Below are 109,241 nucleotides of genomic sequence, written 5' to 3'. Positions count from 1 at the left end.
CGGGGGCAGGCACGGGGGCAGGCACGGGGGCAGGCACGAGGCCTGCCCCTACGGTGGTTTCGTCGGGGGCAATATTTTGGGTTATGACAATGATACCGTGGATGTGATTAGGCATGACGATGAATGCATCCAATTCCACATTGGGAAACCGTTCCGGTGTTCTTTCCCATAAAGCATGCTCGATCCTGGGTGCAGATGGTGATGAAATAAGCACCTGGCTGGCGATAATCATAGCCCTTGAGGCGGATTGACCGACGATGATGCTTTTCAGGATCAAAAGCCATAGCTGTTTTCCTTGGTGCCGTTGTTGCTGAACAGTTTATTTACGATTCCCAGAAGCTTGTGCTCTTTCTCCAACAGTCCCACTATGATCCCCATCGGTTGCGAGAGTACGTTGGCCTACCTGCGGTTCGAATTGCGGGCGGTTAGGTCGTAGCAGACATTGCCCTTTGCTCCTTTTGCCATTGTTTAGGTGTATAACAATACCCTTAGCAGTTTCGCCTTCAACCCTCTGCCAGGATATGGAATGCACACAGTCTGATGCTCTGGATAGAACAGATCTCTCGGTAGACCGTTCACCTGCCATTGAACTTGACATTCGGCGAACTCATCGTCGGTCAAATCGAGCAACCAACAACACGTGTCATCGCGATGATCAAACCTGGCGATTTCTCCCAATGGTGACACCGGTTTGTCGTCTAAAAGTAAGCAAAATAACTCCTCGGACATCGAGTTTTCAAAAAGCCAATTTACTAATTCGGTGACAAAGATCTCTTTACTTCTGAATGGTGTTGGCAGAAGTCCTTTCTTCTCAAGGGGGATGTTACAGTTCCAAGGAACGATGATCCCTGCATAAAAATGGGAGCACCACCGAGCGACGGTTGTTGCTGTGACGATCACAGATTTCTGGAAGGGGAATTCCCTTTGGTCTTGAAAGTAGTACAGCTCTGCCAAATAACGCATTTTATGCCTCCCGGCTTGGCAGGCTAACGACCTACCCACCATCTGCAGTAACAGCAGCGAAGCCGTTCTGGATGAACTATCGGTAGCCTAAGCTATTCGGGTCACCGAGTAGGAAAAGCTAATCCGGTGAGTCAATCCTCGGCTGAGATGAAGTCGTCAAGACTCATACGTGCAATTCACTTCGGCGGTCTGCAATAACCCCAGAACCGATGACCATATGGTCGTTGCCGGATCGACAGAGCGAGGAACAACCGCAACCGGCTGGGTTGTTGACTACACCCTCCATCTGATGGGTACCGACCGCAGCGAATGCCTCTATCTGATGCGTGCGCCGGGCACGGGGGATAAGCGTCACCCGGTTCGCAAGATCGTGCATACCCAAGTTGGCACGGTGTTGGGTAAGCAAGGCGACCACGCTCCCGCCCACCGTCCCGCGCGTCGCCCCACGCACACCGGTGTACCGTTCCCGCCGGAGCCACGGCACCCGACCACGCTCCCGCCCACCGTCCCGCGCGCCTGCGCACCGTCCGTGTTGCACCGGTGAACGGTGATCATTCCACCATGCGGCATGACCGTATGCTGCTGATAGATACCATCATTTTTCAGAAACGGGCGATCGTCGAACCCATTTGACCAACGCAAGAACATTTCGCAGATTGAGCATCGTGCCACCGACGTACCATCACTGTCCTGGTTGGTCTGCGGTGTGGCCTGATGGCGTATTGTCGTCAGCCCAAGCAACTCTCGTTCGGCTTGGTCTCATTGCCGGCCTTTGGTTGCCGAACCTAAATTCGTCTTCATTATGTCAATGCAGGTGACATTCGTAAGCGGTCGATCCGGAACGTCGTAATATCGTACTTGGTCGTACCTTGCATCGCAAGATCGGCAAGAATCTCACCGATCAACGGTGCAAACTTAAAACCATGACCAGAACACGGCACCGCCAACAAAATCTGGCGATACTCAGGATGATGGTCGATCAGAAAATCACCAGTCGGTGTGTGGGTCATCCGACAGGTTTCCGCGCGTAACAGACGTGCTGCAAAACCAGGCAACGTTGCTTCGAGCCGTCGAGCAATCCGTTCACTCTCAACCGGATCGGGAAGTGGCGGTAGCACATACGGATCACGAACAACAACGCCAGTACCGAATAGCTCTGCTTTCACACCCTCTCCCATATCGGGATAACACACCAACAACGATTCACCGTCACCGTGACCATGATCACGCACCACTGGTAGATACCCGATCTTACTCAGCACTCGATGGTGGGGCAAAAAGAATGCCGACTGTTCACGTGTGATCAACAACGGAAACGATAATCCTAATTGCCGCAGAAGAACCGGTGTATACGAGCCCGCAGTAATCACCACACGCTGTGCACGGTACGTTGCACCGGCAGCATCAACCCGTACCCCGGTGCCATCTGGCAACAACCGATCAACCCGAACCCCGGTTGCAACGACGGCACCATAACGACGGGCCTGCTCGATCAGCGTCGCAACACAGCGTGAAGCCGGCAAAATACCAGCATCAGGCTGATACAGCCCAATCGTCTGATCGGTCACTGCGAGCGCGGGAAAACGGGAGCGTAATTCATCCGCAGAGAGTTGCTCGAAAGGTACCCCGGCAGCCGCCAACTGAGCCGCACATGCCTTTAGGTAGGGCAGATCGGTCTGGGCTATGTCAAGTGCGCCGGTGTTGATCAACAAACGCTGACAAGCATCTGCTTCGAGCGCAGCCCAGGCTTGGCGAGCCGCTACTGCCAATTGAGTGTAGATGGCTTGCGGATAGGCATAACGAAACAAACGCGACAACCCATGCGAACTACCACGTGCATGCCCAAGAGCAAACTGTTCGAGGAGCAGCACCCGCCGACCGCGCCGGGCGAGTGCATACGCCGTAGCCGCACCCATCACCCCGCCGCCAACAATCAACACTTCGAGCATACGCATATTGCGCCTCGCTTTGCGGAGCTGCTGTGTTGTTTATTTGAATCATAGCGTGTAACGTTACAAGGCAATCACCAAATGTACCCTGTAGAGCCAGGGTACCTACAGATAGGCTGTCCGGCAACGGGTGAATGGGTTGATAAGATACATCGTATTCACCCACTCGAACGAGCCGGTGGAGATTGCTTACGTGAACAACCGGATTACGGCTATGGACATCGTCTACCCAATCGACCAACGTGCCTGAACCAACAACGAACGCCCACGTCGTATCAAGCACGCCTCAATCGCGTCGATCCTCTCGCCAGCGAAAGACAAACTGCTTATCGCCGATACGTTCACGACGGAAGCGCCAAAGACGAGTCGGTCGGCCACGTCCCTCGCGGATGTACGGTGTTTCTTCAAGGATACCGGCTTCTTTGATTTTACGGTAGAAGTTTCCTTTATCGAGCTTTTCCCCCAGAATCTGTTCGTAGATATGTTTCAATTCGAGGATCGAAAAGAGTTCGGGCAGAAGTTGAAATGCCAGCGTCGTGTATTCAAGCTTCGAGCGCAGACGTGAGAGGGCATAGGCGAGTATCTGATCGTGATCGAAAGCGAGTGGCGTTGGTAGGTTATCAACCGGGAACCACCGGACATCACTACTTTCATCGCTGACCCGGATCGTCTGCGCATCGGCGCGAACCAAGGCAATGTAAGCAACACTAATGACGCGATGGCGCGGATCGCGCTGGACATCGCCGAACGTATACAATTGTTCGAGGTATACGTCGCGCACACCGGTCTCTTCCTCGAGTTCGCGGCGCGCCGCTTCCTCCAACGATTCGTCGAGCCGAATGAAGCCTCCCGGAATCGCCCATCGTCCCTCGAAAGGCCAACGCTTTCGTTGCACAAGCAACACGTGCAAGGTACGATTGATCAAACTAAAGATCACCACATCAACCGTTACTGCTGGTAACGGATATTTGCTGATATCAGAGCGAGTTGGGCGTTCTTCCTGCATGAGCGCGCATTCTCCCTTGCAATGATTTAGTGTTAGTAATACACTAAAAATAGCAGCTCGTCAAGTCATCGCAGCAGCAGCGGCTCCAAACAACCCGGCTTTCGGCTCGAGAATGACATGAATAGGGACGTTAGCCAGGAGATCACTGAAGCGACCCTTGTCACGGAAGATCTGTAAAAAGCGTTCACGCTTGATCAGCGGCAATACCCGCGGGGGCAGACCACCACCGATATACATACCGCCGGTTGCCAACACTTTAAGGGCTAGATTACCGGCTTCAGCAGCCAGAATATCGACAAACAACTCAAGGGTTGTACGGCAAACGAGACACATATCTTCGGTTGCCATGCCGGCTTGCGCGATAATCGGCGTAGGATCGGTCGCAGCGGCAAGCTGCTCGGCTACAGCCGGCGTTTCACGTTGGAGTAGGCAGTCACGGACGAACGCATACAGATTGGGGATACCGATCCCAGAACAGACACGTTCATAACTCACGTGACTAAAGCGTTGATGTAAATAGTCGAGCAAATCTTTTTCGATCTGATTTCGTGGCGCAAACGTCGTATGTCCGCCCTCGGAAGGATGTGGTCGGTAGCGTGTACCATCCCACGTCAGAAACGCCTCACCGAGACCGGTTCCCGGTGCGATGACGCCAATTGCCCCATCGGCAACCGGTGTGCCGGCGGTGAGGGTCACGAGGTCAGCCGGTTTGAGGATTGGCACCGATTGCGCAATCGCCTCAAGATCATTCAGGAGGCGCACCGGTACGTCACCCAACACCACACTCAGCTCAGCGGCATCGATTGTCCAGGCTAAATTGGTGATGCTGGCCCGTCCGGCCACGACCGGACCGGCCACTCCGAATGCAGCCGCAGCGATCGGCGTAGGATGGACAGACAGAAACTCGGCAATGATCGCTGCAAGGCTCGGATAGCGAGCACTGGGAAATGTCTGAATGTTCAATGGCGTGTGTGGCCCAGTATTCTGATCGAAGAGGGCAAGAATCGTCTTGGTACCACCAATGTCGCCGGCGAGATACATACTATCACCTACCATTCAACCACTGTCGAGCAAGCGAATACCAGAGCTGTCGAGATTACTTCTCAGCGTGTCTGCACCGAATCGGCGAGCGCTGTCCGAAGTGCGGCAATCGCCGCCGGGATCGGCTGGTCACCGAAGACGGCCGAACCAACAACTGCTACCGTCGCACCGGCCGCAGCACAAGCCGCAATGGTCGCCGGATGCACACCGCCGTCAACCATAATCTCCACCGGACGATCACCGAGCATGGTTGCCAGCCGCCGTACTTTCGCCAACACCGAAGGGATCAGCGTTTGCCCCCCAAAACCGGGATTAACCGTCATAAGTAGGATCAATTCAACCTGATCAATAACCTCTTCGACCATACTGAGCGGTGTTGCCGGATTCAGGGCAACACCGGCCTTTTTACCCAAGTCGTGGATCATCTGGATAGCCCGATAGACGTGCGGGGTGGCTTCGACATGCACGGTTATGAGATCGGCGCCGGCGGCGGCAAAATCAGCGAGATAACGCTCCGGCTCAACAATCATCAGATGCGCATCGAGGAGTGCGCCGTATCGGTCGGCCAACGGGCGCAACGAGCGCACCACCGGCGGCCCAAAACTAATATTGGGAACAAATTGGCCGTCCATAACATCGAGGTGAATCCAACCGATTCCCGCCTCGCATGCCGTGGCGACCTGTTCACCTAGACGAGAGAAATCTGCCGTGAGGATGGAGGGTGCTAAGCGCATAATCTTCTCTACATGGTATGACACGCTTATGGCGCTACTCTACCGCAATCTGTGCGAACAATATGCCGCACGCCTGTTGCTCCGGCAACGAACAAATCAGTTGCCAAGCCGATAAACAGGCCATGCTCGACGATACCGGCTCGTGCAGCTAAGCGGTCGGCCAGTGCAGCCGGGTCGGCAATCGGGCCACATGCCCAATCGAGGATCAGATGACCTTGATCGGTGCGAAACGGTTGCCCATCAGAGCGAAGGCGCAAGCGCACGCCCCCACCTTGGGCAGTTAACCAGCGAGCCGTTGCTCGGTAGCCGAAATCAACCACTTCAATCGGCAATGCGAAGCGCGTCCCAAGGGCCGGTGAGAGCTTACTTTCGTCAACGATAATCACAACCCGCCGACTGGCCTGAGCAACCATCTTTTCACGGAGCAATGCGCCACCACCACCCTTGATCAGGGCCATATCTGGATCGACTTCATCGGCGCCATCAATGGTTATATCAACATTCTCTACATCATCAAGGGTAGTGAGGGGAATACCCAGCTCACGGGCTAGTGCTGCGGTCCCTTCAGCACACGGTACACCGACGATCTCGCGGAGTTCGCCATTTGCCAAGCGTTCACCGATCATCCGCGTTGCATACGCGGCCGTACTCCCAAACCCCAACCCGATCACCATTCCCGGCTCGATCAGTCCTACGGCCGCCGCCGCCGCCATTGCTTTCAGCGTTTCAACAGAACTCATCACATTACCCGATTATCTGCAACTATACCACAACGACATCCACAGCAGGTTACGGAGTCTGCCCTACGTCCACGCAACGTTGCTTACACCATTCGCTCTAACCATGCCGCCCGCATACGCAGTTGGGCGGCAGTTGGAATCGCCACCGGTACCAACGATAGCGCATCATACGGCGCAACCGCCAATGGCACAACGACATCGATCAACGCATCACCACGGAAGAGGGTCAACCGCACTGCATCACCGGGCCGGCGTTCCAGCAGGCGTTGGTTGAGACGTTCCTCATTCACCCGCCAGCCATCGAGCGCGACCAACTCATCACCGGCATAGACACCCGCTTCGTAAGCAGGCCCATCACTGCGCACCGAAGCTACAATAGTTCGTTCACCTTGTTGACGCCAATTGATCCCCAACCAGGCCGGTGGCTGCCCATTGGGCCGTGGCCGTCGGTATTGCCAGCGTGGTTCCAGCCCAACGACGGCCAGGGCGGCATGATAATCGAGTTCGGCAACTCCTGCTACATACTGTTCGTACATGTCGCGAAACCCATTCTGTTGACCACCAACCGCCTCGATTGCAGCCAGCACTGCACCCTCTTCGGGAATACCCGGCCCTTCGACCGGATAGCGTTGGTACAGATAACGCATCACATCATCAAAGCTCCGCTCGCCGTTCGTCTGTGACCGGATCGCCATATCAAACATCCAACATACCAACGCGCCCTTGAGATAGTACGAGATACTGGAATTGATGCTATTCTCATCAGGACGGTAGAACTTAATCCAAGCGTCGAAGCTGCTCTGTTCGAGACTTTGCAACCGACGACCGGGTTGCTGTTGAAGTTGTACGATCTTATCGGCCAATTTTTGCAAATAGCGCTCTTCGCTCATCAGACCGGCTCGTACCAGCAGTAGCTCATCGTAGTAGCTCGTTGCCCCTTCCATCAACCACAGCAGGCGCGTGTAATTTTCGTTCTGGTAATCGAACGGGCCAAGTACTGCCGGACGCAGTCGTTTCACATTCCATGCATGAAACAGTTCGTGTGAGGTAAGGCTCAGATAGCGCTCATACTGGTCGGTAAACGTCCAGCGGTCGACCATATTGGTAGCGCTATTGCGATGTTCAAGGCCACCGCCCCGACCATCGGTCAGATGCAGAATGAACGTATAGTCGCGGTACGGCAAGCTACCAAACAGCGCCCGTTGTACTTCAACAATACGTTTGGTATCGGCCAACAAACGCGCTTCATCTTCATTCCCGTGGCCCCAAATGGCAATCCGGTGCGGTACATCATCGACGGTAAAGGTTAAGAGACGATGCGTGCCACATTCCACCGGGCAATCGACCAACTCATCGTAATCGGCTGCCTGAAACGATGCCCGCTGTGGGTGCGCCGGATCGGTCGGCAACGGAATGAGACCGGTCGTCACCTGCCAGCCGGGCTGTGGATCGACGTGAAGGATCAACGGCTCGCGCGTATGGCCGTGAACGTACATAAACACATTCGCGCCGTTGAAATAGCCGTGCGTGCCATCGAGATGACTGGTGCGTACCGTCAAATCAAACGCATAGACTTTATACGAAACAATGACGTGGGTTGCTGCACCGGCCTGCACGATCCAACTATCTTTGCGCACCTTGTGCCACGGCAAACGGACACCTGCACCGTCAGTCGCTTGAAACTCTTGCACATGGCGGGCAAACTCACGGATCATATACGAACCGGGCGTCCAGGCCGGTAACGACAATTGAACATCACCAGTCTCTGTCCGTTGAATAGTAATGTGAACATGAAAGAGATGGGAATGAGGCACGGGCATTGCAATGGTATAGGTTATCATCATGTCTCCACAAAGTAAGAGTGCGCCCAGGTCGGCGCACTCTCATCGTAACAAGCGCAATTCCATATTACGACGTAAACGATTTAAAAAGCATTCGCAAAAGCTGCGGTTGATCGGGATGTTCGTGTTCAACCTTACGTGTTAGCACCATTAAGCGGGCCGCTTGATCACGCCGTTGCCAGATGGCAAGTGCAAAGCGATCATCTTGGATGATACCACGTTCGCGGAGGAAGGCGTAAAAATGCTTGAGTGCACTACACATCTCGCGCACATGTCGCTCCGAGACATCGTAATGATTCGGATAGTAGTAAAACAGAAACTCATCGAGGGTCGCATAGCTACCCTCACTGAGCGCTAACCGATAGAACGACGCTAAAAACCACGCATACGGTTGCAAGAGACGAGCCTGAGTCTGGGCAGTCGAGCGCTTTTTCCCACACTCTTGTAAATAGTCAACATACTGATTGATGAGACTGGTACTTTGCAGATGGCATGCATCTTCGTCGTCATCATCATCATCCCAATCGAGATCATCGTCATTGTACCAATCGTCGTCATCGGTCAAACCGACAATGTCATCGTTATCGAATGACAAAGCATGAGCTTGAACCTGATCGGTCAGGGTATCGGATGCATACCGGATCGTCTGCGGATCGAGCGCAGGAAAGAGATCAGGTGCCTTGACCAATAACCAATTCAACTGACCGGCGATAATTACCTCGGCCTGTTCTTGAGTAGCGTGGTTTAATTGCTCTTGCACCTCAGGTGGTAATACTTCTTGCATGCGCAAAAACGCATAGGCCATTTCATCACTTGTTATGATTGCAAACGGCCCTAGCTCCTCATTAATGGCTTTCAAGAAAGCTTCATCATCCTCCTCATCGGACAGATACGACTCGCGGGTCAAACGACCATCCCAAATGCCTGCCTGCCGATCCTGTTCCCGCGAACGCTGAATTGCTTGCTGTAACGCTGCAATTTCCGCTAAGAGGGTCGTCTGATCAGAGGAGCGAATCAGCGATTGGGCCTGAACCTGATCGAGGATCGCTGGCGAGAAGACCACACGCTCGTCTGTGGGTTGGACTATCATTACTGCATCAACATCGAACGGATCGGTGACCAACTGGAGATAGAAGTCATCGATCAATTGCAGCCGTCTATCGTTCAACACAAGGTACTGCCATGGCCGACCGGGATAGGCAGTCCGCCACGCAGCTCCGGCAAAGATCGGCAACACGACCTCATCAACCGCAACCTGCTGGTGCCCGACGCGCTTTACCAATTCCGCAATAAGTGCTTGTTCTTGTGCTACAACCTCATCGGTGCGAAACGCGGCTACCGGTTCGTAGGTGAGATACATTTCTGGATGTGATCGGTACCGTACTTCCACCAAGATGCTATCACCGACGGCGAAGTGGTGATGGCGAAACCATTCGTGCAGATCAAGGGCAAGCCATGTTGCACCGGAGGGCGATGACACTTCATGTACCCGCAGTACATTATTCTGTTCGTCGTACATCAGAGGCAACGCGCGCTGGCGCGCGCCAAAGAATGGATACAGATGCGCAATCGGTAATTGACCATTGGCGATGTCTTGCGGTCGTGGCCAGCAGCGAAATCGGAGACCATCGAGCACCGAACGCAACGGCATATACTGCTTACGGTTGAGCTTCACCCAGCCGTGGCGAATACCTTCCCAACGCAACGTATCACGTACCGACGCCTCGGTAAAGGTAACAGGCCAACGCGCCTTCATAAGGTGGCAAAGTTCACCGACACTGAACGGCTGATCTAGCTCATGAGCGAGCGTTTGTAATAACTCGGCAATGGTGAGCTCTGACTTTGCCATGCACGTGACCTCCCCTAACTACAACCTTGTCTTCTGCTCAACCGTCATCAATTATCGCAGGACGGCCGCTGCGTTTGGCAGACTCCATCCGGCGAATAGGTCAGGATGGATGAGCGCAGCCAACAATTCTAAACTATCAACGATCCGTGGACCGGGTCGACTAAAATAGGTGTTGCCATCAACAACAAAGACTCTACCATTGCGAACTGCCGGCAGCGCATACCAACCGGTACGTTGCGGTAAGAGAGCTTGCGCCTCAGCCACTGCCCGTTCGAGGGTAAAACCACACGGCATGACAACGATGACTTCCGGAGCACATGCAATCACATCTGGCCATGCTACGCGTTGTGCTCGTTCGCCAGCCACTCCTAACACCGGATGGCCACCGGCAATAGTGACCAGCTCCGGGTTCCAATGCCCCGGCCCAAACACCGGATCGAGCCATTCCAAACAGGCAACCCGTGGACGATACGATACGCGCGCTGTTTGCGCACGTACTCGTTTAACCCGCTCGTTCAGCGCCTGAACCAGAGCATCGGCCCGTTCGGGAACGCCCAGCGCCCGCCCAATCGCCTTGATCGAACCGAAAATCCCGGCCAAGCTGGTCGGTTCAAATGATAAAATGTGCGCCGTACCACCGGCCATCACCGACTCGACCTGCCGAAGGGGCACAGCACACACCTCGCAAAGGGCCTGGGTCAGGATTACGTCGGGCTGGAGCGCATGCAGCAACGCCATATCGAGTTGGTAGATCGAGAGGTCATTGCGTGCTCGCTCACGAACTGCTGTATCGATTTCGGCGGAAGACACCGTCTCTGGTAGGTCGAGAACGCTCCGTGTCACCACCGGCAAACCGCGCACCGTCGGCGGATAATCACATTCATGGGTCACGCCGACAAGTTGGTCTGCAAGACCCAATGCACAGACTATTTCGGTTGTGCTCGGTAGCAGCGAGACAATACGCATGGTCATCCTGCCCGACGTGGTATGCTATTAGCTACAGCGTAGCATTCACGTGCATTGGTGTCAAGAATATTATTCAATCGTAATGACCTTTAAAAAGTTGGTTGGCCCATAGCGATACACCGGATGCCCGCCACTCAGGACGATCAAATCACCGCGCCGGGCCATCCCCATATCACGCATCATCCGCACGATCTGCTGTTCCAGTTCGTCGAGTCGGTCACGCGCCTCAATCACAATAGGTGTCACACCCCAGTAGAGACTCGTGCGACGTGCCGTCTCTTCAGTTGGGCAGAAGGCGAGGATCGGCACTTCAGGCCGGTAGTGGGAGACGAGCCGAGCACTTGCGCCGCTCTGGGTGAGCACCACGATAAAGCGCACCGGCAAGGTACTCGCAATAGTACACGCCGCAGCAGCAATTGCACGTGGAGTTGATTGTGAAGACACAATCGACCAGCGCGGTGTTGTATGTGAATGATTACCGCTCAACGATGACTCGACAGCATCGGCAATCAGCGCCATCATCTGTACAGCTTCAATCGGGTACGCACCGGCTGCCGTCTCACCGCTGAGCATCACGGCGTCGGTACCGTCGAGAATCGCATTTGCCACATCGCTCGCTTCAGCGCGAGTTGGTCGTGGGTTGTGGATCATCGACTCGAGCATCTGGGTGGCGGTAATGACGGGCAGCATCGCTTGATTAGCCGCGGCGATAATCTGCTTCTGTACAATCGGTACCCGTTCGGGTGGCATTTCGACACCAAGATCACCACGGGCCACCATAATCCCGTCAGCTTCGGCTAAGATCTCCGGTAAAACTTCAAGCGCCTCCGGTCGTTCTATCTTAGCAATGACCGGCGTTTGTTTGCCGGCTCGACGAATGAACTCCTTCACCTCACGCACGTCACTTGCGCGGCGGACAAACGATAACGCCACGAAATCCACACCCTGTTCGAGACCAAAGGCGAGATCGGCAAGATCCTTCTCGGTCGCGGCCGGCGCACTGACCCGCACACCCGGCAAATTGATGCCCTGATGTTCGCGTAACTTTCCACCATGCACGACCTCGGTCTCAACTTCAGTGTCGGTATGGTTGATGACCACCAGCTCGATTAACCCATCCGACAACAAAATCCGGTCACGTGGCCGCACATCGAGTGGTAAGGCCCGGTAGGTGGTACTGACGCGCTGAGCATCACCGATAATTGGTTCGGTCGTGATCACAAAGCGCTGGCCGGCAACCAGCTCGACCGGCTGACCGTTAACCAGTGGCCCGGTGCGAATCTTCGGTCCTTGTAAATCTTGGAGAATAGCGACATGGCGACCAGCTTCGGCAGCCGCTCGTCGCACCATCGCAATCCGCGCTGCGTGTTCGGCATGAGTACCATGCGAGAAGTTGAGACGGGCCACATTCATTCCGGCACGAATCAATCCGGCGATCCGTTCGGGGGTACTCGTCGCCGGCCCAAGCGTAGCAACAATTTTTGTCCGACGCATAACTCTACTCGATTCTAACTGCGTATGTTGGTTATCGAAATACGGGTATGCGTATACCTTCTTCAGCGGAGCCGTACCCGTATGACTCCCACATGCTGGTGAACGGTGTTGAGATGGGTACCGCAGTCGTATCTATGAGAACCGACAACTATCACCGGGCTGCGGCACATACCGAGCACACATTACGACACGACAACCAGCACGTCTCCCGCCACTTGTACATCACCGCGAGTATATGCGAGTCGCTCGATTTGTGCAAGGTTGTCAATGCAATTGTTCCCTATGGCCCAATTGTGACAAGCGGTGCAATCTGATTGAATAGCTTTTCACCGATCCCACTTACTTCACGCAACTCATCAACACTGCGGTACGGCCCTTGGGTTTCGCGGCGAGCAATAATCCGTTCTGCGAGCGTCTTCCCAACACCCGGCAACTCCTCCAGATCGGAGGCAGTCGCCCGATTCAGATTAATCAGTCCGTTATCGGTACTGCGATCACTCTCCGCCGGCAGCGCCATCCGTTCCCCAGCGTATGGCACGCGAATATGCTGGCTATCTTGCACGAGCGCGGCTAGATTAATCCCATCGATGTCGGCCAATTCGGTAAGGCCTCCGGCAGCTTGCAACGCATCGATCACACGCGATCCCGGCGGTAAGCGATACACATCCGGTGCAACGACTGCCCCTGAGACATAGACGACCAGTGGTGAAGGGGTTGGCGTCGGTATCACATCATCCCACAATGGTTCAGGATTCGTCTGCGAGGCAGTGGCCGTTGCCAACCATGCAGCGCGGGTTTCAGGGCCAAACGCGATTAACAAACCACCGAGTAACGCACAAGCTATCGCTAAGAGCCGTTGTGGTCGCCGATACCATGGCGTCTCGCCATTCGTATTCATACGCTACCTCCATCACTTGCACCGTCTCACAAAAAAACTATCGTCATAAAGTAAACCGCAATCCATGCGCAAAAGACGCGCACAGGTTTTCCAATAGAACGTTAACGTTGTGCTATCGCGTCACAGATATCGATTTGCTACAGTAACAGCAGCAGAAACGTTAAGGAGGTGGACGTATGTCCTTCAATACCAATCGGTTTACGGAAAAATCGTATGAAGCGATTGCAGCAGCGCAGGCAGCGGCGGAGCGTCTCGGTAATGCCGAAGTCCAACCCGAACACTTGCTCTATGCCCTGCTTGATCAAAGTGACGGCGTTGTTCCGAAGGTGCTGGCCAAGCTGAACCTGCCGGTCGGTGCGATTAAGCAACAGATCAATAACGAAATTGCACGCTTTCCACGCATAACGAGTGGCAGTGCCCAAGTTCAGCTTGGTTCGCGCTTGCGCACGGTGCTGGTTAAAGCCCACGACGAGCTAGCTCAATTCGGTGACGAATATGTCAGCACCGAACATTTGCTGTTGGCCATTCTCGACCATGCCGGTGGTGCGGCTGAGCGTGTCCTCAAGCAGGCCGGTCTCACACGCGATAAGCTATTGATAGCCCTGCGCGAGGTACGTGGTGCGCAACGGGTAACCAGTCCTAACCCAGAAGGGACGTATGCGGCCCTCGAGCAGTATGGGCGCGACCTGACTGAACTGGCGGCACGTAACAAGCTCGACCCGGTGATCGGTCGTGATGAAGAGATCCGGCGCGTGATCCAGATTTTGTCGCGCCGTACCAAAAACAACCCGGTGCTAATCGGCGAGCCGGGTGTCGGTAAGACGGCGATTGTCGAGGGGCTAGCCCAACGCATTGTGCGCGGTGACGTTCCCGAGTCGCTCAAGAACAAGCGGGTCATCGCGCTTGACCTCGGTGCTTTGATCGCAGGTGCGAAATATCGCGGCGAGTTTGAAGAGCGGTTGAAAGCCGTGCTCAAAGAGATTCAAGAGCGCGACGATGTCATTCTGTTTGTCGATGAGCTGCATACCGTTGTCGGGGCCGGCGCTGCCGAAGGTGCCATGGATGCCGGTAATATGCTCAAACCGATGTTGGCGCGCGGTGAGCTGCACATGGTCGGTGCGACAACCCTCGACGAGTATCGCAAGCATATCGAGAAGGATGCGGCCCTTGAACGACGGTTCCAGCCGGTGATGGTTGATCCGCCGTCAGTCGAAGACACTATCTCGATCCTGCGCGGTCTCAAGGAGCGTTACGAGACACACCACGGTGTGCGCATTACTGATGGTGCGATCATTGCCGCAGCGATGCTCTCGGATCGCTACATCTCCGACCGCTTTTTGCCCGACAAGGCAATCGACCTGATCGACGAAGCGGCGGCCCGTCTGCGTATGGAGATTACCTCCGATCCGCAAGAGCTTGACGATCTGAAGCGGCGGATTATGCAGTTGGAGATCGAGCGGGAAGCGTTGCGCAAAGAGAAGGATCAGGCCAGCAAGGAGCGGCTTGAGAAGCTTGAGCAAGAACTGGCCAATCTGCGCGAGCAGCGATCGGCGCTGGAAGCTCAGATCCAGCGTGAGCGGAAAGAGCTGGAGCGCATCCAGCAATTGAAAGAAAAGATTGAACAGACCCGCGCCGCTATCGAACAGGCACAACGCCAGTACGATTACAACAAGGCGGCTGAATTACAATACGGCACGCTTGTCAGCCTCGAACGTGAGTTACAAGCGGCAGAGGCTGCGTTGGGTGGACAAAATCGTCTGCTGCGGCAAGAGGTCACCGAGACCGACATCGCCGAAATTATCTCGAAGTGGACTGGTATCCCGGTGACCAAGCTGCTCGAAGGCGAGCTTGAGAAGCTGGTACACATGGAAGAGCGCTTGCACCAGCGCGTTGTCGGCCAAGACGAGGCAGTTACCGCTGTCGCTAATGCAGTACGCCGTGCCCGTGCCGGTTTGCAAGACCCGAACCGACCGTTGGGCAGCTTCCTCTTTCTTGGTCCGACCGGTGTCGGTAAGACCGAGCTGGCCCGTGCGCTGGCCGAGTTCCTCTTTGATGACGAGCAGGCGATGGTGCGGATCGACATGTCGGAGTACATGGAGAAGCACTCGGTCGCTCGCTTGATCGGTGCGCCGCCCGGCTATGTCGGCTATGATGAGGGTGGCCAGTTGACCGAGGCGGTGCGGCGTAAACCGTACAGTGTTGTGCTATTCGATGAGATCGAGAAGGCGCATCCCGATGTCTTCAATGTCTTGCTGCAAGTGCTTGATGATGGCCGTTTGACCGATGGACAAGGTCGAGTGGTCAACTTTAAGAACACGGTCATCATTATGACAAGCAATATCGCCAGCGCAACTATTCAAGAGCTGGCGCGGGCCGGAGCACCGCAAGGTGAGATTCGGGCTGCGGTGATGGAAGAGCTGCGCAGTGTATTGCGGCCTGAGTTCTTAAACCGGATTGATGAAGTAATCGTCTTCTCGCCGCTCAGCCGCGAACACATCGATCAGATCGTCGAGATCCAGCTCAACAGGCTACGCAAGCTGTTGGCCGACCGCAAGCTCAACTTAACGTTGACCGATGCTGCCCGTGCCCAGTTGGCTACCGAAGGTTACGATCCGGTCTACGGTGCGCGTCCGCTCAAGCGGGTGATCCAGCAACGCATCCAGAACCCGCTGGCGTTGCAACTGTTGCAAGGCGCGTTCCCGGAAGGCAGCACGATCATCGTCGATGTCGAAAACGGCAACTTCGTCTTCCGACGCGGTTGATCACGGTAGCGTAGCAACGATGGGAGGGGCGAGGCACTGCCTCGCCCCTCTTTACTCGCCGGTGTGGTATCATACCGAAGCACCCAGCGGTATACCGTTTACAGACCGGTCGTTTGATGGTAGAACGCCGCCCATTCCTGTATGCACCACTATGAGCGTCATCGATGACATTAAAGCCAATATCGACATTGTTGACCTGATCAACTCAATGGGAGTCGGGTTACGCCGCAGTGGTCGCAGCTTTGTTGGTTTTTGCCCGTTTCACCCCAACACACGAACTCCAGCTTTTTACGTCTACCCGGACACCCAAAGTTTCTACTGCTTCGGATGCCACGCCGCCGGTACGGTATTCGACTTCGTAATGCGCAAACAGGGGATTGATTTCAAAGAGGCGCTGGAGCTATTGGCCGAGCGCGCCGGAATCCGGCTCGAACCCAAAAATGACGCACAACGCCAAGAAGACGCCCGCCGTGCTCGTCTTCTGGAGATCAACGGGATCGCTGCGCGCTACTTCAATAATGTGTTACTCAACCTCAGCCGCGGAGAACCCGGCCGCGCCTACGTTGCACGTCGCGGGATCAATCAGGACGCAATTGATGCGTTTCAGATCGGCTATAGTCTCGATGAATGGGGCCATCTCTTTTCTTACCTCCACGATAAAAAGGGGTACAGTGTCGAAGACATCATTGCCGCCGGTCTCGCCATTCCCGGCGAGCGCGGACCGTATGACCGGTTTCGCAATCGGATCATCTTCCCGATCCGTAACGTGCGTGGTGAGGTCATCGGGTTCGGCGGGAGAGCATTAGGAGATGCGCAGCCCAAGTATTTAAATACACCGGAAACATCCCTCTTTAAGAAGAGTGAAGTGCTCTACGGTCTCGATCTGGCTCGTGACGCGATCCGGGCTACCAACCGCGCGATTGTGGTGGAAGGGTATGTCGATGTGATTACTGCGCATCAGTACGGCTTTCGCAATGTGGTAGCACCGCTGGGCACAGCCCTGAGTAAAGCGCATATTAACCAACTCAAGCGGTTGACCGATAACGTCTATCTAGCGCTTGATGCCGACGCCGCCGGCCAGAAAGCTACCCTCCGCGGCCTTGAAACGATTCGCACGACCGGTGAGGAGGAAGGTGAGGGGCGGATGGTAACAACCGCCCAGGGAATCGTTCGACTGGAGAACGATGTCACCATTCGTGTCATCCGACTACCGGCGGGGCGCGATCCCGACGAAGTAATTGCCGCCGACCCCGACCTTTGGCAGCAGTTGGTCGAACAAGCAGCACCGGTGATGGATTTCTATCTCGAGGCGTACACTGCCGGACTCGACATGCACGACCCGATCCAGCAGCGGCAAGCGATAGAACGAATCATACCGCTTTTAAGCGAACTCGATGGTGCAGCGCAGCGGGTGTATGTTGCGCGGGTAGAACAGATTACCGGTGTACGGAGCGAACTGATTGTCGATCTGCTGCGCGCACGAGTACAACCGGCACGTCGCAGCGACCGTAGCCGGAACAAACGTCCACTGTCACGACCGGAGGAACCGCCGCTCCCACCTACTCCCCCTACACCGCTCGATGAACGTCGTCGCAAGACAGAGGCCTACCTACTGGCACTTGCCTTACGCTATCCGAGCGTCAATATTGCGATTGAGAAGCTCCTTGAGGAGTACCATGCCCGTTGTCGGGAGGCGGGCGAACTCTTTGGGGCCGGCGTCGAAGATCTGCTGGAAGAACCGCTCCATCAGGCAATTTGGCAGGCATATTTGGCAACACCCCTTGACCAGCGTCCAACCGATCAGGAGAGTTTGCAAGCATGGATTGAAACGCTCGGCGAACCCCTGACCGGCGGAGCCAAGCCGTTGCTCGAGTTACTCGAACGTCGCCCTGATGATGTTCGCTTCCGCCACGAAGCCGAACAGTGTGCGCGGATCTTGCGCAAGGCCCAAGTTGTGGAACGCATTCGGCGCTACAACGAACGGCTGCGCGAACTCGACAACGAAGAAGAGATGGAGCGCATTTTGCACCATCTCCGTGAACTGAGTACCTACGCCGAACAGATCACCCAGCCACGCCGGTCGAGTACATTTCCCGATTTACGTGATCTCCTTGGGAATGGGTAAATAGGTAGGGATATAGCGCCGCTATATCCCTACTGATCATCACGCCCTATGATACTGACTGAGTGGAAGATGCCGCTTCGTTCACGGGAATATTGAGGGGCACATTCAGCGGATTCTCGGCTTGCAGTTTGATCTCTTCGGGATCAAGGCCGGGCGCGGCCCCGCCAAAGGTCGTATCGGCTTGCATCTCTTTGCGCCGCTTCATCTCGGCGATCTGCTCAGGCGTGAGTACCCGTGACTCATCGAAACCAAGATCGATCTCGAGTTGGGTTCCACGCATATGAACCCGCCCAAGGTCGTAGAAGCGGCGGGTAATCGTCGTTTGCATGAAGGCACGGAGACAGCCGAGCATATAGCGCCGCTTGAATGGATCCTTGATGAAGGGGTATTCCAGGAACGCCTTCCGCATGTAGAAGCGCGCATAGTTGCGCAACACACCTTTGAGCACATCCTCGCGATCCATCGCTTCGGGCTTCATAATCGGGGTAACGAAATTGTACTTGGAGTAGTCACGTACCTCGACTTTATCGCCCAATTCCTCAAACAGCTCGGCAAATGGCCACGGCGTGTACATATTCCAGTTGGCCATATCCGGCTTCCAGTCGAGCACATAGCGATAGGTCTCTTCGATTGTCTCCGGCGTCTCGTTTTCCAGGCCCATAATGAACTGGGCCTCGGCTACCATCCCGTGCTTCTTGATCAGCTCAATTGCACGCTTATTTTGCTCAATCGTCGTCTGCTTGCGGAAGCGGTCGAGGTTCATCTGTGCTGCTGCCTCTGTGCCGAGCGAGATGTGAACCAGACCGGCAGCTCGCCAAAGTGGGAGAAGCGCTTCATCGCGGAGGATGTCGGTCACACGGGTATTGATACCCCAGTAAACAGGCAGTTTACGCCGGACCAACTCTTCGCACAGCGCTGTAAACTTCTTCCGATTGATCGTCGGCTCTTCATCAGCCAGAATGAAGAAGCCAACCTTGTGATCGCGCACCAACGTCTCAATCTCATCAACAAACTTTTGTGGGCTGCGCGAGCGATAGCGGCGCCAGAACTTCCACTGCGAGCAGAAGCGGCATGTAAACGGACAGCCACGGGCAAAGTTGGGCACGGCCACGCGCACGTTCAGGGGCACATAAATGTAGCGCTTCCAGTCGTAGAGGCTCCAATCGGGCGTAAGTTTATCGAGGTCGGCGATCGGATCACGCGCCGGTGTTGCAACTACTTTACCATCTTCGAGGTACGCGATGCCTTTGATCTTTGAACGATCACGTCGATCGCTACCAGCGGCGATTGCTTGCATTAACTCGACAATAATTTCTTCGCCTTCACCGCGCACAATGTAGTCAATCCACGGTGCCTCGGTTAAGACCTGCCCGTACATAAACGTTGGGTGGATTCCCCCAAGGATGAGGCGCGCATTGGGTAGTTCTTCACGCGCGATCTGGAGCGTCTCTTGCGCCTTGTAAATCATCGGGGTAATGGCCGTTGCCATCACCACATCCGGTCGGTTGTGGCGCAGAATAAGGCGTAGCTTATCGTTGGGCAAATCCTCTGTCATCGCATCAACGAAACGCAGGTTATCAAATCCCGCAGTCCGCAATGCGCCACCGATGTACGCCACCCAACTTGGTGGCCAGAACCCGGCAATCTCAGCTCCACCGGCATGGTAGTTCGGTTGGATCATCATGATCCGCATGCGTAGCCTCTCTTCCTTACTGACAACCAACTCTGAACTACAAGCAAGAGAAAAAAGGAAAGCAAAACTCCCTTTTGATCACCGATTGACGGTGATAGAAAACGTACAATGCGGCGCACCCATTGCTCGACACGCAACTTCTTGAACGCGGATCCGGTCATTCACAACCAAGCGCAGTAGTCCCTCGAAGGCAGCTCGATAGTAACTACAGACCGGATTGCTCGCGCGCACCCCACGCGACTCAATGCTATCGGCCAGCGTCAACTGCCACGAAGGCTTGAAGGAATAACTAAACCGCCCACTGCCCGCAAATGTCCAGGCATGTTGAGCAATCGCCGGGAGAAAGATGCGCAAGGCAAGACCGATAGGCACATGCGGCAAGATCAGCCGAATCGGTGTCGGTACGCGGTTGGTTGCAACGTAATGAGCCGTCAGTTCACCCGACCGGTCGAGCACCCGCATTGCTGCCGGCATACCAAGCCATGCGCGGAGATCGTGTATCAGGGCGCCAAAATCACTCTCAGGCAACATGTGATCGGGCATGCGTTCAAGCAAATCTACCCGCCCGGTGCGACGTAGCCAGGCCGCTGTCTGCTCGACTCCGTAGTGCTCCCGCAACGCAGCGACGGTCTGGATGATCGAGTTTGGTCCGATTTGGGTAATAGCAGAAGCGTGCGCTACTTCTCGCATGGAATACTCGCCATTGCTTGAGATGTCAACGTATGCTTTAAATGTAACATTTTTGCACTTCATTGCTAGTTATGAATTCTTCACACAAAGTAAAAGCTGAGTAAAGAGAGGTGTGCAAATGGTAGACAAGACGTGGCACACGCCACCGGGAAGGAGTATCACCCCTATCGAGAGGACGGTTCAGGCGAACACACACGCTCTATTGCCGATTCGCCGGCAAGTGGTGGCCGCTTGGGATGGAACAGCACGAGAAACTCCACGTTCCCCGCCGGACCGGTGATCGGTGAGCGCGTCAGACCGGCCGGGTTGAGCTGCTGAGTGACGGCAAACGCTACAACATCGCGTATTACCTGAGCATGCACTACCGGGTCACGCACAACACCACCCTTACCGACGAGTTGGGGGCCAGCTTCAAACTGCGGCTTTATCAGCGCCACAATCCACGCTTCCGGTGTGATCAACCGTTGTACGGTAGGTAAGACGAGGCGGAGAGAGATGAAACTAACATCGATCACGGCACAATCCGCGCGCATATTGTCGGGTAATGCCGTCAGGTAGCGAATATTGGTGCGTTCGAGGACGATCACCCGCGGATCATTGCGCAAGCGGTGGTCGAGAATACCATAGCCAACATCAACCGCCACCACCTGAGCAGCTCCACGCTGTAACAAGACATCGGTAAAGCCACCTGTGGATGCGCCAACGTCAAGTGCGATCAAACCGGTCGGATCAAGCTCGAATTGGTCAAGCGCATGGGCCAACTTGAAACCACCACGACTAACGTAGGGTAGACCACTGCGCACCTCAATCTGGGCATCGGCGGCAACTTGGGTACCGGCTTTCGTTTGCACCTGCCCGTTTACCAACACCTGACCAGCCATAATCAGCGCCTGTGCTTTGGCGCGCGTTTCGGCCAAACCACGCTCAACCAGCAAGGTATCAAGCCGTTGCCGGGTCATGCTAGCCTTCCCGATGCAACTCAACTTCGAGGCGTGCAATTTCCTCTTCCAGCTCGGCTACCATCGCGCGTAGCCAGTCAGGCGGCGGGTTATGCGGATCGTGCAAATGGTTACGTAACATACGTAACTGATTCCGTCGCAGCCGCAATTGTTCACGAATCGCCGCTTGTCGATCAACCGGCGGCGGCGAGGGTGGCAACGGCTGGCCAGCTAGATAATCGGCGACTAAGTCGGTCATAAGATCGTCAAGCTCTTGTCCACGCTCACGGAGCAGCCAGTAGAGCTGTTCACGCTGTGCTTCGGTCAGCCTGATTCGAGTTGGTATCGTGTAGTGCCCACTCATAGTTACGGATTATACCGAATAGGCAAGGGACGAGCGACGGAATAACCGCTGGACAGCCTACCCGACGGAGCGATCGCTGTACGAGTAACCCGATGGAACACCCCTGTACGGCCGGATTGATCTGAAATTACATCAGTGGGCGCTATTGGCGCAACTGGGTAAAGAAGCGTATCACCATTTCTGTGTGCAGGGGAAACGCCAATTCAACCGGTGAGGTAATGATGACCCGTTCCACCGCTTCACTATTCGGCAAAAACGCCGGTAAATCTTTGCTCGACAATTGTGGCCCGATACCAAACACCAACAGATAACCATCGGGGGTACTACGAGCCGCGAAATCACCGATCAGTGCCGGATCGACCTCTACGCCCGCTTCCTCATACAGTTCGCGAGCTGCGGCCTCTTGCCATCGCTCGCCCATCTCGATAAAACCTCCGGGTAATGCCAATTGTCCACGACGTGGGTAAGCGGCCCGCCGAATCAAGAGCAGACCATCATCAACCGGCTGTAATAACAACACAACCGGTAACGGATTACGGTAGGTTGTACTGCCGCAATTGGTGCAAATCCGCGGCCACGGCTGGTACTCGGCGAACGGATGACCGCAAAATGAACAGAACGAGTGTTGACGATACATGACTTCCTGTGCAACGACCGACGGTTCTCACAAGAGCTTTAGTATAACATAAAACTGCCTCAATTCACGATTGATCACTGTCGGCGTTGCGGTTGGCTGACGACACCTGGGGGCGTTGCCAGGTTTGTTGGAGAGCAACCGACTCGGTCACTCCTGCTGCGTGCTCGATCAAGCAACGGTCAAATGCCTGACACAATGTCGTTTCATCGAGCTGGCCCGGTAAACCAATAAAGACCATCTGTGTCTGCGGTGGCTGATTGCCCCATGGCTCACCAACCGTGACCTGCACACGCGATCCGACCAATTGTAACACCGCTCGACGCTGCGGTACTTCGGCAAGATAGACTAATCCCTTCGCACGAAAGATCGCCGGCGGTAAGTCAAGAATCACGCGCCGAAACGCCTGGAGTGTAAAAGGTTGATCGGCAACATAGCTCCACGTTGCAAATGCAGAGCCGTGATCATGGTCGTGGTCGTGATGATCATGGTTGTGATGGTCGGATTCCGCAGCGACAACGAGATGCGGGAGTGGCATACGATGTTGCAACCGGCCCACATCTAAGAGCAAACGCAGCGGTACATCGGCATACATCGCCGGCAGAATACGTGCCTGTGGGACAATCCGCCGCACCCATGCTTCAAGCTCGGTTAACCGATCGGACGGCACGAGATCAATTTTGTTCAGCACGACAATATCAGCAGCGCTGATCTGTTCGACAATCAACGACTCATACGAAGGTTGCCGGTGTACATACTCGGCATCAATAACCGTGATCACGCTATCGAGGCGAAAATAGGCGCGTAGTTCCGGTAGCAGGAAGGTATCGGCAATTGCCCACGGATCACTTACGCCACTTGCCTCAATAATCAGATACTCTGGCAGCTGTGGTCTTTCTAACAAGGTAAATGCTGTCTGGAGTAGATCATCGCGGATCGTACAGCAGATGCACCCGTTCGCCAAGGAGATCGTTTCGCTCTCGACATCAATTACGAGCTGCGCATCGATATTGATCGAACCAAAATCGTTGACGAGAACGGCAACCCGCAAGCCATGATCGGCTTTCAAGATGCGATTGAGCAACGTCGTCTTCCCGGCACCGAGAAAGCCGGTCAGAATGGTTACCGGAATTGGTTGCTGAGGCACTTCCATTCCATCATTCCTTTCATGGATTATGAACGCCGGCGCGGCCGGCAACACGAACAGTCAAGACCATGGACAACCCGCGCGATCTGTGCCGGAGTAGCGTATACCGGCTCTGCTTGGCGGCGTGTGTGAAAGGTGCTGACGACCCGTGTACACCATCCGTGACAAATAGGGCATTCAACCGGTATGTCGGCTTGCCATGCAGGACGCAGCTCTTCCAGCTCGATGTCGCATTCGGGGCATTCGTAGACGTAGATTGGCATAGAGATCTATCGATGTAAGTAAAGGTTGGAACCATTATTGATACATTATATCATTTTAGACAATAGTGTCAATGCCGGACATAGCAAGTGAGCAATCCATCTTGGTTATTTCTGCTCTTGCGCCAGGATATACCTGAGTGCATAATGATCAGGAACTATGTAGTTAGAGGGTCTTTGTATGTCGATCTATCAATTTACCGCCCAACGCATTGACGGCACTCTGCAACCGCTCTCCGAATATCGCGGGCAAGTGCTATTGATCGTCAACGTTGCCAGTATGTGCGGGCTTAGCCCACAATATGTCGGTTTAGAACAGCTCTATCGTCGCTACCGCGATCAAGGGTTTGCCGTCCTGGGCTTTCCAAGCAACCAGTTTATGCAAGAACCGGGCAGCAACGAAGCGATTGCCGAGTTCTGCGAACGAACCTATCAGGTAACGTTCCCGCTTTTCGCAAAAGTTGACGTGAACGGCCCAAATGAGCATCCCTTGTTTGCCTATCTCAAGCGTCAGCAGCCGGGCTTATTTGGCAGTACGGCAATCAAGTGGAATTTCACCAAGTTTCTCGTCGATCGAAATGGCAAACCATACCGGCGCTACGCTCCTACCAATTTACCTTCGGTGATCGAAAACGATATTGTTGCGCTTTTGCGTCAACAACCTGCAACGGTAGGATAAACGATGCCCAAAACCCGACGTAACATGTTTCGAGTGCGGTGTGGTATGGTGTATTGTAAGAGAGGTGTATTTGCCTCGCACACCACATCCTCATTCCACCTATGTCGTTAACCTCGCTTGACTTCAGCCCACCGTGGTGTGCGATAGGGTAACTGTATGCCAGACCTGCGGTGGGGTGAAGCCGTCCCCTGCCTATGCCAGCCCCCCTGTGGTGTGCGATAGGGTAACTGTGTGCCAGACCTGCGGTGTGACGTGCAACAGCAGCCTGTCCCATTCCATCCTTCCCTACAGTTTGTACCTACTTCGAGTAAGAGTAACAGATCGAACCGGCTCATAACACCACAGCTTTGAAACGGTGTCTATCTCTAACCAACTTGATCAACTATTAATCATACCTGATAGTGAAACGCGGTATGATACATCAAAACAATCGACTGTTATTACCTATCAAATAACCTAACAGGATAGAGGATCATGCTACCAATTCGAGGTGTAGGCGCCGTCGTATACCGAACAAAACCCGATGGCACCATTGAGATATTGCTCATCCGTAAACGTAAAGGGTGGTGGTCACTACCGAAAGGCAAGCTCAAACCCAACGAACCACCACTGACGGCAATTGTGCGCGAAGTATGGGAAGAGACCCACGTGAGTGCTGAAGTCATCGATGTGGTCGGAAGTGTCGATTATGTAATCAGCGGACCCAAGGGTGAACAGCGAAAAATTGTTGATTACTACTTGCTGCGTGCCTACAAAGGACGTGCCCGTCCGTGCGGCGGCGACGAGCAGATTGTTGATGTCGAGTGGGTACCGTTAGCCAAAGCACTTGAACGGTTGCACCGACCACGCTTGAAAGCGATCGTCCGGGCGGCTCAGTCACTCTTTAGCTGACCGGACAATACCGCTCCCTTTCATCAAGTGGTCTGCACAACCAATTTCCAAATAACTCAGCTCTTATGCACAGGTACCATTCCTGACCGGCGTGCTATAATGGGAGCAGATAGCACGTTGTGAAGTCTACTCATCTATCCGTCATCACTAAACGATTACACTACCATTTACGTCCCCAACTGCGTAACAACATATCAAGCAGGACCTCAGTGGGAAGGGATAATCTACCATGGATGAAGTCGCTGCAACTCAGCTTGCGCGTCGCGTGGAAGAGCATCGCCAGGTCATTGCCGAACGGGTCGCGACCCGTTTATTACGGGCCTTCCCAGAGCTTACCCATACCCTACGTCTCGAAGAGAATTACGGCCCGGTGGAACGAATGGCCGAGGTTGCGGTACGCCCGCTGAGCGACTTGATCCGTGCGATGCTGTTGTTTGACGCACTGGAGATTGCCGAAACGGAGTTACGCTGGGCACGAGGGGTCTTGCCGCGTTGGGGGGTATCTTACGAACATACCACTGCAATGATCCGTTGGTATTTTGAGGAATTGAACCGTCTTCCTCTATCGTCAGCCGAACGTACCGTGGCGATGGAGGTCGAGCGTCACCTGTTACATCTAATGATACGCCTGTACCGTTCCCCTAACCATCATAAAGTGCCAGCCTAAGAAGGATTTGCCGGATGATGGATGAGGGGGCATGCTAGTCGTGCCCCCTTTGTCATCCTTACTTCACAATCAACTTACCCTGCATCAACGGATAGTGACCGGGTACTGTGCAAATGAACAAATAGCTACCTGCTGCGGGAGCGGTAAAGGTAACTTCTACCGTCTCACCACCGTTAGCCAGCGGAGTCTCGGCCAGAATATTGCTCTTATCTGCCGGCAGATAATTGGCTGCCGGGCCAGCACTCAGGCCGGCATTTGCAATCGCAGCCGCCTCGGCATCACCACCCTTGATTAGGATCCAGTTGTGCTGCTGCACCGCCGAGTTGTTCTTAAAACGAAGGGTCACGGTCTGACCGGGAGCAACCGTTAGTTCCGTCTTGTCAAAAGCCAACTCTTCGCCTTTCGAGCCGATCTCGAGCGTTACCGGACCACTGCTGGCGCTACCGCCGGTTGAACCACCACTGCTACCACCACCACACGCAGCAAGGACCATTGCCATTACTGCCAATACAGCGATAGCCATCACTCGAAACAACGTCTTCATGAGAAACCTTTCTTTCTTGTTCGATCTGTCACAAAGCTACGCTAATCATGTATACCACTGTCTCGACTCTTGTCAAGTCTCATCGCATACATTCGCAATAGGTAGTTTCGATGGATATTATGCTTGCTGAAGATGGCTCGCTCCGCTTGACATGACAAATTAGGTTAGGAAGATGGCTCGCTCCGCTCGAAATAACAAGGAGAGTAGGTAGTGTCGATGGAGAGTTATTCTTGTTCGGTATCACGGCGAGTCTCCTGCACTGAACGGCGCATACTGGATGGCTTGTGATCAAAACGATTCGTGCGTTCCACCGATGTGTTGGTCGGATCATGGTGTGACGTTGGCGAGCGGTGTTCAGATTTTGACGCCCGCTCTTGGTGTGGTCGCCCTTCGTGGTCCCGATGTCGCAGATTTCGTTCGGTACTGCTCCGGCCACGCGGCACCCGACCTGTGCGTGCGTCCCGCTCGCCCCACGCCCCACGACCGGCCTCACCGCGGCTCCCCTCATCCTGCCGGCCACGCGGCACCCGACCTGTGCGTGCGTCCCGCTCGTCCCACGCCCCACGACCGGCCTCACCGCGGCTCCCCTCATCCTGCCGGCCACGCGGCGCCCGACCTGTGCGTGCGTCCCGCTCGTCCCACGCCCCACGACCGGCCTCACCGCGGCTGTCCTGCCGGCCACGCGGCGCCCGACCTGCACGGGTGTCCCGCTCGCCCCGCATTGAACCTTCTGCAAAACGTTCGTCACGTTGTGTCCGAGGCGAACGGTCAGCGATTCGACGCTCGCTTTGCTCAGATCGCTGCCGCGTTACCGGCGCTGAGGCTCCGGCATGGTGAGATTTTTCATCAAGAGCGCGAGACTTCACTACGTCGGTCGGCCTGGTTGGCGCATCCGCTAACGATCGGCGCACCGAAACATGTGCGCGAAGTGCAGCTACTTCTTCATCGGTCAAATGACGCCACGCACGTGGCGGCAAATCACCGAGCTGTAGCGGACCTTCGCGCACCCGAATCAGACGACGCACTTCATAGCCCAACAACTTGGCGACAACGCGGATTTGGCGTTTGCGCCCCTCTCGCAACACAATCCGCACCCACACACCTTCAGGAGTTGTCTCAAGCAATTCAACCCATGCCGGTGCGGTCATCTCACCTTCGAGCAGCACACCATTACGCCAACTCCGCAATGCATCGGGCGTTAATGCTCGATCAAGTAATACCCGGTACTCTTTCTCGACCTCAAAACTCGGATGCGTAAGGGCATAGGCCAACTCGCCATCATCGGTCAGCAAGATCAATCCTTCGCTATCCAGATCAAGCCGTCCTACCGGAAAAACACGTGCCGGGACATCGACCAGTTCGACAACTGTGGGACGACCATGGGTATCTTCCGCTGTTGAAACTACCCCTGCCGGCTTGTGCAGCATAATATAGGTACGCTTAGCCGGTATCCGCAGCGGTTGACCATCAACCAAAATTTCATCATGCTCAAGATCGACGCGCGTACCGGGTACAGTCACGACTCGGCCATTTACCGTCACTCGACCAGCAGCAATGAGTTCTTCACAATCGCGCCGCGACGCGATCCCAGCACTAGCCAATACTTTCTGTAAACGTTCAGGGCTCACAGACAACCTTTCATGTTGACCAATAGATAAAAAAGAGAGCGAACCGAATATCTGTACGACGCGCACGTGGCGAGGGATAGGCGCAACAATGCGTCTGTTAGTATACCACTCTTTTCAGCAGAGTCAGAGTACAATAGAAGGCAAACAAACGGTCACCAAGTCCATACCAATGAATCAGCAAGCCTCAAACCAACTTTTTCGACCCTACGTGCCTGCCGCTCTCCGTGATGCACTCGATGCCGGGTTACTCCGGGCCGGTCAAATAGGGACATATCAAGCGAGTATTCTCTACGCCGATCTGAGCGGTTTCACCCGCTTAACTGCCGCTTTTGCCACCTTAGCCGATGGTGCCGAGCGGCTCCATAGCATTCTGCGCGATTATTTCGAAACTATGATTGCGACAATCACTGCCAACGGCGGTGATGTAATCCATATTGCCGGTGATGCGCTGAGCGCGTGGTGGCCCAGTATAGCCGATCCGACACTCGCCATTCATTGTGGTTATGCATTGCACAATGCCATCGCTGCACTGAACCCTATCCCAACTCCATTCGGCCCGTACTCATTTGAGCTGCGCGTTGGGGTGAGTGCGGGTCAGGTGCATCTCCTGCTGGCCGGCATTCCAAACCAAGGCATTCATCCAGTGTTAATGGGTACACCAATCTATGCTGCTAGTTTCGCCGAACAACACGCCCAACCCGGGCAAGTGCAACTCCTGTTGACGAATTCGGTTTACAAACCGACACCTCCGTATCAATCGCCACTTGACGCACCGGTACTCACATGGGAACATTTTTTGCCACCGAGCTTCGCCCGCCGTCTACGCTTAAACACGCTCGTAGCCGAATACCGTCGCTGTGTACCAGTATTTGCCGCCTTCGATCTCCCTGCTAACCCAATGGATCTCCAACCGCTCGTGACCCAAGCCCAAGCGATTGCAATGCGATGGGGAGGATGGCTCAACGAAATCGAAATCGGAAACAAGGGTGCGGTACTGGTTTTCTTATTCGGGGCACCGGTAGCACACGGCGATGATACCAGCCGGGCTATCGGCTGTGCGCTCGAGCTGCGCGATCGCGGTGTTATTCGGAAGGCCGGCATCTCGGTCGGCTCACTCTTTGTTGGTGAAGTTGGGGGTCGCTTGCGCCGTGTCTATACTGCCCAAGGTGAAGATATGAATTTAGCGGCGCATCTCATGAAACAGGCTACCGATGGCGAAATCCTCATCTCAGGCCGTGTCCGCCAAGACGTACTTGGGCGATACCGTACAAGCGTACCACAACTCATGATGATCAAGGGGTATGAGCAGCTCATTCCTGTCGCGAGCGTACTCATCGAACGGATCCATACCGATGATCATGACTCGCACGCGCTGCGGGCCGCATTACCCGATCACGTGACGTTGATCGGACGCGAGCAAGAACGCCAACTCATTGATCAACTGGTAGAAGATGCCGGACAGCAAGGTAAGCTCCTGTTGATCGAGGGGGAGACGGGGATCGGCAAATCGAGCTTGCTTCACTACATCGGGATCGAGTGGCTCAAACGCGGCTATATGGGTCTGCGTGGCGAATGTCGGATCGGGACCAGAGAACGAACATTGTATCCGTGGCGGACAATACTCGGTGAACTGTGCGGGATCGACGATAGTGAGCCGACGCCAGTACGTCGCGCTCGGTTTCAACAAGTCTTGGCCAAACTGCCATTCGCAGCATCGCATCAGGTAGCAGCCCTTGCCCACCTCCTCGACATTGAAGGATGTTTAGCACCGCTCCAACCACTTGATCTGGCACCGTTAGTCATCGAACTCCTCTTACAACGGCTGAAATATGAACCGGTTTTGCTCATACTTGAAGATGTACATTGGGCCGATAGGGAAACGTTGCTCCTGCTCCAAGAAGTGGTCGAAGCCCTCCTCCCGCAATACCCCCTCTTGGTGGTTGTTTCATATCGACCGCTCCCAAACCATCTTGCACCATTGATGCAACAGTTACAGCACTATCCGTTTAGCATCCATCGGATACTTGAACGATTGGCCAGTGCTGACCGAACTCAGCTCGTCTGCGAGCTGATCGGTGTTACCACCGTGGATGCACGCTTGTTGCAATATCTCGAACGGTATGCCGGCGGACAACCGCTCTTCATCAAAGAATACGTTCGTTCGTTATTAGAAAAAAGGTTGATCAGGATTGAAGGTGACACTGCGCACTTGCTCGGTTCGCCCCCACACGTCCAGCTTTCAAGTTCGGCGGTGGGAATCGTGCAGGCGCGGATCGATCAGATGGAAGAGCGGACGAGCTTAACCCTCAAAGTTGCGGCAGTGATCGGCCGCAGCTTTCCGTTACGATTACTTCACCATATCCATCCGGCTCATCTGAGTGAGGCAGAATTACGCCAAGACATCGACATTTTGCTGAACTATCAATTAATTGAGACGGAAATGACCGATCCAGAGCCGGTCTACCGTTTCACCTTTGGTTTCGCTCACGAAGTGGCATATACCAGCCTCCTTTTCGGGCAACGCCGCGACCTGCACCAAGCCGTCTATCAGTGGTATCTCACCAACTACCAGGCTGAGCTAGAACGTTGGGAAGCGCCACTGGCGGTCTACGATGTGATCATCGCGCATGCGTTGCGCGCCGAACAAGCGTCAATAGCGATGGAATATTGCCGACGTGCGGCCTTGATCGCGACTAGCCAATCGTTGTTCAGTAGCGCCTTTCATTACATTGAGCACGGCCTCAGGCTAACAGGCCACGTTGATCAACGTGTCGAATTACTCGTTCTTCGGATCATCCTCAACTATCGGATTGGTAACCATCTTCATCAGGCAGAGGATATTGCGCAGATTCAAGACCTCTTCGGTGCGTATCATCAACCAACGTTTCAAGCCATCGTGGCGGTAATGCAACTTCACCATACCTTTATCAGTGGGCAGTTTGAACTCTTCGACACCCACACAGCCTCTGCCCAAGCACAGGTCGCACAGCTTGGGCAGCAGTCGCCTGTTGTAAGTCGCTTCTTACAAGCGTGTATCGAGTTGATCAAGGCCCAATACTTCACCTTCAACGGACAGCAGCATCAAGTACTTACCCATCTTCACGGCATCAACCGTCTGTTTACTAACATATTACGTCAAACTACCGCAAAAAATGAACTGAACAGACTCCTCTCACCACGTGCGCTACTGGCTCAGAGTTACGAACTGCAAGGTTGGATCCTGATCGAGCTTGGTAACTTGCGCCAGGCCCAACGTCGCTTGGCGCGAGCCGTTGCGATTGCCCGTGTGACCAACGATTGGCTTACCGAAAACCGAGCCATTATCGGATTATGTCGTATCCAATTCGCCGACAATCCAAACAGCGAAAGCGAGCATCAACTTCAGCAAGCGCTCCATATTGCGCGCTCGCTCGGTGACCGATACGGACAAGTGCTGGGTTTGCACACACAAGCGTTGCTATGCCTCCATCGGGGTGATCGGCAGATGGCCCGCCGGCTCCTGTGGCAAGCGATTGCCATTGCCAACAGTACCCAGATCGGAGTTCTTGAGATGATGTTACTCAACCAACTTGCAGAGCTAGGGGAGGAAACAGCCCGATAAGCACACTGCTTAGGGAAAAAACGCATGCCACCAACGTTGCCAGTTCGGCGGTGGAGTAGGCAACGGTGAAGGCACCGGTGTCGTGGGCGGAGGCTGCGGGATGGCCGACGGCACCCGCTCAGGGACAATAACAATGTCGCCATCACGAACCAACCCTAAATCGCGCGCCCAAGCCTCGGTAGCAGCATCGGAACGCTCATACTCAAGGCGAGCTGCTAAAGCTTGTGTTGTCGCCTGCAACGCACTCACTTCGCTGTGAGCTGCGGCTAACTCACGTTCAAGGTGGCGGGCGATGATCAATTGGTTGACTAAATTGACCGCAATCCCACCGGCGAAGAGTATCAGCAGCGCGATCACCGCTAATGAGATCACGGTACGCCCACCACCGGGGAACGTCGCTGCCAGCCAACGTCGTGATCGACCACGCAGCATCGCCCAGCTTCGCCGGAGGCGTGTCGTCATATTGGTTGGCAGCGAGGAATGGCGGTGCCGTGGCATAATGAATTAGAAGTAGCTTCCCAGTAGGAAGCCTGACCTAAGAGACAAGCTCATCGGTGATCGAACACAAGACCGTTCACGCTTCTGATGATGAACGGGGTGCTTCCAGTCGCGCACAAGCTGCGACGGCATGCTCGGCTCGTGCCGTTCACGCCTCTGATGATGAACGGGGTGCTTCCAGTAGGAGTGGTTCTTCGATATTGGTCGTCATCGAGCTTTGACCACGGAACAAACCACCTGGCTCAATATGTAGCGCCGCAGTCGTGATGTCGCCCCAAACCTTACCGGTAGGTGAGATCTCCAGTTGTTCAAGTGCCGTAATCTGCCCCTTAACGGCACCTGAGACATGCACATTCCGTGCCTTGATCGTCGCAATCACCCGACCCGTCTCGCCAATGATCAGATTACCGACGACCTCGATATCGCCTTCCACCGCACCATCGATGCGGACATTCCCTTCGGCATTCAAGGTACCCACAAAGCGCGTATTGGCCCCGATCACGGTTTCTGCTCGGCCATTGACCACTGGTTGCGGTTGGGCGGATTTGCGATTAGAACCAAACATGCGTGCGATCCTCCTCCACATAACCGGCCACCTTTAGTATGAGAAGAAACACAAAGGGCCGGGAGACTGCCCGATCACGATCGGGTAATCGTTGTCGCCATTATAAACGATACAAGCAGGAAGGGCAACGATCCAATTTTACCAAATTTTGATCGATACCTCTATCTACGACACGCTCAAGGGGCTAACCGCTCACGCTGCCAACCATTGGCTGTGCGCGTGTAACGTAATCGGTCGTGGAGACGAGATGGCCGCCCCTGCCAGAACTCGATCCGATCCGGTACCACTCGATACCCGCCCCAAAATGGTGGGCGTGGTGGTGGGTTATCGGCGAAGCGTTCGGCCATCTCAGCAACACGCCGTTCGAGTTCGGCCCGGTTCGCAATCGGCTGGCTTTGCGGTGAAGCCCACGCTCCAATCCGACTCTCAAGCGGTCGACTCGCGTAATAGGCATCCGATTCTTCCGCGCTGATCGGCTCGGCGAAGCCTTCGACCCGTACTTGCCGTTCGAGTTCCGGCCAATAGAAGACCAGCGCAACGGCCGGATGCACGGCCAAGGCCTGTCCTTTCCGACTCTGATAATTCGTAAAGAAGACGAACCCACGTTCATCAATTCCTTTCAGCAAGACCATCCGCGCCGAGGGTCGACCATCAGGATCAATCGTTGCCAATGTCATCGCATTTGGCTCGATCAAGCCGACAGCTACCGCTTCGTCTAACCAGCGTGTGAACTGCACAATCGGATCGAGATCGGCTTCAGATTCGAGTAAACCTCGTTGCGTATACTCCTTACGTAGTTCGGCGAAATTCATCACAAACTCCACTTGCACATAACTAGCGGCTGGCATACAATAGCGCCGATGATGAACAACAGCGCCGCCATTTACGTTGCTCATGCGAGCCACCAGAGCGTAGCAGCGACTCTGCTGGCAATTCTCCTTGAGCAGGGCTATACCGCCGTTGATCAACCGCCGCACGCTATCAGCGGCCTGATCATGATACCCGACAAGCCCTTGCGCCACTTCTTCATTGCGCCACCTGCCCAAGGATGGGTGACGATCTGGAAAGATCCGCGTTACTTCGCCGATCGCACGCTCGCCCGCACCCTGGCTGCTCTCCTCAACACCCGTAGTGTCTGGATCGAAGTTGGCGGTAACGGTGTCAGTTGGGCACGTGGTCTCTATGACGGCTCCACGGTTATTGAAGAGCGTTTTGAAGCGGTTGAAACGATGTTTTACGGTGAACGTGGCGTGGTTCATCTTACCTTCGACCCCGATCTGTTACCAGAGGATTGGATCACCCGCCTGGGATTACCATACCCTGAATTGCATTATGAAGCGATTCTAGCCGGCGCGCAACTGCCAGGTGAGCCACCATTGCACCTCGTTGTGCAACGCAGCACCGACCCCGCCATCTCTGCTGCATCGCGCGGTTAACGCACAGACTGCTATGCCGTACACCATTTTGATGATAGCCTCGACCAGCTTCTTTTCCGACTACGGTAATCATGTTCGTATTCTCGAAGAGATTCGCGCATTACAACGGCGTGGGCATCGGATTGTCCTGGTCACCTACCACAACGGTGATGATATTCCCGGCATTACTATCTATCGCTCGTGGGATGTACCGTGGATCAAACGTGCCGTGGTCGGTTCTTCGCGTCATAAACTGTACCTTGATGTCGGATTGGGCTGGCGTGTCCTCCGTACCGCCCTTGCACTCCGCCCCGACATTATCCATGCCCATACCCACGAAGCCGCAGCCATCGGGCTACCGTTGCAGAGGCTGCTCCGCCGACCGCTTATCCTCGACTATCAGGGCAGTATGACGAGCGAAATGCTCGACCACGGCTTTATTCGGCAGACGAACCCGCTCTTTATTCCACTGACGCGGCTCGAACGAATGCTGAATCGTTCGGCCGATGCAGTGATGACTTCTACGCACAACGCTGCGAATCTGTTGCGGCGCGATGGGTCGGTACCGGAAGACCGCCTTTTTACAATAACCGATGGGGTGGACACCGAACGATTCCGGCCCTACGACGGTTCACCGGCGTGGGCTGCCCAGCGCGCTGAATTACGCGCACAACTCGGCATTCCGCCTGACCGGCGGATCGTTGTCTACATCGGCTTGCTCGCGCCCTATCAGGGTACCAACTTATTGCTCGAAGTTGCCCGGAGTTTGTGTCAAAAATACGATGATCTTCATTTTCTGATCATGGGCCATCCTGACCCACAAAGCTACCGTAACCTCGCGGCGAGCCTGGGCATTGCCGATCGGGTCACGTTGCCGGGGCGAATCATCTACCGCGATCTGCACAGTTATTTAGCGTTGGGCGAAGTAGCCGTCGCCCCAAAGATGAGTCTGACCGAAGGGAACGGCAAAATCGGCAACTACATGGCGATGGGGCTACCGACAGTAGCATTTGACACGCCGGTCAATCGTGAGATTCTAGGGCCGTATGGGTTCTACGCCAAACGCGGTAGTACCGAAGATTTTGCGGCGCAGTTGGAGCTGGCCCTTACCAACCGCGAGCTAGCCGCCGAGCGTGCCGCCGGAGCGCGCGCACGAGCGGTGGCTGAACTATCGTGGGAACGAGCAGCACTTGCGATTGAGGCAATCTACGCGGCGGCAATTGCTCGCCGCCGCGAAAATACGGCCGATGAAGAGGACGGAGAGGCTTAACGCCACCACACCTTTACAAAATCTGGCTGAGGAAGAGCTTCGTGCGCTCATTACGTGGATTAGTAAAGAACTGGTCAGGGGTACCCTCTTCGACGATTTGGCCCTGATCCATGAAGATGATCCGGTCGGCCACTTCGCGGGCAAACCCCATCTCGTGCGTAACGCAGAGCATTGTCATACCGCTACGGGCCAGTGTCTTCATAACATCAAGCACCTCTTTGACCATTTCCGGGTCAAGCGCCGAGGTTGGTTCATCAAACAGCATAATGCGTGGCTCCATCGCTAATGCGCGCGCAATGGCCACCCGCTGCTGCTGACCACCCGAAAGCTGGCCGGGGTACTTGTGGGCTTGTTCTTTGATCCCCACCCGTTCGAGCAGTTCCAACGCCTTTGCCTCGGCCTCTTTGCGGGTTTTCTTGCGCACCCAAATCGGGGCGAGGGTAATATTCTGCATCACGGTGAGGTGCGGGAAGAGATTAAACTGCTGGAAGACCATTCCTACTTCCCGACGAATAGCATCGATATTGCGAATATCATTAGTCATCTCGATGCCATCAACGATAATCCGACCTTCTTGGTGTTCTTCAAGCCGATTAATGGTACGAATGAAGGTACTCTTACCGCTACCTGATGGTCCACAAATTACAACAACTTCACCACGTTTGACCCGTAAGCTCACATCCTTCAGTGCATGAAAATCGCCGTACCATTTATTTACGTTCTCGCAGATGATGATATATTCACTATTCCCATTACCACTCATAGGGATATACCTTTCACACGATCGAAGATGTCCATCGTGACGACCAACCTTACGTGCTCAGTCTCACGTGCTCAATGCCGGCTACGCGCAATCTGGTCTTCGATTTGCTTACTCACCCGCGACATCGTGAAGCTAAAGAGCCAATAGACTGCGGCAATGACGAGAAACGTCTCACGCCACACACCACCGGGGGTACCAAGCCACTGTGGTTGACCAACGATATTCTGCGCGGCACCGAGCAGGTCAACCAAGCCGATAATAACGACCAATGAGGTGTCTTTGAAAAGAGCGATAAACTGCCCAACGAGCACCGGCACCACTGCCCGTAGTGCTTGCGGTAGCGTAATGAGCAAGGTCGTCTGCACCACATTCAAACCCAATGCGCGGGCAGCTTCGACTTGGCCACGCGGAATAGCTTGGAGACCGCCACGCACATTTTCGGCAAGGTATGCTGCGCTGAACAGGGTGACGGCCACCGTAGCTCGCACCAGCGCATCGATGCTCTCACCACCGGGGAGAAAGAGTGGCAGCAGCAAAGCGCCCATAAAGAGCACCGTCACTAACGGCACACCACGAATCAGTTCGATATAGAGCACGCAGAATGTGCGGATAACCGGTAGTGAGCTGCGCCGACCCAAAGCCAGCAACACACCGAGTGGGAAGGAGAGGACAATACCGCTGATTGCCAACAGGAGGGTCAGCATCAGCCCACCCCACAGCTTCGTTTCGACAATTGGTAGACCCAAACCGCCGCGTAAGATGAGAATCACCGCCGGATAGGACAAAATCCACGCGATGATCAACGGCCAGCGCAGCGTAGCCCTGATCCGGCGTGCCCCTTGATCGCCACCAACCAATAGGACAGCGCAGAGAAACAAGAACAACCAGCCGGGCAACGAGGTTTGGTCGGGTAAATCGGGGAAGGTAAAGGCGGCAATACCGATAACAACACAGACAAGCGCCGCCCCCATCGCGACTGTCCGCACAATCCCACCCCATACACCGGCACTCAAACCGAACAACAGCAATACCAGCCCCATCGCCGCTTGGGGACGCCAGAGTTGATCGACCGGATACGTCCACGTCAGAAGCAGCTTGATATTGGTAAACGCCGCCGGCCAACCGGGCGCAGTGATCATCCACGACACAAAGCTCGTGACGGCTTGTACGATCACGTACAGCAGTACCAGGGTAATGATCACGTTATACCACGTCGAAAAGAGGTTTTTGCGCAGCCATTCAACCAGACCGAGCTGCTGGCGTGGGGCGCGGCGTGAAGTTGGGCGACTAACATCGGTAGCCACTGGCGTCTCCTTAGCGCTCGACGAGCTGAATGCGGCGGTTGTACCAATTCATAAACAGCGAGGTCAGTAAACTGACCGAGAGATAGCTGGCCATCAACATCAGGATGACAGGCACTGCTTGCCCGGTCTGGTTATTGATCGTATTTGCTACGTAGAAGAGATCGGGATACGCGACGGCAATCGCCAGACTACTATTCTTGGTCAGGTTCAGGTACTGGCTGGTCAGTGGTGGAATGATCACCCGCAGTGCCTGCGGCAAAATCACGAGCCGCATTGTCTGGGCGGGTGTAAGACCGAGGGCACGAGCCGCTTCACGCTGACCCTTACTCACCGCCAGAATACCGCTGCGCACAATTTCACCGATAAAGACGGCAGTGTAGATGACCAACCCTACCAATAGCGCAGCAAAGCTGTTGGTAACGGTAATTCCACCGACGAAGTTAAATCGTTGCCGCTCAGGGATCGAGAGGCTTACCGGCCATGCACCGTACAGGACATACGAGAGCAAAAAGCCGACGAGTGCTATCGCAAACGCGATAAGGATGGCGTAAGGTAACGCAACGCCGGGTCGGTCACGACGGGCGAACTGAATACGCCGTACCACATAGAAGATAATCCCGATGACTATCCCACCGTATACCCACCACATCCACTTATCAAAGTCGTTGGCAGTCTGTGGCCATGCCAGAGTAACCCCGCGGTTGTGCAGAAACATGAGACCACCGACCTCGATACTCTCTTGGATGCGGGGAAAGAGACGGGTAAGCGAAAACCAGAAAATGAGTTGCAAAAGTAACGGAATATTTCGCACAATTTCGACATACACCAACGCTACGTTTCGTAACAACCAATTATCGGACAGGCGAGCAATACCGAGTATCAATCCCAGCAAAGTAGCCAGGATAATTCCGATCCCGGCCACTCGAATCGTATTCAGAATACCAACGATAAACGCTTGCCCATACGTCTTGGAAGGATCGTACTCGATCACGCTTTCTGAAATCGGAAAACCGGCCGGTACCGACAAGAAGGCAAACGTCGGCAACAGATTCGCCTGCCGCAATCCATTCATCATATTCGAGTAGAGGTACCACAGCAGAGCAACGACCGCAATCGCAAACACAACCTGCACAATGATCGCAATAATGCGCGTATCGCGGTAAAAGGGGATGTTAACTTTACCAGAGGGCAGTGGCGGCGAACCAACGGCCATGCGTTACTCCTTATCATCGAATAATGAGCTTACCACCGGCCAATTCGTGGTAGAGACGTTGCCGGGCAACGTCTCTACCAGACCTGATCAGCGCTTAGCGGAAGGGTGGCGAGTAGAGCAGACCACCGTCAGTATACAGCGCATTCAAACCACGAGGCAGGTTGAAGGGGGTATCGGGGCCAAGGTTGCGGTTATAAATCTCCGCATAGTTACCGACGTGACGGATAATACGCACCGCAAAATCATTGGGCAATCCGATACCGGCCGCGAGATCGCCTTCAATCCCGAGGAAGCGACGAATCTCAGGCACGTCACTGTTCAAGAACTCGTTCACGTTCTGCGACGTAATTCCGTACTCTTCGGCTTGGAAGGTAGCGAAGACAATCCAGCGTACTGCATCGAACCACTGCGGATCACCCTGTTTCACCGCCGGCCCAAGTGGCTCTTTCGACATCGTGACTTCGAGAATCTTGTGGTCGGCCGGGTTGGAGAGCAGGGTTAAGCTCGAGATCAACCCCGATTTGTCGGTGGTGAAGCCATCACACTGACCGGCGTCGTAGGCGGCGCGTGTCGAGTCACCGTCGGGGAAGACGACCGGCGTGAAGGTCAGACCACGGGCGCGGAATTGGTCGGCCAGGTTCAACTCAGTCGTGGTACCGGTCTGCACACAGATGGTTGCGCCGTTCATATCTTCCAGCGTGTTGATTCCGCTGTCCTTGATTCGCTAGAGTACGCAAATCGACTCACTGTTGCGATACCAACAGTTCTTGCAGATCCGTGCCAACCTGAGCTTCGCCGGTGAAGCCACCTGCCGCTACTTCGGCCAGGGCCTGGGCAACCGGCATCGTCCAGCGCGGGCTGAAGTGGACTAACACCAAACGATGCACACCGGCTGCTGCCGCAACTGCACCGGCCTGTCGCGGTGTCGTATGACCGGCAAAGGGTTCGGCCACGGTTGCCTCGTGAATCAGCAGGTCGGCTTTGGTCGCCAGTTCGGTCACCGCAGGACACGGTTCGGTATCGGCCGAATAGCAGATGGGGCTAACGTTGGGTGCGCTCAGCCGAACGGCAAGGCATGGCCGGCTATGGGCCGTTACTGCGGTTGCCAGCTCAAGACCCTCGCCAAGGGATACCTGCTCACCGGCAGTAACCGGTCGCCAGTCGGCCAAGGCGGCCCATTCTTCCAAACCTGCTGCCGTCACGTATCCTGATGCCAACTCAAGGGTGGTTGCAAGGCCGTAGATCGGTAGCGGTTCGTTACGCCCGCCGAGTCGCAAGCTGAAAATCAACGCCGCTAACCCATTGATATGATCGCAGTGGCTGTGGGTCAAAAACACACCACGCAACTGTTGTGGGTCGATCCCTGTGGCGAGGAGCCGACGGTAACTCTCGCCACCGACATCGATAAGGAACGGCCCTCCTGGTCCATCCCACACTAAATGCGTATAGGATCGATCCGGATCGGGAAGACCGGTGCCGGTACCGAGTAAAACAATGCGCGCATGCTGCATACTATCATTCCTCATCAATCGGCACAAGCCGCTTCCGTAGCGCGTAGATCGCCACTTGCGTGCGGTCGGCTAAGTGCAGCTTCGAGAGAATATTGCTAATATGGGTCTTTACCGTCTTTTCCGAAACGATCAGGGTGTCGGCGATTTCTTTATTCGACATACCCTTCGCTACCAGCCGCAGAACATCCATTTCACGCGGTGTGAGTTGCTCGACCGGTGCCTCATTGGGGCGCGGTGTGTTGAACTCTTGCATCAGTTTGGCGGCGACATCGGGGTGCAACACCGCTTCACCACGACGAGCAGCGCGGATGGCGTGCGCCAACTCTTCGGGTGAGATGTCTTTGAGCAAGTATGAGATCGCACCGGCTTTGATCGCCGGAAACACTTTATCGTCGTCGGCAAAGCTAGTGAGCACGATCACTTGTGAGGAAGGACTAACTGCCTTGATCCGGCGCGTTGTTTCGACGCCATCGATGCCGGGCATCACGAGATCCATCAAGACGACGTCTGGCAACAATTCACGGGCAAGTTCGATCCCTGCTTCCCCACTGGCCGCTTCACCGACCACTTCAATGTCGGATTGCAGTTCGAGGAAGTCACGCAGGCCTTGCCGTACCACCCGATGATCATCAATGAGCAGTACCGTAATCTGTTCCATACCACCACCTTTTCGTTATGAGCAGCAGCTTTACTCGCCTGCAGTATGACGCTCGCGCAAGGGAACGATCACCTCGATCTCTGTTCCTGAGCCAGGCTGCGAACGAACCGTAAACGATCCGCCAAGTTCGGCGGCCCGTTCCCGCATGCCGAGTAACCCAAGATGACGACCCTCACCGGAGGGGTAGGCATGCGGATCGAAGCCTTGCCCATCGTCAGCGATGCAGAGGCGTGCCTGATCGGCGGTGAGTTCGAGCTGGATACGCACATTGCGTGCTGCCGCATGTTTCACGATATTGTTCAGAGCCTCTTGCACAATACGAAAGAGCGGTTGTTCAATGCCACGGACATGCCGCTCATCACCGATCACATTGAGTTCGATGCGCAAGCCTTCTCGATGCGCAAGATGTTGAGCATGCTGTTGGATTGCAGCCACTAGGCCTTGATCGCGTAGCGCCGGTGGGCGTAATTGAAAGATAAGCGCCCGCATCTCGGCGAGAGCTGCGGTTGCCGTCTCATGCAGGCGTTCGAGCAACACGGGAACGCGCGCCGGATTGCGCTCAAATTGGGAACGGGCGGCTTGGGCAGTGAGGGTCATACTGAAGAGCTGTTGGCTTACGCTATCGTGCAATTCGCGCGCCAATCGGTTGCGCTCCTCGAGGGCCGCTGCCTGCTGCGCCCGCTGGTAGAGCCGCCCATTCTCGACGGCGCCGGCTAACATATCGGCCACCGTCTCCAACACTGCCGCATCCTCGGCGGTTAGCCCGGCCGGTTGTGGTGATTCGATATTTAGTACTCCTAAGGTTTTGCCGTTGGCGATCAGGGGCACACACAGCTCAGAGCGAATATCGAGCCGCTCACGGAGGCCAAGATAATCGGCCTCGGCGGCAACATCCTCGGCCCGCACAATCTTACCGCTCCGGGCTGCCCGCCCGACCAGGCCCAGATTGATATGTTGGCGATGACCAACCCGGGCCGGCGCGTACTGACCGGCAGAAGCAACCAGCACCAATTCGCTGGCGTCTTCATCGAGCAGAAAGAGATCGACTTGTGGGTAGCCAAATCCCTGTTGAATCTGTTGTGTCGCGAGTGGCAATGATTCGTGGAGATCAAGCGTTGCGGTGACAATCCGCGCTATCGAATTGAGCACCGCCAATTGATCGGCGCGGCGTTGTACCTGCCTGGCTAATCGTTGTGACTCGGCGTAGAGTTGGGCGCTTACGATGGGGCCGCTCACTTGCGCAGCAATCGCTTCGAGCAGATCGACATCTTCATCATTAAACGCCCCAACGCGACGACTCACCACGCTGAGCAAACCGATGACTCGTCCACCACTGCGCAGCGGTGCAATGACACACGACATCACGTCGGGTGGGAAGATGGATTGTGCCCCCTCCGGCGACCGGCAATCTTCGATCACGAACGGGCGACCATTCTGCACAACCCACGCCAACGCTTTATCGGCTAAAGGCAAGCGCCGACCAATAAGTTCGGTCAAGGGCGATGCTGCGGCAGCAACGAGGAGTTCGCCTTCGTCATCAAGTAAGGCTACCAACCCACTACCGAAAGCCGCGGCCAGGCGATCCACGGTCTGGCGCAGGATGGTGTTAAGATCAAGGGTTGCTCCAACCGCCCGCCCTAACTCGGCCAGCAACTGCTCCTTCGCCAGCAAACGAGCACTTCGCTCGGCCAATCGCACATTCTCAACCGCCAAAGCTGCTTGCCGGGCAACCGCTTCAACCATCCGCACCGTTGCCGGATCGGGTGGTACAGGCCATGCGATAACGATCACCCCGATCAGACGGTCACCGCGGCCACGCAATGGAGTCAGTAACGCCGCCGACCGGGCAATCGCCGCCGTATCCGGTACCCCGACCGGCAATGCCTCAGCAGGTACGAGAAACGAACTACTCTGGCGATACGCATCGTGCAACAACGGTTGATACACGTCAGGTCCAATCGGTATTGCCCGCAATTGCTCGACCAACTCCGGCGCAATCCCGGCAAACGCGACCGCGTGCAGCAGCTCGCGTTCGGTATCACGCAGGCGGACATAAACGCACGGGCTGTTGACAATCCGCCGCAGGGTTTCAACCACTTCACCGAGCAAACTTTCCGGCGTATCGTCGGCCCGCAGCGCATCATCGAAGGCGAGCAGATCGCCGAGGGGCAGCGCACGGTTCATCTGATCGGACGAAATACCGCTCATAGCAGTCTCTTCACACAACGAAGCATGCCGGTGTTGCTTGCATTGTCGCACATACCGACACCGATTACAACTCTCGTTCATCGGTGTCGGTCGTCTCAATCGGTGCGGTGCCACGCCCGATAAGAATGGGACCAAACAGCGTTGTCTGTTCCACAACAATGGCCTGTCGTTTCAACAACTCAAGCACCGCCCAAAACGACACGATCACCTCTTCGGCGGTTGGTTGGGCCGAAAGGAGATCGCTGAAATCAAACCACGTTGCCCGTTCGAGGCGAGCGCGGATACGACCGACTACTTCGGCTACCATCAGGCGGGGAGTCAGCACGATCGGTTCTTCCGCTGCGAGCGGCAACTGCAACTGCGCGCGACGGGCCAGCGCTTGCAACAGATCGGCGACGCGGTATGTGGCCGGTGGTGGGGTAAGGGGCAACAATGGTGGCGTAACACGAACAAACGTACTGCGTCCGCTCTCCTGCCATACCCGCAATATCTCGGCTGCTTGTTTGAAGCGACGATACAACTCGAGCTGCGCCGCCAACTGTTCGGCATCTTCATCAACCGGCGCCGTTGGAACAACAGGCGAGCGTGGTAAAAGCGCTCGTGACTTAATCAAGACAAGACGTGCCGCTACACTGACAAACTCGGCCAACTCTCCCGGCTCAACCTGATCAAGCATGCGCACGTGAGCCAGATACTGATCGGCGACACTGGCGAGAGCAATCGCAGTAATATCAAGCTCGGCACGCTCAATCAGGCGCAGGAGCAGATCGAGCGGGCCGGTAAAGGCAGGCAACGTTATCTCATACGACATACTATTCTGTGTGTGTCAGTGTTGATTATCGGCCCACTGCAAGCGGGCAGCACGACCGGTTGGGTGTGGATCGTGATAGTGCCGGATCGTCTCGACAATCTCCGGCGGACAACCGGCGGCCGCCGCCATCCGCGCACCACGAGCCGCATGTTCGGCATAGATAGCAATCGGCGGGGCAAGACGGGCAGCGAACAGGTAAAGAGCCGGCCAACGCTTGAGGATGGTTGCTATCACGTACCATCCCAACGCTAACGGTCGGCCATCGTCACTAACCTTCCCACAATCGTGGAACAGCGCAGCCCGCAACAGCAACGGATCTTGTTCGCCGGCAGCTACCAGGGTGTAATAGACATCAAGGCAATGCCGTTGATCGTAGAGCGGCATTTGTTGAAACAGGTGATATTCTGCCGGCGGCAAGATGCGTGCTACCATTGCATATTCGGCGGGTGTGACGGTAGCACGGATTGCCGCACGAAACTGGCGAATGCGGTATGATACAGACATAGAAACCTGACAACTCAGCGCGTCGGTCGTGTGATCCGACGAAGCATTATAAAGCTGTTTATCCAACAGACGCAACGATGCGACAAGATAGTTAGTGGTACAATTGTCCTATGAAACGACTCATTATCTTCCTCAGTCTGACGATACTACTCGCTGCCTGCACGCAAACATCGCAAACCAACCCACCCCTCGTCGTCGGTGAGACGCCGATTGCAGCGGAGAGTACTTTAATCGACCGCAAGCCGGATTGGGCGGCCATCCCCGGTGAACGTGCGCCGGATTTTAGCTATACCCTACCTGATGGCGTGCATAAGCTGAGCGATCTGCACGGCAAGCCGGTGATTATCAACTTTTGGGCAACATGGTGTTTGCCCTGCGTCGAAGAAATGCCGACGCTCGATGCGGCACGTCGCGCTAACCCAGATCTGGTCATCCTGGCCGTCAACCGGAGTGAGTCAACCGAAGCGATCAGCGCTTTCGCTCCCAAAGTAGGCGTCAGCTTCCCGCTCATTACCGATCGCGACGGTGTGATCGGTGAGCGGTACGGCGTCGTCAACCTACCGACCACCTTCTTCATCAACCGTGACGGAACGATTGCCGTGCGACATGTCGGCGCCCTCACACGTGAGCGGCTGACCGAACGACTTGCGGAGGTAAAATGAGTGAGCAAACGCCAGAAGAGATCGTGCGTATGGCGCAAGAGCGGGTTGCGGCGCGGAAAGTGGTAGCACGACGAGCTATACCGTGGGGGCCAATCTTTCTGGGCAGTTTCAGCGCTTTGCTCTTGGCCCTGCTCTTCAGCCCCGGTATGCCACTTGAATGGAAGATGTACGCTGTCGTGCATGGGATTTGTGCGCAACAACACAACATCTTCGTCGGTGGTCTCCAATTCCCGCTCTGTGCCCGGAACAGTGGCATCTACTTGAGTTTTATGCTCACGTTTATCTATCTCTACGCAATTGGTCGGGGCAGAGCCGGCAAAATCCCGCCGTGGCCTATCTCACTCCTTTTGGTAGCGTTCGTAGGTATCATGGCAGTTGACGGCTTCAACTCCCTATTTCTCGATCTCGGCCTTCCCAACTGGTACCCGCCAGACAACTTTCTCCGCACGCTCACCGGGATGGGCATGGGCATCACCGTCGCAACCGCACTCCACCTTGTCCTCAACAACAGTCTTCGCCAAAACGTCGATCCTCACCAACCGGTGTTTGCCCATTGGGGCGAAATCCTCGGCATTATTGTGATCGACCTCCTGGCATTGGCTGCCATCTACGGTAATCTCGGTATTACCTTTTGGCCGTTGGCTTTTCTCGCCTTCTTCGGCATTCTCGGCGTCCTGTTTTTGGTTTGTCTGTTACTGACCAGCCTCTTGATGGGGTATGAAGGCAAAATTACCAGCCTGCGCCAACTCGCCGGGCCGGCCACCATTGCGCTCATTCCAACCCTGCTGATCGCGGGGGCAATGTCGTGGTTGCGTTTTTGGATGGAAAGCGTTGGGTTGATATTGTGACCGAGAATCAGATGTAGTACATCACCGCACCATCGCGACTGCGCTTACGCTGACAAAGGTCGTCGAGGGTAAGTCTGGCCAGACGCTGTTCGATCAGGGTCCGCAATTCACTCCAGACCTCATCGATCAACGCACGGTCGAGCGGCTCCGTCGGTTGCAAATCATCGCGACCACCTTCGGTAGGGAGAATCGGGCCTTCGAGCACCGTCAGCACCTCGAGGAGTGAGATCGTTTCCGGCGAACGGGCCAACAGATGACCACCCTGTGGGCCACGCAAACTCTCGACCAAGCCGGCCCGGCGTAGGGTGATCAGTAACTGGTTCAGGTAATTGACCGGAATGCCCTGCCGGATCGCAATGGACTCACTCTGGATCGGCCCTTCGCCATAGTGCTGCGCCAAGTCAAAAACGGCGCGTAGCCCGTATTCGCCTTTGCTCGAGATGCGCATCATTCCCTCCAATAGTCAAGTAGATTGATTAACATTGTAGCATAAGCAGAAACGACGTCAAATGTATCCCGCTTCGCTTACGAACTGCGCAAACTTATGGTATGATAGTGTCATTCCATGACGCAGTGCGTCTAAGTCTATCGGGCGATGCAGACCGTACCGTAAGCTTGACCAATGCGTCACCGTCCGCAACATTGTCGTTTGGATCGAATGGTCAAGGAGGACCCAATGACCTATCACATCAAGCGTGTTGGCGTGATCGGCGCCGGGACGATGGGCGCTGCGATCGCCGCTCTGGTCGCCGGAACGGGCATTCCGGTGCTGCTGCTCGACGTTCCACCTGGCTCGCTGACACCCGACGAAGAAGCCAAGGGACTTACCCTCTCGCATCCGCAGGTTCGCAACCGCATCGTCCAGCAGGGCTTTGAGCGCATGCGCAAGGCGCGTCCGTCGAATCTGTACACCGAGCGTAGCGCCGAGCTAATCACACTTGGCAACACCGAAGATGACTTTCACCGCTTAGCTGAATGTGACTGGATCGTCGAGGCGATTGTCGAGCAGATCGGCCCAAAGCAGGCATTAATGGCGCGGTTGGAAGAGGTTCGCAAACCAACGGCGATCATCACCACCAACACATCCGGTATTCCGATCCGTATTATCGCTGAAGGACGCAGTGAAGCGTTCCGCCGCCATTTCTTCGGCAGCCACTTTTTCAATCCACCCCGCTACCTGCGCTTGCTTGAGATCATCCCCGGCGATGACGCCGACCCGACGGTGGTCGCAGCTTTCCGCCAGTTTGCCGAAGAGCGACTGGGCAAAGGAGTTGTCATCTGCAAAGACCGTCCAAATTTTATCGGTAATCGGATCTTTGTGTACGCTGGGCAAGTGCTGCTCAACTTCGCCCTCCAGCACGGTTATCAGGTGGAAGAGGTCGATGCACTGACCGGACCGCTGATTGGGCGACCGAATACAGCCAGCTTCCGCTTGCTCGATCAGGTCGGCATTGATGTCATGACCTACGTTGCCAGTAATCTGTACGACGCCATTCCCGATGATGAGAGCCGTGAAGTCTACCGTCAGAACGATCTCACCCAACGGATGGTTGCTGCCGGGAAGCTGGGGAAGAAAGTAGGTCAGGGTTTTTACAAGGAGATGAAGCGTGACGGTAAGCGCGAGTTTTGGCCCATCGATCTCCAGACGCTCGAGTATATACCACCACAAGGGACGGCATCGGTTGACGCATTAATTGCAGCGGCACGCAAGATCAAGTCGTTGCCCGAACGGTTACGCTTTATCCTCGACAAAGCCGAAACCGAGCACGACCGCGGGGCACAACTGGTAGCAGCGGCGATCTATCCGATGATGGCTTACGCAGCACGACGGTTGCCGGAGATCGCCGATAGTGTGGCCGACGTTGACAATGCGATGCGCTGGGGCTTCGCTCACGAACAGGGGCCATTCCAACTATGGCAAGCGATGGGCATCGCTGAAACCGCAGCGCGGATGCGGACATTCGGCGAAACACTTCCGTCATGGGTTGACGAACTTATCAAGACCGAGGGCCGTTTCTACGGCGAAATTGACGGCCAACCGGCGGCGTACAATGTGGCAACCGGCAAGCTGGAGCCGATCAACCGTGACCCGCGCGCAATCGATCTGGCCGCGCTGAAGGCTGCCGGTCGCGAACTGTTCGGCAACGACAGCGCCAGTGTGATCGATCTCGGTGATGGCGTCCTCTGCTTTGAATTGCACTCGAAAGCGAATACGATAGGTGGCCCAGTCATTGAGATACTGATCAAGGCGCTCGATGAACTTGAGCAAGGGCCGTGGGTGGGGATGGTGATCGGCAACCAAGGCCCCCGCTTTTCGGCCGGCCTTGATCTCAACGATGTAGGCGCGGCGGTGATGGCCGGTGCATGGGACGACATCGATGAGTATGCCGCCCTGGTCCAACAAACCTTCCGCCGTATGCGCGATAGCGCCAAGCCGGTCGTGAGTGCACCGTTTGGGCAGACGCTCGGTGGCGGGGTTGAGTTGTCGATGCACACGGCTGCCTCGGTAGCGGCTGCCGAAACCTACATGGGTTTTGTTGAGTTTGGCGTCGGTGTCATCCCAGCATGGGGTGGTTGTACCGAGATGAATCGTCGGATTATTGCGACCGCTGCCCGCAACGGCCATGATCCCCTCAAGGCTTTCCAGCAGGTGTTCGAGACGATAGCGCTGGCAAAAGTTGCCACCAGCGCACATGAGGCGAAGGAACTCGGCTTACTACGCCCGACCGACCGGATCGTCTTTAACCCGGATTACCTGATCGGTGAAGCAAAACGTGAGGTCCTGCGATTGGTTGCCGATGGTTACACACCGACGATCACGGCTAAACCGTGTTATGCGCTTGGTCGCGATGGCTTAGCGGCAGCGCGTATCGGGATCTACCAGATGCGCGAAGCCGGTTTTGCCACACCTTACGATGCAGTATTGGCCGAAAAGCTCGCCTATGTGCTGTGTGGCGGCGAGTTGAGCAGCCCGCAATGGGTTGACGACGTCTACATGCACAACCTGGAGCGGATGACTGTCATTGAACTGCTGAAAGACGAGCGCACACAGGCGCGGGCGCGTCACATGCTCGAACACGGTAAGCCGTTGCGGAATTAGCGTTCATAGATATTAGATAAGGAGTATTCCCATGCGTGAAGCAGTGATCGTATCAGGGGTGCGCACCGCCGTCGGTAAAGCCGGTCGTGGCGCATTACGCACGGTGCGGCCCGATGATTTAGCCGCCATTGTGATTAAGGCAGCCATCGAACGCGCCGGGATCGAGCCGGCCTTAGTTGAAGATGTGATTATGGGCTGCGCTATGCCGGAAGGTGAGCAGGGATTGAACGTTGCCCGTATTGCAGCCCAGCGTGCCGGTTTACCCGATAGTGTCTGCGGCGTAACCGTAAACCGGTTCTGTTCGTCAGGTTTGCAGACGATTGCAATGGCGGCGTATCAGATAATGGCCGGTCAGAACGACATCATCGTCGCCGGTGGTACCGAAAGTATGAGCATGGTACCGATGAGCGGTAACAAGTTCTCTCCCAATCCCTACCTTGCCCAACACGATCCGGCAGTCTATTTGAGTATGGGGTTGACGGCCGAACGTGTGGCTCGTCGGTTTGAGATCAGCCGCGCCGATCAAGATGCGTTTGCCTTGCGCTCGCACCGGCGCGCATTAGCGGCCCAAGCAGCCGGTCTGTTCGATAGCAGCATCGTGCCGGTTGAGGTTGAAATGGTCGAACCGGGGCCAGACGGACAACCGCAACGTCACGTTCAGATCTTTACCCGTGATGAGGGGCCACGCGCCGACACCTCGGCAGAGGTGTTGGCAAAACTCAAGCCGGTCTTTGCCGCCGATGGGACGGTTACGGCCGGTAATTCGTCACAAACCAGCGACGGTGCGGCAGCAGTGGTTGTGATGAGTGCCGAACGCGCCGCCGAACTTGGGATCAAACCGCGCGCCCGCTTCGTGAGTTTTGCGGTGAGCGGGGTCGAACCAGAGGTGATGGGGATCGGGCCGGTTGTGGCGATTCCGAAAGCCTTGAAGCTGGCCGGTCTCACGCTGGCCGATATTGACCTGATCGAGCTAAACGAAGCTTTTGCGGCACAGGCGCTCGCCGTCATTCGCCAGCTCGACCTCGACGAAGAACGGGTTAATGTCAACGGTGGCGCAATCGCCCTTGGTCACCCGCTCGGCTGCACCGGCGCCAAACTGACCGTCCAGATCCTCGATGAGCTTGAGCGGCGTGGTGGGCGGTACGGAATGGTGACAATGTGCATCGGAGGCGGGATGGGAGCCGCCGGGATTTTTGAGCGGCTGGCATAACCTTACCGATAAGCGAGAGCGGGACACAGCATTGCCGTGTCCCGCCTCCCGATGAGGTAGATGAAACCGTTTTGGTTACGACGCTAGCCGCCGGAGCCGATCGGGATCGACCAAAACAATTGCCTCATCGTCAATGCGGATCAGATTTGCCTCACGCATATCGCCGAGCGCCTTCGTCACCGTCTCGCGGTAGGTACCGATCATCTCGGCCAACTGCTGATGTGTGTAACGCACCAACCTCGCCGGCGCCGCCTCCTCAACCGAATCACCGGCCAGATCGAGCAACAGTGCTGCCAAACGCTGCGGCACACTCTTGAACGCAATATCGGCGAGGCGTTGCTCCATTGTGCGCAGCCTTGATCCCATCAGCTCCATCACATCAAGCGCTGCTCCCGGATACCGATTCAAAAAGTCGCGAAACGTCTCACGGTCAATCTGCGCCACTACACAATTGGTCATTGCTTCAGCGCACGTGTCGTGTGTGCCGGAACCGACCAAGGTCATCTCACCAAAGAGACTCGGCGGATTGAGGACGAGGAGGGTCAACGCACGCCCTTCCGCCGACAATTTATAGATTCGTACCCGCCCCTGCTGCAACAGAAAGACATACTGCCCAACCTCATTGGGCAGGTGAAAAATGTGACCGGCCGGATAGGTAGCCACCTGCCACAAGGCGGACAGATCGGCCTGGGCCGCCGGATCGAGATCGGGAAACAACCGCAAAAGATGTTGCCGGTCGGTCATGATCCTGCTTCCTCGGCGACGAAACGGGTACCACCATCACGTAGCCCGGCCAGATTGACAATCCGAACACCGGTTACCCCACGACGCAAGGCTGCTAAGGCCGAACGCACTTTAGGGATCATCCCCCCGCTGATCACGCCCGAAGCAATGTAATCCTCAACGGCGGCAGGCGTCAAGCGCGGCACAACTTGACCATCAACTAACACCCCCGGCACGTTACTGACAAAGATCAACTCGGTATTACCGAGGGTGCCGGCAATGGATTCAGCAACCATATCGGCATTGACGTTGTAGCTAAGACCATCAGCACTACCCAACGCAACCGGCGCGATCACCGGCAACCAGCCCAACGCCAGGATATGGCGCAGCGCCGCACCGTCAACTTCAGTTACAACCCCGACCCGGCCCAAATCACGCCCATTTGGCCGGTACGGATCACAACGTAACAAGCCGATATCAAGCCCACTGAGACCTAACGCCCGTACTCCGGCATTAACCAGCGCCGTAACGATCCGTTTATTGATCGAACCGCAGACAACCATCTGCATAATCGCCATAATTTCCGGCGTCGTCACCCGCAAGCCATCGACAAACTCAACCGGCAATCCGGCTTGTTCAACAGCAACGCTGATCTCTTTCCCACCACCATGCACCAGTACCAGCGGTTGGGTCATGGTACGGATGACGCCGGTTAGACCGGCCAAAAAGTGTGGATCGTCGAGTTCGTGACCACTAACTTTGAGCACGCCAATTGTGTTCATAGAGATTATCTCACAAGCAAAATTATGTCAACTTGACGAGGTAACCGCCTGCCGTAACTGCTGAAGACGCACCGCAAACCGGACACCGGTACGTTCGGCCAGCATCTGCCGGTAGTGCAGTGTGCTCCATATCGGCAAGAGTGGCAATGCGGTATTCAGCCCGATCACCCACGCAACTGCGCTCAGACCACGGAAGAGCGGATGTTCAACCCCAAGCTGAATCCCAAACGGCGCCGGTAGCAGCAAACCGATGGTTAAGGTAACAATCATCGCTACCATCCCGAAGACTGCGGCAGCACAACAAAACACGAGTGTATTATAAGAGAAACGGTGAAACAGCAGACTCCACGACAATTGGAGCGCTTTGCGCAACGGGATGGTGTCGTCGAGAAGCGGTTGCACACCGTACAGCGCAGCCACGATCGCCGTACTGTTGAACATGAGATACCCACCGTAGGCGACTAACAGGAGAACAATGACGATTGGAAAAAAGATCAAGAATGCCTCTGTTACGGCCGATGACAGCAAAAATCCTACAATGAAGAATACTCCGACACAACTGAATAAGATACTACTAATGAATGATATAACTATTCCCCAAAAGATAGCCAGCACACCGCCGTAGACCAGTGCGATCAGCGACCGCCCGATCTTTGGCCACCGCCACACGACGCGACCTACCGTAAACGTCTCACCGTCGATCTCCAAGCGGGTAGCTCGCGTGAGCGGTGGGATGATGAAGTGTGAGGAAAGGAACAGACCGAATACAATGAGAACCAGATCGGTGAACGAGGCATCTTCAAAACGTTCGATGCGAAAAATAGCGTTGAACGTCACCAACAATGCCGGCAGACTAAACATACCGGCAAGCACAGCAAAGCCACCCACGTAACGGCGATACAACGACACTCCGTCATCGAGTAATGCACTTACCTGCTGCCAACTACTACGAAAACTTCCCACGTACCCTCCTCATCCCAACCGATCGGCCTCTGCGACCAACGCAAGCAAACCGGTTTCGTTCAAATCGGCACGGCGCAATGCCGCTAAGATTCGCCGCAGGCCCTCACGATCGATGGGACGCACAGCAGCCAATAGTGTGCGCAAATTGGTAGCCGGACCGAATCCATGGTGAAACTCATCGAACACAATGCGCTCACCGGACGGCAACCAGCTAACGATATTGAGGAGAAGCGCTGCCGCTGCCGGATCACGCAAACCGACGTTGGTAAACGGATAGAGACTCGACAGCGCGATCACATATCCCTGACCATAACGCAACCCGGTCACCACCGGTTTTCCGGCAGCAACTGCCAATGGCGCGAACGTTGGTGGTTGGTTCGTCGCAGTTACGGCAACTTGGGTTTGGATCGGCAGTTCAGCTACCGGCACGATCCCCAGGGCAGGATGGACAACCTCGGCACTACGCACCACTTGCCCAATTCGCTCCAACCGTAACCCAAACGCCTCCAGCAACGGACTCACCTGACTGCGCGGACTCGGCACATCGTCGGCCACAACCACTACACCACCGGCTTCGACCCATGCCACTACATCGGCAACTTCTGCCGGCTTGTAGCGCTCACCTGGTCCCAATACCAGCAGCAGACCATCGGTTGGCGCCAAACCAAACGGACGGTAGGCCAGTCGGTCGACGCTCCCATAGGTCTGTTCGAGCCAGCGATAGAGGGCCAGGGCACCTTCATCGCTGCTACTAAACGATGTTATCCGTGCCCCCAACGAACTCTGTCCGCTCTGTTCGGCACTGTAGGCGGCAAACCCACCCAATCCGACAAAGATCGCGATCAGGAGGACAAATTCAAGCCGTAGCTTCATAGGCTCTGCCTATCTGAGTTGTGATGGCCTTGATCGCAGCAACCTGCTGTTCGTAGCGGGCAAATGCCTGCTCGTCAATCACCTGCTGCCCATACCACACCGCGTCGAAGGTGTTGACCACAGGAGCAAGACGGTCACGCAATGATGGTCGGTCGTGCAGTTGTTGTAAATACTCACAATCAGTCAGCGAACGGTCGTAGTGCAGTAGACCTTGTTCATCGAACCAAAGCAGCGCAGCGAGATAGAGATAACGCACTGCACTACGCCGATCACCGGCTTGCCGGGCTGCTGCTGCCAACCGTTGCGCCTCACTCCAGGTAATCGGGTCGGCTTCAGCGGGAGGATCCTGCTGCTTCGGCGCTTGGATGGTCAAGCGCACCTCATGTATCCAAAAAAAGAGCACACCACCGAAGATCAGCATCGCCAATCCGATCCCTATCCAGACAAACGGTCGCAGATTGAACGAGGCATCGGATTGTGGTCCATCAATTGACACCTCCAGCAATGGTGGATTGAGTCGTTCGAGCAGACCGAACAACCACTCGAAGAATTGTTCTAGCCAGCCTGGTTCATTGCGATCAAACGGTGATTCGTTAACAACCTCTTCCCACCGCTGAAGTGCTTGCGCAGGCGGCGTAGTGGAAGGAGGGAGCGCGTCAATTAGCGCACCGAGGCGAGCTGTCACCGCAAGCAAATCGGGTTCCGACTCCAGCAATACCTCGGTCAACCAACGCTGATCGACCGAAGCGAGCTGCCCGTCGGGCATGCGCATGTGGCTGACGATCGTTAACTCATCGGCCAACACCTGTAATTCGAGTCGGTCACCACGCTGGGCTGCCGCATACGCCGCCCGTAAAAGACGCTCGTACTCAATCAATGACACTTCAGTTGGCTGAGCCATCGCGAGAGCCGGTCAAGCCCACCAGAGTACGAACAGCACGCTCAGCACTCGATGAACCTTCATTATTTTCATCCTTGATCGTCAAAAAATTTTACGGTATAGTAAAAACAAGTTGTTGACAAAAGCTTTGCAATCGCATCTTGTGGGAGGATCACCCATGGGCCCGCAACGTCGGGAAAAACTCAACGGCATCTGGATCGCTGATGTCTCGATTCGGCAGCCAGTCTTCATCACTATGGTGATGCTGGCGTTCATCACCTTCGGTATTCTCTCATTCCGCTCAACCCCCGTCAACCTACTACCGGAAATTGATGTCCCGATCGTCGCCGTCACCATCACCTACCCCGGCGCCGGCCCGGAAAGTGTCGTCGATCAGGTCGTGCGCCCGGTGGAGAATGCGGTCAATACGCTAGCCGGTCTCAAGCATATCACATCACAGGCGAGCGAAGGTATCGCGACCATTCTCCTCGAATTTGAAGCCGGCAACTCGGCAAAGCAAGTCGAAGAGGATGTCCGCCAGCGCGTAAACAGCATTCTCCCCCAGTTACCGCGCGATGTTCGGCAACCAATCTTCCAGCGGTTTGATCCGAACCAGGCACCGATTATGCAAATCGCCATTGCCGACACGAGTGGGCGTTCACCGCTTGAGTTGCGTACATTGGTCGAAGAGCAATTGGTACCGCTGATCCAGCGTGCTCCCGGTGTTGGTTCGGTGACGGTGAACGGCGGACAAGAGCGCCAGATTAACGTCTGGCTCGATCTGGCGAAGTTGCAAGCATACGGCATATTGCCAGCCCAGATCAGCCGTTCGTTGCAGCAAGCAAACGCCGATCTTGGTCTTGGTTCGCTGATCGAGAATAACACCGAGATCAGTTTGCGGGTACCCTCATTACTGCGCAGTGCAGCCGATATTGCCAATGTGCAAATTTCAGGAACACCGTATCGCGTGAGCGATGTTGCCGTCGTGAGCGAGGGGGTAGCCGAGGTAACCACTATCTCACGGCTCAACGGCAGCGAGGCGATTCTGCTCAGTGTGCTCAAGCAGTCGGGCGCCAATACGGTAACGGTGGCCGACAACGTTTACAAGGCGCTTGAGCAAGCTTTTGCGCCGTTCCCCGAATTGACCTACACCATTCCGGTTGACAGTTCGGAAGCGGTGCGTTCATCGGTTGCCTCTTCGCTCGAAGAGCTGATCTTTGCTTCCATCGCCGCATTCCTGGTGGTCTGGTTCTTCTTCGGTAATCTGCGCAGTACCATCATTACGATGTCGGGGTTGCCGGTGATCTTGATCGGCACCTTCATCTTTATGCCGATTTTTGGCCTAACGATCAACCTTGTCACACTGCTTGCCCTCTCGCTCTGCGTCGGTCTCGTCATTGACGATGCGATTGTGGTGCGCGAAAATATCTTCCGTCACCTCGAACGTGGAGAAAGTGCGCGGGTTGCGTCGTCGCGGGGAACGTGGGAAGTCGGCTTGTCGGTCGTTGCGATGACACTGACGATTGTAGCCGTCTTTGTACCGGTGACGTTCGCCGAAGGGGTCGCCGGGATCGTGTTCAAATCGTTTGGGTTAGTCGTCTCAATCGCGATCTTGCTGTCGTTGGCCGAAGCATTTACCTTTGCACCGATGTTATCGGCCAATCTCTTCCCCAATATCAAAATCAAACCGAAGCCGCACCGCAACGATCATCAGCCGATTGTTGAGGTACCGATCTCGGATGAGGTGAGTGAGCGCGATATTGGGCTATTGCAAGAAGCCAATGAAGACCCCGGTCGGATGGGGCGATGGTACGGAAAGCTGCTCGGATGGACGTTGGCGAGCCTCCGCAATCGGTTAATCGTGGTCGGCATTGCGCTAGCCGTCCTTGTGTTGAGCGTGTGGGTGGCGAGTGGGTTGAAGTTAACCTTCTTCCCTGAGCAGGATCCACACGAGTTTATTATGCGCTTCGAGGCAACCCCGGGAACGCCTTTGGCCGAAACCGACCGGCTGGCCCGCCAGGCTGAGCAAATCTTGTTGAACGATCCTGCGGTTGAGAATGTGATTACGCGGGTCGGCTTCCCCGGCTTCCCAGAGCGGGCCGAGTTCTCGGTGACGCTGGTCGGGCGTACCCCAACGTTACCCACCCAAGAGCGCCTGCGTGATCAGTTGAGCTTCTTGCCACGCCTAAGCTTCTCGGTACCGAGCTTCCAGCCCTCGGGCGCCGGTGTGGAAGGACGTGAATTGCAAGTCAGTTTGCAAACGACTCGTCCCGCTACCGAACTCGCCCCGCTGGTCGAAGCGATCAAGCGTGAGATGGCGGCAGTGCCGGGATTGGTCGATATCGATAGCAATCTCCAACTGGGTAAACCGGAATTACGCCTCCGCGCCGATCCGGCTCGTATCGGTGAACTAGGCATTACCAACGAGGACATTGCCGCTTCGGTGCGTGCATTGATCAACGGCGAGCGGGCGACAGTGCTCCGCACCGGTAATACCGATCTCGACGTGGTGGTGCGACTAGCGCCACAAGATCGAGCCGGCATCGAAACGCTTAGTGCGATCAGTATCCCTACCCGGAGTGGTGTGGTTCCGCTGAGCGCGTTGGGCACGGTGGAACTGACGTCTAGTCAGGTCTTGATCCGCCGCTACGACCGACTTAATCAGGTGCTTGTCGGCGCCAACCTTGAGGGTGTCAATCTGTCGGACGCACAGGCAGCCGTACAAGCGCGGCTGGAGAAGCTGGACATTCCGGCCGACGTGGTTGTTAGCTACGTCGGTACTATTGCCCAGACCAATGAAGGCTTCTCGTCGCTCTTCCTCGCCATGGGCTTATCGGTGCTCTTCGTCTATATGGTGCTGGCCTCGCAATTCGGCAGCTTCACTCAGCCCCTGGTGATCATGATGGCAATGCCGTTCAGTTTCATCGGTGCATTCCTTGCGCTGCGCTTGGTAGGCATTGACCTCGACATCACCGGTATGATCGGTCTGATTATGCTCCTCGGTTTGGTGGTGAAGAACTCGATCTTGTTAGTCGATTTCACCAACCGACTGCGTGACCTGGGCCTTGACAAGCACTCGGCGCTCAAACTGGCCGGCGCGATCCGGTTGCGTCCGATCTTGATGACGGCGCTCTCACTGGTGGCGGGGGCCATGCCGACAGCGCTCGGCCTCCACGTCTTGGCAACCGGTGAGGGGAACGAATTCCGCAAAGGGCTTGCATGGGTACTGATCGGTGGTATGCTTACGTCAACCTTACTCACGTTACTGGTCGTGCCAACAGTGTATAGCCTGATGGACGCGGCGGTTACGTGGCTGAAGCAGCGGTTTAGCGGTGTGCAACCGCACGAGGGCTTTGAACTGCCCGCTCCTGGTCCCGGAGCACACGTCGCAACGACATCAGGACCGGCCACCTCACCCGTCACCCGACCGGCAGTACCACCGACCACACCGGCTACACCGGCCGGCGAACCTTCGGCAGATTAGCGCTGGCTTGTCCCTTGCATCGAGACTGATGCAAGGGAAAAAGCACAAAACCGACCTGGAAACACGTACCGATTCGGAGATGAACACGACACGAAACACCATGTTACAGGAGCCAACGGACTATGCGACGAGTGATTGGTACTAGTTTGATCGGCGGGACGCTAGCGGTCGTATTGGCGGCCTGTACAGCCCCTGCCCCTGCCCCGACTGCCGTACCTACAACGGCGGTAGTCGAGGTACAGCCAACGGTTGTTAGCCAACCGACGACGGCCCCGATAACGAACATTGATCTCGGTAGCTCGCCAACGATCAGCCTGGGCGTGACTGCCAGTGGTGAAGTGGTAGCCCGTAGCAGTGCTGATCTCAGCTTCCGCGTCCCCGGTGTGGTCGCCGAGGTCTTTGTGGAGGCAGGGGACCGAGTAAAAGCCGGCGATCCGCTGGTGGCGCTCGATGCGCGTGAGCTGGAGTTGCAGGTTACACAGGCTGAAGCAAATTTGGCTCAAGCGCGGGCCAATTATGAGCGCCTGATCGAGGGCGCCACTCCAGAAGAGATTGCTGCGGTGCGAGCGCAGGTGGCACAGGCCGAAGCTGCTCTGCGTCAAGCGCGTGGGAGCGTTACCGATGCTGACATCGCCGCCGCCGAGGCCGCTCTACAACAGGCCATTGCCCGACGCAACGATCTCCTCGACGGACCAAGTGAGGCAGAATTGACCGCTGCCCGATCCGCAGTCGAGCAGGCTGAAGCCAATTTGAACATTCAGCGCACCAACCTCTCGGCGGCGAAGACCAACGCCGAGTTACAACTAACCTTAGCCGCCAACGCATTACGTGACGCGCAGCAAGCCTATTCCGATCTCTACTGGAAGAACCGCGAACGTGAGCAGCAATTGGCGAAGTTCGGGTTAGAACTGCCGAAAGAGGCGAAGGACGCCGAAGAGCAACTACTGCGCGCCGTCGAGTCGGCGGAAGCGCGTTACAAGCAGGCCCAATTGGCGTATGAACAAGCGCGCCAGAACGAAATTGACGGTATTGCCGCCGCTGAAGCGCAAGTACGCACGGCGCGAAGCAATTTGCAACGATTGCTCGATGGTCCCACTGCCGATCTGATCGCGGCTGCCGACGCTGCGGTTGCGCAAGCTCAAGCCACACTCGACCGTCTGCGCGGTGATCAGCGGGCCGGAGCATTGGCCGCTGCCCAAGCCGGAGTAGCAGCAGCCCGGGCCAATTTGGAACGGATCACTGCCCCGCCTACCCGTCAAAATCTGGCTACCGTCGAGGCAGCCCTGAAAGCCGCCGAAGCGGCGTTGGCTGCCGCTAAACTCAACCTCGAAAAATCTGTATTACGTGCACCCTTTGATGGGATCGTCGCGCGAGTAAACGTCGATCCGGGCGATTTAGCCGGGACAGGGGCTTTACCGGCGGTACAGATCGTTGATGATAGCGAATTGCACGTCGAGGCAGCGATCAGCGACACCGACGTTGCCCGTGTACGCGAAGGGCAGTCGGTCGAAGTGCGGGTTGATGCACTCCCCGGTACCGTCTTTACCGGTACGGTTGATTTTGTGGCGCCGGTGGCGAACACCGTCGGGAACGTCCGCACATTTACCGTCCGCGTCAAACTCGACAAGCAAGAGGGATTGCGCGCCGGGATGAGTGTGCGGATTACCATCCTCACCGATAAATGATGCCGCTTTACCTCTACCGCAGCCGTAGTTCGTAGTATCTCGGCTGCGGTATCGTTTTCTCATTTATGGTATAGTACCGGCTAACAACAACGTCGTTGGCCGATTGAGTGTAGACGCTTATGAGCACAACGCTCCGTGAACGCCGTCGCCAACTGTTACGCGACGAGATCCTCGCTGCAACCCAGCAACTCATCGCTGAACGCGGCTTTGCCGCTCTCGCGATGGACGACCTCGCCGCGCGCGTCGGTATTTCAAAACCAACTCTCTATAATCAATTCCCGACCCGTGAAGACCTGCTGGCAGCAATGATCGCCCGTCTTATCCGCGATCTCTTTGCCGCTGCAGCCGTTGGTGAACCGACTGACCGCTCGCCACTTGAACAACTCTGTGATCTATTGCGTGCCAGTATCATCTTCCAGATTCAACATCACGCTGCTGCGTTCCAACTTTGGTTGCCGGAAGTGGCCGAGTTACTAGAGAAGCATCCGAACTCGCGCAATGAACTCTTGCAAGCCCAAGCGCGAGTGTTCCGGCTCGCCGAAGCGGCGATTGCCAACGGCGAAGTGGCTGCTGATTTGCAACCGGTGGATGTAATCCGCACCTTCTCTGCGCTGCTCTGTTTTCCGTTTGTGGGCGGACGGAACCTGCCATTGGCCGCCGATCCGGAAGCCACGGCGGTGCTGGTTGTGCGCATTTTTCGGCAAGGCTTGCAGCCACCGCTCGAACGGTCGAATAGCTAGCTAATCGATGAGACACGATCACCTGCATCCTCAACGCTCAGTTTGGTACGACGAACCGGAACCTGCCTATCCGACCCTAACCGATGCCATAGCCGTTGATGTCTGTGTGATCGGCCTTGGTGGATCGGGGTTGAGTTGTATTCACACCTTACTTGAGCTTGGGATGCGCGTGGCCGGGATCGATGCAACAACGGTTGGTGGTGGGGCTGCCGGCCAAAACGGTGGCTTCCTACTGGCCGGACTTGCCGCGTTCTACCACAATGCCGTCGCTGTGCTTGGTCGTGAGCGCGCGGCAGCGATCTACCGACTCACCATCGCCGAAATCGAACGAATGGCGGTAATGATGCCGAATGCTGTGCGGCAGGTTGGTTCGTTACGCATCGCTGCTTCGGCAGAGGAAATCGTCGATTGCGCTGCACAGTTGCAGGCGATGCGGGCAGATGATCTACCGGTTGAACCGTACCGTGGCTCCGAAGGCGAAGGGCTTTTTCTGCCCACCGATGGTTCGTTTCAACCGCTCAAGCGCTGTCGCTTATTAGCCGAGCAAGCGCGACGTGGTGGCGCACTGCTCTTCACCCACACACCGGCGCTGACGATTGATGACACAGTAGTACGTTGCCCACAAGGTCAGATCCACGCACATCACGTAATCGTGGCCGTCGATGGCGGTCTCGAACAACTACTCCCTGAGCTACGTGGCGTAGTCCGTACCACACGTCTGCAAATGTTGGCAACAGCGCCCGATCCCGAACGATCCATCCCGTGGCCGGTCTATACGCGCTGGGGGTACGATTACTGGCAGCAATTGCCGGATGGACGCATCACGCTCGGTGGCTGTCGTGACCGATTTGCAGCGGATGAATGGGAAGCGCCGGCAGAACCTTCGGCACCGGTACAAGCGGCGCTCGAACAGATATTACGGGAACGGATTGGCAGTCGGGCGCCGATTGAACGGCGTTGGGCGGCCCGGGTCGCATTTCACGTTGGGCGCGTCTTGCCGATAGCCCGTCAGGTGCGCTCGCATGTATGGGCAATCGGCGCCTACAACGGCACCGGTAATGTCATCGGTGCGCTCTGCGGACGAGCAGTAGCATTCGCGGCGGTGCGTGACGATGATCGGTTGCTTAACTTGCTAGCCGGAGAGCGGGCGTAAATGAGGCGAGCTGTTACCCAATCGCTGCAAACCGCCACTATGAGCTATCACTCGTTGTGTTATCATAGCAGCGAAAAACTCAACGAGAGCCTGCTATGTATGCGATTGAAACGTTTGAACTCACCAAACGCTACGGCAAACGACTCGCTGTCGATCAGCTCAATCTCACCGTGAACAAAGGGGAAGTTTTTGGCTTCCTCGGCCCCAATGGCGCCGGCAAAACCACCACGATTGCGATGCTGTTGGGGTTGGTCAAGCCGACGCACGGTCGCGCAATGGTGCTCGGCTACGATGTGCAACGCGAACCGATGCTGGCACTGCGGCGAGTAGGTGCGATGATCGAAGCACCGGCGTTCTACCCCTACCTGAGCGGCACCGATAACCTGCGGGTATTGGCGCGCGCCGGTGGGATTGCGCTCGAACGTGTCCCGCAGGTGCTGAAGATGGTTGAGTTGAGTGATCGAGCGCGTGATAAGGTAGCGACCTACTCACAAGGTATGAAACAGCGACTGGCCATTGCCGCGGCCTTGCTCCCCGATCCCGAGTTGATCATGCTCGACGAACCAACCAACGGCCTCGATCCGGCGGGAACGGTTGAGATTCGTAACCTTATCCGCGAACTCGCCGCCGGTGGCCGCACGATCTTGCTGTGCAGCCACTTGTTGCACGAGGTCGAGCAACTGTGTCAGCGCGTAGCGATTATGAAAGAGGGAAAGCTGATCGCTATCGGTGAAGTCGCTACACTGTTACGACGTGGTCAGAGTGTGCGGGTACGAGTAGCAGGTGATCCGGGGCCGGCAGTGAGTATCTTAACCACGTTACCTTGGGTTGGTAGCGTTACCGTCCAAGGGGATGCCATTTTGATCGATACCGCCACCGAACGGACTGCTGAGATTAATACCTTGCTGATTAAAGCCGGCATTGTGGTAGCCGAGATTGGCGCCGGTACGAATTCGCTGGAAGAGTTTTTCTTGACGGTAACCAAAGCCGAGCCATAGAGAGAAAGTCGTTCAGGTATGAACACGGAAATCTCTCCTTTGAGAATATTTGGTCAGATGCTGGCCGCCGAATGGGTGAAGATTGTCCGGCGGCCGATGGCGCATCTCCTGCTTGGCATCTTTTTGTTCCTTGCCACCTTACGGGAGACCCTATGGTTTTTGGTAGTTGCCTTGCAAGAAGGGTTATTTAGTGGTGGTGAAATCACCTTTGGTCTGCTTAGTCCGGCGGCTATCGATCAGATAAAACTCCAATTGAGCTTACCCGGCGTGTTTGGGGCGATGTTCGGTGAAATCAACGGCACCGGCGGGATACTTGCTGTCATTTTAGCGGCCGGTCTCTTTGGTAGTGATTTCAATTGGGGTACCCTGCGCGTTTTGCTTACCCGTATGCCCAATCGAACGATCTATCTGTTGGCAAAAGTGACGGCCCTACAACTGGCCTTACTTGCCGCCATGGCGATAACACTATTCCTCGGTACGGGATTGGCGTTGATTTTCGGTGGGCTGCTCGGTTTGCCACAGCGCCTTAGCGTAATCGATCTGCTGTTGGTGCCGGTCGGGATGCTACGCGCGCTCCTCGTCCTCTTACCCTACACGTTGATCGCGTGCGTCGGCGCCATCGTGGGCCGTTCGGTCATCGCCGGCGTCAGTACCGGCTTGATTTTTCTCGTGTTCGATGTGAGCGCCGGCTCGCTTAACACGATTGGCGCCATCGATCCGTTTATCCGCTCGTTGGTCAATCTGCTTTTGCAGCCAAACATTAATCGCCTCATTATCGAGAACAGTCGTATGTTCGGTCTCGACCAGAGTGTGTTGACTTCAGCTCTCGACACTGCTCTGCTTCCACCGCAGTGGCAAGCGCTGATCGTGATCCTCGTCTACAGCTTGATCTTCGGCTACAGCGCCTATCGCACACTGAACCGCCAAGACATCGGCGGGGCAAGCTGATCACCCAATCCGCAAACTCACCTCCCGCAAGCTCTCGGGTTTACCGACGACGGTAATCTCGTCGCCGCAGCGCAAGCGCGTATAGCCGTGCGGGACAATCGCCTGACCATCCCGACTAATCTCGAGCAAGAGGACGTCGGCGGGTAAGCGTAAATCGCGTACCAGTCGCCCGTCGACATCACGATTGGTGACGGTCATCTGCACCACATCATAAACCGGGTCGGTATGCAACAACAGCGACAGTGATTGCGGTGCGCGCACGGCTTGCTCGAGCAGATTCACCATCGCAGTGGCCTGATCGACGATGATCGCACCTAACTCATGAAACTCTTCACGCAGGTCTTGCCGGTTCAACCGCACAATCAGTCGCGGCACTCCAAATTTCTCGAGTGCAATTTGGCAGGCACGCAGATTGTCTTCATCATTTGACAACAATGCCACTACAGCATCGGTCGAGTGGTCAATCAGGCCACGCAACGTTTCCAGACTGACTTCCGGGATATGACGCTCATCAACATCTTCGGCAGCCAACCGGCGCACGTGATCGAGGTCGGTATCGGCGACACGCACGCGCCAACCGCGCGAACTCAGTTGGCGGGCCAGCGCAATCGATTGCTGTTCAATCCCAAGGATCAGCACATCACGCACATCTTCACGAATACCCGGTTCGGGCAAGTTTGCCTCGCCTAGCCGCTGCAAAGCAAACCGTAACGTCAACGGACCGGCAATCTCGTTGAGCACAATCACCGCAATAATCAACGTGGCGAAGGCTTCACCTAATCCCGGCAATAGGAGCGACGACTCGCGGGCCAGACCAAGCGCGATCCCGGCTTGGGTGATGAGGCCCAGCCAGAGCAAGCGACGAAAACGAATCGGTTCACCGGCAAGCCACAAACCGAGATTACTCCCCAGCCAAAGGGCCAGTGCCCGCACCACAAACAACACAGCCGCGAAGATCGGCGCAGTCAGCAAAATATCGAGCTTTAGACCAAGACCGGTAATGGTGAAAAACGCCACATAGACGACCGGGCCAATGTCGTGCAACAATTCAGCAAACTCATCACGGTAAGGCGAGAAATTGGTGATCAGAAAACCACCGATTAACGCAACCAGTAACGGTTCGATCACCAGCTTGATCGGCCAGTTTGCTGCGGAAAAGGCTTTCAACCACGCTGCACCGGCAAAGATGGCATAACCAAGGGCGACGATCAGCGCCAGTTTCAGCCAGCGCGACCAACCTTGACCTAACACCTGTTGTAATAACCAACTGGTACCAGCCCCCAGCACCCCTGACAGCACCAAATCGAGGAGCAAGAGAGCCAGAAACACCAAATTCACGCCACGCTGCTCAACCAACGCTACCGCAAACGACGAACTAATGGCAAAGATGACGATAATCGCAACATCCATCGCAATCGTTATTCCCAAGATCAAGCGCGTTGCCGGACCGCGGGCACGTAGCTCTCTAATCACGGCGATGGTCGAGGGTGGCGACAGGGCTAGTAGGATCGTCCCACCTAACAGTGCAACGGCAATTTTGTCACCGATAGCCAAACCCTGGGTAAACGGAATCAGATCAAGCAGCCAAAAGAGCGACCCTCCGATCAAGCTCAGAGCAACCACGATGATCAACCCAAGCGACCACAAGATCGACCGCAAGCGATTGACCAAATCCTTGTAAAACAACTCGCTACCGGCCACAAACGCGATCACCGCTAATGCGATTTGGTCGATAAACCGTAGCGAATCGCCGATATTCGAGGGTAACAGTTGCAAACCGAATGAACCGACCAACACACCGGTAAAGAGATAACCGGCGATATAAGGTAAGCGAAGACGGGAAAACCATTCACCGATCTGGTGCGAAGCCAAACAGATAACGGCAAAACCGGCGAGATAGATTAACGCTTGCAATAACTTCTCCTCCTGAAAGCGACGAAAGTCAACGAGGCCATTAACCTCCTTCACCTACTGCCACTGTACGATCAACTCGGCAAGACTACGACGCGGTCGCCGCTTCGGTTCTTGGGCCAGATACCCAATCGGGATCAAGGCTTGTGGATGCAAGTCGTCAGTTAGGTGCAGTGCGGTACGAACGGCATCGGGAGCAAACAACGGCGCGCACATCCAACCGGCGGCTAAACCAAGGGCAAAAGCTGCCAAGAGCATATTCTGCACGGCACAACCCAGACTCTGGATTGCCATCGTCGTTTCGGCAGCTTGCCGTTCGGGATCGGGATAGGTATCGAGATCGTTCAGATACAGGCAGGGAATGATAATGACCGGTGCATTCAGTACTCGTTCCCGTGAGCGTCGCAGACGTGCTTCGACGGTAGCCGGATCGTGACCATCGAGGGTCAGATGGTACCGCCATGCAGCACCCATTGCATCGACCAATACCCGCTTACGCTCAGCAGTCTCAACCACGACAAATCGCCACGGCTGACGACCGTGCGGCGACGGCGCCCAGCTCGCCGCGGTCAAAATCTGTTCAATCGCCGCTCGGGACGGCGGATCGGGTCGGAATACGCGCACCGTGCGCCGGGTCTGAACAAGCGTGAAGAAATCCATAGATGTACCGTGTGGATACAAATAAGCGAGGGTTGACAACAGCGGGAAGGGTCTGACAAGCTGTTGGCGAGACTCCTTCCCGACTTACTATCACTCAAGACGTACTAACGGAACAGATCGAAGCGTGGATCACGGATCAAGCGTCGAGCAGTAGCCGTCTCGCTGGGACGATAGGCAAAACCGCGAACCAGCGCTGCCGGCACCCGATCAATCTTCCCCATCACCAATTCAGCGGCAGCGGCCAACTCATCGGCAACGGCGATCAGGGTGGCCTGCATCGTATAGCCGTAGGGATCGGCAATACCGGCAAAATCGTGTAATGGCTCCATACCGGCCACACCAATCGCTACATTGACCTGTCCCTCGCGCCATGGCCGACCAAAGGTGTCGGTGATAATCACCGCCGGCGCATGATCGTAGCGGGCTGCCAAGGCGGTACGTAGCGAGGCAGCACTTGCATCGGGATCAAGCGGCAACAATGCCAACCGTCGTCCGCCATCAATGTTCGACTCATCAACGCCGCTGTTGGCGCATACAAAGCCGTGGTGGGTTTCGGTAATGAGGACGCCGTTCGCCATCTTAACGATCCGCTTACTCTCACGCAAGACCACCTCTTGATAGTGAGCATCTTTCTTGGCAGATCGGGCAATCTGCTGTGCAAACGGTGATGGCTCAATCGTTGCCGGATCGACCAAACGACCTTCGGCCTTTGAGACGATCTTTTGGGTGACAACCACAATGTCGCCCGATTCCAGACCGCCAACGGCATCGATAGCGGCGGCGAGAATAGCCGCCAGATCATCACCCGGCCGCACCTCGCCGATTCCACGAAGGGGTAGAATCCGGACTTCACCCTGCATAATGCCTCACGACCAATAGCGGCCGGCAATCGGCGCTAACCGTTCTTTGATGGCGGGCGGAATGTAATCGGGATGGGTGACGATAGCATGACGCAACGCATCGTGGGCCGGACTGGTAAAGGTTTCATCGATCTGGGCCACGGCCAACCGCACGATCTGCTGAGAAAGGGCTACATTCGCACTCAGCACCTTGATCACCTGATCGGCGGTAACTGCATCGTGTTCCGGGTGCCAGACATCGTAATCGGTGACCATCGCCAAGGTCGCATAGGCAATCTCGGCCTCGCGCGCCAACTTCGCTTCGGGCAGCGCCGTCATACCGATCAGGCTGTGGCCGCGCCGCCGATTCTCTTCACTCTCGGCCTTGGTCGAAAACTGAGGCCCCTCCATCACCACCAACGTCCCGCCTTGATGCACCACCGCGCCGGCGGTTTGCGCCGCGTGCAAGAGAATATTGCTCAGATTGGGGCAGAAGGGACGGTCAAACGCTACATGGGCTACGACCCCACCTTCAAAGAAGGTGGCGGGACGGATGCCTTTAGTCCGATCGAAAATCTGGTCGGGAATAACGGCGTGACCGGGAGCGTAGTCCTCGCGCAGCGAACCGACAGCGCTCACCGAGATCAAAGCGCGCACTCCCAACAGCTTGAAGGCATAGATATTGGCCCGCGCCGGCACTTCGCTCGGATTGAGGCGATGACCACGACCATGACGAGGCAGGAACGCTACCCGGCGACCTTCCAACTCACCAATGACAAACGCATCACTCGGATCGCCGAATGGCGTCGTGAGGCGCACTTCTTCGGGATTCTTGAGATCAGGCATCGCGTACAGTCCACTGCCACCGATCACACCGATCATTGCGCTACTCATAGCCTGTGCTCCTTTGTTCAGAAGACTACGCCGCTATGAAGTATACCGTAGGTGGCGGAGAATAGGCAAAGGGGGTCAGGGATGCACACCAAGCAGGTGGGAATAGCCACAAAGATATGCAAAAGGCACAAAAATCGTCTGTTTTTGTATCGTTTCTACCGCTCGCAATGACAATAGAAGCGGCGGCGCTTCCCCCAAAATCTTTGCGCCCTTTGCGCCTTCGCTCCTTTGCGTGAAAAATCTCTGCGCCCTCTGCGGGGTCGGACAGCCGTCCGGCTCTACGGCGCCTTTGCGCCCTTTGCGCCTTCGCTCCCCTTTGCGCTGCTGGTATAATACTCGGTACCATCAGTGGCCATGTATCATCATACCGCTATGGCGGGTGAGGAGACAGTGTTGTTGCAGGCTAAAGTCACGCCACCGCGACCACACCGCTACCGACTGGTCCGTCCGGCGGTGACGGCGCGACTCCGCGAGGCGTTTGATTACCGGGTAACCCTGGTACAGGCCGGGGCCGGCTATGGCAAAACGACAGCACTGGCCGAGTTAGCGACGAGCATGGCGCCGGTGTGTTGGTATACCATCGGCGAAGATGATCGTGATCCGGTCACATTTCTTACCTACTTGACGGCAGCATGTGCGCCGGTGCTGCCGCAAGGTGTTCCCGACGTACTGGCGATGCTACAGGCCCGGCCCGCCGACCGCACGGTATGGACGCGCATGCTCGACGAGTTGCTGAATGCGCTGGCAGGTGTTACACCCAAACCCACCCTTCTTATTCTCGATGACTACCATTTTGTCACTGTTTCGGCGGAGATTCGAGCCTTAACCGAACGGTTAATTACCTACGCACCGCCGTGGTTCAGTTTGTTGATCGCCACCCGCTACCCGATTGTCAGTGGCGAATTGGTACGCTGGCGTGCGCGCGGTGAGGTGCTCGAATTACACCGCGAAGCTTTGTCCTTTACCCGCGACGAAATAGCTGCGCTCTTCACCGAGGTTTTTGGCATCGTGCTGAGCGACACCGACATCGATCTACTCAGTCACCAGACCGAAGGATGGCCCATCGCACTGCAACTGGTCTGGCAGGGACTACGTAGTAGGCAGGTGCGGAGCGTGGCCGAGGTATTAGCAGACAGCCCAACGTCTTTGGCGGCACTGTTTGACTTTTTAGCGTCGGACGTACTGGCTCGACAGCCACCAGAGATTGCGGCCTTCTTACGGGACACAGCCCCGTTGCGGGTCTTAACAGCGGCAGCGTGTGACGCAGTACGACAGGCCCATGATAGTGCCGAGCTACTCGCCCAGGTGCGTGATCGCGATCTCTTTATCGTCGAGCTAGGCGACGAACACTACCGCTATCATCACCTCTTCCACGACTTTTTGCGTCAGCAGATTCGGCATGACCCCGATATCGCAGAGCGACACCGCCGAGCAGCGCGACATTATACCGCCATCGGTGCTGCCGAAGAAGCGATCCATCATTGGTTTGCCGCCGGTGAAGGCAGCATCGCTGCCGATGCAATTGAAAGCGCCGGCGAAGAGGTGTTGCGCAATGGTCGGCTCGACACGTTAGCCGATTGGATTGACACCCTCCCGGCCGAGATCATCGCCGCGCGGCCACGGTTGCAATGCTACCTCGGTGATCTGTATCGGTTACGTGCTCGCTTTGATGAAGCACGGCGCTGGTACCTCCAAGCCGAAGCGACGAGTCGGCAGCGCGGTGATCGGGCTGAATTGGCCCGCGCTTTATACGGATTGGCGCAGGTTTATATCGATCAAGTGCAGCCATCCCAAGCCGAGAGTGTGTTGCAAGAGGCGCTACGGGTGAGCGAAGGGCTCGAAGATCATCTGGCCCGCGCCTGCGTACTGGAGTTGCTGGCCGAAAACAAGCTGAATATGGGACAGCCGGCTGAAGCGGAAGCCTTGCAGCAACAGGCTCAACAGTTGCGTGCGGCAAGCCCTGCCGCCGATTTACTGAGCGCACGGGTTAAGCTGCGTACCGGCCAGCTTGCCGCAGCACGTGCCTTACTACAGGCGTGGCGCGATCATGAACGAATTGTGACGGCACGCGGTGTAACTCCAGCCCCACGAGGGCATCGTGAAGCAGTGTTGGTACTAGCATTGATCGCCGCATTTGAGGGCGATCCTGAACAAGCACTGGCTTTTGCTACCGAAGGGGTACAGGTCGGGTTTGAACGTAACTCACGGTTCATCACCTCGGTCGCATATGCGCGAATTGGTCATACGTGGTTGTTAAAGAGTGCAACCGAGGGCAGCGCAGCACGCGCGCGTGCGCTCGATTATTACCGGCAAGCATTAGCCGAAGGTATGGCATTGGGCGTAGAACGCTTACGGGTAGAACCACTCTGGGGGATGACCCGTCTCTACGGCCTGGCCGGTGATCTGGCCGCTGCCGAGAGCGCTGCCGCCGATGGACAAGCCTTTTGTCGCTGGGCCGGCGATCTCTGGTTAGGTGCAATGATCCAGATTCAACGTGGGGTGAGTCATTTGCTGGCCGGTGAGGTGGAGCGGGCGCCGGAGCTGTTGGTAACGGCACGTGCCGATTTACGCGCTTGTAGTGACCGATTTGGTCAGGCAGTAGCAGCGCTCTGGCTGGCGTTAGGGTATCACGAGTTACGACAAGAGGCAGCAGCAATCGCTGCCATCGTCGAGGCTCTAGAGTTAAGTGCAACGCACGGCTACGACTATCTGTTTACACGACCTACGTTTCTTGGCTTGATCGATCCACGCCGGGTATTGCCAATCTTGTTGGCGGCACGTTCGCGTGGTCATCATCGCGAATACATCGACCGGTTATTATCGATCCTTGGCCTGCGCGGCCTCGATGTGCATCCCGGCTATCAGTTACGGGTCCAGACACTCGGTGGCTTTCGCGTGTGGCGTGGCGATCACGAGATCGAGGCTCGCGAATGGCAGCGCGACAAAGCTCGCCAACTCTTTCAGGCACTAATCGTCCATCGCGATCGGTGGCTGCAACGTGAAGAACTCATCGAAATGCTGTGGCCACACCTTGGGCCAGAAGCGGGAATCCGCGATTTTAAAGTGGCGCTCAGCACCCTCTACCGCGTCTTAGAGCCAAGCCGCACCGATGTTCTCTCGGCGTTCATTGTGCGTGATGGCAGGGCGTATCGCCTGCGTCCGAACGCCGACATCTGGCTCGACTGTGCCGAGTTTAGTATCGGTTGCGCGAGAGGTCTCCACCTCTTCGATCACGGGCGGATTACTGAAGGCATCCAACAACTGCAAACCGCTTTACAGCTTTATCAGGGAGATTTCTTACCCGAGGCACTCTACGAAAGTTGGGCCATTGCCGAACGCGAACGATTGCGCAATACCTTCTTGCGTAGCGCAGATCGCCTGGCCCAGTTTCTAGCCGAGCAAGGTCGCGACGACGAGCTGATTGGGCTATCTGAACGTATCCTCGTCTCCGATCCGTGCTGGGAACGGGCCTACCGCTTTCTGATGCTGGCCTACGCCCGGTGCGGGAACCGCGCCACTGCCCTGCGGATGTTTCAACGTTGCAGTGAAACGCTCGCCCGCGAGCTAGACGTCGAACCGGCGCCGGAGACCATTGCCTTTGCCGAGCGACTCCGTCACGGTGATCCCATCTTACCCCCTGTTACCGATTTGTAACTGTACCGCAACCTCTCGTTGCTACCCTAAGCAGCAAATCCCCGGTTGTACGCTGCGCGTGTGCGCATACCGCGGCGGTGACGCCGCACGGAACACATGGATGTGATGAACCTTGGCGATTGGCTTGGTCGGCGCGCACTGTTATCACCGCATACGGTGGCGTTGTTCGATGCCCAACACGACATGCGCCCGATCACCTACGGCGAGTGGAATGCAACGGCGAATCGCACAGCGCACTTGTTACGCACATTAGGCGTCGAACGTGGTGATCGGGTAGCCACACTAGCTCAAAATTGTGTCGATCTCCTCGATCTCTGGTTTGCTTGTGGCAAAATTGGCGCCATCTTGCAACCACTCAATTGGCGATTAACCCCCACCGAGCTGAGCGACTTGATCGCCGACGGCGAGCCGCGTGTCTTAGCCTACGGCCCTGAATACACCGCAGCCACCCTCCTGCTGCGAGAACGGACTACTTCTGTCACCCATTGGCTCGCCATCGACGGTGCTGCACCGGCGCTTCCACACGATCCGGTCATAACCCAGCGTGATACGCTTTCCGCTACCTATACCCCGGTTGAATTAAGCTGGGATGACCCGTGGGTCATTTGCTACACCGGCGGCAGTACCGGCACGCCGAAGGGTGCTATTCTCACCCATCGCAGCATTGCCGCCAACGCCGTCAATACGGTGATGAGTTGGGGGCTGCGACCCGACGATGTCGCTATTCTCAACGCACCGCTCTTCCACACCGGCGGCTTGAACGTCTTCACCGCACCACTCGTCCAAATCGGTGGTGCCTCGATTGTCTGCCGCAGCTTCAACGTCGATCAGGTCTTCGACTTGATCGATCACGGCCCGGCCACCCTCTTCTTTGGCGTACCGACGATGTTTATCGCTATGCAACAGCACCCACGCTGGCCGACGGTTGATTTTCGTCGTATGCGGATCGTGATCAGCGGTGGCGCCCCTTGTCCCGAACCGATCTTCCACGCCTTTTGGGAACGCGGCATCGATTTCAAGACCGGTTACGGTCTCACCGAAGCCGGCCCCAACACCTTTTGGCTACCACCGGAGCTGGTGCGCGTGAAGCCGGGCGCGGTCGGCTACCCGCTGATGTTCATCGACCTGCGGGTCGTCGCAGCCGATGGCCGGCTCTGTGGTCCCGACGAGATCGGCGAATTGCAGATTCGCGGCCCACACGTCTGTGCCGGCTATTGGCGGCGGCCGACCGAGACGGCGGCAGCTTTCGTCGATGGTTGGCTGCGCACCGGCGATCTAGCCAGCTTTGACACCGATGGGTGTTATCGCATCGTTGGTCGGTTGAAAGACGTCATCATCTCCGGCGGCGAAAATATCTATCCTGCCGAAGTTGAGAGCGTCTTAGCCGGTCATCCGGCCGTCGCCGAAGTAGCATTGATCGGGATGCCCGACCCGCACTGGGGTGAAGTCGGGTGGGCGGCAGTCGTTGTACGACCCGGCAGTAGCTTCGCTGAACAAGACCTGCTCGCGTTTGCCGGCACACGACTGGCCCGCTACAAGCTGCCGAAACGGATTATCACCCTTCCTGAATTACCTAAAACCGGAGCCGGCAAGATTGACAAACAAGGTTTGAAGCGGATGTTTCAACAAGGGACATAACGACCGCATTATGCGATTGGCAGTGGTTTCATGGAACGGAGCGTAATATGAGCAAGATTCCCACCCTCCCCGGGATTACCTCGACGATGGTTCAGACGCCACGGCTGCAGATGCACGTCTTAAGCAATGGCCCGGCTGACGGCGAGCCGATTCTCTTCATTCATGGTAATGCCTCGTCGGCCACCTTCTGGGAAGAGACAATGCTGGCTTTGCCAAGCCGCTTCCGTGCCATTGCGCCTGATCTACGCGGTTACGGCGAGACCGAAGACCGCTTGATCGACGCGACACGCGGTTGTGGCGATTGGGTTGATGATCTGCTGGCCTTGCTCGACACGCTCGGTATTGAGCGGTGTCACGCGGTAGGGCATTCATTAGGTGGAGTGGTACTCTTCAATCTAATCGCCGCAGCACCGCAGCGCATCATCACTGCTACCCTCGCTGCACCGGGTTCACCTTACGGTTTTGGTGGCTGCAAAGGGTTCAATGGCGAACTCTGCTGGCCGGACGGAGCCGGATCGGGCGGTGGCACCGTGAATCAGGCGTTTGTCGAGCGGATGGCTGCCGGTGATACGACGGAAGAGGCCGGTCCGGCTGCGCCACGGGTGGTTATGAATACCTACTACTGGAAACCGCCCTTTCGACCAGCCCGTGAAGAGGCGCTGTTGGCCTCGATGCTGAGTGAGAAGGTCGGACCGCAACGCTATCCCGGTGATTTCAAACCCTCGCCCAATTGGCCAGGTGTTGCGCCGGGCGTATGGGGACCGATTAACGCCATCTCACCCCTGTATGTCGGTAATGCGGTCGAACGTTTCCTCGCCGCCGATCCCAAACCACCCATCCTTTGGATACGTGGGGCCGATGATCAGATTGTAAGCGATATGTCGCTATTCGATGTTGGTACGCTCGGTCAGCTTGGCGTATTGCCCGACTGGCCCGGTGCTGAGCTGCATCCACCGCAACCGATGATCGGCCAGACCCGTGCCGTCCTCGAGCGTTACGCGGCTGCCGGTGGCCGCTTCCGAGAAGTGGTCTTTGCCGATTGTGGTCACACACCATACATCGAAAAAGCTGACGATTTTAACCGCGAATTTCATGCGCATGTGCAGCAGGGTTAAGCCGTAGTGCCGAAGGAGCGAACAATGCCAACGGTACAGGTAGGTGATCTGACCGTGCACTACCTTGAAGCCGGTAGCGGCGAACCGGTTATCTTTGTACACGGCAACTGGGCAAGTAGTGGTTGGTGGCTACGAGTCCTCGAACGCCTTCCAGCCGGGTACCGCGGCCTTGCTCCCGACCTCCGCGGACGCGGTGCCACGCAAGGCCCCGACAACGACTATCTGATGTCATCGTTGGCCGCCGACCTCTGGCACTTTGCCGATGCATTACGGATTGAGCGTTGCCATTTGGTCGGTCACTCGTTGGGAGCAGCAGTTGTGCTACAAGCGGCCCTCGACCAACCGACGCGGGTCGCCACGCTCGCTGTCCTCGCACCGCCGTGGGTTGATGGGATGCCGGATGAGATCTATCAACCGGATCGCCAGCAACTGCTGAAAGACAACCCCGATTTCTTTGCCCAAGCGATCAAGGCGATGGCGCCTACTGCCCCTGAAGATGACTTGTGGCGTGAACTGGTTGCAATTGGGCATAGCCAGCGGCTCAGTGCAGCTAACGGCGCGATCAACGCTTTGCGTGCTTGGAAGCCGGGCAACACGCTGCGAAACATTGGCGTGCCGGCGCTGGTGATGGGTGGCGAACTTGATCCGCTCGTCACCACGGAGACAGTTAAACGCGCCGCAGAAGCGTTAGGGGTTGAAGCCCAGATCATTGCCGGAGTGGGCCATTCGGCCAACCTCGAAGCACCCGACCGGTTTCTGGCGCTGCTCGTACCGCATTGGGCTAAAGTGCGGATTGAAGGAGGAGGGGCATGACAGCACTTCCGATTGGCACGCGCTACAGTCGTAAGCACACCGTTTCCCAAGCTGATATCAATCGGTTTGCAGCGGTAAGCGGCGATACAAACCCGATCCATATCGATCCTACCGCTGCCGCAGCAACGCGGTTTGGCCGCACCATTGCCCACGGTATGCTGCTCTACGGTTACATCCGGGCGGCACTACGTGTGCTCGTGCCAAGCGGGGTACAGCGCACACAAACCCTCAGCTTGACGGTAAGACGGCGTGCAGTGGCGAGACAGTGCTAGCTATCGAGCATGGATAACGTCGTCAACATCCAACGAGACAGGCCGGTTGTCACCCTTACGCTTAACTGACCAGAACACCAGAACAGCCTAACGCCGGAGCTGCTCCATGCATTGCTTGAGGCAATTGCGATTGCGCGCCAACACCATGGTCTGCAAGCTTCCGTTCGTGATAGCCCTTATAACTGGTCAGGCCGTCGATAGCGGTGTACCTAAGTTCTGGCAAGGTATGCTGATTCAGGTCTTTATTTTGGCGGTGTTTGTCATGAGTTACGACATTCTGATGGGCTATACCGGTATTCTTTCATTCGGGCATGCCCTCTTTTTTGGAACGGTGCGTACACTATCGGTATTTTGCTGAAACATGCGGGCTGGGATCTTGGCACAGCACTTTTGACGGTGATCGTCATTGCTATTGGTCAAAGCCTGATCATCGGTCTCCTTTCACTCCGGGTTAGCGGGGTCTACTTTGCGATGGTGATGGCGATTCGCGATAACGAAACGCGGGCGAAGGTGCTGGGCTACCATACCCTGACGTTCAAATTGATCGCGATTACGGTTAGTGGTGTGATGGCAGCGCTCGCCGGTGCGTTCAACGCGCTTTGGAATCTTAACGCGAATCCTGCTGTACTTGGGGTTGGTACGACTATCAATGCACTGCTGATGACGATTATCGGCGGTGTTGGCTCGTTGATCGGGTCGATGTTGGGTGCCGGTGTGATCCAGTTGCTTGGCTATTGGCTTAATGTGTTCTTTGGACCGAGTTGGCCGCTGTTGTTTGGGATTGTTTACCTTCTGATCGTGTTGTTCCTGCCTTACGGTATTATCGGTACATGGCGATTGCGTGGTCCACACCGCTGACGCAAAGGACATTAACGCAAAGGGTTAACGCAAAGGCGCAAAGGGTTAACGCAAAGGCGCAAAGAACGCAAAGGAAGCAAAGGGCACCACCTGTAGGGGCACGGCGATGCCGTACCCCTCGAAGGGCAAAAGGGCGCAAAGGATCACACATCACGGTCTGGCTCCTCAACCACCCACGATTGCACACCGTGCGTCACAAATGAGAAAGGTCGCACAATCACTCCAGCTTCGGTCAATGCACGCTCGATCTCGAGACGGCGGTCGAATGGGCAGGCAAACACCATGAAACCGCCACCACCAGCACCCGATATCTTCCCTCCCCATGCGCCGTGCTTGCGGGCGAGTGCATAAACCTCCTCGACAATCGGTGGTGCGATGTGTGGCGAAAAGGCTTTTTTGACTTCCCAAGCGTCGTGGAGCAAGCGCCCAAAATCGGCAATCCGATGCTCACGCAGCAAGCGCGCCGCTGTATCGACGAACGCTTTTGTCTCGTGGTGGAGACGCAGCGTATCACCTTTGACTAACCGCTGTACCTGATCGGTCATCAAATGGCGGGTAAGTAATTGCCGATCCCCGATATACCCAAGGATCAGACAACTCTCCAACTCAAGCAAAGCGGTCTGATCACTCAGTACCGGCTCGACAATCACGCGGTCGCGGCCAAAATGGTAGACACACATCCCACCGAACACCGCAGAGTATTGGTCTTGCCTACCACCGGGGATACCGAGATCAACTCGCTCGATCCGGTAGGCTAGTTCGGCCAATTGGTGTGGGTCGGCATTCTGACCGGCAACCGCATACAAGAGTTTCAGCATGCTGACCACCAGGGCTGAAGATGAACCGAGGCCAGAACCGGGTGGAGCATCACTAAACATCGTTATTTTGTATCCGGCGGACGAGGGCCGCAGTTGGGGGAGAGCATCGAGTACCGCTTGAGGCAGTGTGAGCTTACCATCCCATTCGCGGTCGCTCACCATCCGGCTTACCTCTTGCAGATCGAGTGAGCGGATGAGGATACCGGGTGTATTGCTCGTTGTCAGCATACACCGGACGTAGAGGTTGATCGTGCAATTAAGCACTTTGCCGCCGTATTCTTCGGCGTAGGGGCTGACATCCGTGCCACCACCAAAAAAGCCGATCCGCATCGGCGCACGCGCTTTATAGATCTTCATCACTTCCTCCGGCCTGTTTCCTATGCCGCGAGGCAAGTATACCAGAAGATGAATATGGGCTGAATTGTTCGGCGCAATAGCATCGGTTGTACCCTGGCGCCGTTGAACCAAGCACCTTGCCGACATCGTATCTCCTCACCAAACGATTGATCTTGACTCAGACTACGGTACAATACCACTATGAAGATCTTTCTAGGTACCGAACACCATCTGCATCATCCACCGTTCGAGATTCTCGATGGGCGACGTGTCGCCTATTTTGAGACACCTCAGCGCATATCGATTATTCTCAACGCGCTAGTCACTGCCGGCTTTCCGTCACCAATTGCCGTCCCACCGGCAACGCTCGCCGATTTGCAGACGGTGCATACGGCCGATTATCTTGCTTACCTTGCTCATGCCTACGAACGGTGGCAAGCTGCCGGTTTGACCGCACCGGTCTTGCCGTCGGCATGGCCCTTACCCGGCTTACGCCTACGCAGCGATTGCCCACAAGCTGCGGCCGGACGTTACACCTTTGATCTGAGTGCACCGATTATGGAGGGAACCTTTGCCGCAGCCTGCTCGGCTGCCGGCGCTGCTTTGGCCGGAGCAGATGCCCTCTTGCAAGGCGAACGATTCGCATACGCGCTCTGTCGTCCACCCGGCCATCACGCTGCGGCAAATATGGCCGGTGGTTATTGTTTCTTGAACAATGCTGCGCTTGCTGCCGACCGATTAGCACGTAGTCACACCGGTGGTGATACAACGTGGGCCTTGCGCGCACCGACGGTGGCGGTACTCGATATCGACTATCATCACGGCAACGGTACCCAGAGCATCTTCTATGCACGTAATGATGTGCTGACTGTATCGTTGCACGCCGATCCGGCCTATGAGTATCCGTACTACCTCGGCTATGTCGATGAGCGGGGGACAGGAGCCGGTGAGGGGTACAATCTGAACATACCACTACCGCACGGAATCGACGATGCCGGTTATCTGGCTACCCTCGACCAAGCATTGCAAGCAATTGCCGATTATGGTCCACGCTACCTTGTCGTCTCGGCCGGATTCGACACCTTCCATGCCGATCCACTTGGTCATTTTGCCCTCACAACGGCAGCCTATCGGTCGATTGGTATGGCTATTGCCCGGCTTCATCTGCCGACGCTTATCGTTCAAGAGGGCGGTTACGCCATTGATGCCCTGGGCGCAAATGTAGTCGCGTTACTAACCGGAGTAGAAACCTATGCTACCCCATAACCGGGTCGATCAACCACCTACCCCGCTGACGTCAACGTGGGGTTGGCGTGAATTGGCGATCACCCTTGTGATCATCGGTATAGGCGGCGCAATCACCATCCTCGGTCTTCGTACCCTCAACGAAATCGCCAACTGGGACACGTCACGCGGCTTTATCAGCCCGCCAGTCTATCTTGCCGGTATGTTGCTCTATCTCATTATTGGCGGTGCCATTCTCGCCGTGATCGGCCCACGAGCCGGCTGGCGTGATTTGGGCTTGCACTGGCCGCAGTGGTTATCTATTGCGCTCGTACCACCGGTCTTTATCTTTGGGATGGGGATGATGATATTGACCAACGCTACGGTGACCTTCTTGATCGGCGATTTCCAAAACCCGCAAATCGAGAGTCTTTCCGGCGGTCAACCGTTTGGCAGCGGCGAACTGTTCACCTTATGGATCTTAGTGGGTGGGATCGTCCCGGTGGTTGAAGAACTCTTTTTTCGTGGGGTACTCCACCATCTGCTCCGTCGTTACTTCAACGGTATCGTGACGATCATACTCGGAGCAGCAATTTTTGCCGTCGTTCACTTTATTCCTCAGCTCATCCCTGGCCTGTTCATCGCCGGCTTGTGTCTCGGCTACCTGCGCGAACAAAGTGGCTCGATCTGGCCAGGTGTCATCTTCCATATGCTACAAAATACGTTTGCGCTGCTGGCGATGGCGCTCATGCTGGCGACAGGGGGGTAACCGCCTCAACTCAATATTAACACGGCGGCAAGGCAAAACCACTATCTTGCCGCCGTACAGGATCAGTATCGTTTTGTTATTAGCTAAACTTATTCTGCTGGATGGTGCTAGCAGTCAGTTGGATGAATGCAGGAGGATTACCCACCTTGCGAATATTCGCCCGTGTACCCTTATACCACGGAATAGTGGTCTTCGGATCGGTGTAACCGCTCACCAACGAGTTTGACGTACCGCGCCAATGATACATGACCATAAAGATCGTCCCCGGCTTTACTGCGTCGGTTACGTAGGCCATGTAGATCGCATTTCCCTCCTCGTTGTAAATCTCGATCAAGTCACCCGACTTGATGTTCAGCTTCTTCGCATCATCGGGATTGATCTCGGCATACGGTAACGGATTAGCAATTTCCCGCTCCGGCAAATGCCGGTCGTGATACGTCGATTGCCACAGATGCTGAATCCGTCCGGTGGTAACCCAGAAGGGATACTCCTTCGCTTTGGTACCCTCGAGATACTTCGCTACTTCGGCAGGATACCCCTCCCAATCATCGGTAGCGTACCACTTGAACTTTCCATCGGCTGTCCCAAACTTAGAGGTATAGCGGCGCAGGGTTCCAACCAAATTCTTCGTCTTCGGATCGCGCCGTACCGGCGTGCGAATGCCTTCTTGACCTTTTTGCTTGAGGAAGGCGTAGGTTACCCCTTTGTAATTCTCGGCCTCCAACGTCGCCTCATCCTCTTCACTCACCTGATTATCTTTAAACTCCTGCGCCCCTGCCAAGAAGACGTCTTCATCGGTCTTCCAATTCTTGCCAAACTCAAATTTCGCAGCCACATCATTTTGTTTCGCAGCGCGGTAGAGTTTGGCGATCTCCTCACCCACCAGCTTAAAGATCTCCCAATCCGGCTTCGCCTCACCGGGTGGATCCATAAACTTCTCGTACAACCGTAACAGACGGCTATTGCAATTGATGGAGGTATCATTTGCTTCACCCCAGCCGGCAGCCGGCAGAATGAGATGTGCATCCCGTGCTGTTTCGGTCATGTAAATATCTTGCACCACCATAAAGAGCGCATCAGGATCGTTATAGAGTGCCTTGAGGATCGCATCGATTCGGTCTTGAATAGTAGCGGCCTCACCACTCTCACCCAGCGCTTTAGTCAGTTTCGTAGTGCGCTCGTGAATGCGCTTGCGGAAAATCTGATTATTCGGCGTTGAGAGGTAGGGATCATTCGCAATGACCCAATAAAATTTCCCTTTACCGCCGATCAAGAACTTATCGACATTGACGGGCGGGCCACCGTTGTAGATCGATCCCGGCGTTGGCGCCGGCGGTCGCACATACCCTTCTTGGTGCCCACCTTGGCGACCACAGCCGGTACCGGGCCGACCGATGTTGTGCGTCAGAACCGCAAGTTGCACCAGGGCCGCCACTTGGTCGTAATTTTTCATGTTCCAAATGATGCCCTTTTCGTAGATTGTGAGCGTGCGGCGCTTAAACTTATTGGCTTTGGGCTTTGCAATCCAGTCTGCCGCCTGCTCGATTTTGGCTCGCGGCACACCGGTGATCCGCTCAACGTTAGCCATAAAGTCGGCGTACTTCGTATCTAGTTTGAGGTTCTTCTGCTTATACTCCTCAAACAGTTTCATATCGGTCCGCGCTTTGAGGTAATCAAGATCGTAGTAGTTCCGCTCCCAAACTACGCGGGCAATTGCATGAGCGAGGATATAATCGGTGCCAAAATTTGGTTGGAGCAGCAGCACCTGATTTGAGGCGACTGCTTCAGCCACGGTGTAGGATGAAGTCTTACGAGGGTCAATAACAATCAGATACCCTGGCTCTGCCGGTTCACCCTGATCAAAGGCCTTACGCTTCTCGGCGAAAGTCGCACCTTGGATGTTGGCAAGAATATGCTGAGTATACAAAATCGTCGCCGTCTCATACGAATTGGCACCCCAGAGTACCACTGTATCGGCGAGACGAGCATCGCTATAGTCGTAATTCAGCTCATGCACACCGCGCTCACGGCTCCCCCATACTTCAGAATTGTAGGCGGGCCGATTGTGGATCGCAATATGCTTTACCGACAACGCATCAAAAAACAACTTACCGGCACCATAATTATCTTCAAAACCGGCCCCGGAACCACCGTGGTCGTAGCATTTCACTGCGATATTATCATCATTCTTGTCACGGTCGCGGATACCCTTGATCACCCCGGCGATCAGGGCAAGCGCATCCTGCCATGTAATGGCTTGGAACTGATCGCCAACTCGCAGCAACGGATACGTTAAGCGATCTTGCGTACCGCGATCAAGGCTCCACACGGTGAGCGCGTTAGCACCGCCGCGATACGAATAGTTGCCCTGATTAATCGGGCTATCCATTGCCGGAACGATCACCACATGATACTGACGCCCATCCTTGCCCACGGTGATCGAGTGCATTGTTTCGGTATAGCTTTGACCTGCCAATGCCGGTTGTGGTTTTGAGAGATCGCGCTTAAAGGCATTGGTAGTTGCAGCGACATCACCGCTTTCGCCGACCGGCCAAACATATACTTTATAGCCACAACCAACGTTGCAGAACTGGCAAACTGTGTTGTACTCCGCCGCATTGGTAGGTGGGATTGGTAATTGATCGAAGCGTGGGACAATTGCCATAAGTGACTCCTTTGCGTATTAGATATTCTTCACCCGCCCCCAGATCAGGCCATCCACTGCTGTCGCATAAATATCACCCTTTTTATCAACGGTGAGGGTGATTTGCGGTAACCACGAGCTGGCTAATCCTTGATAGGTTTGACCGGCTTTGGCTGGATCAAACATCGAGAAGTGACAGCGGCAGATAAATCGCTCCCCTTGATACTGCACCGGACAACCCATATGGGTGCAGGTTCCAACAAAAGCGACAATATCCTGTTGCGGACCGACCCCACCTACAGCCGGCTTACCTAATTTCACCAAATAAGCCGGGCTGGAAGCATCAGGATAGTTGAACGTAACCGGTTTGTTGGGACTAAGTTGAGAAACATTAGCGATTTTAACCGATTTGTACGGTAAACTCGGTGCTCGCCAAAGATTTAATTTACTTCCGGCTGCCAAAACGCTCTTTCCCCACGACGAAAGTACGGCGGCAGTAATCGCCGCAAATCGTAAAAATCCCCTGCGCGATAGTACTCGATGCATAGGCGTTTACTCCTATTTAGTTGATAGATTCGTGTGGAATGCATATTAACACATTTAGGAATGATTGTCAAGAGAGAACGGTAGAACAATGTTTTTCATAGTTACAATATTTTCTGAATCAAGAATAAAAACTTTATAATTCCATTATTTACCATCTTATGGTTTCGCTCGCAATAATATCCATAAAAACCTTTTACCGCCCGCTCACTTACTTATATTGTTGGGCAAGCGGCCAAACCGTTTGCGTATGCTTGCTTAGTCACCCGCGCTACCCGGCCTCGCCGAATGGTAATAGGGCAAGATTGCGATAGTATCACGGTTGCGGCGCGTCAGCACAGGCGTATCGCCATACCGAATAACCTGATCTCTTTATGTTCACTACGACCGGCAACTGTTCGTCACTATATGTTTGCGATGAGTAGTGAATTCTTTTCCTCATACTACCGTCCGCATCTCTACACTGCGATTGCCTGCACATCTAACCGCTAACGGCACCGAGGTGAGATTGTGGAAACTCACGAAGAACAACTTGCTACATTACACCGGTTGCGCGAGCGAGCAATGCAGGGAGGTGGTGCTGAACGAATTGCCCAGCAGCACGCACACGGCAAACTGACGGCTCACGAACGGTTGGCTCTGTTACTCGATCCCGGTTCGTTTCAAGAGATCGGCGCGCTGGCGACCAGTATCACCGAAGACGACGAGCAGCGTATTCCTGGCGACGGCACCGTCACCGGATTCGGCAAGATTAACGGGTGGCGGGTCGCCGTCTATGCGCAAGATTTTACCGTGATGGGTAGGTCGTTCTCGACAGTGCAGGCTAATAAGATTTGTCGAATGCAAGACCTTGCCATTGAAAGTGGGATTCCGATCATCGGCCTGAACGATTCGGGTGGCGCACGTATTCAGGAAGGTGTACGCTCCCTTGCTGCTTACGGCGAGGTCTTTGTCCGCAATGTACTGGCCTCAGGCGTCGTACCACAGATCTCGGCGATCCTTGGCCCCTGTGCCGGCGGTGCCGTCTATTCGCCGGCTTTGACCGACTTCGTGATTATGTCGGAATCGACCGGCTACATGTTTCTGACCGGGCCTGATGTGATCAAAGCGGTGTCGGGTCGCGACATCTCTACCCAAGAATTGGGAGGCGCGGCGGTGCATTGCACGCGCAGCGGGGTCGCCCACCTCTCCGCAGCCGATGATCGCGCGGTGATTGAGTTGATTAAGCGGCTACTGAGTTACTTACCGCAAAACAACAACGAGGATCCGCCACAAATTATGCCCTACGACCGCGCCGACCGACAAGAGCCGATCCTCAATACGCTCGTGCCGACGGACGAACGCCAAGGATACGACATTCACACCCTGATCGACCTCGTGTTCGACCACGATAGTTTTCTCGAAATCCAACCCCTGTTTGCCCAAAATGCCGTGGTTGGTTTTGCCCGTCTCGATGGCTATGCCGTCGGTGTCGTCGCTAATCAACCGGCAGTGATGGCCGGCACCCTCGGTATCGATGCCAGCGATAAGATCGCCCGCTTCGTTCGTATTTGTGATGCCTTCAACATCCCACTCATTACCTTTGTCGACACACCGGGATTCTTGCCCGGCATCGAGCAAGAATACGGTAGAGTGATCCGCCACGGCGCTAAAATTATTTACGCTTACAGCGAGGCTACCGTACCAAAAATATCAATTGTGTTACGCAAAGCTATCGGTGGAGTGTATGTAGCTATGTCAAGTAAACAACTACGCTGCGACCTCAACTTTGCGTGGCCATCGCAAATTGCGGTGATGGGTGCCGAAGGTGCCGTGCGCATCTTATGCCGTGATGAATTGCGCGCTGCTGCCGATCAGACAGCACTTATGGCGCAATTTGTCGCTGAATACCACCGCAAGTTTTTAACCCCTACCACGCCGCCGACCTCGGCCAGATTGATGAGGTGATTGAGCCGGCAGAGACCCGACCACGGCTGATCCGAGCGCTTGAGATTTTGCGGACTAAGGTGCAGCAGAATCTACCACGCAAGCACGGACTCTATCCGTCGTAGCACTGTGCGAGGAGGGACCATGGAGAATCTTGGGTTTGGCTTGCTGATGACCGTTATCGGGATGGGCCTGGTCTTTGCCGTCCTGGCGCTGTTGTGGGGATTACTCACGCTCCTCACCCGGTTTGACCGACCGGAAGCTTCCAGCTCGACCGAGCCGGCGCCGGAGAGTGCATCAAGCCCAACCGCGCAGCTCACGGCTGATGAGATCGCGGCAATTGCGGTAGCCCTTACCGTTCACGCGGCTACGCTGCGCCGTGAAGCCGCACCTACGGTGCGCAGCTATTGGCCGGGCAGCCTGCTCTTTGCCAGTCGTGGGGTGGCCGCCGGACGAGCGCGCCAGAATCAGAGTTGGCAACGAAGGAGATGATCCGCAATGCGTCGTTATCAACTGACGATTAGCGGGAAGAGGTATACGATTGATATTACTGAGCTGAGGAGCGACCGTTTCATCGTTCAACTCAACGGGCGCGAATTCGAGGTGCAACTGAATGATAGTGGCGAGATCGGCGAGATAGCACCACGCCCAACATCGGCACCGGCGCCACCCGTACCCGCTACTGCCGCGCCGACACCTCACCACCGCCGACCACCTTACCGCCATCGCCCGCCATCGGCGACAACCTGATCCGAGCATCGATGCCGGGTACGATCTTGCAAATCGTGGCCCAACCCGGCACGAAGGTCAAACGTGGGCAACCGATCATTGTGCTAGAGGCCATGAAGATGAACAACAGCATTGGTGCACCGCGCGATGGAGTTGTGGCCGCAATCCTGGTCAAAACCGGACAGAGTGTTGGTTATGGTGAACCGTTGGCGCAAATGACCGAGTCATGGGTGAAAGCTATCCTACCCGAAGTAATACTACTATGGAAGAACTAGTCCTGCGGCTCCTCCAGGGAATCGGGTCGGTGACATGGCAATCGCTGGTGATGATCGCGGTCGCCGGTCTGTTGTTCTACCTCGCGATTGTGCATGACTACGAACTACTCCTTCTCTTGCCGATTGGGGCCGGTGCGCTGTTGGCTAATTTACCACTCTCACCGCATCCTCGGTGATGATGGTATGTTGACCATTCTCTACCGCACCGGTATTAGCAACGAACTCTTTCCGTTACTGATTTTTATCGAGATCGGCGCACTCACCGATTTCAGCCCATTGCAATCTAACCCTCGTATGGTCTTGCTCGGTGCAGCCGGCCAATTCGGCATCTTCGGCACGCTCCTTGCTGCACTTGCCCTCGGTTTCAGCCGGGAAGAAGCGGCGTCAATCGGGATCATCGGCGCAATCGACGGCCCCACCTCGATCTACGTTTCAAGCCTGCTTGCGCCACACCTGCTTGGACCGATCACGGTAGCGGCGTACAGTTATATGTCGTTGATACCGGTCATTATGCCGCCAATTATCAACGCACTGACCACACCGGACGAACGGCGCATCCGCATGGCATACGTAGAACGGCCCATTAGCCGTGGTACCCGCATCCTGTTCCCGATTGTGACGACGATCGTCGTCGGCACCCTCGTCCCATTCGCCATTCCCTTGATCGGCATGCTGATGCTCGGCAACTTGATGCGCGAGTCGGGGCGGTCGAACGGCTCACCAACACTTCATCACGTGAATTGGCGAATATCGTTACTCTCTTTCTCGGTCTGGCTATTGGCTCAACGATGGAAGGGTCACGCTTTCTCCAACCATCAACATTAGCGATTCTCGCGCTCGGCATTCTCGCCTTTGCACTGGATACCGCCGCCGGCTTGCTGTTCGGCAAGCTGCTGAACCTGCTCAGTCGATGCCGTTTTAACCGGATCATCGGTGCTGCCGGTATCAGTGCCTTTCTGATGGCGGCACGTGTCGTGCAAAAGATCGCGCACGACGAAGATTTCGAGAACTTTCTGTTGATGCATGCGATGGGTGCAAACGCTGCCGGCCAGGTAGCGAGCGTCGTGGCCGGTGGTGTGGTGTTAGCCTTGATGGGAGCAGGGTAGACGGCCTGCTGCGCCTACCGACAGGTAGAGCGCTCTAGGCGTTGTGGTATATTTAGAACTACTAAATAATTTACCGTCACTAAACATCTGCCGGTAGTAGCGGTTTCTTTTCCACACAACATGTGCAAGGTCGACTATACTGCTCTTGCACCTAGATTGCCGCAGGGTGGATGTGGGAGCACCATACTGCACCTCATTTCAGATTAGAGGAGCGTGATATGCCCAAAACCGAGCGCGTAGCCGAATGGATGAGCGAGAACCCCATCTGCGTACCCCCAGATTTCTCGGCGTTGGCCGCCTATGAGCGAATGCGCGCGCGTGGTGTGCGACGGATGCCGGTCGTTGATAAGCAGGGAAAGCTGGTCGGGATCATCACGCGCAGCGACATTGAGCAGGCGATGAGCCATCCGCGCGATGAGGAAGAGCGGCGTTTGGCTCGCTTCAACCTAGCCGGACAGACCGTTGCCGACTTGATGACCCCAAACCCGCTCACCATTGCTTCGAGTGACTCGATTGGTAAAGCGGCGTTGATGATGGTACGGGCACGGGTGAGTGGATTGCCGGTCGTTGATGACGGACAGCTCGTCGGTATTATCACCGAGTCAGATATTTTCCGGCTGGTCGCCAGCACATGGGCAGCGGAAGCAGAAGAAACGGAATCAGCTTAGTTCGTGGTCAAGACCCACGTTAGATGGCTCGTCAAGTGGCTGAGGGCGCGACAGGTACCACGCTCTCAGCCAGCTCGTGATAAAACTTAGTAGGATCAAGCTGTTGTTGGTCACCAAAAGAGAGTGGTCCCATCGATATAACAAACACGGTGAGCCATTATCAAGCGGCAACGTGAGATCATGTATCTCGCTCACATCCCTCATCACGTAATCCTCAGCCCTAGCCAAATGGGGCCTCATCGTGTATAACTCTCATACCGGTACCGCACATCGTTGCGCACAAGAGGCAGCCAATGAAGCAACGGCTGGCGAGGGTAAGTTCCTCACTTCGGCCTACAACGATGCCGGACCGTCTGTTCAACTCGACTGTACGATGGTGCAGCGCTCGGCGAGCTGGTCACACGAGAGTTGCCCATTTGCACCGGTACCGGATGGTTGTACCGAAAGGCGCCATCCACCGACCGACGACACGCTCCGGTATCAGCAACGTCACGAGCGAACTGCTCGGTTCATCCGAGATGGCTTGTTATGGCCTCGATAGCCGCGAATTGCGCGTTCCCGGTCTCATCTCAGCCACGCCCCCATCCGGTGGCGGCACTACTCACTGATGGATATGACCGATGGTATTCGGGCTACCCTCGAACTGAGGTCAGCCGACCGTGATCGATGACGCTACGCCAATGTCTACAACATTCCAAGACTTGAGTGCTACACCTGCCGAATTGGCTGCTGCATTGACCCAACGGCTGCTCCACAGGCGCATCACCGCCGAAATACAAGCCTACCGTCAGGCACTTGCCGATTCGTGGCCGCACGCTCGCGACGATAGTGCGCTCCGTGCCAATTGGGAATGACAACCGCAGTACGATTGTGAGCAGATGGTTGATGAGATGCTACGTGTGATGCAACTGCACACCGAACGCGATTACACCAATCCTGGTTGAGGAGAAAGACACGCTATGCCACACGAACGTCTTGCCGAGCTGCTCCGGCAGCACCTCGATCAACTCAGTGACGAACGACGACGCAAAGGGTTTGAGCGGGTGATAACTGAACGTATACCAGGTGATGGTATACGCGGGCCACGCTATCGTGTGGCCGGCTACGAGCAGCCCTTTATCCGTATGAACTCGAATAGTTATCTCGGTCTGGCAGCCGATCCACGCCTGATCGCAGCCGCAGAAGCAGCTACGCAGCGGTTCGGGGTTGGACCGGGCGCGGTACGGTTTATCAGCGGTACCTTAGAACCACACGTCACGTTGGAAGCACGACTGGCTGCATTCCACCAGCGTGCGGCTGCGATGCTCTTTTCGAGCGCATATGCGGCGGTATTGAGTGTGATTACCTCGCTGACCACCCCTGAAACGGCCATCATCAGCGATGAACTTAACCATAACTGTATCATCAACGCGATTCGCTTGGCCCGCCCCCGCGAAAAACTCGTCTACCGCCACCTCGATCTCGCCCAACTCGACGAAGCCCTACACCACGCTGCACAAACCTGCCGGCGGGCTATCGTGGTGACCGATGGAATCTTTTCGATGCGCGGTGTGTATGCACCACTCGATCGCATTGCTGAATTGGTCGCACGTCACGATGCTGCATTTGCCGAGAATGTACTGCTGATCGTCGATGACTCGCACGGCGTCGGTGCCTTTGGCGCAACCGGTCGCGGAAGTGAAGAGTATTGCGGCGTACAAGCCGATTTGCTGATCGGAACACTCGGTAAAGCCTTTGGTGCGAACGGTGGCTATGTGGTCGGATCGCAGATCGTCATCGCTAGCCTGCGCGAAACCGGTCCAACATACATCTACTCCAACCCGATTACCGCTGCCGAAGCGAGTGCTGCTCTGACCGCCCTCACTATTCTTGAGAGCGCGGAGGGTCAAGCGCGACTAGCTCATCTCCGAGCGATGACCGAACGTTTTCGGCAGGGCTTGCGCGAGAGGGGGTTCGAGACGTTGCCCGGCGGACACCCAGTTGTCCCACTTTTTGTGCGCGATCCGGCTGCGACGACAGCCCTTGTCGATCAGCTCTTCGCCCGCGGTGTGCTGGCGACTGCGATAATGTACCCGGTCGTGCCGCGTGGCGATGATAGCATCCGTTTCCAGATAAGCGCCGAACACACGCCCGCCGACATTGATGAAGCACTCGCTGCGTTACGGAACTAAGCCGTGCTACCTATACTCTTTGATACCGTAGAACTCGACAATGCAATTGCTACGGCATCGCTCTGCTATTGACAATCCACGAATTTCCAACGTATGATGAAAACATTGAATGTTTATCATTCCAAATGAAGTTCTTAGCATAACACACAGGTTATCCCGCATGACGAAACACGTACATTTGCTGTACGATTTTGCCCGCCCACACACCATCATTGCCACCAGTATTCAAGTCATTACAATACTCATCATTGTGGCAGGTTGGCGACCACTGACACCCGATCTGATCGGCCTGGCCATCGCCACGCTCATTGTGTGTCTCGCGCTCAATCTCTACGTTGTCGGGATGAACCAACTAACCGACATCGAGATTGATCGGATTAACAAGCCATGGCTGCCAATCGCCGCCGGACGTTTGAGCATGCGTACCGGACAAAGAATCGTTGTTGTAGCTTTAGTCATTGCTCTTACCGGGGCGGCGATCTTAAGTACAGCCCTGTTGATCACGGTGTCTGCGATCGCCTTGATCGGTTCGCTCTACTCGTTACCCCCGCTACGCTTAAAGCGACATCCGCTGGCTGCCGCATTGAGTATTGCCAGCGCGCGCGGGGCCATTGCCAACGTCGGCTTGGCGTTTCACTATCAGAGCCGCCTCGCCGTCGATTTGCCATTGACGACCATCATCTTGGCCGGTATCTTCTTTTTTGGGTTCGCCCTCGTCATTGCACTCTACAAAGATTTGCCAGATGCGCATGGTGACCGGCTGTATCAGATTGAAACCCTTACCACGCGCTTAGGTGCTCGGCGGGTGTTGCAGTTGGGTCGAGTACTACTCTCGCTCTGTTATCTGTTACCAATTGGCGTAGGGTTGTGGTCATTACCGGCGTTTGCCGCCGGCTTTCTCGTCCTGAGTCACGCAATTGTGATCACACTCTTTTGGTGGGCTAGTTTTCGGGTGGATGTGAGTCAACAGCAATCAATTACCAATTTCTACATGTTTTTGTGGAGTATTTTCTACTCTGAGTTTGCATTACTCAGTATTTATCAATTGACCGAGCCGTTCTAGCGCTATGCATACGAATTGGCTTACCATCATCATCGATCTGATCAAGCTTGGTCGCCCACTACATCTCCTTGGTGGGGCGATCTTTTATGGCATAGGTGTAGCGGCAGCCGGCCCCGAACTACCCAATAGCTTCCTTGCCGGGCTAGGTCTGATGACGGTATTGAGCGCTCAGTTGATGAATCATTACAGTAACGACTATTTCGACCGAATGGCCGATGCGCTCAACCCAACACCTACCCAATGGTCGGGTGGTAGTCGGGTGTTACCGGAAGGACGCTTGCCGGCGCAGGTAGCACTCATCGCGGCACTGAGCTGGGGCGGGATTGCAATCGGTTTGGCTCTCGGGTGTGTGGTGTTGTCGCCTAACCCGACCCTCAGTACAATGATTCTCGGTAGTTCCATTCTGCTCGCGTGGGTCTACAGCGGACCACCCCTTTATTTGCATCGGCACGGTTGGGGCGAAGTTGTCGGAGCGTGGTTAGTGCCGGGGGGAACGGCCATGACCGGTTTCGTCCTGCAAACCGGTACCGTACAACCGGTTATCGGGCTAGTGGTTCTGCCGCTCTGCTTTCTCCAATTTGCCATGCTCATCGCTGTTAGCTTACCAGATGTCGTGGGTGATCGGGCTGCCGGCAAACGCACCTTAGCCGTCATATTTGGCCCACACCGCGTTGTGCAGTGGCAACGTGGCGCCATTATTGCTGCTTTGGCCTCGTTGCCACTCCTCGTCGTCGGTGGTGTGCCGTGGCCGGTGGCCGTTGCTCCGTTGGCGGTAACCCCAATCGGCATTTGGCTGATTGCACGCCTCCATACCGGAGCTTGGGCCGATCCTACAGCGTGGGATGCACTCGGCTTTTGGAGTATCGGCCAACTTGTGGGGAGTGCCGGTCTGATGCTCCTCGCCTTCACGTTTGCCAGATGATAACGCGCAACATCAGACCGTGCCGTTTACCACAGTGCAAAGACACGGCTCGGCCCACCGGAACCGGCTGCGATCTTCGGCGCACCGACAACCAACGTTGCACCGCTCGGTGGGATCGATTCAAGATTAGCCAGATTCTCTAGTCCCCAACGATTTGTCGGTAAGATCGTGTAGTGAACGGCAAAGGTGGTCGACGGACCGTGATCCAAGCTAAGCGTATCGACTCCGATCCCGCTAATATTACGCTCGGTCAGCAGAAAATCGACCGCATCCTTCCCAAAACCGGGGAAGTGCATCACACCGCTCGAGTCGGTATTGCGGAAAAGCTCGACCGAATGGGCACGTGCTCCCCAACCACTAGCCATCAGAACGGCTGCGTCATTAGGAATCCGACCATAGCGCCGTTCCCATGCCCTAATATCATCGGGCGTTACCACCGTATCGGGATCGCGTGCTGCCCGTTCGCTGATATTGATCACAACTGCCGGCACTACTAATGAACGTACCGGTATCTGATCGACAAACAATCCGTTGGGAGCAAAATGGACCGGTGCATCCATATGCGTACCGGAATGTTCCCAATAGTTGAGAACGCTCCCGTAATAACCGTCACGGTCGTGGAAAACGACCGGCGTAATCTGGAAGGGAGCAGCACCCGGAAAGAGCGGGAACTGCGTACCGAGCAGATGGGTCAGATCGGCAACGTTATTAAAGCTAACCCGGGTTACAGGAGCCGCCTCAGCAGCCATCGGTGCGGCTACCGCAGCAATGGCTGCCCCCAACCCGAACTTGAGCAAGCTGCGGCGACTAATCTCAGGCGATTGGATCGATTCGATAAAGCGCGGTGGGCACATCGCAATCCCCTCTTTGCTCTAGACGGCGAAAACAACCTGCAATACCGGCAGCGTAACAAAACACGCTACTACGCAGACTCACATCCGTTCCACTTGCCCAGACAACGACTGTGGTTGCAATACTGTCAATAGTACCGGGCAGAGACGTTCGAGATCGGCTTGTAGTGCCGCCATTTCGCTATCACTCACCTCACCACGGTAGCGAATAGTATAGCGCAGACCGGTCGGGACGACCGGCACCTCGGCACTGACTGCCAACGTTCCCCGGTAATCGATTTGACCCGTCACTTCAACATGGATTTCATCAAGTGCCAACTCACGATCGGCAGCAATCGCCAATGCCGAATGGGCCACGCAGCTCGCCATCGCAGCCAATAACAACTCAGGTGCATTCGGACCGAGATCGTACCCGCCGAGTGCCGGCCCCGAATCGCTCAAGACCGTATGATCACGTACCCGCACCGGACGCAAACCGGTCCCCGCGGCAACCGTCACCGCAGCTCGTAGCGTCACCGGTGTTGGTGGCTGAGCAACTAGTTGAGCGCGGAATGCCGCCAATGCTTGTCGTTTACGCCCCAAAAACTCACGCAAACTCCAAATTGGTGCCATGAGATGCCTTTCCAATGCCATCAATCGGCGGCACGAGCGTATGTAAGAAGACTCTACACACGTTTCCCAAAAACCAGTGTATATACTACAGATTACCGGGAATTTGGATTGGCGGCATTATCGCGCAAAATGATTAGACTGTCAAGCGTGCGCGATCCACAAGGAAGATTTTTCCGGCTACAATTACAGATACAAAGCAGGTGCGCCGCTCGATGAAACATCATAGTTCTAGCGCACCGGGAGAAATGCCATGCTGTATAACGAGATCGCGACCATTAGTCTACTGATTCTCCTCTGCATCGCCTCTGTAGGCGTAGCGGTCTACATCTGGTCACTTCAACAAGCACCGGGTGCGCGCGAGTTCCTGGGTATGTTAGCGGCCATCTTCATATGGAGTGCTTGCACTGCACTAGAGCTGGTTTCACCTACAATGGTCGAAAAGGCGTTCTGGCGCATTGCCCAACAACTCGGGATCGTTTTGCTCCCGCCGACCTGGCTGCTCTTTACCTTTGCCTATCTTGACTTCCGACCATGGAGTCGTTCACGGGCGCGCTGGCTTCTACTATTTTTACCAATTGTAAGCTTCATAATGGCGGTGACTAACGATCAGCATCATCTGTTTTTTCAAACGCTCCACTTCGATGAAGGCCCGCCGCCGATGCTCACCATTACACCCGGTCAATGGTACTGGCTGCACATTGCCTATTCCTACCTCTGCCTCATCTCCGGTCTTGCCCTGATTACCGGTGCCTTCTGGAATGCCTCCCCTCTTTTTCGCCAACAAGCGATTCTTATCGTGATAGGACTGTTGTTTCCTTTTATCACAAACTGGGCGTATCTCAGTCAAATCACACACTTGGGTGTTGATCTTACCCCCATCGCATTTCTCTTTTCAGCACCATTTATCGTAGTGGGTTTGTACCGCTACCGATTTCTCCACATTGTACCAATCGCCCGTAATCGCCTGATCGAAGTGATGGCCGATCCGATGATCTTGGTTGACCGACACGGGTATATTGTTGATTACAATCCGGTAGCTCAACAGTTATTTAGCATACCTAAGCAATCTTACCAACCGTTGGTAAACGTTCTCCCTTGGCCGGAATTATACACAGTTGCCGATACACTCGAGACGGTACGCGCTGAATTAAACTGCCCGGTCCATCCCGACCGATTCTTCGATATTACGATTGTCCCGGTCGAAAGTCATGACGGTAGTCCGAGTGGTCGTCTGTTCGTGTTTCGTGAAATTACCGAACGTCGACGAAACGAGCAGCGCATCAAAGAAATGTTCCAACGCTTTACCGACATTATTGAGCATACACCACTCGTAGCGATCCAACGCTTCGACCGTCATGGCGTGATCCTGGAATGGAACGGAGTCTGCGAACAATTTTACGGATACACTGCCGCTGAAGCATGTGGCCGGCGCTTACAAGACCTGATCCTGAGCGAAAATGCAGTTGCCGAGTTTGAACAGCAAATAGAGTACATTTGGACAACCGGTCGACCTGTACCACCTCGAAAATGGCAGATCCATACCAAAAACGGCGAAGAGCGTTGGCTCTATTCGGCCATGTTTCCGCTGTTTAGTCAAGGAAAGGTGAGCGATATTGTTTGCATGGATGTTGACATCACCGACATCTACCGGGCCGAGGAGAATCTGCGCCGACAACGCGACCAGTTAGATGCCCTCTACCGACTGACGCTCGACTGGCTCAACCGGCGCGACGGGAAGGATTTACTGCAAGCGATTACCGATAGTGCCCATCGTTTACTCGATGTTCGTTACGTGGAGTTACTCCTCGCCGAAGATGACCATACCCTCGTTGTCCGTGCTTGTACGCCACCGCTTCCGACCCATATTGCCCGCCGAGAAAGTCCTGCAAGCGCACCACTTTCTTGGCGGGCATTTCAGAACCGCCAACCCGAAATTGTATTGGATTATACGCAGTGGCCGGAACGCACTCCAGATTATGAACCCTTGAACTTGGGGCCAGCAATGACACTTCCCATTATCGTGGGTGATGAATGCTTGGGTGTTATCGGCATGGCCCGTGCGCGACAGGAAAACCCTTTTTCATCTGATGAAATCCAGCAGGCCGTCCTTCTCACGCAACTTGCTGCCCTTGTCCTCGACAATGCGAATCTCTACGCGCAGGCCCAACGTGAGCTTGCCGAACGGAAGCAGGCTGAAGAACAGCGGGCCAAACTGCAAGCCCAGTTAGTGCAGGCTCAAAAGATGGAAGCGATTGGGCAACTGGCCGGCGGGATTGCCCATGATTTCAACAATATCTTGACGGTTATTACCGGTAGCGTTGAGTTAGCACTTCTGGAAATCAATCCCGATCACACAATCTACCCGGAACTTGAGGCAATTCGTCAGAGTGCAGCCCGCGCCGGTGAGCTGGTGCGACAACTGTTAACATTTGCCCGTCGCCAACCCGGTCAGCCGCAGTTCGTAGATGTGAATCGCCAAATTAACGATACGATGAATATGATGCGCCGTCTGATCGGCGAGCACATCCAACTCCAGTTACAATTAGACGAACATATCGAACGGGTGATGATCGATCCATCACAACTTGAGCAAGTATTGATCAATCTGGTTGTTAATGCGCGGGATGCGATGCCTAACGGCGGGGAACTGACCATTCGCACGACCAGTCAATATCTTTCAGTCAATGATTTGCCACCATTGCGGCAAATCCAGGCCGGTAAGTACGTGCTGCTCTCGGTTTGCGATACCGGTGTAGGGATCGCCGAACAGATTCGGCCACACATCTTCGAGCCTTACTTTACGACCAAACCAATGGGCAAGGGTAGTGGGCTAGGACTGGCAATCTGCGATGGAATCGTCACTCAACATGGTGGGTTTCTCACCGTTGATAGTCAGCCGGGGCATGGAAGTTGCTTTACCGTTGCACTCCCGGCAGTGGTCACGGAATTGCAACAGGTTGTTAACATGCATACCGCGGATACAACAACAAATATAACCGGGCACGAAGTGATCTTGTTCGTGGAGGACGACCCGAACGTTCGCCAACTCGGCGTCCGGTTGTTACGCGAGCACGGCTATGCAGTGCTCGAAGCGAAGGACGCTAACGAAGCACTGCAATTGGCCCAACAGTACGGTGATAGGGTGCAGATTTTGATCACCGATGTGGTTTTGCCACACACCGATGGCTTAACCTTGGCTCGACAGCTCCAATCGGTATTACCACACCTCCATATCATCTTAATGTCAGGGTATCTCCAACGTATGCTCGCCGATGGTAGCACACCACCCTACCCGGTGCTCTCCAAACCGTTTAATCGTTATCAACTCTTATCGCTCATTCGGCAGACGATTGATCGAGTAGCATAAATACTGATACGTCAACCCCCGACCACAATAGTTCAACCTAGAGGTGATGTATGGAACAAATCGGAGGTATCATCATCGCCATTCTCGTAACCGGGTTGCTCGGTCTCATCGGATGGGCAGCTTGGCGCTATTGGCGCGAACAGATCAACATTTCACCCGAAGATGAAATGCTGACCCGCGAAATAGCCGAACTCAATGATCGGCAAGCGAATCGTATAAGTGATCGGCGCCTCCGTTCCGGCATTGACCCCGACGAAGCATGGCAGATTATGGTCCAACGCGGTCAACGCAACAGAGTATCACGACGTCGGTGATGGTAATCTGAGGGCATTCTGTAGCGATTCACGGCCGTGGGTCCAGACTACACATGCGCGGGGGCCTGATTACCGGCTTCTTCGGCGGCCCGCCGTACATTCACAAACAACAATATAATAAATCCACCAATGAAAAAGATGATCAGTGACACAATCGCTATGCGGTAACTTGCCGTGAACTGATAGGCAAGACCGAAAAGAAGCGGAGCTAACCAGCTTGTACCGCGCTCACCAACTTCATACAAGCTAAAGTACTCTGCTTCTTGCCCATCGGGAATCATAAGTGAGAAGATTGACCGACTGATTGCTTGGCTCCCGCCTAAAACTACTGCAATCGCCGCTCCCAATGCTACAAATTGCAGGTCATCATTGGCAGGCATCACGTAGGCATAAGCGACCACAGCCGTCCAAATGACGAGACTGCCCAGTAAGACACGTTTCGATCCTAAACGGCTTGCCAACGAACCAAAGGCTAATGCCCCGACAAACGCCACAAATTGTACCATGAGAATGGTAGCAATGCGCGTTGTTTCGCCAATACCCAACTCTTCCGCACCAAACTGTGCTGCCAAGGCGATCACTGCCTGTATCCCATCGTTGTAGAGCAAATACGCAGCTAAAAATAGTAAAGTTTGTGGATAATTCCGCATCTGACGTAACGTGTGGGCCAGTTGCCGAAACCCTATTGTCAGGTAATGTTCACCGGGGGGCAAACGACGAACTGCCCCACGATTACGGAGGGTTATCATCGGAATAAGTGTAAAAATCGCCCACCACATTCCTGCCGAGACAAGGCTAATCCGAACAGCCATGCTGCTCTCAACCCCAAGCGACTCGGCATTGAGAAAGAAAGCGAGATTTGCTGCCAATAGTAACCCACCCCCCAAATAGCCTAATGCCCATCCCTGCGACGAAACTGCATCACGCCGGTCAGGACTGGCAATGTCGGGGAGAAATGCGTTGTAAAAAACAACCGACGCACCAAAGGAAACATTCGCAATGAGAAAGAGAATCCCCCCCAGCAGGTAGTTATTGCCGTTGAGAAAGTAGAGGCCTATCGTTGCAAACGCACCAACATAGGCAAAAATGGCTAACATCTGCTTGCGGGCATTGGAATAATCGGCAATCGCACCGAGGACGGGTAAGAAGAAGACCTGCAACAATACTGAAAGCGAGACCACGTAGGGAAAAAACGATCCGGCTGCAACCGGAATACCGAACGGATAGACAAAACCGTTGGCATCCGCTGCATTTCTTGCCACCGCGGTTAGGTATGGCCCTAAAAAAACGGTAACGACCGTTGTGGAAAATGCCGAATTCGCCCAATCGTAGAAATACCAGCCGATCTGTTCACGCCGGTTATCGATTACGGCCGTCAATGTTGTCATGAATACACCTTCACCTTGCCACGTCACGCCCAACCCATAGGCTTACCGGCCTCACTGCCCTGTTCCCGATATTCGTGCTAATGCCTTGTGTGACGGTAGCATTGTACCATATAGCCCCGTAGTAAAAACAACAGCGGCAGTCATTGACTGCCGCTGACGCACTCCGCAGTGTATTGATGATGACTACCTCTCAATCTCGCTACTCATAAACTGGTACAATATCACCGCCAAGGCCACGACCACATCCCGTTGCAGAGCACTTGTATCCATACGTTTCAGCTCCAACTGGCAATACAGATCGTCAAGATATTTGCGAACTGAGGTCAAACTGAGTCGCGTCTGTTCAGCAATTTGCTTTGGTGTATAGTGTATCAGTTGTGCAACTCTGTACAGGCGCGGTGATAACTCGGCAATGCGCTGTGAGACTTGGCAAACAACCTCGCGTAGCTCTGGGTCCAGCGATTCGATGAATCGCTGGACACGTTGCATGGTTTTTCTCCTTTGTAGTTGCGATGATGCCTATCCCAAGGAAGGAGTTAACATGCACAACGTATTATCTCGGAATAGTTGTTCTCCTTTGTAGTTGCGATGATACCTATACGTTTGGCGTTTATTTTAGGATAGTATTTACATATTTTTACCTGATCTGCTATCAAGTCTAGCGTAACAAATGCACGATGGATAATCAAGGAAAAAATTTTTCCTTGTGAGAGCAACCAAGTGCATTCACGTGCAGTACCTCCGCCAACGGAGACAAAGTGGTTGGAAGAATGAACGAAGCAATATCCACAGCCGATGTCGGCCCAATGCCCTTATACTTCAGAAACATATCGCCGGCCTTGCCCATATGTACTTGGCTGTGCCCCTACGCTGCCGGTAACCAAAACCAAAACCGCGAGCCCCTATCGACCTCGCTCTCGACCCCAATCTGACCACCGTGTAAGGAGATGAGTCGCTCGGCAATCGCCAATCCCAAGCCACTCCCACCTTTTGCCCGACTACGACTATGGTCAGCCCGGTAGAAACGTTCAAAGACATGCGGCATATCTTCCGGAGCAATTCCACTACCGGTATCCGTTACACTGACCAAGACACCTTGCTCGTGAGCCGTGCTCGTGACCGTAATGTGCCCGCCTGCCGGTGTATACCGCAACGCATTGCTCAACAGATTCCGTACCACCTGTGCAATCCGTTCGTCATCAGCCATGACCAGCGGTATCTCAGGGACCAGCGCCACCTGCAAATCCACCCCCTGCACCTTTGCCAACTCGCGAAAGAGCGTAGCTTCGCGAGCCAACAGTTGATTGAGATCAAGCGGCTGGCAATGGAGGGTTAGTTGACCGGTATCTGCCAAAGATAATTCACGGAGATCGTCAACCAATCGGCGTAACCCAACGGTTGCTTCATAAATCTTCCCTACCTCTTCCCGACTTAACGGATACACATCATCGAGAATCGCACGTAGGTTCCCTTGGATGACCGTCAGCGGTGTGCGCAATTCGTGGGCAATATCGGCTATCATCTGCCGTCGTTGCTGGTTCGCCACGACCAATTCAGATGCCATCGCATTAAATACCTCTGCGACGCGCCTGATCTCTATCGGCCCCTCTACAACGGCCCGCGCGGTTAAGTGACCGTGACGTAGCTTGTCAACCGCTTGTGCAAGGTGCTGCAATGGCCGTATTAGCTGACGGGCAATGGCGATCCCGATCACAGCACCGGTCAGGGCCACTATCCCACCGGTGATCCAGATAAGTTCACGCAAGCGTTGCAGAAAAAGATCGGCTGCACGCGGCAATCGATTGCCCGCTGCCTGCACCACGAGGTAGCCAACCACTTGCCGATCAACGAGTATCGGTAGTGCGGCACGACGTTCGGTCGCATTCAGCGACTCGCCGACAATCGAATATGGATCGGCAACCACCCGACCGGTAGTGTCGGCCAATGCTAACAATGGGCGTTGGGCACCACCTTGACCATACCCGCCCCCCATACCACCCACCGACAACAACCGCTCAGCACCATCCCAACTGCCGTGCTGGGCATACCAGATCGCCAGTCGATCACTCAGTCCGCTCTCGGCAATCTGATTCTGGACCAGATACCGCCGAAAGCTACTATCGGCCAATCGGTCAATCGCTATCGCAAGAATACTTGTGACTACCAAAATGAGGGCGGCAAAGGCCACACTGAGTTGGATAACTAACCGATTCATACCGTTTCATACCGTGCGCAAACGATAACCGACCCCGTACACCGTCTCAATCACCGGCGCCGCGGGATCGTGTTCGAGCTTCTTCCGCAGATTCTTGATATGACTGTCTATCGTGCGCTCCAGCCCAGTTGCAGCATAACCTAACCCCTGTTCGAGCAGCTCAGCCCGCGTAAAAGCGTGTCCCGGATAGCGCATAAACAGGCTAAGCAGCGCAAACTCCGTAGGAGTCAACTCAAGTTCGTTACCACCTAGCCATGCCTGATGCCCATCGAGATCGAGCACGAGACTACCCTGCTCTAACCGATTACGCACCGTGCCACCACTTACACGTCGTAAAACGGCTTTCACCCGTGCCACCACTTCACGCGGATTAAACGGCTTGACAATGTAGTCGTCGGCCCCTAACTCTAGGCCGACAATACGGTCGGTATCATCGACACGGGCAGTGAGCATGATGATCGGGAGGCTCGCTGTAGCGGGATCAGACCGCAGCGAACGGGCTATTTCAAACCCATCTTCGTCCGGCAACATCAGATCGAGAATGACCAGATCGGGTCGTTCTCGACGGATGAGGCGACGCGCAGTCGCTCCATCGTATGCGCTCTCAACCCGAAAACCGGCTTGTTCGAGGTATGAGCGAACCAACCGCACAATACCGGGATCATCGTCAACCACCAACACAAAAGCCATAGCTCCTCCTGGTAGAGCATAGCAACAAACAAGCGTATGAACGAATGGCTACGATTGCCATTCGTTTCATTTACCTCAGTTGTTGACCTGTGATCGTACCGGCGACGTACTGGGCCGCAAACCACCCGGACCAAGTGGCGTGAAGGGTTGCATCAGTCGCGCTACTGTCATCGATTTGGCAATCGCGAGTTGCGCATCAGCTTGCGCTTGAGTAATTCGTCCGGCAGCAACGGCAGCGCTTAACCGCTCAGCACGACTTGCTACAAAGGTATCGACCACCGTCTGCGGATCGATCCCTACTGCCTTCAACTCATCGGCAATCGAACTACCATTGGTCATCAGACGTGCGACCAGCTCTTGTTGCGAGATCCCGAGCTGATTCGCAGCCACACCGATCAACGAGGTGTTCGTTATAACTCGGCCACCGTGACCGCCAATCACTGAATTGCCGTCTTGACCCGGTTGCATCCGCCCGCCACGCCCACCTTGCCCGGTACCATACGTACCCGGCGCCGGCACCGGAGTGGGTGATGGCCCAAACGGCCCCTGTGCAAAAGCCGGCATCACCACCATAAACACGATCATCGTTGCAAGTGCCCCCGCTACTGCTGCCATCACCAGACTTACTATGCGTTTCATGATGTCCCTCCTTGTATTATCTTGCTACGCTCGTGTCAGTCATCTTCTTCTGACACTTTCACTGTAGCAAGCACTTGTGGAGGACTGATGGAGAAGCCACGGATGAGTCGTCGAACTATGCGCACAAAGAAGGGCCGGTGCTATGGTATCATACCAAGCGAATCGTTTACCTGATCCGACCGTTTGAAATCTAAGGAGTAGTAGTCGCTATGACGCGTTTAAGTGAAGCCGAAATCACTGAGCACCTGGCCCAACGCCCTGATTGGAGCCTCGAACATAATAACGAGATCGTCCGCACCTTCCGCCTCGCCAACTTCCCGGCAGCAATTGCCTTCGTGACCCACGTCGCTTTTCTGGCCGAAGCTGCCGGCCATCATCCCGACATCGACATTCGTTACAACCGCGTGCGAATTGCCTTGACGACACACGACGCCGGCGGGTTGACCGAAAAGGATTTTGCGCTCGCTGCGGCAATTGACGAGATTCTCGGCTAATGCCATCGATCACAACCACAGCCGGTGATCTGTTTGTGATGCGACGTGGTACCGCCGGGCCGCCGTTAATTTGTATTCACGGCGCCGGCGGCAGTGCCCGGCATTGGGGGCTTTTGCTCGAACCGCTCGCCGCCGTCGCTCAAGTCTATGCGGTGGATTTACCCGGCCATGGTCGCTCGCCGCGGATTAATGAAGCGTCAATTACTACCTACACGCAGGTTATTGCCGCATTGCACACTGCCCTCGCCTTACCACCGGCAATTGTCGTCGGACACTCGATGGGCGGTGCCATTGCCCTCCAACTCGCCATTGAGCAACCACAGCTCGTAGCCGGTTTAGGGTTGGTGAGTAGTGCGGCCCGTCTGCGTGTTGCCCCGGCGCTGCTGGCCGGGCTGGCCGGTGATGCTCAATCCCGCCATGAAGCTATGACAATGCTGGTCACCTGGCTCTTTAGTCCCTATGCCGATCCGGCACTTCGCGCCGAAGCTGCCGATGAATACGCTACCCTCGACCCAACCGTTCTACTGGCCGATCTCCAGGCCTGTGATGGGTTTGATGTACGTTCTAAGATCGCGGCCATCCGCTGCCCGGCCCTCGTCGTTACCGGCAGCGAAGATCGACTGACACCACCGAAGCTTGGTGCCGAATTGGCAGCCGGTTTGGGGGTTGCCCATCAGATCCTCGATGGGGTTGGTCATATGCCAATGCGTGAAGCGCCGGAACGACTCGGTCAACTCTTAAGCACATTCGTTGCAACGTTTGCCTAAGCGCGCCGGCTCGCTTAGAATGAAAACAGAGTCAGCGCCAACGCAATAGACAGGAGGCGGTCATGGAGTTCCAGCTTACTGAAGATCAGATCATGCTCCGGGATATGGTGCGCCAGTTTGCCGAGAAAGAGGCGAAACCGACGGTCGCTGAACGTGATGAACACGCAATTTGGCCGACCGATTTGGTGAAAAAGATGGGTGAACTCGGCCTCATGGGCGTGGCAGTAAGTGAAGAGTATGGCGGCGCCGGCATGGATTATGTCTCGTATGCGATTGTGATCGAGGAGCTATCGCGGGTCGATGCCTCGCTCGGTGTGATCGCCTCAGTTAATAATTCGCTTGTCTGCTACGGGATCGAGAAGTTCGGTACCGAAGAGCAAAAGCGTGAGCTGCTGACCCCGCTGGCCAGTGGCCGTATGCTGGGTGCCTTTTCACTCAGTGAACCGGGTGCCGGCTCCGACGCGGCTGCGCAGCGTACAACCGCCGTGCGCGATGGTGATTACTATATCATCAATGGTGTCAAGAATTGGGTAACTAACGGCGACCACGCCGATACCATTATTCTGATGGCGATGACCGATCCGAGCAAAGGGACAAAGGGGATTACCGCCTTTCTCGTCGATACCCACGCTCCCGGTTGTCGTGTAGTGAAGGTCGAAAATAAACTAGGTATTCGCAGTGCGCACAGTTGTCAGATGGCCTACGACGATTATCGGCTACCGGCGTGGCGACGACTCGGCGAAGAGGGCCAAGGCTTTAAGATCGCCATGACGATCCTCAACGCCGGTCGTATCGGGATCGCAGCACAGGCGGTCGGTATTGCCCAAGGCGCGTATGAAGCGGCTCTCGCCTACAGTAAGGTGCGCGAGCAGTTCGGTAAGCCGATCCACGAGTTCCAAGCCGTTGGCTTTACACTGGCCGATATGGCGACCCGCATCAAAGCCGCGCGCTTGCTTACGTATGAAGCCGCTTGGCGTAAAGATAAGGGCCTCGATTTCATCAAAGATGCCTCGATGGCCAAGCTGTTCGCTTCGGAGACGGCAATGTGGGTGGCGACGAAAGCCGTCCAATTACACGGTTCTAACGGTTACTCGAAAGAGTATCCGGTCGAACGCTTCTTCCGTGATGCCAAGATTACCGAGATCTACGAGGGGACTAGCGAGATTCAACGTCTGGTGATTAGTCGCGAAATCGTGCGCTGATCACACGAATGGAGAACGTTTAGCAAACGCAACGGTGCGAAACGTAAGCATGTTCGCGGGAAGAACCGGCTTACGACTTTGCGCCGTTGTGTTTAATTCTGTCTCGATATGCGTCTGATCCTTATCCGACACGGCGAAACACCGTGGAATCGAACCTTACAGTATCAGGGCCATGCGCCCATCCCGCTCAACGAGCGTGGTCGTGAGCAGGCCCGACGTGTTGCCTACCGACTGGCCCGGAGTGGGGCAGTCGCAATCTACAGTAGCGATCTCCCACGTGCATGGGAAACGGCGGAGATCATCGGCGAACACCTCCGGCTTCGCCCCGTCGCGATGTCTGAGTGGCGTGAAATTGATGTTGGTTTGTGGGAAGGGCTGACACCCGAAGAACTGTATCAGCGCTTCCCCGACCATATGTGGGAATATGACCGTGATCCGGCGCGCACGGTGCGGCTCGGTGGTGAGAGTTACGCCCAATTGCAAGCAAGGGTGCTACGCGCATTTCAACAGATCGAGTCTGCCCATCAATCCGGTGAAACGATTATCGTGGTGTCTCATGGCGGCTCGATCCGGGCCTTGATGTGCCACATTATCGGCCTCGACCTTGCCAATTTTGGAAAACTCTGGCTCGACAATGGCTCGTTGAGCGAAATCGTCCGCGGGCGAAGTGGCTGGCGGCTGTTACGGATGAACGATGTCGCCCACCTTGAAGATTTGGTGGTAGAAGGCGGCGAGTGAAACCATGAGCGGACGAACTACTGCTGGAGAACACGATCTGTTGTCGGCAAACATTCGAGCATTGGGCGATATGCTGGGTCGGGTTATCACCGAGCAAAGCGGCGCCGCAACGTTTGAACTGGTCGAACGGGTGCGCTTGATGGCAAAAGAACTACGCAACGGCGCTCCACCATCGGGTACGCACGTGTTGCAAGACCTCATTGCCGGGCTGAGCTTACCCCAATTGCGCAACTTGGTCAAAGCGTTTACCCTGTATTTCGGGTTGGTCAATCTGGCCGAAGGTGTTGAACAATTGCGTGTCCTGCGCAGTCGCGACCTCCGTAATGCACCGGCCCCTCGCGCCGAGAGTATTGCGGATGCGATTGAGCTGCTGAAACGCCACGGAGTGCCGGCTGCCGCGATCCAAGAGTGGATCGACCAGGCCCTGATTATGCCGGTATTTACCGCTCACCCTACCGAATCACGCCGACGAACCATCCTGATCAAATTACGCCGGATTTTTGATACGTTGATTGATTTGACCTTTGGTGAACGGTTGGTTCTCCCATCGGATCGTCAATCAGCACTCACTCGTATCGAACGCGAGACGGTTGGTCTGTGGCAGTCCGATGATGTACGCAATCGCCGACCATCGGTCCTTGATGAAGTTGAAAACGGTCTGTTCTATTTTCAAACCGTACTTTGGGATTTGATCCCGGAGATTTATCGCGAAACTGCCAACGCACTGGCAACAGCATATCCCGACCACCGATGGCAACTACCACCGTTCTTACGATTCGGGAGCTGGATGGGTGGCGACCGTGATGGTAATCCTTTCGTGACGCCTGAAGTGACGGTTGAAACGGTGCGTTTGATGCGTAGCGCGATGTTGCGCTATCTGATTAACGGTATTGATCGCTTGATCACCGATCTGAGTCAGTCGGTACAGCAAGTGCCGGTCGATCAGGCCATATTTGACCGGATCGCTGAATATCACGAGCTGATGCCAGACGCGGCCGCTACGCTTAACCCCCACTACCGCTGCGAACCGTACCGGCAATTATGTCACTTTATTCAGGCCCGGCTCCAAAACACTCTCCATCACACACTTAGTCATACGCCGCGCTGGGGGGCCGATCCACCACCGCCACGCCTGCCAACGATCTACTATCACAGTCGTGAACTACTCGTCGATCTTGATCTGATCGATACCAGCCTTCGTCGTCACGGCGGGGCTATCATTGCCGACGGTCTACTGCGCGATCTACGTACAAACGTGGCCGTATGTCGGCTCCACACTGCAACCCTCGACGTGCGCCAACACGCAAGCCGCCATACCGAAGCACTCACCGAGATCCTTGCCGGCGCCGGTGTGGTCGCCAACTACGCTGCACTTGATGAATGTGAGCGCGTTGCTGTGTTGAGCACCGAGATCCGCCGGCCCCGCCCGCTTACTCCGAGCCGACTCGGTCATTTCAGTCCAGCTACCGCCGAGACGGTACAGACATTTCGGATGCTGGCGGCTATTAGCGAGCAACTCGATCCCGAAATCTTCCAGACCTATATCATTTCAACCACCAGCCAGGTGAGTGATCTGCTGGCCGTCTTGCTCTTTTGCCGCGATGCCGGTCTGTACCAACCCGACCAGTACAGCCGGTTGGATATCGTACCGCTGTTCGAGACAGGCGAAGATTTGCAACGTGCCCCATTAATCCTCGATGAGCTACTCCAGTTGCCGGTCTACCGTGAGCATTTGGCATTGCGCGATAATCTGCAAGAGGTGATGCTCGGTTATTCCGATAGTAACAAAGAGGGTGGTTTTTTGGCTGCCAATTGGGCACTGTATCGCGCTCAAATCGAGTTGAATACCGTGACTGAACGCCACGGTGTTCGCCTCCGCTTCTTCCACGGGCGTGGTGGCGCGGTTGGTCGCGGTGGTGGACCGGCGGGTCAGGCAATCCTCGCTCAACCTCCCGGTACGCTCCACGGTCAGATTAAGGTTACCAATCAAGGTGAAGTCATCTCCGATCGCTATCTCGATCCGCGTACCGCTCATCGCCACCTCGAACAGGTGGTGAATGCAGTGTTGCGCGCTGGCTTCCCCGGTATCGCCCGATCACCGGAACCGGCTTGGCTGGAGGCAATGGAACAGATGGCGCACACGGCGCGAACCGTGTATCGCCGGTTAGTGTACGAAGACCCTGATTTTCTGACCTATTTCCGCAATGCTACGCCGGTCGCCGAGTTGAGTCGCCTGCGGATCGGCTCACGTCCGGTCTCACGCCGTAAAAGTGACCGGATCGAAGACCTCCGCGCTATTCCGTGGGTCTTTAGCTGGATGCAAACCCGCCATACTCTGCCGGGTTGGTTTGGGCTGGGGAGTGCGCTGAGCGAGTTCGTCGCCGCCGACCCGCACCATCTTTACGTGCTGCGGGCAATGTACCGACACTGGCCCTTCTTTACTACCCTGCTCGATAATGCGCAGATGATCCTGCTCAAAGCCGATATGAGCATCGCACGCAGTTATGCCGGTCTTGTTCCCGATCAGGAGTTGGCTGCGCGGATTTTTGAACAGATCGAAGCCGAATATCGGCGTACCGAACGCATGATCTGCCAAATTACCGAGCGTCAAGAATTGCTCGCACACCAACCGGTGCTGCAACGAGCCATTCGACGGCGTAATCCCTATATCGATCCGCTCAGCTATATTCAGATCGAGCTGCTCCGCCGAATCCGTAACGCACCACCGGAAGATCAGGATGAAATAGAGACGGTACTGCTGATGTCGATTAACGGCATTGCAGCCGGTTTGAAGAACACAGGCTAATGCGTACTCAACGACTCGATACATCGCCACAGTCTATCGCCGTGGCGGCCGAATTGCTTCGGCACGGTGAATTAGTGGCATTTCCAACCGAGACTGTTTACGGGTTGGGTGGTCATGCGCTCGATCAAGCCGCCGTAGCGGCGATCTTTGCTGCTAAAGGCCGTCCGACCAGCGATCCGTTAATCGTCCATCTCGCTACCGCCGCAGACCTACCACGTGTCGCGGTCGACATCCCACCGTTAGCAACCGAGCTGGCAACACACTTCTGGCCTGGTCCACTCACCCTGATTGTGCCGCGCCATCCGCACGTACCGCGCACAGTTACCGCCGGACGTGAGACGGTTGCCGTGCGGGTGCCTTCTCATCCGATTGCCCACGCTCTGCTGGTCGCCGCTGGTGTGCCGGTTGCAGCACCGAGTGCTAATCGCTTCGGTCACACAAGCCCGACTACCGCCGATCACGTCCTCGCCGATCTCGACGGGCGTATTGCGGCGATTATCGATGGTGGTCCCACACCCATCGGTATCGAGTCGACCGTTCTCGATTGCACCACCAATCCGCCGACACTGCTCCGTCCGGGTGGGATTAGTTTGGAAGCATTGACTGCGATGGCCGGACCTATCCAAACCTATCACCGCACTACGGACAGGAGCGAAACAGGTTTAGTCTCACCTGGGCTTCTCGACCGCCACTACGCGCCCGACCACGAACTATGGTTGTTCAGTGGGCCACCGACGGCAGTGCTCCACCGGTTGCGCAGTGAAGCCGAAACAGCACTTGCTGCCGGTCTACGGATCGGTCTCTTGTTACCGGCTGAAGACCTCGTTTTGTTTGATGATCTCCCGGTTGAGATGGAATCGCTGGGGCCGGTGACCGAGCCAGAAACGATGGCTCAACGACTCTACGCGGCCCTGCGCGCTCTTGATGCTCGTCACCCAGATCGGATACTTACCCGCGATCTCGACGAATCTGGTCTTGGTCGGGCCATATGTGACCGTTTGCGCCGAGCAGCGGCGCGGTTGGTTATTGTCTGAGGTTCGGACATGAGGTAGGATACCCAAGTTAAAAGTGAGGAGCCTTACGTTTAAAGGAGTCTCCTAATGTGATACGCCCAGTTTTGCAACGTCGCTGCAATGCCCACATTACCGCCGACATCGCGCGCGTACCCCAAGCCTACACAATGGCGAATGGGGAGGCCAGAACGACGGCAAGACGCGGGGGGTTGGGCGCTAGTGATAGCCACCCCTCCTCATCCACGACAATAGTCACCTGACCGTGGCATAGCGCACGCCATTGCCTTACCTGTCATGTCGTGTGCCGCGCATCATCCCCTTCCCGGTCATATCTCGTTCCGCGCCCAATCCCCTTCCCGGTCATATCTCGTTCCGCGCCATCCACTCACCTGTCATGTCGAGCGAAGCGAGACATCTTCAACAA

97 protein-coding genes and 3 pseudogenes are annotated in these 109,241 nt (G+C 55.5%); 48 read left to right on the top strand and 52 right to left on the bottom strand.

What is annotated here, in order from left to right; translation table 11 throughout:
- Positions 1-277 (bottom strand): annotated as a pseudogene (locus AC01ZF_RS09725) (hypothetical protein); the annotation flags it as partial.
- Positions 278-468: 191 nt separating this feature from the next.
- Positions 469-963, bottom strand: a complete 495-nt coding sequence (locus AC01ZF_RS09720; RefSeq protein WP_424676795.1) for a hypothetical protein — start codon at positions 961-963, stop codon at positions 469-471.
- A gap of 217 nt (positions 964-1,180) precedes the next feature.
- Here AC01ZF_RS09720 and AC01ZF_RS09715 point away from each other — a divergent pair, with 217 nt between their 5' ends.
- The gene (locus AC01ZF_RS09715) at positions 1,181-1,507 is read left to right on the top strand and encodes a transposase (RefSeq protein WP_476575326.1); all 327 of its coding nucleotides are present in this window, start codon (positions 1,181-1,183) and stop codon (positions 1,505-1,507) included.
- A gap of 256 nt (positions 1,508-1,763) precedes the next feature.
- Here AC01ZF_RS09715 and solA read toward each other — a convergent pair whose 3' ends face one another.
- From solA to AC01ZF_RS09665, 10 genes are all read right to left on the bottom strand, one after another.
- Complete coding sequence (gene solA, locus AC01ZF_RS09710; protein WP_424676796.1) at positions 1,764-2,918, bottom strand: N-methyl-L-tryptophan oxidase; 1,155 nt, start codon at positions 2,916-2,918, stop codon at positions 1,764-1,766.
- Between the two features lie 280 nt (positions 2,919-3,198).
- Entirely contained in the window at positions 3,199-3,918 is a 720-nt protein-coding gene (locus AC01ZF_RS09705) for an NUDIX hydrolase (RefSeq protein ID WP_424676797.1), read from the bottom strand.
- A gap of 60 nt (positions 3,919-3,978) precedes the next feature.
- Positions 3,979-4,959 (bottom strand): glucokinase, encoded by a 981-nt coding sequence (gene glk, locus AC01ZF_RS09700; RefSeq protein WP_424676798.1) that lies wholly within the window; start codon positions 4,957-4,959, stop codon positions 3,979-3,981.
- Positions 4,960-5,021: 62 nt separating this feature from the next.
- Entirely contained in the window at positions 5,022-5,693 is a 672-nt protein-coding gene (rpe, locus tag AC01ZF_RS09695) for a ribulose-phosphate 3-epimerase (RefSeq protein WP_424676799.1), read from the bottom strand.
- A gap of 26 nt (positions 5,694-5,719) precedes the next feature.
- Positions 5,720-6,433 carry a ribose-5-phosphate isomerase RpiA gene (gene rpiA / locus AC01ZF_RS09690; RefSeq protein WP_424676800.1) on the bottom strand — a complete coding sequence of 238 codons (714 nt, stop codon included), beginning with the start codon at positions 6,431-6,433 and terminating at the stop codon, positions 5,720-5,722.
- 83 nt (positions 6,434-6,516) lie between these two features.
- Complete coding sequence (locus AC01ZF_RS09685; protein ID WP_424676801.1) at positions 6,517-8,274, bottom strand: M61 family metallopeptidase; 1,758 nt, start codon at positions 8,272-8,274, stop codon at positions 6,517-6,519.
- Between the two features lie 67 nt (positions 8,275-8,341).
- Complete coding sequence (locus AC01ZF_RS09680; protein WP_424676802.1) at positions 8,342-10,123, bottom strand: hypothetical protein; 1,782 nt, start codon at positions 10,121-10,123, stop codon at positions 8,342-8,344.
- Between the two features lie 51 nt (positions 10,124-10,174).
- On the bottom strand, positions 10,175-11,089 hold the full coding sequence (locus tag AC01ZF_RS09675) for a cobalamin-binding protein (RefSeq protein ID WP_424676803.1): 915 nt from the start codon (positions 11,087-11,089) through the stop codon (positions 10,175-10,177).
- Positions 11,090-11,158: 69 nt separating this feature from the next.
- A complete protein-coding gene (pyk, locus tag AC01ZF_RS09670; RefSeq protein ID WP_424676804.1) occupies positions 11,159-12,583 on the bottom strand; it encodes a pyruvate kinase in 1,425 nt (474 codons plus the stop codon).
- A gap of 280 nt (positions 12,584-12,863) precedes the next feature.
- Positions 12,864-13,481, bottom strand: a complete 618-nt coding sequence (locus AC01ZF_RS09665) for a ComEA family DNA-binding protein (RefSeq protein ID WP_424676805.1) — start codon at positions 13,479-13,481, stop codon at positions 12,864-12,866.
- A gap of 176 nt (positions 13,482-13,657) precedes the next feature.
- Between AC01ZF_RS09665 and clpB the strand changes: the two genes are divergently transcribed.
- Together clpB and dnaG are read left to right on the top strand one after the other, a co-directional pair.
- The gene (clpB, locus tag AC01ZF_RS09660; RefSeq protein WP_424676806.1) at positions 13,658-16,243 is read left to right on the top strand and encodes an ATP-dependent chaperone ClpB; all 2,586 of its coding nucleotides are present in this window, start codon (positions 13,658-13,660) and stop codon (positions 16,241-16,243) included.
- Positions 16,244-16,394: 151 nt separating this feature from the next.
- Positions 16,395-18,368 (top strand): DNA primase, encoded by a 1,974-nt coding sequence (gene dnaG, locus AC01ZF_RS09655; protein ID WP_428111547.1) that lies wholly within the window; start codon positions 16,395-16,397, stop codon positions 18,366-18,368.
- Positions 18,369-18,414: 46 nt separating this feature from the next.
- Here the strand turns inward: dnaG and bchE are convergent, their stop codons facing one another.
- The 7 genes from bchE to AC01ZF_RS09620 all read right to left on the bottom strand — a co-directional run bounded on the left by bchE (position 18,415) and on the right by AC01ZF_RS09620 (position 24,097).
- Entirely contained in the window at positions 18,415-20,061 is a 1,647-nt protein-coding gene (gene bchE / locus AC01ZF_RS09650; RefSeq protein WP_428111548.1) for a magnesium-protoporphyrin IX monomethyl ester anaerobic oxidative cyclase, read from the bottom strand.
- 78 nt (positions 20,062-20,139) lie between these two features.
- Positions 20,140-20,751, bottom strand: coding sequence for a bacteriochlorophyll 4-vinyl reductase (bchJ, locus tag AC01ZF_RS09645; RefSeq protein ID WP_428111550.1), 612 nt, complete (start codon positions 20,749-20,751; stop codon positions 20,140-20,142).
- Between the two features lie 164 nt (positions 20,752-20,915).
- Positions 20,916-21,710, bottom strand: coding sequence for a TlyA family RNA methyltransferase (locus AC01ZF_RS09640; protein ID WP_428131670.1), 795 nt, complete (start codon positions 21,708-21,710; stop codon positions 20,916-20,918).
- Between the two features lies 1 nt (position 21,711).
- On the bottom strand, positions 21,712-22,053 hold the full coding sequence (locus tag AC01ZF_RS09635; RefSeq protein WP_476575325.1) for a hypothetical protein: 342 nt from the start codon (positions 22,051-22,053) through the stop codon (positions 21,712-21,714).
- A 142-nt stretch (positions 22,054-22,195) separates the two neighbouring features.
- On the bottom strand, positions 22,196-22,690 hold the full coding sequence (locus AC01ZF_RS09630; protein WP_424676812.1) for an NUDIX domain-containing protein: 495 nt from the start codon (positions 22,688-22,690) through the stop codon (positions 22,196-22,198).
- Between the two features lie 64 nt (positions 22,691-22,754).
- Positions 22,755-23,840 (bottom strand): CobW family GTP-binding protein, encoded by a 1,086-nt coding sequence (locus tag AC01ZF_RS09625; RefSeq protein WP_424676813.1) that lies wholly within the window; start codon positions 23,838-23,840, stop codon positions 22,755-22,757.
- A 20-nt stretch (positions 23,841-23,860) separates the two neighbouring features.
- Complete coding sequence (locus AC01ZF_RS09620) at positions 23,861-24,097, bottom strand: FmdB family zinc ribbon protein (RefSeq protein WP_424676814.1); 237 nt, start codon at positions 24,095-24,097, stop codon at positions 23,861-23,863.
- Between the two features lie 178 nt (positions 24,098-24,275).
- Between AC01ZF_RS09620 and AC01ZF_RS09615 the strand changes: the two genes are divergently transcribed.
- From AC01ZF_RS09615 to AC01ZF_RS09605, 3 genes are all read left to right on the top strand, one after another.
- Positions 24,276-24,773, top strand: coding sequence for a glutathione peroxidase (locus tag AC01ZF_RS09615; RefSeq protein ID WP_424676815.1), 498 nt, complete (start codon positions 24,276-24,278; stop codon positions 24,771-24,773).
- Between the two features lie 474 nt (positions 24,774-25,247).
- Entirely contained in the window at positions 25,248-25,664 is a 417-nt protein-coding gene (locus AC01ZF_RS09610; protein WP_428111553.1) for an NUDIX hydrolase, read from the top strand.
- Between the two features lie 229 nt (positions 25,665-25,893).
- Positions 25,894-26,331: a hypothetical protein gene (locus AC01ZF_RS09605; RefSeq protein ID WP_428111555.1), complete on the top strand. Its 438-nt coding sequence runs from the start codon at positions 25,894-25,896 to the stop codon at positions 26,329-26,331.
- Positions 26,332-26,389: 58 nt separating this feature from the next.
- On the opposite strand, the gene AC01ZF_RS09600 is transcribed toward AC01ZF_RS09605, so the two are convergent.
- Both AC01ZF_RS09600 and AC01ZF_RS09595 read right to left on the bottom strand, forming a co-directional pair.
- Positions 26,390-26,875, bottom strand: coding sequence for a plastocyanin/azurin family copper-binding protein (locus AC01ZF_RS09600; protein ID WP_476575324.1), 486 nt, complete (start codon positions 26,873-26,875; stop codon positions 26,390-26,392).
- 224 nt (positions 26,876-27,099) lie between these two features.
- Positions 27,100-28,503: a pseudouridine synthase gene (locus AC01ZF_RS09595; RefSeq protein WP_476575323.1), complete on the bottom strand. Its 1,404-nt coding sequence runs from the start codon at positions 28,501-28,503 to the stop codon at positions 27,100-27,102.
- A gap of 169 nt (positions 28,504-28,672) precedes the next feature.
- On the opposite strand from AC01ZF_RS09595, the gene AC01ZF_RS09590 reads away from it, so the two are divergent.
- Entirely contained in the window at positions 28,673-32,104 is a 3,432-nt protein-coding gene (locus AC01ZF_RS09590) for an AAA family ATPase (protein ID WP_424675971.1), read from the top strand.
- A 9-nt stretch (positions 32,105-32,113) separates the two neighbouring features.
- Here AC01ZF_RS09590 and AC01ZF_RS09585 read toward each other — a convergent pair whose 3' ends face one another.
- From AC01ZF_RS09585 to pdxH, 3 genes are all read right to left on the bottom strand, one after another.
- Positions 32,114-32,566 carry an FtsB family cell division protein gene (locus tag AC01ZF_RS09585; protein WP_424675972.1) on the bottom strand — a complete coding sequence of 151 codons (453 nt, stop codon included), beginning with the start codon at positions 32,564-32,566 and terminating at the stop codon, positions 32,114-32,116.
- 184 nt (positions 32,567-32,750) lie between these two features.
- The gene (locus AC01ZF_RS09580; protein WP_424675973.1) at positions 32,751-33,167 is read right to left on the bottom strand and encodes a bactofilin family protein; all 417 of its coding nucleotides are present in this window, start codon (positions 33,165-33,167) and stop codon (positions 32,751-32,753) included.
- Between the two features lie 176 nt (positions 33,168-33,343).
- Complete coding sequence (gene pdxH, locus AC01ZF_RS09575; protein WP_476575322.1) at positions 33,344-34,015, bottom strand: pyridoxamine 5'-phosphate oxidase; 672 nt, start codon at positions 34,013-34,015, stop codon at positions 33,344-33,346.
- A 12-nt stretch (positions 34,016-34,027) separates the two neighbouring features.
- On the opposite strand from pdxH, the gene AC01ZF_RS09570 reads away from it, so the two are divergent.
- Together AC01ZF_RS09570 and AC01ZF_RS09565 are read left to right on the top strand one after the other, a co-directional pair.
- On the top strand, positions 34,028-34,603 hold the full coding sequence (locus AC01ZF_RS09570) for a hypothetical protein (RefSeq protein ID WP_476575321.1): 576 nt from the start codon (positions 34,028-34,030) through the stop codon (positions 34,601-34,603).
- A 13-nt stretch (positions 34,604-34,616) separates the two neighbouring features.
- Positions 34,617-35,852: a glycosyltransferase family 4 protein gene (locus tag AC01ZF_RS09565; protein ID WP_424675975.1), complete on the top strand. Its 1,236-nt coding sequence runs from the start codon at positions 34,617-34,619 to the stop codon at positions 35,850-35,852.
- Between the two features lie 13 nt (positions 35,853-35,865).
- Here the strand turns inward: AC01ZF_RS09565 and AC01ZF_RS09560 are convergent, their stop codons facing one another.
- The 9 genes from AC01ZF_RS09560 to AC01ZF_RS09520 form a co-directional block, all read right to left on the bottom strand.
- Positions 35,866-36,615, bottom strand: a complete 750-nt coding sequence (locus AC01ZF_RS09560) for an amino acid ABC transporter ATP-binding protein (RefSeq protein ID WP_424675976.1) — start codon at positions 36,613-36,615, stop codon at positions 35,866-35,868.
- A 71-nt stretch (positions 36,616-36,686) separates the two neighbouring features.
- Positions 36,687-37,919, bottom strand: a complete 1,233-nt coding sequence (locus tag AC01ZF_RS09555; RefSeq protein WP_424675977.1) for an amino acid ABC transporter permease — start codon at positions 37,917-37,919, stop codon at positions 36,687-36,689.
- Positions 37,920-37,929: 10 nt separating this feature from the next.
- Positions 37,930-39,132, bottom strand: a complete 1,203-nt coding sequence (locus AC01ZF_RS09550) for an amino acid ABC transporter permease (protein WP_424675978.1) — start codon at positions 39,130-39,132, stop codon at positions 37,930-37,932.
- Positions 39,133-39,226: 94 nt separating this feature from the next.
- The gene (locus tag AC01ZF_RS09545) at positions 39,227-39,820 is read right to left on the bottom strand and encodes a type 2 periplasmic-binding domain-containing protein (protein WP_476575320.1); all 594 of its coding nucleotides are present in this window, start codon (positions 39,818-39,820) and stop codon (positions 39,227-39,229) included.
- A gap of 55 nt (positions 39,821-39,875) precedes the next feature.
- Entirely contained in the window at positions 39,876-40,643 is a 768-nt protein-coding gene (locus AC01ZF_RS09540; RefSeq protein ID WP_428111565.1) for an MBL fold metallo-hydrolase, read from the bottom strand.
- A gap of 4 nt (positions 40,644-40,647) precedes the next feature.
- Positions 40,648-41,301 (bottom strand): response regulator, encoded by a 654-nt coding sequence (locus AC01ZF_RS09535; RefSeq protein ID WP_424675980.1) that lies wholly within the window; start codon positions 41,299-41,301, stop codon positions 40,648-40,650.
- Between the two features lie 30 nt (positions 41,302-41,331).
- Positions 41,332-43,509 (bottom strand): GAF domain-containing protein, encoded by a 2,178-nt coding sequence (locus AC01ZF_RS09530; protein WP_424675981.1) that lies wholly within the window; start codon positions 43,507-43,509, stop codon positions 41,332-41,334.
- Between the two features lie 64 nt (positions 43,510-43,573).
- On the bottom strand, positions 43,574-44,320 hold the full coding sequence (locus AC01ZF_RS09525; protein WP_428111568.1) for a segregation and condensation protein A: 747 nt from the start codon (positions 44,318-44,320) through the stop codon (positions 43,574-43,576).
- A gap of 15 nt (positions 44,321-44,335) precedes the next feature.
- A complete protein-coding gene (locus AC01ZF_RS09520) occupies positions 44,336-44,824 on the bottom strand; it encodes an HDIG domain-containing metalloprotein (RefSeq protein WP_424675983.1) in 489 nt (162 codons plus the stop codon).
- A gap of 110 nt (positions 44,825-44,934) precedes the next feature.
- On the opposite strand from AC01ZF_RS09520, the gene AC01ZF_RS09515 reads away from it, so the two are divergent.
- Together AC01ZF_RS09515 and AC01ZF_RS09510 are read left to right on the top strand one after the other, a co-directional pair.
- The gene (locus tag AC01ZF_RS09515; protein WP_424675984.1) at positions 44,935-45,486 is read left to right on the top strand and encodes a TlpA family protein disulfide reductase; all 552 of its coding nucleotides are present in this window, start codon (positions 44,935-44,937) and stop codon (positions 45,484-45,486) included.
- Positions 45,483-46,334: a DUF2085 domain-containing protein gene (locus AC01ZF_RS09510; protein ID WP_424675985.1), complete on the top strand. Its 852-nt coding sequence runs from the start codon at positions 45,483-45,485 to the stop codon at positions 46,332-46,334. The genes AC01ZF_RS09515 and AC01ZF_RS09510 overlap by 4 nt, the downstream gene beginning before the upstream one ends.
- Before the next feature lie 7 nt (positions 46,335-46,341).
- On the opposite strand, the gene AC01ZF_RS09505 is transcribed toward AC01ZF_RS09510, so the two are convergent.
- Positions 46,342-46,785: an RrF2 family transcriptional regulator gene (locus tag AC01ZF_RS09505; RefSeq protein WP_476575319.1), complete on the bottom strand. Its 444-nt coding sequence runs from the start codon at positions 46,783-46,785 to the stop codon at positions 46,342-46,344.
- Positions 46,786-47,010: 225 nt separating this feature from the next.
- Between AC01ZF_RS09505 and AC01ZF_RS09500 the strand changes: the two genes are divergently transcribed.
- Together AC01ZF_RS09500 and AC01ZF_RS09495 are read left to right on the top strand one after the other, a co-directional pair.
- Entirely contained in the window at positions 47,011-49,434 is a 2,424-nt protein-coding gene (locus AC01ZF_RS09500; protein WP_424675986.1) for a 3-hydroxyacyl-CoA dehydrogenase/enoyl-CoA hydratase family protein, read from the top strand.
- A gap of 31 nt (positions 49,435-49,465) precedes the next feature.
- Complete coding sequence (locus tag AC01ZF_RS09495; RefSeq protein ID WP_476575318.1) at positions 49,466-50,644, top strand: thiolase family protein; 1,179 nt, start codon at positions 49,466-49,468, stop codon at positions 50,642-50,644.
- A gap of 75 nt (positions 50,645-50,719) precedes the next feature.
- Here the strand turns inward: AC01ZF_RS09495 and AC01ZF_RS09490 are convergent, their stop codons facing one another.
- From AC01ZF_RS09490 to AC01ZF_RS09470, 5 genes are read right to left on the bottom strand one after another with little or no spacing between them, the layout of a single operon-like run.
- Complete coding sequence (locus tag AC01ZF_RS09490; protein WP_424675988.1) at positions 50,720-51,388, bottom strand: Crp/Fnr family transcriptional regulator; 669 nt, start codon at positions 51,386-51,388, stop codon at positions 50,720-50,722.
- The gene (gene argB / locus AC01ZF_RS09485) at positions 51,385-52,149 is read right to left on the bottom strand and encodes an acetylglutamate kinase (protein ID WP_424675989.1); all 765 of its coding nucleotides are present in this window, start codon (positions 52,147-52,149) and stop codon (positions 51,385-51,387) included. The genes AC01ZF_RS09490 and argB overlap by 4 nt, the downstream gene beginning before the upstream one ends.
- A 27-nt stretch (positions 52,150-52,176) precedes the next feature.
- Positions 52,177-53,112, bottom strand: coding sequence for a hypothetical protein (locus AC01ZF_RS09480; RefSeq protein ID WP_476575317.1), 936 nt, complete (start codon positions 53,110-53,112; stop codon positions 52,177-52,179).
- 9 nt (positions 53,113-53,121) lie between these two features.
- Entirely contained in the window at positions 53,122-53,985 is an 864-nt protein-coding gene (locus AC01ZF_RS09475) for a DUF4350 domain-containing protein (RefSeq protein ID WP_424675991.1), read from the bottom strand.
- Entirely contained in the window at positions 53,969-54,886 is a 918-nt protein-coding gene (locus AC01ZF_RS09470) for a DUF4129 domain-containing protein (RefSeq protein WP_424675992.1), read from the bottom strand. Before AC01ZF_RS09470 ends, AC01ZF_RS09475 begins: the two co-directional genes overlap by 17 nt.
- A 157-nt stretch (positions 54,887-55,043) precedes the next feature.
- Here AC01ZF_RS09470 and AC01ZF_RS09465 point away from each other — a divergent pair, with 157 nt between their 5' ends.
- From AC01ZF_RS09465 to AC01ZF_RS09440, 6 genes are all read left to right on the top strand, one after another.
- Entirely contained in the window at positions 55,044-58,349 is a 3,306-nt protein-coding gene (locus AC01ZF_RS09465) for an efflux RND transporter permease subunit (RefSeq protein WP_476575316.1), read from the top strand.
- 122 nt (positions 58,350-58,471) lie between these two features.
- On the top strand, positions 58,472-60,034 hold the full coding sequence (locus tag AC01ZF_RS09460; RefSeq protein WP_424675994.1) for an HlyD family secretion protein: 1,563 nt from the start codon (positions 58,472-58,474) through the stop codon (positions 60,032-60,034).
- 119 nt (positions 60,035-60,153) lie between these two features.
- Complete coding sequence (locus AC01ZF_RS09455) at positions 60,154-60,774, top strand: TetR/AcrR family transcriptional regulator (RefSeq protein WP_424675995.1); 621 nt, start codon at positions 60,154-60,156, stop codon at positions 60,772-60,774.
- A 7-nt stretch (positions 60,775-60,781) separates the two neighbouring features.
- Positions 60,782-61,927 (top strand): NAD(P)/FAD-dependent oxidoreductase, encoded by a 1,146-nt coding sequence (locus AC01ZF_RS09450; RefSeq protein WP_476575315.1) that lies wholly within the window; start codon positions 60,782-60,784, stop codon positions 61,925-61,927.
- Between the two features lie 95 nt (positions 61,928-62,022).
- A complete protein-coding gene (locus AC01ZF_RS09445; RefSeq protein WP_424675997.1) occupies positions 62,023-62,925 on the top strand; it encodes an ABC transporter ATP-binding protein in 903 nt (300 codons plus the stop codon).
- A gap of 18 nt (positions 62,926-62,943) precedes the next feature.
- Positions 62,944-63,873 carry a hypothetical protein gene (locus AC01ZF_RS09440; protein WP_424675998.1) on the top strand — a complete coding sequence of 310 codons (930 nt, stop codon included), beginning with the start codon at positions 62,944-62,946 and terminating at the stop codon, positions 63,871-63,873.
- Here AC01ZF_RS09440 and AC01ZF_RS09435 read toward each other — a convergent pair whose 3' ends face one another.
- The 4 genes from AC01ZF_RS09435 to mtnP all read right to left on the bottom strand — a co-directional run bounded on the left by AC01ZF_RS09435 (position 63,874) and on the right by mtnP (position 68,177).
- Complete coding sequence (locus AC01ZF_RS09435) at positions 63,874-65,841, bottom strand: monovalent cation:proton antiporter family protein (protein WP_424675999.1); 1,968 nt, start codon at positions 65,839-65,841, stop codon at positions 63,874-63,876.
- Positions 65,842-66,444, bottom strand: coding sequence for a nitroreductase family protein (locus tag AC01ZF_RS09430; protein WP_424676000.1), 603 nt, complete (start codon positions 66,442-66,444; stop codon positions 65,842-65,844). It abuts the gene before it with no gap.
- 104 nt (positions 66,445-66,548) lie between these two features.
- Entirely contained in the window at positions 66,549-67,304 is a 756-nt protein-coding gene (gene cofE, locus AC01ZF_RS09425; RefSeq protein WP_424676001.1) for a coenzyme F420-0:L-glutamate ligase, read from the bottom strand.
- Between the two features lie 6 nt (positions 67,305-67,310).
- Positions 67,311-68,177 (bottom strand): S-methyl-5'-thioadenosine phosphorylase, encoded by an 867-nt coding sequence (gene mtnP / locus AC01ZF_RS09420; protein ID WP_424676978.1) that lies wholly within the window; start codon positions 68,175-68,177, stop codon positions 67,311-67,313.
- A gap of 354 nt (positions 68,178-68,531) precedes the next feature.
- On the opposite strand from mtnP, the gene AC01ZF_RS09415 reads away from it, so the two are divergent.
- The 7 genes from AC01ZF_RS09415 to AC01ZF_RS09385 all read left to right on the top strand — a co-directional run bounded on the left by AC01ZF_RS09415 (position 68,532) and on the right by AC01ZF_RS09385 (position 76,527).
- On the top strand, positions 68,532-71,831 hold the full coding sequence (locus AC01ZF_RS09415; RefSeq protein ID WP_476575314.1) for a BTAD domain-containing putative transcriptional regulator: 3,300 nt from the start codon (positions 68,532-68,534) through the stop codon (positions 71,829-71,831).
- A gap of 96 nt (positions 71,832-71,927) precedes the next feature.
- On the top strand, positions 71,928-73,469 hold the full coding sequence (locus AC01ZF_RS09410) for an acyl-CoA synthetase (protein ID WP_424676981.1): 1,542 nt from the start codon (positions 71,928-71,930) through the stop codon (positions 73,467-73,469).
- A gap of 47 nt (positions 73,470-73,516) precedes the next feature.
- Positions 73,517-74,584, top strand: a complete 1,068-nt coding sequence (locus AC01ZF_RS09405) for an alpha/beta hydrolase (protein ID WP_428111588.1) — start codon at positions 73,517-73,519, stop codon at positions 74,582-74,584.
- 24 nt (positions 74,585-74,608) lie between these two features.
- Positions 74,609-75,397, top strand: a complete 789-nt coding sequence (locus AC01ZF_RS09400) for an alpha/beta fold hydrolase (RefSeq protein WP_428111590.1) — start codon at positions 74,609-74,611, stop codon at positions 75,395-75,397.
- Positions 75,394-75,669 (top strand): MaoC/PaaZ C-terminal domain-containing protein, encoded by a 276-nt coding sequence (locus AC01ZF_RS09395; RefSeq protein ID WP_428131696.1) that lies wholly within the window; start codon positions 75,394-75,396, stop codon positions 75,667-75,669. Before AC01ZF_RS09400 ends, AC01ZF_RS09395 begins: the two co-directional genes overlap by 4 nt.
- Before the next feature lie 166 nt (positions 75,670-75,835).
- Complete coding sequence (locus AC01ZF_RS09390) at positions 75,836-76,027, top strand: hypothetical protein (protein ID WP_424676985.1); 192 nt, start codon at positions 75,836-75,838, stop codon at positions 76,025-76,027.
- Positions 76,021-76,527 carry a branched-chain amino acid ABC transporter permease gene (locus AC01ZF_RS09385; protein ID WP_424676986.1) on the top strand — a complete coding sequence of 169 codons (507 nt, stop codon included), beginning with the start codon at positions 76,021-76,023 and terminating at the stop codon, positions 76,525-76,527. Before AC01ZF_RS09390 ends, AC01ZF_RS09385 begins: the two co-directional genes overlap by 7 nt.
- 143 nt (positions 76,528-76,670) lie before the next feature.
- On the opposite strand, the gene AC01ZF_RS09380 is transcribed toward AC01ZF_RS09385, so the two are convergent.
- Positions 76,671-77,702 carry a GHMP family kinase ATP-binding protein gene (locus AC01ZF_RS09380; protein WP_424676987.1) on the bottom strand — a complete coding sequence of 344 codons (1,032 nt, stop codon included), beginning with the start codon at positions 77,700-77,702 and terminating at the stop codon, positions 76,671-76,673.
- A 180-nt stretch (positions 77,703-77,882) separates the two neighbouring features.
- Here AC01ZF_RS09380 and AC01ZF_RS09375 point away from each other — a divergent pair, with 180 nt between their 5' ends.
- The gene (locus AC01ZF_RS09375) at positions 77,883-78,947 is read left to right on the top strand and encodes a histone deacetylase family protein (RefSeq protein WP_424676988.1); all 1,065 of its coding nucleotides are present in this window, start codon (positions 77,883-77,885) and stop codon (positions 78,945-78,947) included.
- Positions 78,934-79,674: a CPBP family intramembrane glutamic endopeptidase gene (locus tag AC01ZF_RS09370; RefSeq protein WP_424676989.1), complete on the top strand. Its 741-nt coding sequence runs from the start codon at positions 78,934-78,936 to the stop codon at positions 79,672-79,674. The genes AC01ZF_RS09375 and AC01ZF_RS09370 overlap by 14 nt, the downstream gene beginning before the upstream one ends.
- 79 nt (positions 79,675-79,753) lie before the next feature.
- Here AC01ZF_RS09370 and AC01ZF_RS09365 read toward each other — a convergent pair whose 3' ends face one another.
- Together AC01ZF_RS09365 and AC01ZF_RS09360 are read right to left on the bottom strand one after the other, a co-directional pair.
- Positions 79,754-82,339: an arsenate reductase (azurin) large subunit gene (locus AC01ZF_RS09365; protein WP_476575313.1), complete on the bottom strand. Its 2,586-nt coding sequence runs from the start codon at positions 82,337-82,339 to the stop codon at positions 79,754-79,756.
- Between the two features lie 18 nt (positions 82,340-82,357).
- On the bottom strand, positions 82,358-82,864 hold the full coding sequence (locus AC01ZF_RS09360; RefSeq protein ID WP_424676991.1) for an arsenate reductase (azurin) small subunit: 507 nt from the start codon (positions 82,862-82,864) through the stop codon (positions 82,358-82,360).
- A 507-nt stretch (positions 82,865-83,371) separates the two neighbouring features.
- Here AC01ZF_RS09360 and AC01ZF_RS09355 point away from each other — a divergent pair.
- The 12 genes and pseudogenes from AC01ZF_RS09355 to AC01ZF_RS09300 all read left to right on the top strand — a co-directional run bounded on the left by AC01ZF_RS09355 (position 83,372) and on the right by AC01ZF_RS09300 (position 91,721).
- Positions 83,372-84,912: pseudogene (locus tag AC01ZF_RS09355) on the top strand (acyl-CoA carboxylase subunit beta).
- A 19-nt stretch (positions 84,913-84,931) separates the two neighbouring features.
- The gene (locus tag AC01ZF_RS09350; protein WP_428111597.1) at positions 84,932-85,279 is read left to right on the top strand and encodes an OadG family protein; all 348 of its coding nucleotides are present in this window, start codon (positions 84,932-84,934) and stop codon (positions 85,277-85,279) included.
- 6 nt (positions 85,280-85,285) lie between these two features.
- Positions 85,286-85,537, top strand: a complete 252-nt coding sequence (locus tag AC01ZF_RS09345) for a hypothetical protein (RefSeq protein ID WP_428111599.1) — start codon at positions 85,286-85,288, stop codon at positions 85,535-85,537.
- An 11-nt stretch (positions 85,538-85,548) separates the two neighbouring features.
- A complete protein-coding gene (locus tag AC01ZF_RS09340) occupies positions 85,549-85,791 on the top strand; it encodes an acyl-CoA carboxylase biotin carboxyl carrier protein subunit (RefSeq protein ID WP_476575312.1) in 243 nt (80 codons plus the stop codon).
- On the top strand, positions 85,779-85,967 hold the full coding sequence (locus AC01ZF_RS09335) for a sodium ion-translocating decarboxylase subunit beta (protein ID WP_476575311.1): 189 nt from the start codon (positions 85,779-85,781) through the stop codon (positions 85,965-85,967). The genes AC01ZF_RS09340 and AC01ZF_RS09335 overlap by 13 nt, the downstream gene beginning before the upstream one ends.
- Positions 85,885-86,897, top strand: a pseudogene (locus AC01ZF_RS09330) (sodium ion-translocating decarboxylase subunit beta). The gene AC01ZF_RS09335 and the pseudogene AC01ZF_RS09330 overlap by 83 nt, the downstream one beginning before the upstream one ends.
- Before the next feature lie 218 nt (positions 86,898-87,115).
- Positions 87,116-87,565 (top strand): CBS domain-containing protein, encoded by a 450-nt coding sequence (locus AC01ZF_RS09325; protein WP_424676994.1) that lies wholly within the window; start codon positions 87,116-87,118, stop codon positions 87,563-87,565.
- A 431-nt stretch (positions 87,566-87,996) separates the two neighbouring features.
- Positions 87,997-88,173 (top strand): hypothetical protein, encoded by a 177-nt coding sequence (locus AC01ZF_RS09320; protein ID WP_424676995.1) that lies wholly within the window; start codon positions 87,997-87,999, stop codon positions 88,171-88,173.
- 72 nt (positions 88,174-88,245) lie between these two features.
- Positions 88,246-88,419, top strand: a complete 174-nt coding sequence (locus tag AC01ZF_RS09315) for a hypothetical protein (protein WP_424676996.1) — start codon at positions 88,246-88,248, stop codon at positions 88,417-88,419.
- Positions 88,420-88,524: 105 nt separating this feature from the next.
- Positions 88,525-89,736 carry an aminotransferase class I/II-fold pyridoxal phosphate-dependent enzyme gene (locus tag AC01ZF_RS09310; protein WP_424676997.1) on the top strand — a complete coding sequence of 404 codons (1,212 nt, stop codon included), beginning with the start codon at positions 88,525-88,527 and terminating at the stop codon, positions 89,734-89,736.
- Between the two features lie 109 nt (positions 89,737-89,845).
- Positions 89,846-90,799, top strand: a complete 954-nt coding sequence (locus tag AC01ZF_RS09305) for a homogentisate phytyltransferase (RefSeq protein WP_428111606.1) — start codon at positions 89,846-89,848, stop codon at positions 90,797-90,799.
- A 4-nt stretch (positions 90,800-90,803) separates the two neighbouring features.
- The gene (locus AC01ZF_RS09300; RefSeq protein WP_476575310.1) at positions 90,804-91,721 is read left to right on the top strand and encodes a prenyltransferase; all 918 of its coding nucleotides are present in this window, start codon (positions 90,804-90,806) and stop codon (positions 91,719-91,721) included.
- 26 nt (positions 91,722-91,747) lie between these two features.
- On the opposite strand, the gene AC01ZF_RS09295 is transcribed toward AC01ZF_RS09300, so the two are convergent.
- Both AC01ZF_RS09295 and AC01ZF_RS09290 read right to left on the bottom strand, forming a co-directional pair.
- Positions 91,748-92,575, bottom strand: a complete 828-nt coding sequence (locus AC01ZF_RS09295; RefSeq protein ID WP_424677120.1) for a cyclase family protein — start codon at positions 92,573-92,575, stop codon at positions 91,748-91,750.
- A gap of 78 nt (positions 92,576-92,653) precedes the next feature.
- Complete coding sequence (locus tag AC01ZF_RS09290; RefSeq protein ID WP_424677119.1) at positions 92,654-93,184, bottom strand: OsmC family protein; 531 nt, start codon at positions 93,182-93,184, stop codon at positions 92,654-92,656.
- Between the two features lie 250 nt (positions 93,185-93,434).
- Between AC01ZF_RS09290 and AC01ZF_RS09285 the strand changes: the two genes are divergently transcribed.
- A complete protein-coding gene (locus AC01ZF_RS09285; RefSeq protein WP_424677118.1) occupies positions 93,435-96,551 on the top strand; it encodes a histidine kinase N-terminal 7TM domain-containing protein in 3,117 nt (1,038 codons plus the stop codon).
- 50 nt (positions 96,552-96,601) lie between these two features.
- Entirely contained in the window at positions 96,602-96,865 is a 264-nt protein-coding gene (locus tag AC01ZF_RS09280; RefSeq protein ID WP_424677117.1) for a hypothetical protein, read from the top strand.
- A 47-nt stretch (positions 96,866-96,912) separates the two neighbouring features.
- Here the strand turns inward: AC01ZF_RS09280 and AC01ZF_RS09275 are convergent, their stop codons facing one another.
- The 4 genes from AC01ZF_RS09275 to AC01ZF_RS09260 form a co-directional block, all read right to left on the bottom strand.
- Complete coding sequence (locus tag AC01ZF_RS09275) at positions 96,913-98,253, bottom strand: MFS transporter (protein WP_424677116.1); 1,341 nt, start codon at positions 98,251-98,253, stop codon at positions 96,913-96,915.
- 865 nt (positions 98,254-99,118) lie between these two features.
- Positions 99,119-100,468: a sensor histidine kinase gene (locus tag AC01ZF_RS09270; protein ID WP_424677115.1), complete on the bottom strand. Its 1,350-nt coding sequence runs from the start codon at positions 100,466-100,468 to the stop codon at positions 99,119-99,121.
- A gap of 6 nt (positions 100,469-100,474) precedes the next feature.
- Complete coding sequence (locus tag AC01ZF_RS09265) at positions 100,475-101,158, bottom strand: response regulator transcription factor (RefSeq protein WP_424677114.1); 684 nt, start codon at positions 101,156-101,158, stop codon at positions 100,475-100,477.
- A gap of 75 nt (positions 101,159-101,233) precedes the next feature.
- Entirely contained in the window at positions 101,234-101,797 is a 564-nt protein-coding gene (locus tag AC01ZF_RS09260) for a hypothetical protein (RefSeq protein WP_424677113.1), read from the bottom strand.
- A gap of 209 nt (positions 101,798-102,006) precedes the next feature.
- Here AC01ZF_RS09260 and AC01ZF_RS09255 point away from each other — a divergent pair, with 209 nt between their 5' ends.
- From AC01ZF_RS09255 to AC01ZF_RS09230, 6 genes are all read left to right on the top strand, one after another.
- Positions 102,007-102,291 carry a 4a-hydroxytetrahydrobiopterin dehydratase gene (locus AC01ZF_RS09255; RefSeq protein ID WP_424677112.1) on the top strand — a complete coding sequence of 95 codons (285 nt, stop codon included), beginning with the start codon at positions 102,007-102,009 and terminating at the stop codon, positions 102,289-102,291.
- Entirely contained in the window at positions 102,291-103,058 is a 768-nt protein-coding gene (locus AC01ZF_RS09250; protein ID WP_424677111.1) for an alpha/beta fold hydrolase, read from the top strand. The genes AC01ZF_RS09255 and AC01ZF_RS09250 overlap by 1 nt, the downstream gene beginning before the upstream one ends.
- Before the next feature lie 62 nt (positions 103,059-103,120).
- Positions 103,121-104,260 (top strand): acyl-CoA dehydrogenase, encoded by a 1,140-nt coding sequence (locus tag AC01ZF_RS09245; RefSeq protein ID WP_424677110.1) that lies wholly within the window; start codon positions 103,121-103,123, stop codon positions 104,258-104,260.
- A 108-nt stretch (positions 104,261-104,368) separates the two neighbouring features.
- Positions 104,369-104,998 carry a histidine phosphatase family protein gene (locus AC01ZF_RS09240; RefSeq protein ID WP_424677109.1) on the top strand — a complete coding sequence of 210 codons (630 nt, stop codon included), beginning with the start codon at positions 104,369-104,371 and terminating at the stop codon, positions 104,996-104,998.
- Between the two features lie 4 nt (positions 104,999-105,002).
- Complete coding sequence (ppc, locus tag AC01ZF_RS09235; protein ID WP_476575309.1) at positions 105,003-107,804, top strand: phosphoenolpyruvate carboxylase; 2,802 nt, start codon at positions 105,003-105,005, stop codon at positions 107,802-107,804.
- A complete protein-coding gene (locus AC01ZF_RS09230) occupies positions 107,804-108,838 on the top strand; it encodes an L-threonylcarbamoyladenylate synthase (protein WP_424677107.1) in 1,035 nt (344 codons plus the stop codon). The genes ppc and AC01ZF_RS09230 overlap by 1 nt, the downstream gene beginning before the upstream one ends.
- Positions 108,839-109,241: the final 403 nt, after the last annotated feature.

The organism is Chloroflexus sp. (assembly GCF_056331925.1).
This window is presented reverse-complemented; position numbering and strand designations above follow the sequence as displayed.

Excerpts from the sequence above, each read along its gene's own strand:
- AC01ZF_RS09720 (WP_424676795.1), bottom strand. The coding sequence starts at position 963 with ATGCGTTATTTGGCAGAGCTGTACTACTTTCAAGACCAAAGGGAATTC.
- AC01ZF_RS09715 (WP_476575326.1), top strand. The coding sequence starts at position 1,181 with ATGGTCGTTGCCGGATCGACAGAGCGAGGAACAACCGCAACCGGCTGG.
- solA (WP_424676796.1), bottom strand. The coding sequence starts at position 2,918 with ATGCGTATGCTCGAAGTGTTGATTGTTGGCGGCGGGGTGATGGGTGCG.
- AC01ZF_RS09705 (WP_424676797.1), bottom strand. The coding sequence starts at position 3,918 with ATGCAGGAAGAACGCCCAACTCGCTCTGATATCAGCAAATATCCGTTA.
- glk (WP_424676798.1), bottom strand. The coding sequence starts at position 4,959 with ATGTATCTCGCCGGCGACATTGGTGGTACCAAGACGATTCTTGCCCTC.
- rpe (WP_424676799.1), bottom strand. The coding sequence starts at position 5,693 with ATGCGCTTAGCACCCTCCATCCTCACGGCAGATTTCTCTCGTCTAGGT.
- rpiA (WP_424676800.1), bottom strand. The coding sequence starts at position 6,433 with ATGAGTTCTGTTGAAACGCTGAAAGCAATGGCGGCGGCGGCGGCCGTA.
- AC01ZF_RS09685 (WP_424676801.1), bottom strand. The coding sequence starts at position 8,274 with ATGATAACCTATACCATTGCAATGCCCGTGCCTCATTCCCATCTCTTT.
- AC01ZF_RS09680 (WP_424676802.1), bottom strand. The coding sequence starts at position 10,123 with ATGGCAAAGTCAGAGCTCACCATTGCCGAGTTATTACAAACGCTCGCT.
- AC01ZF_RS09675 (WP_424676803.1), bottom strand. The coding sequence starts at position 11,089 with ATGCGTATTGTCTCGCTGCTACCGAGCACAACCGAAATAGTCTGTGCA.
- pyk (WP_424676804.1), bottom strand. The coding sequence starts at position 12,583 with ATGCGTCGGACAAAAATTGTTGCTACGCTTGGGCCGGCGACGAGTACC.
- AC01ZF_RS09665 (WP_424676805.1), bottom strand. The coding sequence starts at position 13,481 with ATGAATACGAATGGCGAGACGCCATGGTATCGGCGACCACAACGGCTC.
- clpB (WP_424676806.1), top strand. The coding sequence starts at position 13,658 with ATGTCCTTCAATACCAATCGGTTTACGGAAAAATCGTATGAAGCGATT.
- dnaG (WP_428111547.1), top strand. The coding sequence starts at position 16,395 with ATGAGCGTCATCGATGACATTAAAGCCAATATCGACATTGTTGACCTG.
- bchE (WP_428111548.1), bottom strand. The coding sequence starts at position 20,061 with ATGCGGATCATGATGATCCAACCGAACTACCATGCCGGTGGAGCTGAG.
- bchJ (WP_428111550.1), bottom strand. The coding sequence starts at position 20,751 with ATGCGAGAAGTAGCGCACGCTTCTGCTATTACCCAAATCGGACCAAAC.
- AC01ZF_RS09640 (WP_428131670.1), bottom strand. The coding sequence starts at position 21,710 with ATGACCCGGCAACGGCTTGATACCTTGCTGGTTGAGCGTGGTTTGGCC.
- AC01ZF_RS09635 (WP_476575325.1), bottom strand. The coding sequence starts at position 22,053 with ATGAGTGGGCACTACACGATACCAACTCGAATCAGGCTGACCGAAGCA.
- AC01ZF_RS09630 (WP_424676812.1), bottom strand. The coding sequence starts at position 22,690 with ATGTATCGTCAACACTCGTTCTGTTCATTTTGCGGTCATCCGTTCGCC.
- AC01ZF_RS09625 (WP_424676813.1), bottom strand. The coding sequence starts at position 23,840 with ATGGAAGTGCCTCAGCAACCAATTCCGGTAACCATTCTGACCGGCTTT.
- AC01ZF_RS09620 (WP_424676814.1), bottom strand. The coding sequence starts at position 24,097 with ATGCCAATCTACGTCTACGAATGCCCCGAATGCGACATCGAGCTGGAA.
- AC01ZF_RS09615 (WP_424676815.1), top strand. The coding sequence starts at position 24,276 with ATGTCGATCTATCAATTTACCGCCCAACGCATTGACGGCACTCTGCAA.
- AC01ZF_RS09610 (WP_428111553.1), top strand. The coding sequence starts at position 25,248 with ATGCTACCAATTCGAGGTGTAGGCGCCGTCGTATACCGAACAAAACCC.
- AC01ZF_RS09605 (WP_428111555.1), top strand. The coding sequence starts at position 25,894 with ATGGATGAAGTCGCTGCAACTCAGCTTGCGCGTCGCGTGGAAGAGCAT.
- AC01ZF_RS09600 (WP_476575324.1), bottom strand. The coding sequence starts at position 26,875 with ATGAAGACGTTGTTTCGAGTGATGGCTATCGCTGTATTGGCAGTAATG.
- AC01ZF_RS09590 (WP_424675971.1), top strand. The coding sequence starts at position 28,673 with ATGAATCAGCAAGCCTCAAACCAACTTTTTCGACCCTACGTGCCTGCC.
- AC01ZF_RS09585 (WP_424675972.1), bottom strand. The coding sequence starts at position 32,566 with ATGACGACACGCCTCCGGCGAAGCTGGGCGATGCTGCGTGGTCGATCA.
- AC01ZF_RS09580 (WP_424675973.1), bottom strand. The coding sequence starts at position 33,167 with ATGTTTGGTTCTAATCGCAAATCCGCCCAACCGCAACCAGTGGTCAAT.
- pdxH (WP_476575322.1), bottom strand. The coding sequence starts at position 34,015 with ATGCCAGCCGCTAGTTATGTGCAAGTGGAGTTTGTGATGAATTTCGCC.
- AC01ZF_RS09570 (WP_476575321.1), top strand. The coding sequence starts at position 34,028 with ATGATGAACAACAGCGCCGCCATTTACGTTGCTCATGCGAGCCACCAG.
- AC01ZF_RS09565 (WP_424675975.1), top strand. The coding sequence starts at position 34,617 with ATGCCGTACACCATTTTGATGATAGCCTCGACCAGCTTCTTTTCCGAC.
- AC01ZF_RS09560 (WP_424675976.1), bottom strand. The coding sequence starts at position 36,615 with ATGAGTGGTAATGGGAATAGTGAATATATCATCATCTGCGAGAACGTA.
- AC01ZF_RS09550 (WP_424675978.1), bottom strand. The coding sequence starts at position 39,132 with ATGGCCGTTGGTTCGCCGCCACTGCCCTCTGGTAAAGTTAACATCCCC.
- AC01ZF_RS09545 (WP_476575320.1), bottom strand. The coding sequence starts at position 39,820 with ATGAACGGCGCAACCATCTGTGTGCAGACCGGTACCACGACTGAGTTG.
- AC01ZF_RS09540 (WP_428111565.1), bottom strand. The coding sequence starts at position 40,643 with ATGCAGCATGCGCGCATTGTTTTACTCGGTACCGGCACCGGTCTTCCC.
- AC01ZF_RS09535 (WP_424675980.1), bottom strand. The coding sequence starts at position 41,301 with ATGGAACAGATTACGGTACTGCTCATTGATGATCATCGGGTGGTACGG.
- AC01ZF_RS09530 (WP_424675981.1), bottom strand. The coding sequence starts at position 43,509 with ATGAGCGGTATTTCGTCCGATCAGATGAACCGTGCGCTGCCCCTCGGC.
- AC01ZF_RS09525 (WP_428111568.1), bottom strand. The coding sequence starts at position 44,320 with ATGTCGTATGAGATAACGTTGCCTGCCTTTACCGGCCCGCTCGATCTG.
- AC01ZF_RS09520 (WP_424675983.1), bottom strand. The coding sequence starts at position 44,824 with ATGTCTGTATCATACCGCATTCGCCAGTTTCGTGCGGCAATCCGTGCT.
- AC01ZF_RS09515 (WP_424675984.1), top strand. The coding sequence starts at position 44,935 with ATGAAACGACTCATTATCTTCCTCAGTCTGACGATACTACTCGCTGCC.
- AC01ZF_RS09510 (WP_424675985.1), top strand. The coding sequence starts at position 45,483 with ATGAGTGAGCAAACGCCAGAAGAGATCGTGCGTATGGCGCAAGAGCGG.
- AC01ZF_RS09505 (WP_476575319.1), bottom strand. The coding sequence starts at position 46,785 with ATGATGCGCATCTCGAGCAAAGGCGAATACGGGCTACGCGCCGTTTTT.
- AC01ZF_RS09500 (WP_424675986.1), top strand. The coding sequence starts at position 47,011 with ATGACCTATCACATCAAGCGTGTTGGCGTGATCGGCGCCGGGACGATG.
- AC01ZF_RS09495 (WP_476575318.1), top strand. The coding sequence starts at position 49,466 with ATGCGTGAAGCAGTGATCGTATCAGGGGTGCGCACCGCCGTCGGTAAA.
- AC01ZF_RS09490 (WP_424675988.1), bottom strand. The coding sequence starts at position 51,388 with ATGACCGACCGGCAACATCTTTTGCGGTTGTTTCCCGATCTCGATCCG.
- argB (WP_424675989.1), bottom strand. The coding sequence starts at position 52,149 with ATGAACACAATTGGCGTGCTCAAAGTTAGTGGTCACGAACTCGACGAT.
- AC01ZF_RS09475 (WP_424675991.1), bottom strand. The coding sequence starts at position 53,985 with ATGAAGCTACGGCTTGAATTTGTCCTCCTGATCGCGATCTTTGTCGGA.
- AC01ZF_RS09470 (WP_424675992.1), bottom strand. The coding sequence starts at position 54,886 with ATGGCTCAGCCAACTGAAGTGTCATTGATTGAGTACGAGCGTCTTTTA.
- AC01ZF_RS09465 (WP_476575316.1), top strand. The coding sequence starts at position 55,044 with ATGGGCCCGCAACGTCGGGAAAAACTCAACGGCATCTGGATCGCTGAT.
- AC01ZF_RS09460 (WP_424675994.1), top strand. The coding sequence starts at position 58,472 with ATGCGACGAGTGATTGGTACTAGTTTGATCGGCGGGACGCTAGCGGTC.
- AC01ZF_RS09455 (WP_424675995.1), top strand. The coding sequence starts at position 60,154 with ATGAGCACAACGCTCCGTGAACGCCGTCGCCAACTGTTACGCGACGAG.
- AC01ZF_RS09450 (WP_476575315.1), top strand. The coding sequence starts at position 60,782 with ATGAGACACGATCACCTGCATCCTCAACGCTCAGTTTGGTACGACGAA.
- AC01ZF_RS09445 (WP_424675997.1), top strand. The coding sequence starts at position 62,023 with ATGTATGCGATTGAAACGTTTGAACTCACCAAACGCTACGGCAAACGA.
- AC01ZF_RS09440 (WP_424675998.1), top strand. The coding sequence starts at position 62,944 with ATGAACACGGAAATCTCTCCTTTGAGAATATTTGGTCAGATGCTGGCC.
- AC01ZF_RS09430 (WP_424676000.1), bottom strand. The coding sequence starts at position 66,444 with ATGGATTTCTTCACGCTTGTTCAGACCCGGCGCACGGTGCGCGTATTC.
- cofE (WP_424676001.1), bottom strand. The coding sequence starts at position 67,304 with ATGCAGGGTGAAGTCCGGATTCTACCCCTTCGTGGAATCGGCGAGGTG.
- mtnP (WP_424676978.1), bottom strand. The coding sequence starts at position 68,177 with ATGAGTAGCGCAATGATCGGTGTGATCGGTGGCAGTGGACTGTACGCG.
- AC01ZF_RS09415 (WP_476575314.1), top strand. The coding sequence starts at position 68,532 with ATGTATCATCATACCGCTATGGCGGGTGAGGAGACAGTGTTGTTGCAG.
- AC01ZF_RS09410 (WP_424676981.1), top strand. The coding sequence starts at position 71,928 with ATGGATGTGATGAACCTTGGCGATTGGCTTGGTCGGCGCGCACTGTTA.
- AC01ZF_RS09405 (WP_428111588.1), top strand. The coding sequence starts at position 73,517 with ATGAGCAAGATTCCCACCCTCCCCGGGATTACCTCGACGATGGTTCAG.
- AC01ZF_RS09400 (WP_428111590.1), top strand. The coding sequence starts at position 74,609 with ATGCCAACGGTACAGGTAGGTGATCTGACCGTGCACTACCTTGAAGCC.
- AC01ZF_RS09395 (WP_428131696.1), top strand. The coding sequence starts at position 75,394 with ATGACAGCACTTCCGATTGGCACGCGCTACAGTCGTAAGCACACCGTT.
- AC01ZF_RS09380 (WP_424676987.1), bottom strand. The coding sequence starts at position 77,702 with ATGAAGATCTATAAAGCGCGTGCGCCGATGCGGATCGGCTTTTTTGGT.
- AC01ZF_RS09375 (WP_424676988.1), top strand. The coding sequence starts at position 77,883 with ATGAAGATCTTTCTAGGTACCGAACACCATCTGCATCATCCACCGTTC.
- AC01ZF_RS09370 (WP_424676989.1), top strand. The coding sequence starts at position 78,934 with ATGCTACCCCATAACCGGGTCGATCAACCACCTACCCCGCTGACGTCA.
- AC01ZF_RS09365 (WP_476575313.1), bottom strand. The coding sequence starts at position 82,339 with ATGGCAATTGTCCCACGCTTCGATCAATTACCAATCCCACCTACCAAT.
- AC01ZF_RS09360 (WP_424676991.1), bottom strand. The coding sequence starts at position 82,864 with ATGCATCGAGTACTATCGCGCAGGGGATTTTTACGATTTGCGGCGATT.
- AC01ZF_RS09350 (WP_428111597.1), top strand. The coding sequence starts at position 84,932 with ATGGAGAATCTTGGGTTTGGCTTGCTGATGACCGTTATCGGGATGGGC.
- AC01ZF_RS09345 (WP_428111599.1), top strand. The coding sequence starts at position 85,286 with ATGCGTCGTTATCAACTGACGATTAGCGGGAAGAGGTATACGATTGAT.
- AC01ZF_RS09340 (WP_476575312.1), top strand. The coding sequence starts at position 85,549 with ATGCCGGGTACGATCTTGCAAATCGTGGCCCAACCCGGCACGAAGGTC.
- AC01ZF_RS09335 (WP_476575311.1), top strand. The coding sequence starts at position 85,779 with ATGGAAGAACTAGTCCTGCGGCTCCTCCAGGGAATCGGGTCGGTGACA.
- AC01ZF_RS09325 (WP_424676994.1), top strand. The coding sequence starts at position 87,116 with ATGCCCAAAACCGAGCGCGTAGCCGAATGGATGAGCGAGAACCCCATC.
- AC01ZF_RS09320 (WP_424676995.1), top strand. The coding sequence starts at position 87,997 with ATGGTTGTACCGAAAGGCGCCATCCACCGACCGACGACACGCTCCGGT.
- AC01ZF_RS09315 (WP_424676996.1), top strand. The coding sequence starts at position 88,246 with ATGTCTACAACATTCCAAGACTTGAGTGCTACACCTGCCGAATTGGCT.
- AC01ZF_RS09310 (WP_424676997.1), top strand. The coding sequence starts at position 88,525 with ATGCCACACGAACGTCTTGCCGAGCTGCTCCGGCAGCACCTCGATCAA.
- AC01ZF_RS09305 (WP_428111606.1), top strand. The coding sequence starts at position 89,846 with ATGTTTATCATTCCAAATGAAGTTCTTAGCATAACACACAGGTTATCC.
- AC01ZF_RS09300 (WP_476575310.1), top strand. The coding sequence starts at position 90,804 with ATGCATACGAATTGGCTTACCATCATCATCGATCTGATCAAGCTTGGT.
- AC01ZF_RS09295 (WP_424677120.1), bottom strand. The coding sequence starts at position 92,575 with ATGTGCCCACCGCGCTTTATCGAATCGATCCAATCGCCTGAGATTAGT.
- AC01ZF_RS09290 (WP_424677119.1), bottom strand. The coding sequence starts at position 93,184 with ATGGCACCAATTTGGAGTTTGCGTGAGTTTTTGGGGCGTAAACGACAA.
- AC01ZF_RS09285 (WP_424677118.1), top strand. The coding sequence starts at position 93,435 with ATGCTGTATAACGAGATCGCGACCATTAGTCTACTGATTCTCCTCTGC.
- AC01ZF_RS09280 (WP_424677117.1), top strand. The coding sequence starts at position 96,602 with ATGGAACAAATCGGAGGTATCATCATCGCCATTCTCGTAACCGGGTTG.
- AC01ZF_RS09275 (WP_424677116.1), bottom strand. The coding sequence starts at position 98,253 with ATGACAACATTGACGGCCGTAATCGATAACCGGCGTGAACAGATCGGC.
- AC01ZF_RS09270 (WP_424677115.1), bottom strand. The coding sequence starts at position 100,468 with ATGAATCGGTTAGTTATCCAACTCAGTGTGGCCTTTGCCGCCCTCATT.
- AC01ZF_RS09265 (WP_424677114.1), bottom strand. The coding sequence starts at position 101,158 with ATGGCTTTTGTGTTGGTGGTTGACGATGATCCCGGTATTGTGCGGTTG.
- AC01ZF_RS09260 (WP_424677113.1), bottom strand. The coding sequence starts at position 101,797 with ATGAAACGCATAGTAAGTCTGGTGATGGCAGCAGTAGCGGGGGCACTT.
- AC01ZF_RS09255 (WP_424677112.1), top strand. The coding sequence starts at position 102,007 with ATGACGCGTTTAAGTGAAGCCGAAATCACTGAGCACCTGGCCCAACGC.
- AC01ZF_RS09250 (WP_424677111.1), top strand. The coding sequence starts at position 102,291 with ATGCCATCGATCACAACCACAGCCGGTGATCTGTTTGTGATGCGACGT.
- AC01ZF_RS09245 (WP_424677110.1), top strand. The coding sequence starts at position 103,121 with ATGGAGTTCCAGCTTACTGAAGATCAGATCATGCTCCGGGATATGGTG.
- AC01ZF_RS09240 (WP_424677109.1), top strand. The coding sequence starts at position 104,369 with ATGCGTCTGATCCTTATCCGACACGGCGAAACACCGTGGAATCGAACC.
- ppc (WP_476575309.1), top strand. The coding sequence starts at position 105,003 with ATGAGCGGACGAACTACTGCTGGAGAACACGATCTGTTGTCGGCAAAC.
- AC01ZF_RS09230 (WP_424677107.1), top strand. The coding sequence starts at position 107,804 with ATGCGTACTCAACGACTCGATACATCGCCACAGTCTATCGCCGTGGCG.